Source organism: uncultured Stenotrophomonas sp., assembly GCF_963519125.1.
Lineage (GTDB): Bacteria > Pseudomonadota > Gammaproteobacteria > Xanthomonadales > Xanthomonadaceae > Stenotrophomonas.
Window position 1 is genome coordinate 1 of record NZ_CAUQLJ010000008.1, and the last position, 111696, is coordinate 111696.

109 protein-coding genes, 1 tRNA gene and 1 pseudogene (1 of these 111 only partly in view) are annotated in these 111696 nt (G+C 68.0%); 73 read left to right on the top strand and 38 right to left on the bottom strand.

The genetic code is table 11. The features are described 5' to 3' along the window. The 8 genes and pseudogenes from RYM47_RS08285 to recO all read left to right on the top strand — a co-directional run. Positions 1-358: pseudogene (locus RYM47_RS08285) on the top strand (anti-sigma factor); the annotation flags it as partial. Positions 359-418: 60 nt separating this feature from the next. Further along, the gene (locus tag RYM47_RS08290) at positions 419-1945 is read left to right on the top strand and encodes a DegQ family serine endoprotease (protein WP_315387123.1); all 1527 of its coding nucleotides are present in this window, start codon (positions 419-421) and stop codon (positions 1943-1945) included. Positions 1946-2062: 117 nt separating this feature from the next. Next, the gene (gene lepA, locus RYM47_RS08295; protein ID WP_315387374.1) at positions 2063-3853 is read left to right on the top strand and encodes a translation elongation factor 4; all 1791 of its coding nucleotides are present in this window, start codon (positions 2063-2065) and stop codon (positions 3851-3853) included. 24 nt (positions 3854-3877) lie between these two features. Then, positions 3878-4672 (top strand): signal peptidase I, encoded by a 795-nt coding sequence (gene lepB, locus RYM47_RS08300; protein WP_070207850.1) that lies wholly within the window; start codon positions 3878-3880, stop codon positions 4670-4672. Positions 4673-4711: 39 nt separating this feature from the next. Next, complete coding sequence (locus RYM47_RS08305; protein WP_315387375.1) at positions 4712-5089, top strand: DUF4845 domain-containing protein; 378 nt, start codon at positions 4712-4714, stop codon at positions 5087-5089. Then, positions 5079-5759 carry a ribonuclease III gene (rnc, locus tag RYM47_RS08310; RefSeq protein ID WP_315387126.1) on the top strand — a complete coding sequence of 227 codons (681 nt, stop codon included), beginning with the start codon at positions 5079-5081 and terminating at the stop codon, positions 5757-5759. Before RYM47_RS08305 ends, rnc begins: the two co-directional genes overlap by 11 nt. After that, a complete protein-coding gene (gene era / locus RYM47_RS08315; RefSeq protein ID WP_315387128.1) occupies positions 5756-6652 on the top strand; it encodes a GTPase Era in 897 nt (298 codons plus the stop codon). The genes rnc and era overlap by 4 nt, the downstream gene beginning before the upstream one ends. Positions 6653-6685: 33 nt before the next feature. Next, complete coding sequence (recO, locus tag RYM47_RS08320; protein ID WP_315387130.1) at positions 6686-7402, top strand: DNA repair protein RecO; 717 nt, start codon at positions 6686-6688, stop codon at positions 7400-7402. Positions 7403-7430: 28 nt separating this feature from the next. Here the strand turns inward: recO and RYM47_RS08325 are convergent, their stop codons facing one another. After that, positions 7431-8156, bottom strand: a complete 726-nt coding sequence (locus tag RYM47_RS08325) for a response regulator (protein ID WP_315387132.1) — start codon at positions 8154-8156, stop codon at positions 7431-7433. 135 nt (positions 8157-8291) lie between these two features. Here RYM47_RS08325 and rlmD point away from each other — a divergent pair, with 135 nt between their 5' ends. The 7 genes from rlmD to RYM47_RS08360 all read left to right on the top strand — a co-directional run bounded on the left by rlmD (position 8292) and on the right by RYM47_RS08360 (position 14110). Then, a complete protein-coding gene (gene rlmD / locus RYM47_RS08330) occupies positions 8292-9626 on the top strand; it encodes a 23S rRNA (uracil(1939)-C(5))-methyltransferase RlmD (protein WP_315387134.1) in 1335 nt (444 codons plus the stop codon). A gap of 1 nt (position 9627) precedes the next feature. Further along, entirely contained in the window at positions 9628-10125 is a 498-nt protein-coding gene (locus RYM47_RS08335; protein WP_315387135.1) for a CYTH domain-containing protein, read from the top strand. Between the two features lie 82 nt (positions 10126-10207). Continuing rightward, positions 10208-11215 carry a beta-N-acetylhexosaminidase gene (gene nagZ / locus RYM47_RS08340; RefSeq protein ID WP_049436449.1) on the top strand — a complete coding sequence of 336 codons (1008 nt, stop codon included), beginning with the start codon at positions 10208-10210 and terminating at the stop codon, positions 11213-11215. Then, a complete protein-coding gene (locus RYM47_RS08345) occupies positions 11215-11769 on the top strand; it encodes a hypoxanthine-guanine phosphoribosyltransferase (RefSeq protein ID WP_315387139.1) in 555 nt (184 codons plus the stop codon). The genes nagZ and RYM47_RS08345 overlap by 1 nt, the downstream gene beginning before the upstream one ends. 9 nt (positions 11770-11778) lie before the next feature. After that, positions 11779-12525: an S-methyl-5'-thioinosine phosphorylase gene (locus RYM47_RS08350; protein ID WP_315387140.1), complete on the top strand. Its 747-nt coding sequence runs from the start codon at positions 11779-11781 to the stop codon at positions 12523-12525. Between the two features lie 88 nt (positions 12526-12613). After that, complete coding sequence (locus RYM47_RS08355) at positions 12614-12820, top strand: cold-shock protein (protein WP_315387141.1); 207 nt, start codon at positions 12614-12616, stop codon at positions 12818-12820. 66 nt (positions 12821-12886) lie between these two features. Further along, positions 12887-14110 (top strand): NAD(P)/FAD-dependent oxidoreductase, encoded by a 1224-nt coding sequence (locus tag RYM47_RS08360; protein ID WP_315387142.1) that lies wholly within the window; start codon positions 12887-12889, stop codon positions 14108-14110. Between the two features lie 3 nt (positions 14111-14113). Here RYM47_RS08360 and pdeM read toward each other — a convergent pair whose 3' ends face one another. The 4 genes from pdeM to RYM47_RS08380 are packed head-to-tail and all read right to left on the bottom strand — an operon-like array spanning position 14114 to position 19821. After that, positions 14114-14761, bottom strand: coding sequence for a ligase-associated DNA damage response endonuclease PdeM (pdeM, locus tag RYM47_RS08365; RefSeq protein WP_315387143.1), 648 nt, complete (start codon positions 14759-14761; stop codon positions 14114-14116). Beyond that, a complete protein-coding gene (locus tag RYM47_RS08370) occupies positions 14751-17198 on the bottom strand; it encodes a ligase-associated DNA damage response DEXH box helicase (RefSeq protein WP_315387377.1) in 2448 nt (815 codons plus the stop codon). Before RYM47_RS08370 ends, pdeM begins: the two co-directional genes overlap by 11 nt. A gap of 14 nt (positions 17199-17212) precedes the next feature. Then, positions 17213-18817, bottom strand: coding sequence for an ATP-dependent DNA ligase (locus RYM47_RS08375; protein ID WP_315387145.1), 1605 nt, complete (start codon positions 18815-18817; stop codon positions 17213-17215). Further along, positions 18814-19821, bottom strand: a complete 1008-nt coding sequence (locus RYM47_RS08380) for a ligase-associated DNA damage response exonuclease (RefSeq protein ID WP_315387147.1) — start codon at positions 19819-19821, stop codon at positions 18814-18816. The genes RYM47_RS08375 and RYM47_RS08380 overlap by 4 nt, the downstream gene beginning before the upstream one ends. A 105-nt stretch (positions 19822-19926) precedes the next feature. Here RYM47_RS08380 and RYM47_RS08385 point away from each other — a divergent pair, with 105 nt between their 5' ends. Then, a complete protein-coding gene (locus RYM47_RS08385; RefSeq protein ID WP_315387149.1) occupies positions 19927-21558 on the top strand; it encodes an acyl-CoA dehydrogenase family protein in 1632 nt (543 codons plus the stop codon). A gap of 66 nt (positions 21559-21624) precedes the next feature. Here RYM47_RS08385 and RYM47_RS08390 read toward each other — a convergent pair whose 3' ends face one another. The 3 genes from RYM47_RS08390 to RYM47_RS08400 form a co-directional block, all read right to left on the bottom strand. After that, positions 21625-22029, bottom strand: coding sequence for a hypothetical protein (locus RYM47_RS08390; protein ID WP_315387150.1), 405 nt, complete (start codon positions 22027-22029; stop codon positions 21625-21627). A 134-nt stretch (positions 22030-22163) separates the two neighbouring features. Continuing rightward, entirely contained in the window at positions 22164-22505 is a 342-nt protein-coding gene (locus RYM47_RS08395; protein ID WP_102944410.1) for a hypothetical protein, read from the bottom strand. A gap of 124 nt (positions 22506-22629) precedes the next feature. Next, positions 22630-23805 (bottom strand): acetyl-CoA C-acyltransferase, encoded by a 1176-nt coding sequence (locus tag RYM47_RS08400; protein ID WP_315387152.1) that lies wholly within the window; start codon positions 23803-23805, stop codon positions 22630-22632. A gap of 179 nt (positions 23806-23984) precedes the next feature. Between RYM47_RS08400 and RYM47_RS08405 the strand changes: the two genes are divergently transcribed. Then, on the top strand, positions 23985-26819 hold the full coding sequence (locus tag RYM47_RS08405; RefSeq protein ID WP_315387154.1) for a S8 family serine peptidase: 2835 nt from the start codon (positions 23985-23987) through the stop codon (positions 26817-26819). Between the two features lie 77 nt (positions 26820-26896). Here the strand turns inward: RYM47_RS08405 and RYM47_RS08410 are convergent, their stop codons facing one another. After that, a complete protein-coding gene (locus tag RYM47_RS08410; protein ID WP_315387156.1) occupies positions 26897-27994 on the bottom strand; it encodes a Glu/Leu/Phe/Val dehydrogenase dimerization domain-containing protein in 1098 nt (365 codons plus the stop codon). A gap of 302 nt (positions 27995-28296) precedes the next feature. Here RYM47_RS08410 and RYM47_RS08415 point away from each other — a divergent pair, with 302 nt between their 5' ends. Continuing rightward, positions 28297-29385 carry an HDOD domain-containing protein gene (locus RYM47_RS08415; RefSeq protein WP_315387157.1) on the top strand — a complete coding sequence of 363 codons (1089 nt, stop codon included), beginning with the start codon at positions 28297-28299 and terminating at the stop codon, positions 29383-29385. 114 nt (positions 29386-29499) lie between these two features. Here RYM47_RS08415 and RYM47_RS08420 read toward each other — a convergent pair whose 3' ends face one another. Next, positions 29500-31080 carry a phospholipase D family protein gene (locus tag RYM47_RS08420; protein ID WP_315387159.1) on the bottom strand — a complete coding sequence of 527 codons (1581 nt, stop codon included), beginning with the start codon at positions 31078-31080 and terminating at the stop codon, positions 29500-29502. Between the two features lie 55 nt (positions 31081-31135). Next, complete coding sequence (locus tag RYM47_RS08425; RefSeq protein WP_315387161.1) at positions 31136-31846, bottom strand: rRNA pseudouridine synthase; 711 nt, start codon at positions 31844-31846, stop codon at positions 31136-31138. A gap of 106 nt (positions 31847-31952) precedes the next feature. Here RYM47_RS08425 and RYM47_RS08430 point away from each other — a divergent pair, with 106 nt between their 5' ends. Continuing rightward, entirely contained in the window at positions 31953-32672 is a 720-nt protein-coding gene (locus RYM47_RS08430; protein WP_315387162.1) for an AzlC family ABC transporter permease, read from the top strand. After that, positions 32669-32980 carry an AzlD domain-containing protein gene (locus RYM47_RS08435; protein WP_315387164.1) on the top strand — a complete coding sequence of 104 codons (312 nt, stop codon included), beginning with the start codon at positions 32669-32671 and terminating at the stop codon, positions 32978-32980. Before RYM47_RS08430 ends, RYM47_RS08435 begins: the two co-directional genes overlap by 4 nt. Positions 32981-32983: 3 nt before the next feature. On the opposite strand, the gene RYM47_RS08440 is transcribed toward RYM47_RS08435, so the two are convergent. After that, complete coding sequence (locus RYM47_RS08440) at positions 32984-33481, bottom strand: M48 family metallopeptidase (RefSeq protein WP_315387166.1); 498 nt, start codon at positions 33479-33481, stop codon at positions 32984-32986. Between the two features lie 51 nt (positions 33482-33532). Between RYM47_RS08440 and RYM47_RS08445 the strand changes: the two genes are divergently transcribed. Both RYM47_RS08445 and RYM47_RS08450 read left to right on the top strand, forming a co-directional pair. Continuing rightward, positions 33533-34090 (top strand): DUF2058 domain-containing protein, encoded by a 558-nt coding sequence (locus tag RYM47_RS08445; RefSeq protein ID WP_315387168.1) that lies wholly within the window; start codon positions 33533-33535, stop codon positions 34088-34090. A gap of 110 nt (positions 34091-34200) precedes the next feature. Beyond that, the gene (locus RYM47_RS08450) at positions 34201-34467 is read left to right on the top strand and encodes a DksA/TraR family C4-type zinc finger protein (RefSeq protein WP_315387169.1); all 267 of its coding nucleotides are present in this window, start codon (positions 34201-34203) and stop codon (positions 34465-34467) included. Between the two features lie 3 nt (positions 34468-34470). Here RYM47_RS08450 and RYM47_RS08455 read toward each other — a convergent pair whose 3' ends face one another. Beyond that, on the bottom strand, positions 34471-35052 hold the full coding sequence (locus RYM47_RS08455) for a mechanosensitive ion channel family protein (RefSeq protein WP_315387171.1): 582 nt from the start codon (positions 35050-35052) through the stop codon (positions 34471-34473). Between the two features lie 347 nt (positions 35053-35399). Between RYM47_RS08455 and RYM47_RS08460 the strand changes: the two genes are divergently transcribed. From RYM47_RS08460 to RYM47_RS08470, 3 genes are read left to right on the top strand one after another with little or no spacing between them, the layout of a single operon-like run. Then, entirely contained in the window at positions 35400-35984 is a 585-nt protein-coding gene (locus RYM47_RS08460) for a sigma-70 family RNA polymerase sigma factor (RefSeq protein WP_315387172.1), read from the top strand. Next, entirely contained in the window at positions 35981-36487 is a 507-nt protein-coding gene (locus RYM47_RS08465; protein ID WP_315387173.1) for a hypothetical protein, read from the top strand. The genes RYM47_RS08460 and RYM47_RS08465 overlap by 4 nt, the downstream gene beginning before the upstream one ends. An 11-nt stretch (positions 36488-36498) precedes the next feature. Continuing rightward, positions 36499-37383 (top strand): DUF4097 family beta strand repeat-containing protein, encoded by an 885-nt coding sequence (locus RYM47_RS08470; RefSeq protein ID WP_315387174.1) that lies wholly within the window; start codon positions 36499-36501, stop codon positions 37381-37383. A gap of 45 nt (positions 37384-37428) precedes the next feature. On the opposite strand, the gene RYM47_RS08475 is transcribed toward RYM47_RS08470, so the two are convergent. The 3 genes from RYM47_RS08475 to RYM47_RS08485 form a co-directional block, all read right to left on the bottom strand. Then, a complete protein-coding gene (locus RYM47_RS08475) occupies positions 37429-37608 on the bottom strand; it encodes a hypothetical protein (RefSeq protein ID WP_070206884.1) in 180 nt (59 codons plus the stop codon). Between the two features lie 20 nt (positions 37609-37628). Then, positions 37629-37946, bottom strand: a complete 318-nt coding sequence (locus RYM47_RS08480) for a YkgJ family cysteine cluster protein (RefSeq protein WP_315387175.1) — start codon at positions 37944-37946, stop codon at positions 37629-37631. A gap of 208 nt (positions 37947-38154) precedes the next feature. Beyond that, positions 38155-39513, bottom strand: coding sequence for an Hsp70 family protein (locus RYM47_RS08485; protein ID WP_315387176.1), 1359 nt, complete (start codon positions 39511-39513; stop codon positions 38155-38157). 117 nt (positions 39514-39630) lie between these two features. Here RYM47_RS08485 and RYM47_RS08490 point away from each other — a divergent pair, with 117 nt between their 5' ends. Then, the gene (locus tag RYM47_RS08490) at positions 39631-39966 is read left to right on the top strand and encodes a zinc ribbon domain-containing protein YjdM (RefSeq protein ID WP_315387178.1); all 336 of its coding nucleotides are present in this window, start codon (positions 39631-39633) and stop codon (positions 39964-39966) included. A gap of 3 nt (positions 39967-39969) precedes the next feature. Here the strand turns inward: RYM47_RS08490 and RYM47_RS08495 are convergent, their stop codons facing one another. Next, positions 39970-41115, bottom strand: coding sequence for a tetratricopeptide repeat protein (locus RYM47_RS08495; protein WP_315387180.1), 1146 nt, complete (start codon positions 41113-41115; stop codon positions 39970-39972). Positions 41116-41254: 139 nt separating this feature from the next. Between RYM47_RS08495 and RYM47_RS08500 the strand changes: the two genes are divergently transcribed. The 4 genes from RYM47_RS08500 (at position 41255) to RYM47_RS08515 (ending at position 44191) form a co-directional block, all read left to right on the top strand. Then, positions 41255-41857: a hypothetical protein gene (locus tag RYM47_RS08500; protein ID WP_315387182.1), complete on the top strand. Its 603-nt coding sequence runs from the start codon at positions 41255-41257 to the stop codon at positions 41855-41857. Positions 41858-41880: 23 nt separating this feature from the next. After that, the gene (locus RYM47_RS08505) at positions 41881-42072 is read left to right on the top strand and encodes an oxidoreductase-like domain-containing protein (RefSeq protein ID WP_315387184.1); all 192 of its coding nucleotides are present in this window, start codon (positions 41881-41883) and stop codon (positions 42070-42072) included. After that, positions 42069-42722, top strand: a complete 654-nt coding sequence (locus RYM47_RS08510; protein WP_315387186.1) for a DUF998 domain-containing protein — start codon at positions 42069-42071, stop codon at positions 42720-42722. The genes RYM47_RS08505 and RYM47_RS08510 overlap by 4 nt, the downstream gene beginning before the upstream one ends. A 116-nt stretch (positions 42723-42838) precedes the next feature. Beyond that, the gene (locus RYM47_RS08515; RefSeq protein ID WP_315387378.1) at positions 42839-44191 is read left to right on the top strand and encodes an AcvB/VirJ family lysyl-phosphatidylglycerol hydrolase; all 1353 of its coding nucleotides are present in this window, start codon (positions 42839-42841) and stop codon (positions 44189-44191) included. Here RYM47_RS08515 and mprF read toward each other — a convergent pair. Further along, the gene (mprF, locus tag RYM47_RS08520; protein WP_315387188.1) at positions 44168-46726 is read right to left on the bottom strand and encodes a bifunctional lysylphosphatidylglycerol flippase/synthetase MprF; all 2559 of its coding nucleotides are present in this window, start codon (positions 46724-46726) and stop codon (positions 44168-44170) included. The genes RYM47_RS08515 and mprF overlap by 24 nt on opposite strands. A 140-nt stretch (positions 46727-46866) precedes the next feature. On the opposite strand from mprF, the gene RYM47_RS08525 reads away from it, so the two are divergent. Beyond that, positions 46867-47214, top strand: coding sequence for a RidA family protein (locus tag RYM47_RS08525; protein WP_315387190.1), 348 nt, complete (start codon positions 46867-46869; stop codon positions 47212-47214). On the opposite strand, the gene rnfB is transcribed toward RYM47_RS08525, so the two are convergent. From rnfB to RYM47_RS08550, 5 genes are all read right to left on the bottom strand, one after another. Then, positions 47195-47635: an Rnf electron transport complex subunit RnfB gene (gene rnfB / locus RYM47_RS08530; RefSeq protein WP_315387192.1), complete on the bottom strand. Its 441-nt coding sequence runs from the start codon at positions 47633-47635 to the stop codon at positions 47195-47197. The genes RYM47_RS08525 and rnfB overlap by 20 nt on opposite strands. A 25-nt stretch (positions 47636-47660) precedes the next feature. Next, entirely contained in the window at positions 47661-48251 is a 591-nt protein-coding gene (locus tag RYM47_RS08535; protein WP_315387194.1) for an HAD family hydrolase, read from the bottom strand. 4 nt (positions 48252-48255) lie between these two features. Next, complete coding sequence (gene metG, locus RYM47_RS08540) at positions 48256-50337, bottom strand: methionine--tRNA ligase (RefSeq protein WP_315387196.1); 2082 nt, start codon at positions 50335-50337, stop codon at positions 48256-48258. A gap of 115 nt (positions 50338-50452) precedes the next feature. Then, complete coding sequence (locus tag RYM47_RS08545; protein ID WP_315387198.1) at positions 50453-50896, bottom strand: DUF2147 domain-containing protein; 444 nt, start codon at positions 50894-50896, stop codon at positions 50453-50455. 110 nt (positions 50897-51006) lie between these two features. Next, entirely contained in the window at positions 51007-51399 is a 393-nt protein-coding gene (locus tag RYM47_RS08550) for a VOC family protein (protein WP_315387200.1), read from the bottom strand. A gap of 145 nt (positions 51400-51544) precedes the next feature. Here RYM47_RS08550 and RYM47_RS08555 point away from each other — a divergent pair, with 145 nt between their 5' ends. From RYM47_RS08555 to RYM47_RS08585, 7 genes are read left to right on the top strand one after another with little or no spacing between them, the layout of a single operon-like run. Further along, a complete protein-coding gene (locus RYM47_RS08555) occupies positions 51545-52222 on the top strand; it encodes a helix-turn-helix domain-containing protein (protein WP_315387201.1) in 678 nt (225 codons plus the stop codon). A 3-nt stretch (positions 52223-52225) separates the two neighbouring features. Continuing rightward, positions 52226-53914 (top strand): type III secretion system outer membrane ring subunit SctC, encoded by a 1689-nt coding sequence (gene sctC, locus RYM47_RS08560; protein ID WP_315387203.1) that lies wholly within the window; start codon positions 52226-52228, stop codon positions 53912-53914. Next, positions 53895-55022 (top strand): type III secretion system gatekeeper subunit SctW, encoded by a 1128-nt coding sequence (gene sctW / locus RYM47_RS08565; protein ID WP_315387204.1) that lies wholly within the window; start codon positions 53895-53897, stop codon positions 55020-55022. Before sctC ends, sctW begins: the two co-directional genes overlap by 20 nt. Further along, the gene (locus RYM47_RS08570) at positions 55019-57085 is read left to right on the top strand and encodes an EscV/YscV/HrcV family type III secretion system export apparatus protein (protein WP_315387205.1); all 2067 of its coding nucleotides are present in this window, start codon (positions 55019-55021) and stop codon (positions 57083-57085) included. The genes sctW and RYM47_RS08570 overlap by 4 nt, the downstream gene beginning before the upstream one ends. Next, positions 57082-57477, top strand: coding sequence for a hypothetical protein (locus tag RYM47_RS08575; protein WP_315387207.1), 396 nt, complete (start codon positions 57082-57084; stop codon positions 57475-57477). Before RYM47_RS08570 ends, RYM47_RS08575 begins: the two co-directional genes overlap by 4 nt. 44 nt (positions 57478-57521) lie before the next feature. Further along, on the top strand, positions 57522-58772 hold the full coding sequence (locus RYM47_RS08580; protein WP_315387208.1) for a FliI/YscN family ATPase: 1251 nt from the start codon (positions 57522-57524) through the stop codon (positions 58770-58772). Beyond that, positions 58756-59202, top strand: coding sequence for a hypothetical protein (locus tag RYM47_RS08585; RefSeq protein WP_315387209.1), 447 nt, complete (start codon positions 58756-58758; stop codon positions 59200-59202). Before RYM47_RS08580 ends, RYM47_RS08585 begins: the two co-directional genes overlap by 17 nt. Positions 59203-59206: 4 nt before the next feature. Here RYM47_RS08585 and RYM47_RS08590 read toward each other — a convergent pair whose 3' ends face one another. After that, on the bottom strand, positions 59207-59506 hold the full coding sequence (locus RYM47_RS08590) for a hypothetical protein (protein ID WP_315387210.1): 300 nt from the start codon (positions 59504-59506) through the stop codon (positions 59207-59209). A gap of 504 nt (positions 59507-60010) precedes the next feature. Here RYM47_RS08590 and RYM47_RS08595 point away from each other — a divergent pair. The 20 genes from RYM47_RS08595 to RYM47_RS08690 all read left to right on the top strand — a co-directional run bounded on the left by RYM47_RS08595 (position 60011) and on the right by RYM47_RS08690 (position 76979). Beyond that, positions 60011-60424: a hypothetical protein gene (locus RYM47_RS08595; protein ID WP_315387211.1), complete on the top strand. Its 414-nt coding sequence runs from the start codon at positions 60011-60013 to the stop codon at positions 60422-60424. After that, a complete protein-coding gene (locus RYM47_RS08600) occupies positions 60421-61377 on the top strand; it encodes a FliM/FliN family flagellar motor switch protein (RefSeq protein WP_315387212.1) in 957 nt (318 codons plus the stop codon). The genes RYM47_RS08595 and RYM47_RS08600 overlap by 4 nt, the downstream gene beginning before the upstream one ends. Beyond that, complete coding sequence (locus RYM47_RS08605) at positions 61374-62039, top strand: EscR/YscR/HrcR family type III secretion system export apparatus protein (RefSeq protein ID WP_315387214.1); 666 nt, start codon at positions 61374-61376, stop codon at positions 62037-62039. The genes RYM47_RS08600 and RYM47_RS08605 overlap by 4 nt, the downstream gene beginning before the upstream one ends. A 2-nt stretch (positions 62040-62041) precedes the next feature. Next, a complete protein-coding gene (gene sctS, locus RYM47_RS08610) occupies positions 62042-62299 on the top strand; it encodes a type III secretion system export apparatus subunit SctS (protein WP_315387215.1) in 258 nt (85 codons plus the stop codon). Between the two features lie 4 nt (positions 62300-62303). Further along, positions 62304-63095, top strand: a complete 792-nt coding sequence (gene sctT, locus RYM47_RS08615) for a type III secretion system export apparatus subunit SctT (RefSeq protein WP_315387216.1) — start codon at positions 62304-62306, stop codon at positions 63093-63095. Next, complete coding sequence (locus RYM47_RS08620) at positions 63092-64204, top strand: EscU/YscU/HrcU family type III secretion system export apparatus switch protein (protein ID WP_315387217.1); 1113 nt, start codon at positions 63092-63094, stop codon at positions 64202-64204. Before sctT ends, RYM47_RS08620 begins: the two co-directional genes overlap by 4 nt. A gap of 84 nt (positions 64205-64288) precedes the next feature. Continuing rightward, positions 64289-64822 carry a SycD/LcrH family type III secretion system chaperone gene (locus tag RYM47_RS08625; RefSeq protein ID WP_315387218.1) on the top strand — a complete coding sequence of 178 codons (534 nt, stop codon included), beginning with the start codon at positions 64289-64291 and terminating at the stop codon, positions 64820-64822. Next, positions 64819-66633, top strand: coding sequence for a type III secretion system translocon subunit SctE (sctE, locus tag RYM47_RS08630; protein ID WP_315387219.1), 1815 nt, complete (start codon positions 64819-64821; stop codon positions 66631-66633). The genes RYM47_RS08625 and sctE overlap by 4 nt, the downstream gene beginning before the upstream one ends. A 41-nt stretch (positions 66634-66674) precedes the next feature. Next, positions 66675-67979 carry a hypothetical protein gene (locus RYM47_RS08635; RefSeq protein WP_315387221.1) on the top strand — a complete coding sequence of 435 codons (1305 nt, stop codon included), beginning with the start codon at positions 66675-66677 and terminating at the stop codon, positions 67977-67979. 11 nt (positions 67980-67990) lie between these two features. Continuing rightward, a complete protein-coding gene (locus tag RYM47_RS08640) occupies positions 67991-69061 on the top strand; it encodes an IpaD/SipD/SspD family type III secretion system needle tip protein (protein ID WP_315387223.1) in 1071 nt (356 codons plus the stop codon). A gap of 28 nt (positions 69062-69089) precedes the next feature. Then, positions 69090-71522 carry a hypothetical protein gene (locus RYM47_RS08645; RefSeq protein WP_315387225.1) on the top strand — a complete coding sequence of 811 codons (2433 nt, stop codon included), beginning with the start codon at positions 69090-69092 and terminating at the stop codon, positions 71520-71522. Positions 71523-71761: 239 nt separating this feature from the next. Further along, positions 71762-72010, top strand: a complete 249-nt coding sequence (locus RYM47_RS08650; RefSeq protein WP_315387227.1) for a phosphopantetheine-binding protein — start codon at positions 71762-71764, stop codon at positions 72008-72010. Beyond that, a complete protein-coding gene (locus RYM47_RS08655) occupies positions 72007-72627 on the top strand; it encodes a lytic transglycosylase domain-containing protein (RefSeq protein ID WP_315387229.1) in 621 nt (206 codons plus the stop codon). The genes RYM47_RS08650 and RYM47_RS08655 overlap by 4 nt, the downstream gene beginning before the upstream one ends. Before the next feature lie 150 nt (positions 72628-72777). Further along, positions 72778-73938, top strand: coding sequence for a PrgH/EprH family type III secretion apparatus protein (locus tag RYM47_RS08660; RefSeq protein ID WP_315387231.1), 1161 nt, complete (start codon positions 72778-72780; stop codon positions 73936-73938). Between the two features lie 28 nt (positions 73939-73966). Next, positions 73967-74281, top strand: coding sequence for an EscF/YscF/HrpA family type III secretion system needle major subunit (locus tag RYM47_RS08665; RefSeq protein ID WP_315387233.1), 315 nt, complete (start codon positions 73967-73969; stop codon positions 74279-74281). A gap of 70 nt (positions 74282-74351) precedes the next feature. Further along, entirely contained in the window at positions 74352-74639 is a 288-nt protein-coding gene (gene sctI, locus RYM47_RS08670; protein ID WP_315387235.1) for a type III secretion system inner rod subunit SctI, read from the top strand. Beyond that, positions 74636-75469 (top strand): type III secretion inner membrane ring lipoprotein SctJ, encoded by an 834-nt coding sequence (gene sctJ, locus RYM47_RS08675; RefSeq protein WP_315387237.1) that lies wholly within the window; start codon positions 74636-74638, stop codon positions 75467-75469. The genes sctI and sctJ overlap by 4 nt, the downstream gene beginning before the upstream one ends. Before the next feature lie 4 nt (positions 75470-75473). Beyond that, the gene (locus tag RYM47_RS08680; RefSeq protein WP_315387239.1) at positions 75474-76013 is read left to right on the top strand and encodes a hypothetical protein; all 540 of its coding nucleotides are present in this window, start codon (positions 75474-75476) and stop codon (positions 76011-76013) included. Beyond that, a complete protein-coding gene (locus RYM47_RS08685) occupies positions 75997-76683 on the top strand; it encodes a hypothetical protein (protein ID WP_315387240.1) in 687 nt (228 codons plus the stop codon). The genes RYM47_RS08680 and RYM47_RS08685 overlap by 17 nt, the downstream gene beginning before the upstream one ends. After that, positions 76683-76979, top strand: coding sequence for a hypothetical protein (locus tag RYM47_RS08690; protein ID WP_315387242.1), 297 nt, complete (start codon positions 76683-76685; stop codon positions 76977-76979). The genes RYM47_RS08685 and RYM47_RS08690 overlap by 1 nt, the downstream gene beginning before the upstream one ends. Positions 76980-77067: 88 nt before the next feature. Here the strand turns inward: RYM47_RS08690 and RYM47_RS08695 are convergent, their stop codons facing one another. Together RYM47_RS08695 and RYM47_RS08700 are read right to left on the bottom strand one after the other, a co-directional pair. Then, complete coding sequence (locus tag RYM47_RS08695) at positions 77068-78984, bottom strand: DUF885 family protein (RefSeq protein ID WP_315387244.1); 1917 nt, start codon at positions 78982-78984, stop codon at positions 77068-77070. 177 nt (positions 78985-79161) lie between these two features. Continuing rightward, a complete protein-coding gene (locus RYM47_RS08700; RefSeq protein ID WP_315387246.1) occupies positions 79162-79839 on the bottom strand; it encodes a DUF502 domain-containing protein in 678 nt (225 codons plus the stop codon). Positions 79840-79917: 78 nt separating this feature from the next. Between RYM47_RS08700 and RYM47_RS08705 the strand changes: the two genes are divergently transcribed. Next, positions 79918-81192 carry a hypothetical protein gene (locus tag RYM47_RS08705; protein ID WP_315387248.1) on the top strand — a complete coding sequence of 425 codons (1275 nt, stop codon included), beginning with the start codon at positions 79918-79920 and terminating at the stop codon, positions 81190-81192. Between the two features lie 63 nt (positions 81193-81255). Here RYM47_RS08705 and RYM47_RS08710 read toward each other — a convergent pair whose 3' ends face one another. From RYM47_RS08710 to trxA, 4 genes are all read right to left on the bottom strand, one after another. Next, positions 81256-81708 (bottom strand): DUF4442 domain-containing protein, encoded by a 453-nt coding sequence (locus RYM47_RS08710; protein ID WP_315387250.1) that lies wholly within the window; start codon positions 81706-81708, stop codon positions 81256-81258. Between the two features lie 114 nt (positions 81709-81822). Continuing rightward, positions 81823-83451, bottom strand: a complete 1629-nt coding sequence (locus tag RYM47_RS08715; RefSeq protein ID WP_315387252.1) for a CHASE2 domain-containing protein — start codon at positions 83449-83451, stop codon at positions 81823-81825. Next, positions 83448-85064 carry a FecR domain-containing protein gene (locus RYM47_RS08720; RefSeq protein WP_315387379.1) on the bottom strand — a complete coding sequence of 539 codons (1617 nt, stop codon included), beginning with the start codon at positions 85062-85064 and terminating at the stop codon, positions 83448-83450. Before RYM47_RS08720 ends, RYM47_RS08715 begins: the two co-directional genes overlap by 4 nt. A gap of 189 nt (positions 85065-85253) precedes the next feature. Next, entirely contained in the window at positions 85254-86111 is an 858-nt protein-coding gene (gene trxA, locus RYM47_RS08725) for a thioredoxin (RefSeq protein ID WP_315387253.1), read from the bottom strand. Between the two features lie 58 nt (positions 86112-86169). Here trxA and RYM47_RS08730 point away from each other — a divergent pair, with 58 nt between their 5' ends. From RYM47_RS08730 to RYM47_RS08765, 8 genes are all read left to right on the top strand, one after another. After that, a complete protein-coding gene (locus RYM47_RS08730; protein ID WP_315387254.1) occupies positions 86170-86790 on the top strand; it encodes a DUF998 domain-containing protein in 621 nt (206 codons plus the stop codon). 191 nt (positions 86791-86981) lie between these two features. Then, positions 86982-89621, top strand: a complete 2640-nt coding sequence (gene leuS / locus RYM47_RS08735; protein WP_315387255.1) for a leucine--tRNA ligase — start codon at positions 86982-86984, stop codon at positions 89619-89621. Between the two features lie 113 nt (positions 89622-89734). Further along, positions 89735-90346 (top strand): LPS assembly lipoprotein LptE, encoded by a 612-nt coding sequence (lptE, locus tag RYM47_RS08740; protein ID WP_315387256.1) that lies wholly within the window; start codon positions 89735-89737, stop codon positions 90344-90346. Positions 90347-90371: 25 nt separating this feature from the next. After that, complete coding sequence (gene holA / locus RYM47_RS08745; RefSeq protein WP_315387257.1) at positions 90372-91409, top strand: DNA polymerase III subunit delta; 1038 nt, start codon at positions 90372-90374, stop codon at positions 91407-91409. 5 nt (positions 91410-91414) lie between these two features. Beyond that, positions 91415-92080, top strand: coding sequence for a nicotinate-nucleotide adenylyltransferase (gene nadD / locus RYM47_RS08750; RefSeq protein WP_315387258.1), 666 nt, complete (start codon positions 91415-91417; stop codon positions 92078-92080). Positions 92081-92138: 58 nt separating this feature from the next. Continuing rightward, a complete protein-coding gene (gene rsfS / locus RYM47_RS08755) occupies positions 92139-92573 on the top strand; it encodes a ribosome silencing factor (protein WP_315387260.1) in 435 nt (144 codons plus the stop codon). Positions 92574-92639: 66 nt separating this feature from the next. Continuing rightward, a complete protein-coding gene (gene rlmH, locus RYM47_RS08760; protein WP_102944473.1) occupies positions 92640-93110 on the top strand; it encodes a 23S rRNA (pseudouridine(1915)-N(3))-methyltransferase RlmH in 471 nt (156 codons plus the stop codon). A gap of 57 nt (positions 93111-93167) precedes the next feature. Continuing rightward, positions 93168-93244, top strand: a tRNA-Asn gene (locus tag RYM47_RS08765). A gap of 307 nt (positions 93245-93551) precedes the next feature. On the opposite strand, the gene RYM47_RS08770 is transcribed toward RYM47_RS08765, so the two are convergent. The 3 genes from RYM47_RS08770 to RYM47_RS08780 all read right to left on the bottom strand — a co-directional run bounded on the left by RYM47_RS08770 (position 93552) and on the right by RYM47_RS08780 (position 98173). After that, positions 93552-96374 carry a TonB-dependent receptor gene (locus tag RYM47_RS08770; RefSeq protein ID WP_315387261.1) on the bottom strand — a complete coding sequence of 941 codons (2823 nt, stop codon included), beginning with the start codon at positions 96372-96374 and terminating at the stop codon, positions 93552-93554. A gap of 187 nt (positions 96375-96561) precedes the next feature. Next, a complete protein-coding gene (locus RYM47_RS08775; RefSeq protein WP_315387262.1) occupies positions 96562-97218 on the bottom strand; it encodes an energy transducer TonB in 657 nt (218 codons plus the stop codon). Between the two features lie 220 nt (positions 97219-97438). After that, entirely contained in the window at positions 97439-98173 is a 735-nt protein-coding gene (locus RYM47_RS08780; RefSeq protein WP_315387264.1) for an SIMPL domain-containing protein, read from the bottom strand. Positions 98174-98303: 130 nt separating this feature from the next. Here RYM47_RS08780 and RYM47_RS08785 point away from each other — a divergent pair, with 130 nt between their 5' ends. The 4 genes from RYM47_RS08785 to tldD are packed head-to-tail and all read left to right on the top strand — an operon-like array spanning position 98304 to position 105737. Continuing rightward, a complete protein-coding gene (locus tag RYM47_RS08785; RefSeq protein ID WP_315387266.1) occupies positions 98304-98885 on the top strand; it encodes a Maf-like protein in 582 nt (193 codons plus the stop codon). Beyond that, positions 98878-100365, top strand: a complete 1488-nt coding sequence (gene rng / locus RYM47_RS08790) for a ribonuclease G (protein WP_315387268.1) — start codon at positions 98878-98880, stop codon at positions 100363-100365. Before RYM47_RS08785 ends, rng begins: the two co-directional genes overlap by 8 nt. 6 nt (positions 100366-100371) lie before the next feature. Continuing rightward, the gene (locus tag RYM47_RS08795) at positions 100372-104235 is read left to right on the top strand and encodes a YhdP family protein (RefSeq protein WP_315387270.1); all 3864 of its coding nucleotides are present in this window, start codon (positions 100372-100374) and stop codon (positions 104233-104235) included. Positions 104236-104291: 56 nt separating this feature from the next. Further along, positions 104292-105737, top strand: a complete 1446-nt coding sequence (tldD, locus tag RYM47_RS08800; protein WP_315387272.1) for a metalloprotease TldD — start codon at positions 104292-104294, stop codon at positions 105735-105737. Positions 105738-105778: 41 nt separating this feature from the next. On the opposite strand, the gene yjgA is transcribed toward tldD, so the two are convergent. After that, positions 105779-106366: a ribosome biogenesis factor YjgA gene (yjgA, locus tag RYM47_RS08805; protein WP_315387273.1), complete on the bottom strand. Its 588-nt coding sequence runs from the start codon at positions 106364-106366 to the stop codon at positions 105779-105781. A 68-nt stretch (positions 106367-106434) separates the two neighbouring features. Between yjgA and pmbA the strand changes: the two genes are divergently transcribed. Together pmbA and RYM47_RS08815 are read left to right on the top strand one after the other, a co-directional pair. Further along, positions 106435-107802 (top strand): metalloprotease PmbA, encoded by a 1368-nt coding sequence (gene pmbA, locus RYM47_RS08810; RefSeq protein ID WP_315387274.1) that lies wholly within the window; start codon positions 106435-106437, stop codon positions 107800-107802. A gap of 101 nt (positions 107803-107903) precedes the next feature. After that, complete coding sequence (locus RYM47_RS08815) at positions 107904-108287, top strand: DUF4870 domain-containing protein (protein ID WP_102944482.1); 384 nt, start codon at positions 107904-107906, stop codon at positions 108285-108287. A gap of 138 nt (positions 108288-108425) precedes the next feature. On the opposite strand, the gene RYM47_RS08820 is transcribed toward RYM47_RS08815, so the two are convergent. The 4 genes from RYM47_RS08820 to RYM47_RS08835 all read right to left on the bottom strand — a co-directional run. Next, positions 108426-109304, bottom strand: coding sequence for a farnesyl diphosphate synthase (locus RYM47_RS08820; protein WP_315387275.1), 879 nt, complete (start codon positions 109302-109304; stop codon positions 108426-108428). Beyond that, complete coding sequence (locus RYM47_RS08825) at positions 109294-109554, bottom strand: exodeoxyribonuclease VII small subunit (protein ID WP_102944484.1); 261 nt, start codon at positions 109552-109554, stop codon at positions 109294-109296. Before RYM47_RS08825 ends, RYM47_RS08820 begins: the two co-directional genes overlap by 11 nt. A gap of 36 nt (positions 109555-109590) precedes the next feature. After that, positions 109591-110883: a tRNA lysidine(34) synthetase TilS gene (gene tilS / locus RYM47_RS08830; protein WP_315387381.1), complete on the bottom strand. Its 1293-nt coding sequence runs from the start codon at positions 110881-110883 to the stop codon at positions 109591-109593. Positions 110884-110986: 103 nt separating this feature from the next. Next, positions 110987-111696, bottom strand: partial view of an alkaline phosphatase gene (locus RYM47_RS08835; protein WP_315387277.1) — the final stretch only. 994 nt of this gene lie beyond the right edge of the window; 710 of the gene's 1704 nt are visible here — the last part of the coding sequence; its start codon lies off the right edge, out of view — the gene reads right to left on this strand; the stop codon is at positions 110987-110989.

Below are 111696 nucleotides of genomic sequence, written 5' to 3' on the forward strand. Positions count from 1 at the left end.
GCCTTCAGCACCGGCGGCCGTGGCAGACGCCGCACTGGCCGTGGCCGCCGTGCCTGCCGCTGCCGCCACGGCGCGCCGCAACAGCGCTACCCGTACCCAGCAGGCCGCGCGTGGCGTGGCCAGCCGTGTCGCCGAGCCGGTACGGGCCGTGGCCAGCCAGGCGCCGCTGGCGCCAACCGTTCCGGCGACGTCGGCACGCGCTTTGCCGTTCGGCGATGTCAGCAGCCTGCAGGCCCGCCCGTGGCCGCGTTCGACCCTGGGCGACAGCGGGGCGATCAACGCCAGCTTCCGCACCCAGCAGCCGCCGGCCGCGTTCTATCCGTTCGAACCGCGCCTGCAGGATGACGGCGCCGATTGAGCCGTCCTGCCTGTTTTCCTTCTTCCCCCTGATGATCCCTGACCCGGAGGTTCGAGTCTGATGACCGCCCGTATCCGTACGCATGCCCTGGCCCTGCTGGCCATCACCCTGCCGCTGGTGGCCTGCGCGCAGTCGCCGTCCCCGGCCGCACCTGCCGCCCAGGCCACTGCCGCGCCGCGTGCGCCGGCTGCGCCGCTGGTCAGCGGGCTGCCCGATTTCACGAACCTGGTCGAACAGGTCGGCCCCGGCGTGGTCAACATCGAAACCACCATCGTGCGCAGCAACCGCCAGGCGCGTGGCGCCGCTCCCGGTCCCAGCGACGACGAGATGCCGGAATTTTTCCGCCGCTTCTTCGGCCCGGACTTCCAGATGCCGGGCCAGCCCGGTGGCGGGGATGACCAGGGCCCCAGCATCCGCGGTCGTGGCATGGGCTCGGGCTTCATCATCTCGCCCGACGGCTACGTGCTGACCAACCACCACGTGGTGGCCGACGCTGGTGAGGTGAAGGTCAAGCTGGGCGACCGCCGCGAGTTCACCGCCAAGGTGGTGGGCAGCGACCAGCAGTACGACGTGGCCCTGCTCAAGATTGATGCGAAGAACCTGCCGACCGTGCGCGTGGGCGATTCCAATACGCTCAAGCCGGGCCAGTGGGTTGTCGCGATCGGCTCGCCGTTCGGCCTGGACCACTCGGTCACCGCCGGCGTGGTCAGTGCGGTCGGGCGCAGCACCGGCGGCCAGGACCAGCGCTACGTGCCGTTCATCCAGACCGACGTGGCGATCAACCAGGGCAATTCCGGCGGTCCGCTGCTGAACACCCGGGGTGAAGTGGTCGGCATCAATTCGCAGATCTTCTCCGCCTCTGGCGGCTACATGGGCATCAGCTTCGCGATCCCGATCGACCTGGCCATGGGCGCGGTCGAGCAGATCAAGAAGAACGGCCGGGTCAGCCGCGGCCAGCTGGGCGCGGTGGTCGGTGCCATCACCGGTGACGTGGCGCAGGGCTTCAACCTGCCCGACAGCCGCGGTGCGCTGGTCAACGAGCTGGTTCCGGGCAGCGCTGCGGCCAAGTCCGGGCTGGAAGTCGGTGACGTGATCCGCTCGGTCAACGGTAGTCCCATCAACACCTTCAGCGACCTGCCGCCGCTGATCGGCGCCCAGGCGCCGGGCAGCAAGGTCCGCCTGGGCGTGCTGCGCGACGGCCGCGAGCGCGAAATCACCGCCACCCTGACCGAGCTGGCCGAAGACGCCGAGCGCGGCGCCGCCGCCCCGGCCGCCCCGGATGCGGCGCCGCAGACCGGTGCCAACGCCCTGCTGGGCCTGGACGTGGCCGACCTGACCGCGCCGCAGCGCCAGCAGCTGGGCCTGGACGCCGGCGAAGGCGTGCGCATCACCGGCGTGAAGGGCCAGGCGGCCCGTGACGCCCGCCTGTCCCCGGGCATGGTGGTGCTGCAGGTCGGCCGTACGCCGGTCGGCAACGTGGCCGCGCTGAACAAGGCGCTGGCCGGCTACAAGAAGGGCGATGTGGTGATGCTGCTGGTGCGTGCCAGCGGCAACACCGCCTTCGTGGCGGTCCGCACCGGGGAGTAAGCCCCCGCCACCGCTGCGTTTCCGGGCCCGCTTCGGCGGGCCCGGTCGTTTCCGTGCGATAATCACCCGTTACCCTGACGACGCGCCGCGCCGCCGCCACCTATGTCCTCTGATTCGATGCGGAACATCCGCAACTTCTCCATCATTGCCCATGTCGACCATGGCAAGTCGACGCTGGCCGATCGCATCATCCAGCTTTGCGGCGGCCTGCAGGCCCGCGAAATGGAGGCGCAGGTGCTCGACTCGAACCCGATCGAGCGCGAACGCGGCATCACCATCAAGGCCCAGTCGGTGTCGCTGCCGTACGTGGCCAAAGATGGCCAGACCTACCATCTGAACTTCATCGACACCCCCGGCCACGTCGACTTCTCCTATGAAGTCAGCCGCTCGCTGGCCGCCTGCGAAGGTGCGCTGCTGGTGGTCGATGCGGCCCAGGGCGTGGAAGCGCAGTCGGTGGCCAACTGCTACACCGCCGTGGAGCAGGGCCTGGAAGTGGTGCCGGTGATCAACAAGATCGACCTGCCCACCGCCGACATCGAGCGCGCCAAGGCCGAGATCGAGGCCGTGATCGGCATCGACGCCTCCGACGCCGTGCCGGTCAGCGCCAAGACCGGCCTGAACGTGCAGGACGTGCTGGAAGCGATCGTGCACCGCATTCCGCCACCGGCGCCGCGCGACACCGACAAGCTGCAGGCGCTGATCATCGACTCCTGGTTCGACAACTACCTGGGCGTGGTCTCGCTGGTGCGCGTGATGCAGGGCGAGATCAAGGCCGGTGACAAGCTGCAGGTGATGTCCACCGGCCGCAACCACCAGGTCGACAACGTCGGCGTGTTCACCCCGAAGCGCAAGGTGCTGCCGGCGCTGCGTGCCGGTGAAGTGGGCTGGGTCACCGCCAGCATCAAGGACGTGCACGGTGCGCCGGTCGGCGACACCCTGACCCTTGCCGGCGACCCGGCACCGAAGCCGCTGCCGGGCTTCCAGGAAATGCAGCCGCGCGTGTTCGCCGGCCTGTTCCCGGTCGATGCCGAGGACTATCCGGACCTGCGCGAAGCGCTGGACAAGCTGCGCCTGAACGATGCCGCGCTGCGTTTCGAGCCGGAAAGCTCCGAGGCGATGGGCTTCGGCTTCCGCTGCGGCTTCCTCGGCATGCTGCACATGGAAATCGTGCAGGAGCGCCTGGAGCGCGAATACAACCTGGACCTGATCAGCACCGCGCCGACGGTGGTGTATGAAGTCCTGAAGACCGATGGCTCGATCATCAACATGGACAACCCGGCCAAGCTGCCGCCGGTGAACCAGGTCGAGGAGATCCGCGAGCCGATCATCCGTGCCAACGTGCTCACTCCCGAGGAGTACATCGGCAACATCATCAAGCTGTGCGAAGAAAAGCGCGGCAGCCAGATCGGCATCAACTACCTGGGCAGCCAGGTGCAGATCAGCTACGAGCTGCCGATGGCCGAAGTGGTGCTGGACTTCTTCGACAAGCTGAAGTCGGTCAGCCGTGGCTATGCCTCGCTGGACTACCACTTCGTGCGCTTCGACGCCGGCCCGTTCGTGCGCGTGGATGTGCTGATCAACGGTGACAAGGTCGATGCGCTGTCGCTGATCGTGCACCGCAGCCATGCCGACCGCCGTGGCCGCGAGCTGTGCGAAAAGATGAAGGACCTGATCCCGCGCCAGATGTTCGACGTGGCCATCCAGGCCGCCGTCGGCTCGCAGATCATCGCCCGTACCACGGTCAAGGCCATGCGCAAGAACGTGCTGGCCAAGTGCTATGGTGGCGACGTTTCGCGCAAGAAGAAGCTTCTGGAAAAGCAGAAGGAAGGCAAGAAGCGCATGAAGCAGGTCGGCCGCGTGGAGATTCCGCAGGAAGCCTTCCTCGCCGTGCTGCAGATGGACAAGTAAGGCTCCCGTTCCCAAGGACACTGCATGAAACTGTTTGAGATCCTGCTGGTCGTACTGACCCTGGCGTCGGGCCTGATCCTGCTCGCCGACAAGCTGTACTTCGCAAAGCGCCGCGCGCAGCGGGCTGGCCTGCTCGACAGCGAGCCGGTGCTGGTCGACTACTCCCGGGCGTTCTTCCCGGTGCTGGCGATCGTGCTGATCGTGCGCAGTTTCATTGCAGAGCCGTACAAGATCCCGTCCAGCTCGATGATGCCGAACCTGCTGATCGGCGACTTCATCCTGGTCAACAAGTTCGCCTATGGCCTGCGCCTGCCGCTGAACAATGCCAAGGTGGTGCCGATCGGCGAGCCGGCACGCGGCGACGTGGTGGTGTTCCACTTCCCGGGCCATTCGGACAACGACCCGAACAAGGGCGAGAACTTCATCAAGCGCGTGATCGGCGTGCCGGGTGACGAGATCGCCTTCCAGGGCGACCAGGTGATCCTCAACGGCACCCCCCTGAAGTATGAGAACAAGGGGTTGTATGCTGGGCACCGTGGCCAGGGGGAGGGCGCCTCACTGCTGGTGGAGCACCTGCCGGGCCGCACCCATACCATCCTGGAGACCGATTACCCGCGGGGCGAGGGCCAGTGGACCGTGCCGGCGGGCAAGTACCTGGTGATGGGCGACAACCGCGACAACAGTGACGATGGCCGGTTCTGGGGCCTGCTGCCGGAAGAGAACCTCCGCGGCAAGGCCTTCCTGATCTGGCTGAACTGCTCGGGCTGGTTCTGCAAGGACGGCTTCGAACCGTCCCGGATCGGCACCGGCATCAACTGATCCACTCACACAAGCGCATCTGGGGAGATCGCAATGAAGATGATGAAGACGCAGCGTGGCATGACCCTGACCTCGTTCCTGGTCGTGCTGGCGGTGGTGGGGTTCGCGCTGTACATCGGTATGAAGCTGTTCCCGATGTACTCCGAGTTTTACGCAGTGAAAGCCGCGCTCAAGGGCGTGGCGCAGGAGCCGGGCGTTGCCAACAAGGAGCCGGGCCAGGTGCAGGAGATGTTCTTCCGCCGCCTGTACATCAATTACTCCGACAACGTGAAGCCGTCCAACGTGAAGTTCGAACGGGTCAGCGGTGGTTGGAACATGAAGGTCAACTACGAAGTGCGTCGCCCGATCATCGGCAACCTCGACGTGGTTGGAAAATTCGAAGCACACCAGGAACTGACCCTCAGCGGTGCCGACTAACACTTATCAACGTGGTGACCGCATCGGTCACGTCTTCTCCGATCCGGGCCTGCTGCAGCAGGCCCTGACGCATCGCAGCGCCGGAACTCCCAACAACGAACGGTTGGAGTTCCTTGGCGACAGCATCGTCAACATGATGGTGGCCCATGCTCTGTACCAGCGCTGGCCCAAGGCCGACGAGGGGGCGCTGACCCGGGCCCGCGCCGAGCTGGTGCGTGAGGGTGCGCTGGCGGTCATTGCCCGCACCCTGGAGCTGGGCGATCGCCTGACCCTGGGCCCGGGCGAGATGAAATCCGGTGGCCACCGGCGCGACTCTATCCTGGCCGACGCGCTCGAAGCGGTGGTGGCTGCGATCTACCTGGATGCGGGCTTCCTGGCCTGCCAGGCGGTGGTGCTGCCCTGGTTCGGTCCGTCCATGGAGGCGTTGCCGGCTACCGGCAAGCCTGAAAAAGACCCCAAGACCCGCCTGCAGGAATGGCTGCAGGGCCGACAGAAGGCGCTGCCCCAGTACGAGTTGGTGTCAGAATCGGGCGACGATCATGCCAAGACTTTCCGGGTACGCTGCGGCGTAGCCGACCCCGCTGTCAGCACCGAAGGCGAAGGTGCCTCGCGACGGCTGGCCGAACAACAGGCGGCCGCCGCCGCCCTCGAGCAACTGGATTCCAAGTGAGCGAAGCAACCCCCCATCATTGCGGCAGCGTGGCCGTCATCGGCCGCCCCAACGTCGGCAAGTCGACCCTGACCAACGCCCTGGTTGGCGCCAAGGTCAGCATCGTGTCCAACCGCCCGCAGACCACGCGGCACCGGTTGCTCGGCATTGCCAGTTATCCCGAAGGGCAGCTGGTGCTGGTCGATACCCCCGGCCTGCACCGCGCGCAGAAGCGCGCCATGAACCGGGTGATGAACCGCGCCGCGCGCGGCTCGCTCGAGGGCGTGGACGCCGGCATGCTGGTGATCGAAGCCGGCCGCTGGGACGAAGAAGACACCCTGGCCTTCAACGTGCTGAGCGACGCCGGGATCCCGGTGGTGCTGGTGGTCAACAAGGTCGACCGGCTCAAGGACAAGGGCGCGCTGCTGCCGTTCCTGCAGCAGGTCACCGAAGGTCGCACCTTCGCCGCCGTACACCCGATTTCCGCGCAGAAGCGCAACGGGCTGGAAGCGCTGGTGCGCGACCTGCTCAAGCTGGTGCCTGAAGCGCCGCCGATGTTCGGCGAGGACGAAATCACCGACCGCAGCCAGCGCTTCCTTGCCGGCGAACTGGTCCGCGAGCAGCTGATGCGCCAGTTGGGTGAAGAGCTGCCGTACGCGACCACGGTGGAGATCGAGCGCTTCGTCGAAGACGGCAACCTGCTGCGCATCGGCGCGGTGATCTGGGTCGAGCGCGAAGGCCAGAAGGCGATCGTGATCGGCAAGGCCGGTACCCGCCTGAAGGAGATCGGCGCCAAGTCGCGGCTGCAGATGGAACGCCTGTTCGGCGCCAAGGTCTTCCTCGAGACCTGGGTGCGCGTGCGTGAAGGCTGGTCGGACGACGAAGCCGCGCTGAAGGCGTTCGGCTACGAGTAAACCCGGCAGGGTTGCCTCGCCACGCCCTTGGCCATGCGCATCGATGACGAACCGGCCTTCGTGCTGCATGCCCGCTCCTGGCGGGAGACCAGCCTGCTGGTCGAGGTACTCACCGGGCAGTACGGACGGATCGGGGTGCTGGCACGGGGTGTGAGCAGCCCGCGCAGCCAGGCCCTGCGCGCCGCGCTGCAGCCCCTGCAGTGGATCCGGTTCAGCGCCGTGCAACGGGGCGAACTGGCCCAGCTGCGTGGCGCCGAAGCGCTCGATGCGGCGCCTCGGTTGAGTGGCGACGCCATGCTGGCTGGCTTCTACGTCAATGAACTGGTGATGCGGCTGGCGCCGCGGCAGGACCCGTTGCCCGAGCTGTATGCGTATTACGGCCAGATGCGACAACGGCTCGGTGCCGGGGAGCCCCTGGCGTGGACCCTGCGTCGTTTTGAGCGCGACCTGTTGGAGGCGCTGGGCTTTGGCTTCGACCTGACCCACGGCAGCGACGGCGAGCCGATCGACCCGGCGGCCCGCTATGAGCTGGACCCGCTGGAAGGCCCTCGTCGGCTGCTCAGCGAGCGCGGCACCGATCCCCGGCGCGGCACCGCTACCGGCAGCGCGCTGCTGGCGCTGGGCGAAGATGAAATCCCCGGCGCCGACGACCTGGCCAGCCTGCGCCGCGGAATGCGCGCGGTGTTGCTGCACCACCTCGGCGGGCGCGGCCTCAAGTCCTGGGAAATGCTGGAAGACCTGCGCCGGTAGAGCCACGCCCTGCGTGGCTGCTGTTCGCCTAATGCAACAGCGAATCCACCGCCGCCTTGAACTGGGTGTGCGCGCCATTGGACTCCGGCGCCTGGTGCAGCTGGCGCACCGCGCGGCCCAGGCGGGCGGCGCCGACGAACCCGCAACTTGCCTGCAGCCGGTGCAGTTGGCCCTGCAGGGTGCGTACGTCGTGCTGCTGGACGGCCTGCGCCACCGCATCGCGGACCCCCGGCAGCTCGGCCAGGAACAGTTCGCGCAGGGCGTTCAGGTGGTTGCGTTGCCCGTTCAGGGCGGCCAGCGCAGTGATCTCGTCCCAGTCTTCACGCTCGCCGGCAGCATCGCCGGGAGTCGCCGGGGCGGTGTGCCCCGGGCTGTTCACCAGCGCACGGCGCACCGCCTGCAGCAGCTGCTCGCGACTCAGCGGCTTGACCAGGGTTTCGCTGAACCCGGCATCGCGCAGGCGCGCGTGGATGCTGGTGTCGCCATCGGCCGTGTGGGCCAGCGCCGGGGTCTCGGGATGGGACTGGCGCAGCGCCTGCAGCAGCTCGCTGCCATTGCCGTCGGGCAGGTTCACGTCGATCAGCCAGAGATCGTGCTCGCTGCGGCGCCCGCGCTCCAGCGCGGAAGCCAGCGAATCGGCGGTTTCCACCTGGGCCGGCAGGGTTTCCAGCGCGGCCCGGAAAAAGCCGCGACTGATGGTGTCGTCCTCGACGAGCAGGAATCGGGGCATGGGAACCCTCGGGGTCATCTGCATTGGGGCTGCCTCCATGTCAGCTATGCGCATATTAAACACGATATGCCGCCCTGCAAGCCCTGCAGCCTGAACGCGGCAGGCCACGCCGCGTATCTGCGACAATACGCACCCTTTTTGCCCGCAGCCTGTTGCCACGTGGCCCGATCCCGCTCCCGACTCGACCGTACCCCGTTCCAGACCGACATCCTCGACCTCAGCCATGACGGCCGTGGCGTTGCCCGCCGTGAAGGCGAGGGTGGCAAGGTCACCTTCATTTCCGGCGCCCTGCCGGGCGAGGTGGTACGTGCCGAACCGACCGCCCGCAACCGCCATTTCGATGAAGCGCGCACCGTGGAGGTGCTGCAGGCCTCGCCGCAGCGCGTGACGCCGCGCTGCCCGCATTTCGGCGTCTGCGCCGGCTGCGTGCTGCAGCACCTGGACGAAGGCCAGCAGATCGTGGCCAAGCAGCGCGTGCTGCTGGACAACCTGACCCGGATCGGCCACGTCACTCCCGGCACGGTGTTGCCGGCGCTGGTCGGCGACAGCTGGGGCTACCGCCGCAAGGGCCGCTTCTCGGTGCGCCGGGTGGAAAAGAAGGACAAGACCCTTGTCGGCTTCCGCGAGCAGGACCCGCGCTTCGTGGCCGACCTGACCCAGTGCCTGACCGTCATCCCGGAGATCGGGCTGAAGGTGGCGGCGCTCTCGGCGTTCATCGAGACGTTGGATGGCAAGCGCGACATTCCGCAGGTTGAATTCATCGCCGGTGATGACGCCATCGTCCTGACCATCCGCCACATGCAGCCGCTCAGCGACGCCGACAAGGCGGCCTGGGCCGGTTTCGGCGCCGAGCACGGCTTCGCGATCTTCCTGCAGCCCGGTGGCGTGGAATCGGTGCACCCGCTGCTGCCGGGCGAGGTCCCGCTGTCGTTCCGGCTGGCCCCGTGGAACGTGGAGCTGGCGTTCCGGCCTTTGGATTTCATCCAGGTCAATGCCAAGCTCAACGAAAAGATGATCGCGCTGGCGCTGGAGCTGCTCGACGCAGGTCCGGACGAGCGTGTGCTCGACCTGTTCTGCGGGCTGGGCAACTTCACCCTGCCGCTGGCGCGCACCGTACGCGAAGTGGTCGGCGTGGAAGGCGAGGCCGGCCTGGTCGCGCGGGCGAAGGAAAATGCTGCGCGCAACGGCCTGGACAACGCGCAGTTCTTCGCCGCCGACCTGACCCAGGACCAGCGCCAGACCCCGTGGATGCGCCAGGGCTTCGACAAGCTGCTGCTGGACCCGCCGCGTTCGGGCGCGATCGAAGTGCTGCAGCAGCTGCCGCTCAAGCAGTTCAAGCGCATCGTCTACGTCAGCTGCCACCCGGGTTCGCTGGCCCGCGATGCCGGCTATCTGGTCAACGAACAGGGCTTCACCCTGGTCTCGGCCGGCGCGATGGACATGTTCCCGCACACCGCGCACGTGGAAAGCATCGCCGTGTTCGAGAAGCGCTGAAATGGGCGTCGAGATCGAGCGCAAGTACCTTGTGAGCAGTGACGCCTGGCGGGCCGCCGCGCATGCGGTGATCCCGATGGCGCAGGGCTACCTCAACGACACCGCCTCGATCGACAGCGGTGCCCTGAAGGCCTCGGTGCGCGTACGCATCCAGGGCGACCAGGCGTTCCTGAACATGAAGTCGCGCGAGATCGGCCACACCCGGCAGGAGTTCGACTACCCGATACCGGTCGAGGACGCACGCGCCCTGCTGGCCCTGTGCGTGGGCGGCCTGATCGACAAGCGCCGGCACCTGGTCGACCACGGCGGCCTGCTGTGGGAGGTGGACGAGTTCCTGGGCGACAACGCCGGGCTGGTGGTGGCCGAAGTGGAGCTGGCCTCGGCCGACCAGGCCATCGACCTGCCTGAATGGGTGGGTGAAGAGGTCACCGACCAGGTGCGGTATTACAACCTGGCGCTGGCCTCCCACCCGTACAACCGTTGGTACGAATCCCGGTAGAGCCACGCCCTGCGTGGCTTGCGTACATCATGCGACAATGCCGCAGTGCGCCATCGGCGCCCACGGCCCTGGAGACTGACCCATGCTTTTGATCGGCGTTGCCGGCACTGAACTGACCGCCCAGGAACGCGACTGGCTGCAGCACGATGCCGTGGCCGGGGTGGTGCTGTTCAAGCGCAACTTCGCCTCGCGCCAGCAGGTGACCGATCTGAGCGCGGCGATCCGCGCTGCCGCGCCGCGCCCGCAGCTGATCTGCGTGGATCAGGAAGGCGGCCGCGTGCAGCGTTTCCGCGAGGGCTACAGCGAGCTGCCGCCGCTGCAGGACATCGGCGCGCTGTACGCCACCGATCCGCAGCAGGCGCTGGCGCTGGCCGAGCAGCATGCCTGGCTGATGGCCAGTGAAGTCCGTGCCAGCGGCCTGGATCTCAGCTTCGCGCCAGTGGTCGACCTCGGCCGTGGCAACCGCGCCATTGGCAACCGCGCCTTCAGTGAAGACCCGCAGGTGGTGGCCGCATTCACCGCCGCCTACGTGCGTGGCATGCATGCGGTTGGCATGGCCGCCACGCTCAAGCATTTCCCCGGCCACGGCACCGTGCTGGAAGATACCCACGTCGATACCGCGATCGATCCGCGCGCGCTGGACGAGCTGCGCGCGCAGGACCTGGTCCCGTTCCAGGCCGGCATCGCCGCCGGTGCCGACGCGGTGATGATGGCGCACGTGATCTACCCGCAGATTGCGCCTGAACCGGCCGGCTACTCGCCGCGCTGGATCCAGGACATCCTGCGCGGCGAGCTCGGCTTCCGCGGCGTGGTGTTCTCCGATGACATCGGCATGGCCGCCTCGCACAGCGCCGGCGGTGTGCCCGCGCGCGTGCACGCGCATCTGGATGCCGGCTGCGACGTGGTGCTGGTCTGCCACCCGGAACTGGTCGATGAAGCCCTGCACGCGGTGCAGGGACGCTCCCTCAATACTGCTGCGCTGCTGGGCCTGATCGGCCGCGGCGCGCTTGGCTGGGATGGCCTGCTGGCCGATGCCCGCCATGGCGACACCCAATCCCGTCTGCTTGAAACCCTTGGAAGAACCGTCTGATGCCCAACCTCACCATTTCCCAGGCCCTGGCCCAGGCTGACCTGCTGGTCGACCGCCCCACCATCGACAAGGCCATCGCTGGTATCGCCGACGCCATCGCGCGCGATTACAAGGGCGAGGTGCCGCTGTTCCTGTCCATCATGCACGGTGCGCTGCCGTTCGCCGGCCAGCTGGCGCTGGAACTGGGCGCGCGCGGCCAGGACGTGCAGTTCGATTACCTGCACGCCACCCGTTACCGCGGTGAAACCACCGGCGGCGACCTGGTCTGGAAGCACAAGCCGGCCACCTCGCTGTTCGGCCGCCGCGTGCTGCTGGTCGACGACATCCTGGACGAGGGCTTCACCCTGCAGGGTGTGCGCACCTGGTGCCTGGAGCAGGGCGCCACCGACGTGCGCATCGCCGCGCTGACGGTGAAGAAGCACGACCGCGCGCTGCCCGACGTCAAGGCCGACTACGCCGGCATTGAGCTGCCCGACCGCTACGTGTTCGGTTTCGGCATGGACGTCAACGAAGGCCTGCGCGGCGTGCCGGCCATCTACGCGATGAAGGAATAAGCAGCGCCCATGGAACCTATCGCCCTGGCCGTGATCGGCGGCACCGGTGTGTACAAGCTGGCCCAGCTCGATGATGTGAGCAGCCACGCGGTGGAAACCCGCTACGGCACCCCGTCTGGCCCGATCCGGGTCGGCACGCTGCTCGGCCAGCGCGTGGCGTTTCTGGCCCGCCATGGCGAGGGTCATTCGTTGCCCCCGCACAAGATCAACTATCGCGCCAATCTTGCTGCGTTGCAGCAGATCGGCGCCACGCGCGTGCTCGCCCTCAACACCGTGGGCGGAATCACCGAACACTTCGGTCCGCGCGTGCTGGCCTGCCCGGACCAGCTGATCGATTACACCTGGGGCCGCATCTCCACGCTCAGCGAAGAGCCTGGCAGCGAGGTGCTGCATGTCGATTTTGGCCACCCGTATACGCCGCTCCTGCGCAGCAAGGTGCTCGCGGCCGCCAAGGTCACGGGCGTGCGCCTGCAGGACGGTGGCTGCTATGGCGCCACCCAGGGGCCGCGGCTGGAAACCAATGCGGAAATCGCGCGGATGCGCCGCGATGGATGCGACCTGGTCGGAATGACCGGCATGCCCGAAGCGGGCCTCGCGCGGGAACTGGGGCTGGACTACGCCTGTCTGGCGATCGTGGCCAACTGGGCCGCCGGCTGCGGCGATGGCGACGAGATCACGATGGCCGAAGTTCTGGCCAATGTTGACGCGGCTTCTGCCGGATTGCCGGAACTGATTGGCGAAATGGCACGCGGGTGATTGTCATTGCATGACAAGCTTTGCATACTCCGCCAGTGCGCTGGTTGAGCGTACACCACCCATTCATTGAAGAAGGTCTCGCATTACCATGCCGAACGGTACCGTCAAGTGGTTCAACGACGCCAAGGGATTTGGCTTTATCTCGCCGGAGGACGGCAGCGCCGACGTCTTCGCGCACTTCTCCGCCATTGAATCCAAGGGCTTCCGCAGCCTGCAGGAAGGACAGCGCGTCACGTATGAAGTGACCAACGGCCCGAAGGGCGCGCAGGCTTCCGCCATCAAGCCGGCCGAGTAAGTTACTCGCCGCGCTTCGAAAACCCCGCTTCGGCGGGGTTTTTTTTAACGCCAGACAGGACGTCAGATGAAAAAACGAAGTATCGCCGTGGTCGGCTACGGCACCGCCGGGCAGGCACTTTCGATCCTTCTTTCACGCGATCATCACGATGTGCACGTGTTCGAGCGCGCCACCACGCCCGGCCCGGTGGGCGCGGGTTTCCTGCTGCAGCCCAGTGGACTGGACGTGCTGTGGCAGATGGACCTGCTGCCGCAGGTGCTGCAGCACGGCGCAGCGGTGCGCCGGCTGTATGGCGAGACCCCCTGCGGCCGTGCAGTGATGGACATGCGTTACGCGGCGCTGCATCCGCACCTGCACGGCATCGGTCTGCAGCGTGGCGCGCTGTTTTCGTTGCTGGCGCAGGCCTGGGACCACCCCGGCAACCTGCAGGCCGACACCGCGATCGTCGAGGTCGACACTGCCGGCGGACGCATCCGCGACGCGCGCGGGCACTGGCACGGGCCGTACGACCTGGTGATCGCCGCCGACGGCGCGTCGTCGTCGCTGCGCGCGCAGGTGCAGGGCACGCGGCTGGATCGGGAATACCCATGGGGCGCGCTGTGGTGCCTGTTGCCCAGCGGCGACTGGCCGCACGCCGACGAGCTGCGCCAACGCTATGTCGCCGCCCGCAAGATGATCGGGCTGCTGCCGGTCGGCACCCGTCCCGACGATGCGCAACCGCGGCTCAGTTTCTTCTGGAGCCTGCCGCGCACGCAGTTCGAGCAATGGGAACGCGACGGCATGGCACGCTGGCTGGACGAGATCGCCGCACTGTGGCCGCAGGCGCACCAGCGGCTGCAGGGTGTCAGCGACTGCGCGCAGCTTGCCCGCGCCGGCTATCGCGATGCGGTGATGACGCGTTGGCACCGCGAACGACTGGTGCTTGCTGGCGATTCGGCGCATGCGATGAGCCCGCAGCTGGGGCAGGGCGTCAACATGGCGCTGATGGACGCACTGGCACTGCGCGATGCGTTGCGCGCGCATGCCAGCGCCGATGCCGCGTTGCAGGCCTACCAGGCCCAGCGCAGCGCACACGTGGCGATCTATCAGTTCTGGAGCCGCTGGCTGACGCCGTTGTTCCAGTCCGAGCGCGATCGGCTCGCGCAGGCACGCGATGTGATGTTCAAACCGATGGGCGCGCTTCCGGGTGGTCGCGGCCACATGCTGCGCGTGCTCAGCGGGACCCAGCGCGGCTGGTGGGGAAAGCTCGGACTGTCGCCGGGTTTCGTCGAGGCCATGGCGGCGCGTTGACTGTCACGTCTGCGCGGGCAGGGCGATCGCTGCGTCCTCCACGCATGCCACCAGCTGCTCGCCGGCATGCAGCACCGGAGCGATGCCTGCGGTGAATCGCGAATAGGCAGGCAATACGGTCAGGCGTTCGCGCAACCAGAACGCGGGCCAGCGGCGCTGCATGCCCGGCAGCCTGGCCAGGGGATGCAGGTGGCCGCACAGTACGTGCAGGGTCGGGTGCGGCTGCGGATCATGGCGCAGCAGAAACGGGCCTTCCTGCACGCGTTCGCCGGGCAGGGCGATGCCGAGGTCGGCCTTGGGCAGCACACGGTCGTGGTTGCCCGCCACAGCGCCGATCTCCAGCGACGCATGCTGCTCGCGCCAGCCCTGCCACTGCCGGTACCACGCCGCACGATGCGCCGCGCCGTGCAGTACATCGCCCAGGATCCACAGCGTTCGTACCGGTCGCTGTTCGACCAGGCGCGTCAACCGCGCAAGGTCATCGCCGGTGCCGCCGGTGGGCAGCCCGATCCCGGCGCGCCGGAACAGGTCGGCCTTGCCCAGGTGCAGGTCGGCGATAAGCAGCGCTTCGCGCGCCGGCCAGTACAGCGCACGGTCGCCGAGCAGGTGCATCGTTTCGCCGGCAAGGGTCAGCACGCACTCATTCGGCATGGCGCTTCTCCAGCTGGCCGACCGCGCGCAGCACGCGGGTCTTCCAGTCTTCATTACTGAGCTGGCCGCGCAGGCGCTCGGCCCACAGCGGGAACGACAGTGGCCCCAACGTGGCCGGCTGCTGGACGCACAGCGTACGCCCCTGGCAGCGCTGCAGCGTGGCGGCCAGGCTGGCCAGGTCGAGCTGGCCATGCAGCACTTCGCGTTCGGCCAGGCCCAGCAGGATGTGGTCCGGGTCGTGCTGGCGCAGTACGTCATAGAGCAGGCCGGCTGAAGCCTGCAGCTGGCGCAGGCTGCGCGGCGTGCGCCCCGGCAGTGCCGGGATCAACAGGCCGGACACGCGTGCGATGTCGCGGAACTGGCGGCGCGCCAGTTCGCCCAGGTTGAGGCTGTCGCGCAGGTCCTCGAACAGGCCATCGGGGTCCAGCAGTGCAGCGATGCGTTCGGCATCGACCTCGACCGCGCGCGCCGGGGCCAGAACGAACCCGTAGTCGTTGGCCGCGTAGCCGAAGGTATTGGCCTGCAGCCGGGTCCAGCGCAACGCCATCAGCGCAGCGATGCCTTCGTTGACCTGGCGTCCGGCGAACGGATACACGAACAGGAACTGTCCTTCCCGCCGCCGCACGCTTTCCACCAGCAGCAACGAAGGACCGGGCAACGCCGATACGCGCGCCTGCAGGCGCAGCAGTGGTTCCAGCCAGCGCATTTCCGGGCTGTCGGCGGCGCTGCCCAGCACCGCTTCCATCTCCTGGCCGAGTGCGTCGGACAGCGGCAGGCGGCCGCCCTGCCAACGCGGCACCACGCCGTCACCACCGCGCGCCAGTTTCACGTACGCGGTCAGGTTTTCCAGCCGCACCAGTTCCAGCAGGCGGCCGGCGAACTGGAAGCGATCGCCGGGTCGCAGCCGGCCGACGAACTGTTCTTCCACCGTGCCCAGCCGGCCACCGCGCAGGAACTGCACCACCGCGCTGCCATCGCTGGTGATGGTGCCGATCGACAGCCGGTGGCGCAGCGCCACGCGGCGATCGTGCACGCGGTAGATGCCGTCGTCATCGCGCACGACCTTGTGGAAGTCCGGGTACTGCGCAAGCGCCTGTCCGCCCTGCACGATGAAGTCGAGTACGCCCTGCCAATGGGCGGCATCCAGCGATGCGAAGGCGTGCGTGCGCCGAACCTGTTCGAGCAATGCATCCGGTTCGAAACCGCCACCGAGCGCACAGCTCACGCAATGCTGGGCCAGCACATCCAGCGACAGCTGCAGCGGACGCCGCGCTTCGATCACGCCGTCGGCCAGCGCGTGCCGCGCCGCTGCATACTCGACCAGCTCCAGTGCGTGCGACGGTACGCAGACAATATGACCCGATTCGCCGGGTCGATGCCGGGCGCGTCCGGCGCGCTGCACCAGGCGCGCGATACCCTTCGGGCTGCCGATCTGCAGCACCTGGTCCACGGCCGGGAAATCCACGCCCAAGTCCAGGCTGGAGGTGGTCACCACACAGCGCAATGCACCATCACGCAGGCCCTGTTCGACGATGCGGCGTTGCGCGGGATCCAGCGAGCCATGGTGCAGCGCGAGCGTGGCCGGATCTTCGGGCCACACTGCGGCCAGCGCCTGGTGCCACAGTTCGGCCTGCGCACGCGTGTTGGTGAACACCAGGCTGGTGCGCACCGCGAACAGTTTCTGCTGCACGCGCTGCAGCTGCGACAGGCCCAGGTGCCCGGCCCAGGGGAAGCGTTCGCCCTGTGCCGGCAACAACGTTTCCACCGCCACCGGGCGCGGCCGCACGCCGGATACCAGCGGTGCATCGGGCAGGTCGGGCAACAGCACCTGGCGGGCCTCGTCCAGGTTGCCCAGCGTGGCGGACAGTCCCCACAGCTGCAGCGCCGGCAATGCATCGCGCAGCCGGCGCAGGTTCAACTGCAGCAGCACACCGCGTTTGTTGCCCAGCAGTTCGTGCCATTCGTCCACCACCACGCAGCGCAGCTGGCGCAGGCGGTCCATCGTGTCCGGGTAGCTCAGCAGCAATGCCAGCGACTCAGGCGTGGTCACCAGCACATCCACCCGGCCTTCGCGGGCCAGTCGTTTGTCGCGCGCGCTGGCGTCGCCGGTGCGCAGCCCGACCTGCCAATCCAGCCCCAGGCCTGCAATCGGTTCGCGCAGGGCACGCGCGGTGTCGCTGGCCAGCGCGCGCAGCGGGGTGATCCACAGCACCTGAAGTGCCGGCACGGTCTTGCCGCCACGCCCGGATTTCGCGCGCGGTATCGGGTCGGCCAGGGCCTGCAGCAGCGGACCACCGAACATGGCCAGCGTCTTGCCGCTGCCGGTGGGCGTATGCAGCAGTCCGGACTCACCGGCCAGGTAATGCCGCCACATCGTCTTCTGGAACGGCAGGGGCGCCCAGCCGCGACTGGCAAACCACGCGGTCAGCCGCGCCATCGCCGCGCGTCGGCTCACCGCGCCAGGGCCTGCAGCTGCGCCAGGGTGTCTGCCTCACTGGCGGGCTTGTCGTGTCGCCAGCGCAGGATCCGCGGGAAGCGCACCGCGATGCCCGACTTGTGCCGGCTGCTGCGGTTGACCGCTTCAAAGCCCAGCTCGAAGACCTGCTCGCCGCGCACGCTGCGCACGGGGCCGAAGCGCTCCACGGTGTTGGCGCGGATCCAGCGGTCCAGCGCCAGGATTTCCTTGTCATCCAGGCCCGAGTACGCCTTCGCCACCGGCACCAGCTTTTCGCCTTCCCACACGCCGAAGGTGTAATCGGTGTACAGCGTGCTGCGGCGGCCGTGACCGGCCTGCGCGTAGATCATCACCGCGTCGATGGTGAGCGGTTCGATCTTCCACTTCCACCAGTCGCCGCGCCGGCGCCCGCTCTGGTAGGTCGAACCGCTGCGCTTGAGCATCAGGCCTTCGACGCCGCGTTCGCGCGCCTGGGTGCGCTGGCGTGCCGCGTCCTCCCAGCTGGCCGCCTCGAGCGTAGGCGAAAGCACCACGCGTGGATCGCCAAGCGTGTCCAGCAGCTGCGCCAGTTGCGCGCGACGTTCGGCCAGCGGTTGCTCGCGCAGGTCGACGCCGTCCCGTTCCAGCAGGTCGTAGGCAAGCACCCGCACGGGCGTATCGGCCAGGGTCTTCGGTCCGGGTTTGCGGCGCTGGATGCGGGTCTGCAGCGCAGTGAAGGGCAGCGGCTGCGTTTCACCCTCGCGCCATGCCAGCAGCTCGCCATCGATCACGGTGCCGTCGGGCAGTGCCATGGCAGCGGCTTCGATTTCCGGGAAACGTCCATCCAGACGTTCCTCGCCACGCGACCACAGCGCGACCTCGCCTTTTCGCCGCAACAGCTGCAGGCGTATGCCGTCCCACTTCCACTCCAGCGTCCAGTCGTCGACAGGGCCAAGTGCCGCGACGTCGGCTTCGATCGGCGAGGCCAGGTAGAACGGGTAGGGCTGCTGGCGGTCCTCCGGCCGTTCTTCCGCACTCAGCAGGCTTGCCAGCAAGCCGGGCGAGGGCACCCACTCGCCCAGCATGCGCTGCGCAATGCGCGCGATGTCGATCCCGGACAGTTCCGCCAGCGCCTGCTGCACCAGCCGCTGCGACACGCCCACCCGCAATGCACCGGTGAGCAGCTTGTTGAACACCAGTCGTTCCGCCGCCGGCAGCTGCCGCCAGCCGGCTTCCACCGCCGCGCGACGCACCGGCTCGGGCTGATTGGCGACGGCCAGCAGATGCTGTTCGATCCAGTCGGCGAGCGGGCGGTCCGGCGCGACCTGTGGCGGATCGTCAAGCAGCAGGGTCAGGGTTTCGGCCAGGTCGCCGACCTGGTCGTAGCTGTCGGCCACCAGCCAGGCGGGCAGGTTTGCGGCCTCGGCTATCCATGCGCGCAGTTCTCCGCTCGCGGCGATTCTGCGCCGCGCACCGCCGACCTTGCCGCCGCTGAGCAGGTACAGCGCCCATGCGGCGTCGTGCGCGCGTGCACCGCGGAAATATGCGACCAGCGCCGCGCGCTTGTCCAGCGTCGCGGTGCTGCGGTCCAGGCGCTGGTACAGCGCGGCAAAGGCCTTCATTCCTCGTTCCCGAAATCGGTGCGGAAGGCCTCGGCGGCAATACCGCGTTCGCGCAGGAATGGAATCAGCGCATCGGTATTGCCGTGGGTGGCGATCACCCGCTGCGCGCCGGTCTGTTCGATGGTCTGCAGCAGCGCCGGCCAGTCGGCATGGTCGGACACCACGAAGCCGCGGTCGTAGTTGCGCCGGCGACGATTGCCGCGCAGCCGCATCCAGCCCGACGCGAAGCCCAGCTGGTGCTTGCCGAAACGGCGCAGCCAGGTCGTGCCTGCCGCGGACGGCGGGGCCAGGATCAACTTGCCGGCCGCATCGGGTTCGCGCCCCTGTTCGGCCACGGTATGCGTTTCCAGCATCGGTATACCCGCCTCGCGGTATACCGCAACGCCATTGGCGATGGCCCCGTGCAGCCACGCTGGCTGGTCGTCCAGCGGCAGCAGTTCGGCCAGCACGCGTTGCGCCTTGCCGAGTGCGTAGCACAGCAGGATCGCCGCTTCGCCGCGCTGCTCGCATTCTTTGCGCCAGGCCACGATCTCGGCCGCAACCTCGCGCGTGTCCTGCCATCGGTAGATCGGCAGGGCGAACGTGGCCTCGGTGATGAACACATCGCAGGGCACCACTTCGAACGGCGCACAGGTCGGGTCGGGCTGGCGTTTGTAGTCGCCCGATGCAACCCACACGCGGTCGCCATCGTCGATGCGCACCTGGGCCGACCCCAGCACATGGCCGGCCGAATGCAGCGACACCTGCACGCCGCCCAGGGTGAACGGTTCACCGTAGTCGTACGCCTGCAGCGGCACCTCGCCCAAGCGCCAGCGCAGGATCGGCACGCTGCCGGTGCTGCTGTAGTACTGGCCCATGCCGCCGCGCGCGTGATCGCCGTGGCCGTGGGTGATCACCGCACGTGGCACCGGTCGCCACGGGTCGATGTGGAAATCGCCTGCAGGGCAGTAAAGGCCTTCGGGGCGCAGGACCACCAGATCGTTGGATACAACGCGTTCGCTCATGCCTGCACTGTGCCGCCGCCCTCGTGCAGGAGGTGAGAATCCGGCTGAACGGCGGCCCGCACACGGATGCGGCAGAATCAAGGTTCCTGCCAGGAGGCCCGCGCCATGACGTCCGCACTGCCTGCATTCGAAACCCACGAGGTCAGCAACCAGCCACCGCCGTTCGGCGGGCGCAATCTGTGGGCCGACGATGTAGCGCTGGCTGACGCCGTGCACCGCGAAGGTGGCGCCGCGTTCATCGCCGAACTGCAGGCATACGGCGGCCTCGCGGGCGAAACGCTGTACCGCCTGGGCTTCGACGCCAACCGGGACCGGCCACGGCTGCGCACGCACGACGCGCAGGGCCACCGCATCGACACGGTGGAATTCCACCCGGCGTACCACCAGCTGATGGACCTGGCCAAACGCCACGGCGTGGCCGGGCTGTCGTGGCAGGACGGACGACCCGGCGCGCATGTGGCGCGCGCGGCGCTCAGTTTCCTGCACCACCAGGCCGAGGCCGGTACCAGTTGCCCGCTGACCATGACCCATGCCGCGGTGGCCGTGCTGCGCCAGGATCCGCTGCTGGCCGACTGGGCGGAAAAGGCTGCCGCGCCGGTGTACGACCCGCGCGACGTACCGATGGCCGACAAGGCCGGCATCACCCTTGGCATGGGCATGACCGAAAAGCAGGGCGGTTCGGACGTGCGCAGCAACACGACCCGCGCCGAGTTGCGCGAGGACGGCAGCTACGCGCTGGTGGGGCACAAGTGGTTCTTCTCGGCGCCGATGTCCGACGCGTTCCTGGTGCTGGCGCAGGCACCGGCCGGGTTGACCTGTCTCCTGATGCCGCGCCGGCTGGCCAATGGCAACCGCAATGCGTTCCGCGTGATGCGCTTGAAGGACAAGCTGGGCGACTGGTCCAACGCCTCCAGCGAGGTGGAACTGTGCGGCGCCTGGGCGCGCCGCGTCGGTGAGGAGGGCAGGGGCGTGGCCACCATCATCGGCATGGTGATGATGACGCGGCTGGACTGCATGCTCGGTGCTGCCGCCGAAATGCGCATGGCGCTGGTACAGGCGCTGCACCATACGCGCCATCGCAGCGCATTCGGCCGACGCCTGAGCGAACAGCCGCTGATGGCCAATGTACTGGCCGATCTGGCGATCGAGTCCGAAGCAGCCACTGCCTTTGCCATGCGCGTGGCGCGGGCGGTTGACCGGGCGCCGCGGGATGCCCAGGAAGCGGCCTTTGCGCGGATCGCCACGGCGGTGGGCAAGTACTGGGTGTGCAAGCGCGCGGCAGTGTTCGTCAATGAAGCGCAGGAGTGCCTGGGCGGAGCCGGCTATGTGGAAGAGTCGATGCTGCCGCGCCTGTATCGGCAGGCTCCGCTGAACTCCATATGGGAAGGTAGCGGCAACATCCAGTGCCTGGACGTGCTGCGCGCGCTGGCGCGCGAACCGCAGGTGCTGCCGGTGCTGGTGGCGGAGCTGGAAACGGCGTCAGGCCATGATGCGAACTACGATCAGGCGGTGCAGGCGCTGCGTGACGTGCTGTCGGCCACGCCTTCCGAAGCGCAGGCGCGCGTGGTGACCGAACGCCTGGCGTTGCTGCTGCAGGCGGCGGTGCTGTTGCATGCGGAGAGCCCGGTGGCTGGAGCGTTCGTGCGTTCGCGGCTGGCCGGGGAACACGGCTTGGCGTTTGGCACGTTGCCGGAGGGCATCGACCTTCAGGCCGTGATGGCGCGAGCGTTGCCATGATCCCGCGGGCGTAGAGCCGGGCTCTGCCCGGCTCCACGCGTCAGCCGGGCAGAGCCCAGCGCTACGTCAGTGTTTTGCCTCGTCCGCGTTCTGGCGGGCGTCGTCGGCCACGTCACGGGCCTTGTCGGCGACCTTCTCGGCCGCATTGGCGGTGGCATCGCTGGCATGTGCCGCCGCGTCGCGCGCGGCGACCTTGGCATCGGCTGCAGCCGCAGCGGTGGCGTCGGCTGCACGGTCCAGCGCCGGTTGCACATCGGCTGCAGCGCGTTCCGAAGCAGCGGCCGCTTCGTCAGCGGCATTGCGGGTGGACGCGGCCGCCTGGTCCACGGCGGCGCGTGCAGCCTCGCCGGTGCTGTCAGCGGCCTGCGCCGCATCCGTGCGCGCCTGCTCCGCTTCCGGGCCCTTGCAGGCGACCAGGCCAAGCAGCAGCGAAGCGGCCAGCAGCGGGGTGGTGATCGAACGAATCTTCATGGCGCTCTCCACAGGGTTTCAGGGAGGCCGATCCTATTCACAGGGCCGTGAAGGCGCGGTGCGTGCGCTTCGCCCAAAGAAAAAGCCGCTGGCGAACCAGCGGCTTCTTCAGACTCGCTTGAAGAAAGAAGTTATTACTTCTTGGCTTCTTCAGCAGCGTCCTTGGCCTGCTCGGCGGTGGCTTCACCGGCCTTGGCAGCGTCGGCAGCAGCGTCGGCGGTCGCGTCGGTGGCAGCGCCAGCAGCCTGGGCAGCGGCGTCGGCCGAAGCGTCAGCAGCGGTGGTGGCGGTGTCGGCAGCAGCCTGGGCAGCGTCGGCGGTCTGGGCGCCAGCAGCAGCGGCCTGGTCGGCAGCGACCTGGGCGTCGGCAGCGGCTTCGTTGGCCGAAGCGGCGGCGTCAGCAGCCTGTTCCTGCTTCGAGCAGGCGGTCAGAGCCAGGCCCAGGGCCATTGCGATCAGCAGCTTGTTGATGCTCATTAGTGTGAATCCTCGTCGTTAGATTAGGCAACGCGCTATTGCGCGCCCGGCAACATGATGACAAGCCACGTTGGGCTGTCAAGCGATCCCGCATTCATTTTTGCGAAACGGGTGTTAAATCCAATCAAATCAATTCGATGGCGATGGCCGTTGCCTCACCGCCGCCGATGCACAGTGTAGCAATTCCGCGCTTTGCATCACGCTTGCGCAAGGCGTTGACCAGGGTGACCACCAGTCGCGCGCCCGAAGCGCCGATCGGGTGGCCGAGTGCGCAGGCACCGCCGTGCACGTTGACCTTTTCATGCGGAATGCCCAGTTCGCGGATCGGGGCCATGGCGACAACCGCGAACGCCTCGTTGATCTCGAACAGGTCGACCTGGTCCAGGCTCCAGCCGGCCTTTTCCAGCACCTTGTGGATCGCGCCGATCGGTGCGGTGGTGAACCATTCCGGTTCCTGCGAGTGGGTGGCATGGGCGACGATCCGCGCCAGCGGCTGCAGGCCACGCGCGGCGGCGTCGTCTTCGGCCAGCAGGACCACGGCGGCCGCACCATCGGAAATGCTCGAGGAGCTGGCGGCGGTGACCGTGCCATCCTTCTTGAACGCCGGACGCAGGGTTGGAATCTTCGCGATGTCCGAACGGCCCGGCTGCTCGTCCTGGCTGTACTCGACCTCGCCCTTGCGACCGGCGACCTTCACCGCAACGATTTCGTCGTCGAACGCACCCGCCGCCTGGGCGGCCTGGGCACGGCGGACCGATTCGATCGCATAGGCGTCCTGCTCCTCGCGGGTCACCTGGTACTTGTCCACCGCGCATTCGGCGAACTCGCCCATGGCCTTGCCATCGTAGGCGTTGACCAGGCCGTCGTGGGCCATGTGGTCGACCGCCTGGAAGTTGCCGAAGCGGTTGCCGGTGCGCGAGTTCGGCAGCAGGTGCGGCGCATTGGACATCGATTCCATGCCGCCGGCGACCACGATGCTGGCGGTGCCGGCCTTGATCAGGTCATGGCCCAGCATGATCGCCTTCATGCCCGAGCCGCACACCTTGTTGAGGGTGGTGGCGCCGGTGGAATAGGGGATGCCGGCAGCAACCGCGGCCTGGCGGGCCGGGGCCTGGCCGAGGTTGGCAGGCAGCACGCAGCCCATGATCACTTCGGAAACGTCCGCTGCGGGCACGCCGGACTGGGTCAGGGCGGCGGCGATGGCGGTGGCGCCCAGGGTCGGGGTGGGCACGCCGTTGAACTGGCCGAGGAAGGAGCCGATGGCGGTGCGCTTGGCAGCGGCGATGACAATATTGGACATGGCAATCTCGTTTGTTGCGTTAGCGATTTACGAAATGGGAACGCATGCCATGGATTACGGCGCGATTTCCCGTCAGACTGCGTGGGGGGACCCAGTATAGGGGGTCAGGCATTACCACCGGTGTCGGCCGGCCAGGCAGGACGCTGTACGTGGTTTCTACAACGTATTGGGGAGCAGGGATGAAGCAGGCAGTCTTTAGCAGGAACGTGCTGGCCGGTGCGCTGGCCGTGGCAGTGAGCGCGTGTGGCGGCGGTGGCGGCGGAAATACCCGGGGCGATCTGCCGCCGGCGCCGGTGGTGCCACCCGTCGCGCCGCCAGTGGTTCCGCCGGTTACGCCGCCGGTCGTACCGACCCAGCCGGCGCTCGACAGCCACCTGGTCCTGACCAATGCCCGAGAGCTCGACTGGTCAGGCCAGGGCGTGCGCATCGGCATCGTTGATTCGGGTGTCAATCGCGCCCATCCGACCCTGGCAGGACGGGTCGTGGCCAGCCACAGCTATGTGGACCCCACGACCAACAATCTCGCGGTCGACGACGTGGTCGGGCACGGCACTACGGTGGCCGAGCTGGCGGCCGGCGCCGCATTCGGCGACTGGCCGGGCGGCATCGCAGTCCGCGCGGAGATCGTCTCCGCCCGCATCATCGCCGACAAGGCGCCGGTAGATGACGGTACCGGCAACGGCAACCAGGTCAACGGCGCGCTGGGTCTGGCTGCGGTCCACCAGGACCTGATCGCCGATGGCGTGAAGATCATGAACAACTCGTGGGGTGGCCTGTACTGGACCAACCCGGCGGCGACCGCGCCGATTGCCGCGGAATATCGTCCGTTCATCACCACCAACGGTGGACTGGTGGTGTTCGCCACCGGCAATGAAAGCAAGCCCAACCCGTCCAGCATGGCCGCGCTGCCCAGCCAGGCCGGCCCCAACGACACGCGTCCGGCGGCCGACCTTGAAAAGGGCTGGCTGGCCGTGACTGCCGTCAACTTCGCCAAGCCGGACTCCCTGTCCAGTTACGCCAACGCCTGCGGCGTGGCCGCCAACTACTGCCTGGCCGCGCCCGGCGAGTCGGCGTTCGTCGACCCGGCGAGCACCGGTGGCACGCCGGTCTACATGTGGGGCGGCGGCACGTCCTACGCCGCCCCGCTGGTTTCTGGTGCGGCGGCGCTGGTCTGGCAGAAGTATCCGTACTTCAGCAACGACCTGGTCCGCCAGACCCTGCTGGGCACCGCCACCGACCTGGGCGCTCCGGGCGTGGACGAGGTGTTCGGGCATGGCCTGCTCAACGTCGGCAAGGCGATCAATGGCCCGGCCCGTTTCGACTGGGGCACGGTGGCCGTGAACGTGCCGGGGTCGTCCAACTTCAGCACGTGGAGCAACGACATCAGCGGCGCCGGCGGGCTTGAAAAGTCCGGCGCTGGCACGTTGACCCTGGGCGGCAAGAATTCCTACACCGGCGGCACCAAGGTCCTGTCCGGCGCGCTGTCGTTGAACGACGGTGCGTCGCTGGGCTCGAACGTGCAGGTCGCGGCCGCCGGTGGGCTGCAGTTCCGCGCCGGCACCACCGGCATCACCGGCAACGTGGTCAACAGCGGCACGCTGTACATGTTCGAAGCCGGCGTCACCGCCGTCATCTCAGGCGATTACACCCATGAGGCCGGTGCAGTCTTCTCGACCGCGCTGGGCGCGACGTCGCTGAAGGTCACCGGCAAGGCCCAGTTGAACGGCGGCACGGTGCTGATCGACCGAGCGGTCGAAGGCTACGTTCCGCAGGACGGCTCGCGCCAGGCCCTGATCGTGGCGGCGCAGGGGATCAATGGCCAGTTCAAGGACTACACCAAAGCCGGCACCGTGACCCTGCTGGATGCAACGTTCTCCTACGACCTCTACACCGCGTATCTGGATATCGCGCGCGTCAACGTGACCCAGGCCGCTGCGACGGCCGGGCTGGGCGCCATCTCGGCGGCATCGGCGCTGCGTGTTGAAGAGGCGTTCGGTGTGCTCGACACCGGCGCGGCCCCGGACACGCCCGGTTTCGCCGGCGCGGCGGGCGAGCTGCAGCGGGTGCAGGGCGAGGTCGGCCTGCAGGCCAGCCTGGACAGTCTGTCCGGCAAGGCGCACACCCTGGCTACCGGGATGACCTTCGACAACCTGGACATGAACCGTCGCGCGCTCTCCTCGCGCTTCGACACCGTGTCGGCCTCGCCGCGCCTGCGCGGCGCCTGGCAGAGCACGCTGGGCGAGGCCGGGCAAGGCAGCTTTGCCGGCAGCGCGTTCCAGACCCAGGGCTGGATGATGGGCCAGGACATGGCGCTGGGCAGCAACGGCGTGCTCGGCTTCGCGTTCGGCGAGACCCGCAGCAACAGCAGCCGCGACTGGGGCGGCGACACCGGTCGCGACCGCCAGTCGCAGGCGCAGATGTATGCCGGCTGGAGCAGTGGCAAGGGCTATGCGATGGGCCAGCTCGGTGCTGGCCAGTTCACCCGCGAGATCGACCGCCAGCTGCTGCTGGGCGCCGCCCAGTACGGCGTGAATACCCGCTACAGCGGTGACTTCAGCACGGCCAGCGCGGAATCGGGCTACCGCTTCGGCGACAGGACGATGTCGCTGACCTCGTACGTCGGCGCCGATTATGCGCGCGTCGGCAGCAACGGCTTCAGCGAAGACGGGGGCTTCGGCTTCGGCCTGCGTGCCGACAGCCGCACCTCCAGCCGCAGCCAGGCGCTGGCCGGCCTGCGTGCGGAGACGCTGCTGGGGGGCTGGTCGCTGCGCGGCTATGCCGAGTGGCAGCACACGCTGTCCAGCCAAGGCCTCGGCTTCGACGCCAGCTTCGTCGGTGTGGATGCGTGGGCACCGGTCGCCGGCCTGCAGCCGTCGCGCTCGGGTGGGCTGTTCGGAGTGTCGGTGCAGTCGTGGCTGACCCGCACCTCGCAGCTTTCATTCGGGTACGACCAGCGCTTCGGTCCGCGGGGTGACCTGAGCCAGGTGGCGCTGCGCTACTCGGCAGCGTTCTGATGAAATGAAGACGCCGGGGCAAGCCCCGGCGTCTTTGTTTTGGGATTGCGTGGAGCCGGCCGGCGGCCGGCACTACGTCAGCCGCCGCGCAGTTTCCCAAGGCGCGGCGTCGCCCGGCCCAGCGGCATCTTCAATTTACCGATCGACTGGATGCGCTGCTCGGCAATGCGGTCGGCCGCACGCTGCGGGGCGATGCCCTCCTGCTGGGACAGCGCGAAGATCCGGCCGAGGTTGTGGTAAATGCTGCGGATCAGGCGCATCGCGCGTTCGCGGTTGTAGCCGTCGATTTCCAGCGATACGTTCATCACGCCACCGGCGTTGACCGCGTAATCGGGCGCGTAGAGGATGCCGCGCGCATGCAGCTCGTCGCCGACTTCAAGGCTGGACAGCTGGTTGTTGGCGGTGCCGCAGACAATTTTGCACTTCAGTCGTGGCAGGGTCTGCGGATTGATCGCACCTTCCAGTGCGCACGGCGCGAACACGTCGGCATTCACGTCGTAGATGTCGTCCGGCTTCACCGCTTCGGCACCGTATTCGGTAACCGCACGCTCGACCAGGCGGCTGTCCAGATCGGTGACGAACAGCTTGGCGCCACGGTCGCGCAGCAGCTTCACCAGTTCCATGCCGATGTGGCCCAGGCCCTGCACCGCGATGCTGACCTTGCCCACTTCTTCATGGCCCAGCTTGTGCTGCATGGCCGCCATCAGCGCCTGCAACGCGCCATAGGCGGTGAACGGCGCCGGGTCGCCCGAGCCGCCATGCACCTGGTGCACGCCGGTGACGAACTCGCTTTCCAGGTAGATGTTTTCCATGTCGTTGACGTCGGTGCCAACGTCCTCGGCGGTGATGTAGCGCCCGCCGAGCGAATCCACGTAGCGCCCGAACGCGCGGAACAGCACTTCGGTCTTGTCCCTGCGCGGGTCGCCGATGATCACCGCCTTGCCGCCGCCCACGTTCAAGCCGGCCAGGGCGTTCTTGTAGGTCATGGTGCGGCTGAGTCGCAGCGCATCGGCCAGCGCGTCGTCGGTGCTGGCGTAGGGACGCATGCGCACCCCGCCCAGGGCCGGGCCCAGGGTGGTGTTGTGGATGGCGATGATCGCCCTCAGGCCGGCATCGCCGCTGTGGCAGAACACCACCTGTTCGTGGCCGGACGTTTCGAGGGTTTCAAATAACATGGCAACTCCGATGGTGCGAACGTCGGCGTACAGCGGCGAACGTACCAGCAAAAGGTAGGGTGTAAAACAAAAAAAGCGACGTCGTCGTTTCGGCAGGACGGGTCGCGCGGCGCCATTCTAGTGCATTCCGCCCGACTACGTTGTCTGCAAACCATGACCGTTGCAGGGGCGGGGCTAAAGTTGGCCGGGTCCGGGCCGATGCCGTGGCAACGGTGCGCGGTACCGGCCAGCCAGGACAGGACAGACGTGGGTGCAGTGGCAACAATCCGGAACAAGTGCCGCGCCCTGACGGGGCCGGGTCGATGACCGCGCTTCTGGCTGGGGCGGCGGGACTGCTGGTGGCGGTGGGCGTCGGCTGGGGACTGTACCGTCGCCCGGCAGCGCCGCCCGTGGCGCGGCGCGCTGCGGCCCCCGACGTGGAGGTGCCGGTGGCTGCGGCGCCCGCAGCAGGCGACGCCGCAGGGGTGTTGCAGGCCGGGCTGCATGCGCTCGCACTGGGCCCGGGCAGCGGCGGGGTGGACCGCGCAGCGGGGGCCCAGGACGCGGCGCTGCAGGCTGCGGTGGCGGCAGCGCTGGAGGCGCAGGACTGGTCGGCGCGGCACCTGCCGCGTCGACCGCAACTGCTGCCGCAGTTGATCCAGACCGTGAACGACAGCGACGCCTCGGCCCGCAGCATGGCATCGATCATCGGCCAGGACGCGGTGTTGACCGGCAACCTGCTGCGCATCGCCAACAGCCCGGTCTACCGGCTGCAGGCCAAGCCGGTGGACAGCCTGCAGCGTGCGGTGACCCTGGTGGGCACCGACGGCATCCGCCAGATCATCAGCGCAGTGCTGGTGCAGCCGGTCATGCAACTGCACAGCGACGCCTTCCCGCAGTTCGGCACCGTGGTCTGGGAGCACGCGCTGCTGGCCTCGCGCGCGGCGGCCGACCATGCACGCCTGGTGACCCAGGAAGACGCTTTCGCCGCGCAGTGGATGGGCCTGACCCAGGGCCTGGGCGCGGCGCTGGTGATGCGGCAGCTGCTGGATGCGGCCTGGCAGCAGGGCGCGGTACCCTCGCAGGCGCTGGCCAGCGCGTTGCTGGACACCTGGAGCCTGCCGGTTGCCAGCCGCATTGCTGCGGCCTGGGAGCTGCCGCCAACGGTGCACGAGGCGTTGTTGCGTGATGCTGACGCCAGCGGCGGCGGCCTCGCCGGCAGCCTGCGCTTCGCGCGGGCGGCCGCCTCGGCCAGCCTGCTGTGCCGCCACGGCCGGATCAGCCAGGCCCAGGCGATGGCGTTGCTGGAGCAGCTGGAGGGCACCCCGGCGCACGCGTTGCAATGGATCTGGCGGCGCCTGCATGGGCGCGGGGTGGAGACGTTGGATGGGGATGAGGCGGCGGACGCGTAGCGACACGCCGCGCCTCTGGACCGGCGGGCGCCTCTGCATTCAACGCATCGCCATGCGCCCAGACGTCACCGCGTCTCCACGTAACATGCTTGGTTGCGTGTCCCACGGAAACCCTCACAACTGGGATTCCAAAGGCAACCAGCTGATCATCCGCGCCACGGCCCGCTGTTTGAACGAGGTATCCGGTTCCTGCTCCAACAACGTCGGCGGCTGTTCAGACCATTCCAACCACCGCACCTCGTTGTCCGGCGTGCGCGTCACCCAGTAACTCATTTTCGGGCTGGCCAGCCGCAGGTATTCCTGGCGCAGCTCCGCCGCCAATGCGCGGTCTTCGAACATCACGCCCATCTCGGTGTTGAGGTACGCCGAACGCGGGTCCAGGTTGAACGAGCCGACGAACCCGCGCGCGTCGTCAATCAGGAAGGCCTTGGTATGCAGGCTCGCGCCGCTGCTGCCGAACGGGCCACTGCCTCCGCCACCAGGCCCGCGCGACTTGAGTTCGTAGAGGTGCACGCCATCCTGCAGCAGCGGCAGGCGATAGTGCATGTATCCGCTATGTACAGCGGCAACGTCGTTGGCCGCCAGCGAGTTGGTAACCACGCCCACGTAGGCCCCGCGTTCCACCAGCGCCGCCAGCCCGCGCTCGCCTTCATCGCCAGGCACGAAGTAGGGCGAGATCAGTAGCGCCTTGTCGCGCGTCGCGCCGAGTTCGCGCACCAGTCGGGTAACCAGCCAGTTGGCCTGGTCATCGCGGCGGTGCTTCATTGGCGGGTCGGAGAGGATTTCCACGTTCGGCGACCAGTGCAGCTTTACCTCGTTGAGACCGAACGCCCGCGCGGAGGCAGAGCGCTCCACCCGCCGCAGGTAAGGCTGCGCCGCTTCCAGTTTCGCCTCGTGCGCCGATTCCAGCATCAACAGGCGGAGCTGGGCCGGGGTATGGAAGGCGAGGGCGGCCACCGGCACCGCCGCTTCGCTGTTCCAGTATCCGTCGAAGATCGCGTTGGCCTGCTGCACGGCGGGGCCTGCCACCAGCAGGTCCAGGTCGCGGAAGTTCACATCGCTGCGCGCGCTGAAGTACTCCTCGCCGATGTTGCGCCCGCCCACGATCGCCACGCGCCCGTCGGCGATCCACTGCTTGTTGTGCATGCGGTGGTTGACGCTGAAGAAGCGCTGCACCATCTCCACCAGCCGCCACAGTCCATCGCGGTTGCGGAACGGGTTGTACAGGCGGATCTCGATGTTGGGGTGCTCATCCAGCGCCATCATCAGCGCGTCCTTGTCCTGCGCGTTCATGTCATCCAGCAGCAGGCGCACGCGCACGCCGCGTTCGGCGGCCTGGTACAGCTCCTGCGCCATCAGGTGGCCGATCAGATCGTCCTTCCACATGTAGTACTGCAGGTCCAGGCTGCGCGCGGCGTGGCGGGTGACCACCGCGCGTGCGGCGTAGGCATCCAAGCCCTCAGACAGGAAGGCCACGCCGGACTGGCCCGGGTGTTGCGCCTGCAGCCGCACCACTTCACGGTCGATCGGGCCCTGCGCAGGCTGCAGCGGCAGTACCTTGCTTTGCGGCCCCTGCGCTTTGGGCGTGAGGTGGTCGCCCAGCAGCAGGCCGCTGAGCACCAGCAGGATCAAAATGGCCAGCACCACGCACACGCCGCGCAGCAACCGGCGCCACAACGGCATCTTTTCGGTCATACCCCGATCCTAAGCGGCTCGCGCGTGCACTGCGAGTGCACGGGGGGCGCAGGGGTCAGAAACGCTCGTCGGGCGCCAGGTAACGCCACTGGCCCGGTGCCAGCTTGCCCAGTGCGACCCGGCCCACGCGCAGGCGGCGCACGCTGAGCGCTTCCAGTCCGACCTGGCGGCACATGTCGCGCAGCTGCCCGGGCTGTACCGGCTTGATCGCAAAGCGCAGGCGGGTTTCGTTTTGCCAGCTGACCTTGCAGGGCGGGAGCGGCCAATTGCGGAAGCTCAGGCCATGCGCCAGCTTGCGCATGCCGTAGGGCACCAGCTCGCCGCTGACTTCCACCAGGTATTCCTGCTCCAGCGTGGCGCCGCGGTCCTTCAGATGCGACACCACGCGGCCGTCCTGGCTTACAACGACCAGTCCACTGTCTTCGGCGGCCAGCGGCATCACCAGCTGCAGGGCGTGGAAGTGCCGCTGCAACAGCGCTACGCCGGTAGCGTCCAGTTCGCTGCGGCTGTCGGGGGTGACCAGCGCCGCCAGTTCTTCGGCCGGCATGCCGGCCGGCTTGTGCAGCAGCATGCTTACGGTTTCAGCGCGGGTTGCTTCGGCATTGTCGCGCAGCACCACCACTTCGTCCGTGACCATCGCCTGCGGCTGTTCGACCACCGTGCCGTTGACCGTGACCCAGCCGCCCTCGATGTAGCGCTGGGCGTCGCCCCGGGAGCAGCCAATCAGGCTGGTCAGGCGTTTGTCGAGTCGGATCGGGTCGGTCATCGGGGAGGCAACATAAAGCGGGGTGCGGGCGGGGAGTGTACTGGCTCGGCGCCGGGCCTGCGCGCGGCAGGCTGCGGGCCAACGCCGGTACTGGCATGATCGGATGATGAACTGGCGTGCCTCTCCTGCCGTGAAAGTCGGCCTTTCCATTGCCGTGGCCACTGGCCTGTATGGCATTTCCTTCGGTGCGCTGGCGGTGGCTGCGGGACTCAGCCCGTGGCAGGCCCAGGCACTGAGCCTGTTGATGTTCACCGGCGGCTCGCAGTTTGCGTTCATCGGCGTGATTGCCGGTGGCGGAGCGGGCTCGGCCGCGTTCACCGCCGCGACCCTGCTCGGCGTGCGCAATGCGGTGTACGGCATGCAGATGAACCGCATGCTCGGCCTGCGCGGTTGGCGACGCGCGCTGGGCGCGCAGGTCACCATCGACGAGTCGGCGGCTACCGCGTCCAGCCAGACCGTGCCGCTGGAGCAACGTCGCGGCTTCTGGACGGCGGGCCTGGGCGTGTTCCTGCTCTGGAACCTGTTCACGGCCGTGGGCGCGGTGGCCGGCGATGCGCTGGGCGATCCGCGGCAGTGGGGGCTGGATGGCGCTGCCGTGGCCGCGTTCCTGGCGTTGCTGTGGCCGCGCCTGCGCCAGCGCGATGCAGTAGCCATTGCGATCGTGGCCGCACTCGTGACGGTGCTGGCGTTGCCGTGGGTGCCGCCGGGGGTGCCGATCCTGCTGGCGGCAGCGGTGGCCGCGTTGTGGGGCGCGCTGGTGCCGGGTCCGCGCGACGAAGGTCTGGAGCCTGACGTCGAACCGCGTTCTGCGGAGGAGCGCACATGAGCCTGTGGGGATGGCTGTTGCTCGGCTGCGTGGCTGCCTATGCGATCAAGCTGGCCGGTTGGCGGGTGCCCGCGCGCTGGCTGGAATCGCCGCGCATGACCCGCGTGGCCGGTACGCTCACGATCGGGTTGCTGGCCTCGCTGACGGCGATGAACGCGGCGGCGTCCGGCGCGTCGGTGGCGCTGGACGCGCGGCTGGGTGCGTTGGGGGTGGCGGCCGTGGCGCTGTTGTTGCGGCTGCCGTTCCTGCTGGTGGTGGTACTGGGCGCTGCTGCGGCGGCGCTGCTGCGGCTGGCCGGGATCGGCTGACCCTCAGGCGCCGGACCGCTCCAGATGGGTCAGGTACAGGCGCAGGTCGAACTCCAGTTGGTGGTAGTCGGCCTCCATGTGCGTGCACAGCTGGTAGAAGGCCTTGTTGTGGTCCGCTTCCTTCAGGTGCGCCAGTTCATGTACCACGATCATCTTCAGGAACGGGGCCGGGGCCTCGCGGAACACGCTGGCGATGCGGATCTCGCGGCTGGCCTTGAGCCGGCTGCCCTGCACCCGTGAAATGGTGGTGTGGGTTCCGAGCGCGTGCTTGAGCACCTGCAGGCGGCTGTCGTAGATCACCTTGGACAGCGGCACCGACTGGCGCAGGTAGCGCTCTTTCAGGGCCTGGGTGTAGTCGTACAGCTGGCGGTCGTTGCGCACCGTGTGCAGCTCGGCATAGCGGCGCTCCAGCCATGGCCCCAGCCGATCAGCGGCAATCAGCTCGCGCACCTGCTGCTGCAGGGCGTCGGGGTAGCCGGCGAGGTATTTCAGGGCGGTCATGCACGGCAGTATGATGGCTTCCGGAATCCCGCAACAACAGACGTACAGGCAATGGCAAAGGCAAATCCGCTGCAGGAACAGCTGCTCAAGGCCGGGCTGGTCAAGAAGTCCCAGGTCTCCCAGGCCGCGCGCGACCAGGTGAAGGCCCGCCACGGCAAGGCCCCGGTGGCCCCCACCGACAGCCAGCGCGAAGCCGACCGCCTGCGCGCTGAAAAGGCCGAGCGCGATCGCGCGATCGAAGCCGAGCGCAAGGAAAAGAGCCGCCAGCAGGAGCTGCAGGCGCAGGTCCGGCAGATCATCGAAAGCAACCGGGTCAAGCGTGAAGGCGAAAGCGAATACCGCTTCAACGACGGCACGCTGATCCGCACGATGCTGGTCAACGCGCTGCTGCGTCGGCAGCTGGCAGCGGGCAGCCTGGTGATCGTGCGTCTCGGCGAGGGGTTTGAGCTGGTACCGCGCGCGGCAGCCGACAAGATCCGCGAACGCGACCCGGCGGCCATCGTGCTGGACAACGGCAAGGACCGCGGTGCTGCCGAGCCCGGCACGGGCAATGCGGAGGACGACGCGTACTACGCGCAGTTCCAGGTCCCGGACGACCTTATCTGGTAATCGATGCTGCCTGACCCGTTCAGGGCCGCGCTCGACGTTCAGCCGGCCGTGACCTGCCAGCGCGCGTCGGGGCCTATGCTGGCGTTCCGGAACAGCATCGGAGACACATCATGGCCACAGGTTGGGCAGGTGACGGCGCCGTCCAGGACCAGATCGACGCGACCGTCGACGACGCCATCCAGCGCGCCCGTGCGCAGCTGCGCCACGGCCCCGGGCTGACCCATTGTGAAGAATGCGAGGCATCCATCCCGGAAGCGCGGCGACGTGCCGTGCCCGGCGTGCGCCTGTGCGTGCGTTGCCAGGAAGTGGAAGATGCCGCCCAACATGAAACCGGCGGCTTCAATCGTCGGGGCAGCAAGGACAGTCAACTTCGCTGAGCGTCAACCGTCACCCTGGATGCCACCGGGGGCCTGCGACGGATCACGCCAGCGACGCACGGTGCGCTGGAAGAACATGTTGTTCGGAATCTGCAGCACGGTGCCTTCGTGGCCGCTGCCGTTTTCCTGCAGGGTGGTGTAGATCAGGTTGACGTCGATCACCCGGCCCTTGAGACCCGGCTTCTCCCCGTTCTCCAGCACTTCGATGTAGTCGTGCAGGCGGAATGGGCGGGTGGTGAAGATCAGCAGCGTGCAGAAGATGTTGGAGAGCACGCTCCATGCGGCGAAGAAGGCCACCGCGCCGACTGCGGCAAATCCGGTAAACGCCGTCCAGAGTACGCTGGCCTGCACGCCGATGATCTGCAGCACCACCATCAGTACCGCGAAATACACCACGAAGGTGAACACGCGACGCGCGCCCATCACCATTTCCGGAGGCAGGGTGTAGTGCTCGCCGACCCGGCGCAGCAGGCGGCGCGCGACGAGGCGCAGCAGCCACGCCACCAGCAGGGTCAGCAGGATCTGCAGGGCCGGGACCCCATATTGCAGCCACTCATGGGTCCAGGCGGGCAGGTGTTCTTTCATGGAGAGCCGGGCTTTCGACGTGGGGAGCGCAGTTTACCCCGCGCGGTAGAGCCGGGCTCTGCCCGGCTGCGCCAACGCGCCAACCAGCCTTGAAACGCACAACGGTGCACGCTGCTCGTACTGGAGGCATAGATCCGCGCGTGGCGGCAGGTTCACGCGCAGCGTCACCGGACTGCCTGGCAACGTGCAGGCGCTGGCCAATGACATGAGCAGGGCAAGGCAACTGGGCGACATGCGGACCTCCTGGGGCGATCCTTCGCGGGGACAGTCGATTGGATGCAGCCGTCGGCGAAAAGGTTTAATCGGCCGGGCTTAAACCTTTTCGATCACCGCCGCATCCAAGGGATATGCTCGATACGACCATGCCCGCCCTCTGCGCCGCCAACGACGCCGACCCCACCGACGAGTCCGCGCTGGTGCGGGCCGCCGTCGCCGGCGACACGGCCGCCTACGAGCGTATTTACCACCGGCATGCACCGCGGCTGTATGCCGTGCTGTGGCGGCTCTGTGGCGGGCAGGCCGCACGCGCCGAGGACGCGCTGCAGGAAGCCTTTCTGCAGGCCTGGCGTGCGTTGCCCGGATTCCGCTTCGAAAGCAGCCTGGGCACCTGGCTGCACCGCCTGGGCGTCAATGCAGCGCTGATGGAACTGCGCGCCAACGCAGCACGCGATGCGGCCGACAGCGGCGAAGAAGGCTGGGACATGCTGGCAGCGGTTCCGTCGGTGGAGCGCTGCGCAGGCACGGCGCTGGACCTGGAGCGCGCACTGGAAACGCTACCGCCACGCGCCCGTGCGGTGCTGGTGCTGCACGACATCGAAGGCTGGAAGCACCAGGAGATCGCCGAGCAGCTGCAGATGGCGGTCGGCAGTTCGAAAGCACAGTTGCACCGCGCGCGCGGGTTGTTGCGCGCACGTTTGGGAGAACCCGCATGAACGACCACCACGACAATGCATTCACTGACGACCTGCAGGCGCGCCTGCGCGCACTGCCGGCCGAACGGCTGCCGCCGGCCCAGGCCTGGCAGCGGATCGCCGCTCAGTTGCCGCAGCGTGACCCTGCACGGGCCGCACCTGCTACGGCGCGAACGGCGCGGCGCTGGCCGCTGCGCATCGGCCTGGGTTTGGCCGCCGCGCTGGCCGTGCTGATGGTGGTGCCTGCCGCGACGCCGCCCACGCCGCGCCCCACGGCGCTGCAGCGCCAGGCCGAAGTCATGGCCGCCGAGTACCAGCAGGCCATGGCTGCCCTGCCGGCGGACCAGATCGGCGCGGATTGGCAGCCGGCACTGCACGAACTCGATTCCAGCGCGGGCTACATCCGCGCCGCCATTGCCGAGAACCCGCGCGCCGGGTTCCTGCTGACCCAGCTGCAGCGTACGTACGCGCTGCGCCTTGAACTGACCCAGCAGGCCGTCAACGCCGCTGGCCTGCCATCCTGAAGGAGACACCCATGCCCAAGTCCAAGCGTTACCTTGTTGCCCTCGCATTGCTGCTGCCGCTGGCAGCGCAGGCCGCCACGCGCGTCGATGAACGCCACCCGCTGGCGGCCGGCGGGCGGGTGGAAATCAGCAACATTGCCGGCAAGGTCACCGTGCGTGGCTGGGACCGCAATGAAGTGGCCCTGAGCGGCAGCCTGGCCGACGGTCTGCGCCTGCAGCAGGACAAGAGCACCAACCGCGTGCGTTGGGAAGTGATCTACCCGCGCAACGGCAACAGCGGCGGCGCCACCCTCGAACTGCGGGTGCCGCGTGCGGTGGAAGTGCAGCTGGGCACGGTCAGCGCGGATATCGACGTGGCCGAGGTGGACCTGCGCAGGCTGCAGGCCAACGCCGTCAGCGGCGATGTTGCCGCGAGCGGGCGCAGCGGCGAAACCAACCTGGCGTCGGTCAGCGGCAGCATTCGATCGCAGGTACAGACCCCGCGCCTCGAACTGCGCGCGGTGAGCGGGTCCATCCAGGCCGGGGGAGGCGCCGCAGGCGACGTGTCGGTGCAGACCGTGTCGGGCAACATCACCCTGGACGCGGCGAAGGTGCAGCGTCTGGCCGCCGAAGCGGTATCGGGCAGCCTCAAGGTCGCCGCAGCCGGGCTGGCGCCGGGCGGCAAGGTCACCATGGAGACCGTGAGCGGTTCGATTGCGTTGAGCCTGCCGGCCCAGGTATCGGCACGCCTGGCGGTGAAAACCTTCAGCGGCGATATCAGCTCGCCGGTTGGCCAGGTGGAAAGGCCGCGTTACGGCCCGGGGCGCAGCCTGGAGACCCGCCTGGGTGGCGGTGACGGGGATATCTCGATCAATGCCCACTCGGGCAGCGTGAGGGTCACGCTCGGCGGCCGTTGAGTGCGGCCCCCGCACCGGCCAGGGCCGGTGCGGACGGCTGCGGCGTCAGCCGGCCTTTTTCAGCGCCAGGGTGTTGCCCAGTACTTCGATCTTGCCACCGCCCTTGCGGAAGGCGGCCAGGTCGGCCGCGATGCTGGCGCTGCTCAGTGCGGTGTTGGAACCCTGCTTGCGGTCAACGCGAACGGTGTTGCCTGCCTTGGGGGAGGTCTTTGGCGAACGGGCCATGGATGCTCCTTTCATGGGTGTTACGTGGGAAAAATCGCCGACGCATCATGCTGCTGTCGACGGTAGTCCTGCCGCACGGTGCGGCAGTCATCGCCGCCCATCGAAAACTGGCGGCAGATCGCGGGGCGCTGCGAATAGATCGTGCAGCGCAGGTGATAGGGGTCGATTGCAGCGCACCAACCTTCGTCGTTGCGCGCCATCACGGTACGACCTGCCTCATCGGTATCCAGCAGGTAGGCCGGCACCGCGTCGTCTGGCATCACGGTCACCGACAGCCGACAACACACCGCGTCGCAGCGGCGGCAATCGATGGTGTCAGCGTCGGCGCGTTCGCCCAATCGAGTCTCTCTTTGCGGATCACAGCGAAAGGCGATCCCGACGCTGCGGACGTGTCCGCAGCATCAACATCGGCGGGGATGGTGGCCTCTACGAGGCTGGTGACGACATGCGCATTGCGCATCGAAGCCGAAAGATGATAGCGCTTTCGGCGTAACGTTTTGTTAATACAGAGGTTCCACGGCCCCAAACCCTTGCCGTGCAAGGGTTTCAGTTCGCCGCGGCGGCCCAGGCCAGCCCGTGTACAACGCCGAAGGAGGGGTTGCCGCGGACCAGGGTAGAACCCGGGAATGCCGCCGCGACGGCCTGCTGAAGGTAGCCGGCGCGCGACATGCCGCCGGTGAGGAAGATCGCGGCCGGGTCGTGGCCGATGTCGGTGCGGACCTGTTCCAGCAGGCCCGTCAGTTCGCCCAGATAGTTGCCGGCGGCCGCTTCCAGACGGGAGCGGTCGACGGCCACGGCCAGGTCGCGTTCGATGAAGTCCAGTGCGCTGGCATGCTGGGCCTCGCTGCTGAGCGCGATCTTGCAGCGCTCTACTTCGCGGTACAGGCGCGCCGTGTTGCCGGTGTCCTGCAGCGCCTGGAGGCGTTTGCCCCACGGCGCGTCCACGTCGCGGTAGGCGTGCTGGCGGAAATCGCGCTGGCGGGTCATGTCCTGCACCATCGCCGCTTCCACATAATGGTGCGCCGGCACCCGGCTGCTGCCACGGCCGAACAGCGGCATGTAAGCGCTCAGGCTGAGCGCCAGGTCGATATCGGTACCGCCGCGGGCGATGCCCCACGCGCGGTGGATCCTGGGCGCCTGCGTACCACCGACCCGGGCGTGCGCGATGTCGGTGGTACCACCGCCGATATCCACCACCACCGTGTCATGTTCCTGCGCGCTCTCGGCGTGGTAATGCATTGCCGCTGCGGCCGGCTCCTCAAGGAAATCCACGCTGTCGAAACCGGCCGCGATCGCGGCGGTATGCAGGATCTCCAGCGCCTGGTCGTTGCCGGCCGCGCCGATCGAACTGCGGAACTGCACCGGGCGACCCAGGGTGGCGGTGCGCACAGGCGTCTCCAGCTGCCGCGACGCGGTCAGCCGGATATGTTCCAGGATGTGGGTGGCGATGCCGGTGATGGTCTGGCGCGCGCGCGGATGCAGGTTGTAGCCCAGCATCGACTTCGGGCTCTGCACCAGGTTGCCTTCGTTTTCCTCGAAGTAGGCTTCCAGTGCCTCATCGCCGTACACCGCGTTCTGCAACAGCTTGGTCGAGCTCAGCGGTGCCCGCATCTGCTCTTCCATCCACTGCCGGCGCACTACGCGCAGCGCTTCGCGGCGCAGCGCGTCCGGCGTGCGCTCCTGCCCGGCGGCGCGCGCGTCGCGTGCGGCCGCGTCGATCAGGCGGGCCAGTTCATGCTCCAGCGCCGGGGTCAGTTCGAAGTCATTCGGGTCGCGCATTACCTCGGGGAAGTACACCGTGGTGCGGAACTGTTCGGCCTCGCCGAAGCGGATCGGCACGACCCGGCCGTCGACCACGGCGGCGGCGGCGGAATTGCTGGTACCAAAGTCGATGCCGATTTTCATGCGGGCCGGGCCGAAGGGTCAGGGGGCGCGCACTGTGCGGCAAGCGGACCGCCGGTGCAAGGCCCGTCCCGGTCGGGCGGTTACAATGGCGGCCGTTCCGTTCCTGAAGGCTTCACCATGTCCACCGTACCCGCCTGCCCGCAATGCACCCTGGAAAACACCTACGCCGACGGCGCGCTGTGGATCTGCGCCGACTGCGGCTTTGAGTGGGCGGCGGGCGATGCAGGCGCCCAGACGCTGGTGGTTCGCGACAGCAATGGCAACGTGCTGGAGGCAGGCGATACGGTGACGGTGATCAAGGACCTCAAGGTCAAGGGGTCGTCGATCCCGCTGAAGCAGGGCACCGTGATCCGCAACATCCGCCTGGTCGAGGATGACGCCGAGCACATCGAAGGCAACTCCGAGAAGATCAAGGGACTCGTCCTCAAGACCTGTTTCCTCAAGAAAGCCTGACGTTCAGTTGGCGGCGGTGCGCTGCCGCCACCGCTGCAGGCTGTCCAGCTTGGCCTGGTAGGTTGCGCGCAGCGTGTCGGCATTCTCACCGGACAGATCGCGGGCGCGGGTCATTTCAAGTGATGCGCGGCGGGTGTCGCCGGCAAGGAAATAGGCGCGTGCCAGTCCGAAATGGAACTGGTGCGCGGAGCTGTAGAGGCGTATCGCACGCTGGTAGTAATCGATGGCGTGCACATAGTCGTGGCGCTGCTCGGCTTCGTTGCCCAGCCGGAACTGCGCGAACGGATCTGCCTTCTGCACCTGCTGCAGGCGGGCTGCCAGGCGGTCGGCGCGACGCCCGTCGCCCAGCCTCCGGTACAGCGCGCTGGCATTGGTGAGCGCCGCCACATGCCGGGGCTGGAGCTGCAGGGCCTTCTCGTAATCCTGGCGTGCCTGGTCCAGCCGACCGAGCCGTGTATCGAGCACCCCCAGGTTGTTCCAGCCGGCCGGAAACTCCGGTGAAATGGCCAAGGCGGCATCCAGGTAGGCGCGCGCCTGCGCGGTGTTGCCGTCGGCCATCTGCGCCGCCCCGCGGTTGTTGTAGAAGTGCGCCAGTGCGCGCTGTTGGGTGATCGGGCGCGGCCCGTAGCGGTCGTACAGCACGTTGCGGTCCAGGTCGACCACGGCGGTACGCCCATTGAGGTTGAGCCCGACATTGACGTGGCCGACGTTGTAGATCACGCCTTCGTCCTGGTGCCAGGTGACCACCTGCGCCACCTCCTGCACGCGTGCGTCGATCCCAGCAGCCCGCGCCAGGGTCACGAACATCAGGGTGAACGACAGGCAGTTGGCGCGATGGGTCTGCCACGTTTCGGCCAGGGTGTGGGTGGCGTAGGGGTCGTACTCCAGATGCATGCCGTCTTCGTCGAAGATCAGGTGCACCAAGCGCTCCAGCCGCTGTTCGCGTGAATTGGCGGCCGCAATGACCCGCTGCTGCAGCAACGCGCGCAGCTCGGGCGGGATGGCCAGGATCTGCTCGGGGGAGGGCACCGGCTGCACGGCCGCGTCCAGCGCGGCGGCGGGGGCGGTGGGTGGCGGCACAACCGCCAGCGCAGGACACGCAGCAGACGCCAGCAGGGCCAGCAGGGCAAGGGATTTCCAGCCGTTCATCGCGTTCACCTCGCAGGGATGACCGAGCATTCGTGAGTCCAGTCTAGGCCCGGTCGCGGCTGTCCGCGCGCCGCTTGTCGGGCTGCTGCGCCCATGGTCGTGCTTGCCTTCGGCCCCGGGACCGGCCAATGATGCGGCCATGACCTTCGCACCGCTCTCCCTGCCGGCGGCCATGCAGGCTGACCTGGAAGCTGCCTACGCGGCACCGCCACGGGCCTATCACGGATACGCGCACGTGCGCGCGGTACTGCAGCACTGCCAGGCGGTGGCCAACGGGCCCGGCTGGCAGCACCCGCGCGAGGTGCAGTTGGCCGCGCTTTACCACGACGCGATCTACGACGCCGGGCGCAAGGACAACGAGGCGCGTTCGGCGGCGCTGGCGCTGGCGCAGATCGAACGCTGGTTGCCCGGCGCGGGCGTGGACGGGCAGCGGGTGGAGCAGCTGATCCTGCTGACCGCGCGGCATGGCACGCTCGGCGCCAGCGACGTGGACCCGGAAGCGGCGCTGTTCCTGGACTGCGACATGGCAATCCTGGGCGCCTCCCCCGACGTGTTCGACGCGTACGACCGGGGCATTGCCGAGGAGTATGCCGGGCACGTCCCGGGCTTCCTGTTCCGGCTCAACCGACGGCGCTTCCTGAGCCATCTGCTGCGCAGCCCGCGGATCTTCCTCAGCGAGTTCTTCCACCAGCGGCTGGATGCCGCCGCGCGCGCCAACCTGCGCCGCCGGCTTGTGCGTTGAGGCGGGTCGCTTACACTGGGCGCATGCCTGTTCCCCTGCCTACCCCCGCCGCAGACCCGGATCCGCGCCCGATCGCGCCGGAAGAGCCCGGCCCCAACGAATGCTGCGGCAGCGGCTGTCCGCTGTGCGTGCTGGACCTCTACAGCGATGAACTGCAGCGCTACCGCGCCGCACTGGCCGCCTGGCGGTTGCGCCATCCCGAGGCCGAACCGTGAGTGCCGCCCCGCGCGTTCGCCTGCCCCTGCATGCCCATGTTGCGCAACTCGCGCTGCTGGCGCTGGCCGGGTTCGTGCTCATCGCCCTGTGGACGCAATGGGCGCGACAGGACCTGGACTGGGTGCAGGCCACCCTGAGCCTCTATCTGCACGGGCCGTGGGGCCTGGCGCTGCGCACTGCCTACTGCGTGCTCGCGTTGGCGATCATGCTGCTGGCCTGGTCGCTGTACGCGGCCAGCCGCTCGCCCCGCCGCAGTGCGGCCGCGCCGTTGCTGTTCTGCATTGCCGGACTGGGCCTGATGGGCGTGGCGATTGGTGACAGCTGGCTGCCGGAGCAGGCACCGCTGCTGGCGCCGCTGGTGCACGGGCTTGCCGCCAATACCGCCTTCCTGTGCGTGAGCGTGGCCATGCTGCTGCAGAGCTGGTATCTGCGTGCGGATCCGCAGTGGACACGCTGGGCCAGCATGGCCTGGTGGTGGGCATGGCTGTGTTTTGCGCTGCTCTGGCTGCATGTGCTGTGGCGGGGCCCGCCGCGCGGCGCTGGGCAGAAGCTGGTGATCGCCGCAGTGGTGCTGTGGCTGGGCGTGGCGGCACTGCAGTCGTGGCGCCAGGCGCGGCGTGCGGCGGCTGCCGAGGCCTGCAGGCACTGACGCTGCTGCCAGCCTGTGTACATGCCGTTGGCAGGGGACAGGCGTATCGTGGGGCCACTATTCCAGGATGCGTGACGATGCGGCGAGCCAGTGTGGGCAGGGCAGTGGGCGTGGTGATGGGCGTGGCATCGTTGTGGGGTGCGCTGCCGGCCTCGGCGGCTCCACAGCAGGTCAGTCACGGACGCTTCCAGGACATCCCGATCCATGCCCCGGACGGCCACCCGCAGCGCGTGGTGATCTGGTTCGATGGCGGCCGTGAGGCCGCAGTGACGCAGCAACGCCTGGAAGCGCTGCGTGCGCAGGGCGCGCTGGTCGCGCAGGTGGACGTGGCCCGTCTGCGCAAGGCGCTGGCAGCGGAGGGCGGAGGCACCTGTTCGTTTGGCGCGGGCGACGTGGAAAACTTCTCGCGCTGGGTGCAGGCCTATCTGCACGTGCCGGGTTATCACCTGCCGCTGATCGGCGGTGACGGCGTCGGGGCCGAGCTGGCCTATGCGGTCGCTGCCCAGGCTGATACCCGAATCTTCGCCGGTCTGGTCACCACCGGATTCTGCCCGGACCAGGCGCGCGAGCGCGCGGTCTGTGGCGCCGGTGTCAGCCATGGCCGCCTGCAGCCTGCCGAGTTGAGTTTTCCTTGGTTGAACGCCGCTGGGGACCACCACTGCGCCGCCGGCGACGCCGCCGCGTTCGTGCGCCGCGTGGATATGGGGCGTCAGTTCCAGCGCACCGACAGCGGTTCCGACCTGCCGGGCCTGCAGGCCGCAGTGCAGGTGATCGGTGCGCAGAAGGGCATCAGCCTGGCGCCGCCGCCGGACGACCTGAAGGGGCTGCCGGTGGTGGAAGTTCCGTCACGCACGCCGGGCGACACCCTGGCCATTTTCGTTTCAGGCGATGGTGGCTGGGCCGGCCTGGACAAGGACGTGGCCGCGGCGCTGAGCGAAGGCGGCGTGTCGGTGGTGGGCGTGGACTCGCTGCGCTACTTCTGGACCGCGCGCACCCCCGAAGGCTTTGCCCGCGACCTGGAGCGCATCGCGCAGCACTACGGGCGGCAGTGGCAGCGCAAGCGCCTGCTGCTGGTCGGCTTCTCGCAGGGCGCGGATGTACTGCCGGCGGCGATCAACCAGCTGGATCCGGCCACGCGCGATTCGGTGGCGTTGATCGGGTTGATGTCGGTGGGTCGCAAGGCCGATTACGAATTCCATGTCAGCAACTGGCTGGGCGGTGGCGACGGTGGACTGCCGATCGCGCCTGAAATCGCCAGGCTGCCGGCCGACCGTACGCTGTGCCTGTACGGGGAGGACGACAAAGATGCGCTGTGCCCGGAGCTGCCCAAGGGGCACGCCGAGGTGATCGCGCTGCCCGGCGACCATCATTTCAAGGGTGACTATGACCGCCTGGCGAAGACGCTGCTGGAGCGTCTTGGCCGGGCAGCCGGGCAGGGCCCGGCTCTACCCTTTGCGGGGGGAAAGTGAGATCAGCCGCGTGGCATCCAGCAATGCAGCCGGCAGATGCATGCCGCCGGGGGCCGCCAGATAGCGCGAGCGCCACTGCGGGGCGAACTTGGACTTGAAGCGGCGCAGGCCGCTGAAGCCGTAAAAGCGCTCGCCATGGCGGGCCACGACATTGGCGAAGCGGTTCCAGCGACCCGCCAGTCGGTGCTGGGCAAGGCCCGAAAGCGGCGCCATGCCCAGCGAGAAACGGTGGAAGCCGTTTTCGCGGCCCCACAGGAACAGCTCGATGAACAGGAAATCCATCGTGCCCTTCGGGGCATCGTCCACATGTCGCATCAGGTCCACCGACAGCTCATGGCCGGCCGGCGCCTGCCACAGGTTGGCGAAGGCCACGATGCGACCTTCCGCCTCGACCACCGCCACCGGGAAACGGGCCAGGTAGGCCGGATCGAAACTGCCCAGCGAGAAGCCCTTCTCGTCGCCGGCCTTGTCCTCCAGCCATTGCTGCGAGACCACTGCCAGCGCGGGGATCAAGGCCGGGACGTCGGCTGGCGCGACCACGCGGAAGCTGAGCCCACCGCGCTTGCCCCGGTTCCAGGCCTGGCGCAGGTCGGCACGTTCGCGTCCTTCCAATCCGAAGTCCTGCAGCGGGACCATCGCTTCCTCGCCCAGCTTCACCAGGGTCAGGCCCAGGTCCAGATAGGTCTGCCAATAGGCTTCGCCGACTTGGTAGAACACCGGGCGCAGGCCGAGTCGGTCGGCCTCCTCGCGGAAGCGCCAGATCAATGCGCGGGCCACCTCCGGCGGCCCCACCGGGTCACCCATCGCGATCAACGAACCCCCATAGCGCTGCATCATCACGAAGCCGAGCCCGGCCGCATCGCGCAGCACCGCCTTGTCGGCGGTGAGCACCAGGCAGGCCTGGGTGTCCTGCGCCTCCTGCAGGATCGGCGCGAGTGCGTCCAGGGTGGTGGCATCGGCGGCCGGCAACGGCGTGCGCGTACTGTGCAGCAGCCGCGCCAGCCCGAAGATCGCCAAGGCGATCGCCACCACCAGCAGCGCACGCAGCGCACGTGGCGCGTTGCCCTGCGCGGCGAACTGCCACCACAACTCATTCTGGTATTCCACGTGGCTGTAGACGAAGAACAGCAGCCAGATCACCGCCACCAGCACCAGCCCGAGGTTGCGGATCCAGGGCCACGACCAGGCTTCGTCCAGCAGCGCACCCTGGCGGTAGAACTCGCGACGCGAGGCCCACAGCGCCATCGCCACCAGCACCGAAGCCAGGGCGATCAGCACCTGCCCGCCGCGCAGCCAGATCGGCAGCGGCGCGATCACGCAGATCGCCAGCGCCAGCACCCACGCGGCATGGCTGCGGCGCTGCAGGCCCTGGCCGATCAGCAGCAGCACCACCCCGGCCAGGCTGCCGAGCAGGTGCGAGGTTTCCAGGATCGGCAGCGAAGCGTGTAGCAGGTGTCGGCGTGGCGTCGGCAGGGTCCCGTCGATCACCAGCGCCGCGCCGACGCTGAACACCGCCAGCGCGATGATCTGGGGCAGCCACGGCCGCAGCGCGGTCCAGCCGGCGCGCGTGGCGCCGGCTCCGACCGTCAGCGGCCGGCGCAGCGCCGGCGCGACCGCCAGCAACGGGGCCAGCAGCAACGGCAGCACGTAATAGGTGACGCGGTAGATCAGCGCCGCCGCCAGCACGGCAGCCGGCGCCACCTGCGGCAACAGCTTGAGCAGGCTCCATTCGAACACGCCCAATCCGGCCGGCACGCTGGAGATCAGCCCGGCCAGCACCGCCACCAGGTACAGGCCGACGAAGCCGGGCAGGCCGGTTGGGGTATCCATCGGCAACAGCACGTAGAACGCCGCGCTGGCCAGCACCAGCTCGACCACGCTGAGCGCGGTGACCCCCAACATGGTGCGCCGGTCCGGCAGCCATAGCGCGTGCCCGCGGATGTGGAAGCTGCGGCCGTCGCGGCCGACCAGCAGCACGGTGCCCACATAGGCCAGCAGCGCGACGCCACCGAGCACGCGCACGGCCTGTGCCGACACCGGCAGCGCCAGCGCCGCCGCGCCGGGCTCGAGCAGGAACGCCAGCGCCAGCAGCAGCCAGGCGCCGAACACGAAGCCCAGCGTGCTCATCAGCACCACCTGGCCGATCTCGGCCAGGCTCAAGCCCGCGCCGCCGTAACCACGCAGGCGCACTGCGCCGCCGGTCAGCGCGGCAAAGCCGAGCGTCTGGCCCAGCGTATGCGCCAGGAACGCGGTGATGCCCACGCGCGCGGGGTGCAGGCGTTTACCGCTGCGGCGCAGGCCGATCGCATCGAACCCGATCAGGCAGGCGTAGCTGGCCAGCCCCAGCACCACGGTCAGCGCGATCTGGCCGGCACCGAGCTGGTGGAATGCGTCGCGAATGGCACGGTAACCGTGATCGTCGAACTCATTGGCCAGGCCACGCAGAGCCAGTGCCAGGATCCCCAGGCTGAAGAGGATGGTCGCCGCGCGGCGCCAGCCGAGGCGGGACGAAGGGGCAGTGACGGAATCGGTCATCGAGGCAGCGGGTTCCGGCACGACACCGTGCCTTGCCGGGGAATCGTGCGCTTCCGGCCCGCCGTTGCCAAGCGGGGTGCGTGTGCGCGGTGTGGCGGCATCGGCGACAATGGCTGCACCATCACAGAGGAGTCCACGCCATGATCGAACGCTACGATGTCGGTCCGCGCATGTCCGAGATGACCGTGCACAACAAGGTCGCCTACCTCTCCGGACAGATCCCCGAAGACACCAGCCAGGACATCACCGGGCAGACCCGCCAGGTGCTGGAGGAAATCGACAAGCTGCTGGCGCTGGTGGCCAGCGACAAGCAGCACGTGCTGCGCGCGGAGGTCTTCCTGGCCGACATGGCCGATTTCGCCGGCATGAATGCCGCGTGGGACGAGTGGGTGGTGCCCGGCATGACGCCGGCCCGCGCCACCGTGGAAGCGAAGCTGGCCGACGCGGACTGGAAGGTCGAAATCGTGGTTACGGCCGCGCTGCCCTGACGTAATCCGTGGGTGCCAACTCGATGCAATCCACCGGACACGGTGGAATGCACAGCTCGCACCCGGTGCACAGGTCGGCAATCACCGTGTGCATGTACTTGGCACCGCCCACGATCGCATCCACCGGACACGCCTGGATGCACTTGGTGCAGCCGATGCAGTCGGCCTCCACCACCCGCGCCACCTGCGGGGGCAGGTGCTGGCCGCGGCTGCGGTCGTAGGGCAGGGCCGGCACGCCCAGCACCTTCGCCAATGCGCGGGCGCCGGCATCGCCACCGGGCGGGCAATGGTCCACGCCCGCGTCGCCGCGCGCCATCGCCTCGGCATACGGGCGGCAGCCGTCGAAGCCGCATTGCCCGCACTGGGTCTGCGGCAGCAGCCGGTCGAGGCGTTCGGTGAGGGAGGGCGGGGGCATTGTCATGCGTGGCGATGGCTGCGCGGTGGGTTCACTTCATCAATCTGCCGCGATACCAGCGCTCGTGGGCCAGGGCCAGCATCGGGCGGTCTTCGCGGCTGTCCCCGTACGCATGGATGCGCAGATAGCGCGACAGGTCATAGCGGCTGCGAATCCGTTCGGCCTTGCGCGGGCCCAGGTCGCCGTCGGCGTAGCGGCCGGTCAGCCGCCCGTCCCTGCCCTCCAGCCGGTTGCACAGCATCTCCACGCCCATGCTTTCGCACCACGGGCGCAGGTACAGGTCCAGCGAGCCGGATACCACCACCACGGTGTGGCGCTGCTGCTGATGCCAGCGGATCTGCTCGAGCATCTTCGGGTGCACCACGCCGGGCAGCACGTCGCGCGCGAAGCCGGCGGCCTGCGCCGCGATGTCGTCGCCATGCCGGCCGCGCATCACCAGCCAGGTGACGCGCGCGCGGATGCGCTCGGCCGAGATCAGTTTCAGCCGATACGCCAGCAGCCACGGTCCGACCTTCCACCAGGCATGCGCCAGCTGTTCCGGCGTGGCCACCCGGCGCAGGAAACGCGCATAGGTATCGCAGTCGGTGATGGTGTTGTCGAAGTCGAACAGCGCCAGTTCCACGGTGTTACCGGACCGGCATGCCCGGCAATGCGCTGCTGTCGGCATCCAGCAGTGCCAGCGCGCCACCGTCGAAACCGGCCGACAGGATCATGCCTTCGCTCAGGCCGAAGCGCATCTTGCGCGGGGCCAGGTTGGCGATGAACACCACGCTGCGGCCGACCAGCGTTTCCGGCTCGCCGTAGCTGCCACGGATGCCGGAGAAGATCTGGCGCTTGCCCAGCTCGCCGGCGTCCAGTTCGAAGCGCAGCAGCTTGTCCGAACCTTCCACAAACTCACAGACCAGCACCTTGCCGATGCGCAGGTCGAGCTTGGCGAAATCGTCGATGCCGATGTAGGCCGGGGCGTCGGCGCTCTTTGCGTCGTCCTTGGCCGGGGCCGAGGCGGCCGGCTTGACCGCTTCGGTCTTGGCGGCGGGGGCGGCGGCAGCGGCCGGCTGCAGGGTGTCCTTGGAGGCGTCGATCATGGCGTCAATCTTCTTCGGGTCGATACGGGTGAACAGCGGGGTGTAGTCGGTGATGCGGTGGCCCAGCAGCGGCTGCGCCAGCTCGGTCCAGTCGTTGACCGGCGCGGCCAGGAAGGCCTCGGCCTGCGCGGCGGTGGCCGGCAGCACCGGCTTCAACGCGGTGACCAGCACGCGGAACAGGTTCAGGCCCTGGCTGCACACGGCCTGCAGCTGCGCGTCGGCGCCTTCCTGCTTGGCGATGACCCACGGCTTGACGTCGTCGATGTAGCGGTTGGCTTCGTCGGCCAGGGTCATGGTCAGGCGGATCGCCGCGGCCGGGTCGTTGCGCTCGTAGGCTTCACGGATCGGCGCCAGGCCGTCGACGAAGCGCTGGTACTGCGCGGCATCAGGCAGCTGCGCGGCCAGCTGGCCGTCGAAGCGCTTGCTGATGAAGCCGGCGCAGCGGCTGGCCAGGTTGACGAACTTGCCGACCAGGTCGGCGTTGACGCGGGCGATGAAGTCACCCAGGTTCAGGTCGAGATCGTCGACGCCACCGCCGGACTTGGCGGCGTAGTAGTAGCGCAGCGCTTCCGGCTCGAGGCCGGCGTCGAGGAAGGTGCGGGCCATCACGAAGGTGCCGCGCGACTTGCTCATCTTGGCGCCGTCCACGGTCAGGTAGCCGTTGACGTGCAGGCGGGTCGGCGCGCGGTGGCCGGTGCCGTGCAGCACCGCCGGCCAGAACAGGCCGTGGAAGTTCACGATGTCCTTGCCGATGAAGTGGTGCAGCTCGGTGCTGGTGCCGGCACGCAGGTGCGCGTCGAAATCCTCACCGGTCTTCGCGCACAGGGCCTGGAAGCTGGACAGGTAGCCGATCGGCGCATCCAGCCACACGTAGAAGTACTTGCCCGGGTGGCCGGGAATCTGGAAGCCGAAGTAGGGGGCATCGCGCGAAATATCCCAGGCGCGCAGGCCGCCCTCGGCATTGAGCCATTCGCCGAGCTTGGCCTTCACACCCGGCAACGCTACGTCGCCGGCCAGCCACTCGCGCAGGAAGCTCTCGAAGCGGCCGACTTCAAAGAAGAAGTGCTCCGAGTCGCGGATTTCCGGAGTCGCACCGGAAATCACCGAGCGCGGGTCCTTCAGGTCGGTCGGCGCATAGGTGGCGCCACACACTTCGCAGTTGTCGCCGTACTGGTCGGCTGTGCCGCAGTTTGGGCAGATGCCCTTGATGTAACGGTCCGGCAGGAACATGCCCTTGGCCGGGTCGTAGAACTGGGCCACCGAACGGCGCGTGATGTGCCCTTCCGCTTCGAGCTTGAGGTAGAACGCTTCGGTCAGGGCCTTGTTGCCGGCCGAGTTGGTCGAATCGTAGTGGTCGAAAGCGACGCCGAACGCGGCGAAATCGCGCTCGTGGCTGGCCTGGATGGAGGCGATGAACGCCTCCGGGGTCACCCCGGCCTTTTCCGCGGCCAGCATGATCGGGGTGCCATGGGTGTCGTCGGCGCACACGAACCAGGTCTTGCCGCCGCTCATTCGCCGCGCGCGCACCCAGATATCAGCCTGGATGTAGCCGACCAGATGGCCCAGATGCAGCGGGCCGTTGGCGTAGGGCAGGGCGGTGGTGACGAGAGCGGTGCGGGTCATGGTCTGCGTGGGTGCCGGGGGAACGCGGGATTATCGCATGCTCCCCGCAAAGACGAAGGGCCGCAGCGGTCACCCCGCTGCGGCCCCATGTGCTTAATCCTGCGGGGGTTTGCGTTTACTCGCGAACCCAGGTCTGGGCGCGGCAGATGAAGGCCACGCAGCCGGACATGTCCAGCTTCTTGCCGCCCTGGTGCAGTTCCACCTTGGACTTGTAGGTCTTGCCGTTGGCCGGGTCCAGCACGGTGCCGCCGGCCCACTTGTGGTCGCCGTCCGGCTTCAGGTTCCACAGGATGGTCATGCCCTTCACCGGCTTGCCCTTGTTGGCGCCGCTGCAGTCGTCACAGACCGGGTTCGGGCCCTTGTCCGACTTCAGCACTTCCACCACCTTGCCGCTGAGGGTGCCGTTGGCGGCCTGGGTGATTTCCACGATCGACTTCACCTGGCCGGTCTTGTCGTCGATGGTCTTCCAGCGGCCCACCGCGCTGTCGGCGGCCGAAGCGGACAGTGCGGCCATCACCAACGGCAGCGCCAGCAGCAGGGTCTTGAACGTCTTGCGCATGTTTCCCCTCCCAGGGATGTACGTGGATGCCGGCGTTCGGCCGGGACAGCTGGACTGTATACCCATTCGCTCTGGTACGGAACGGATCCCATGCGCCGACTGCAACCTGTTCAGTCGACTTCGTAGAGTTCCAGTGGCAGCCCGTCGGGGTCGGCGAAGAAGGTGAAACGCTGGCCGGTGTATTCATCGGTGCGGATCGGTTCGCAGGCTACGCCCTCGGCGGCCAGGCGCTCGATCATCGGCTCCAGCGCGGCGACCCGGAACGCCAGGTGGCGCAGGCCCTGCGCCTCGGGGCGGCTGGGCCGGGGCGGTGGCGCCGGGAACGAGAACAGCTCCAGCTGCCCACCGTCGGGCAGGGCCAGGTCCAGCTTCCAGGAGTCGCGCGCGGCGCGATGGTGCTCGGCCTTCACCGTCAGGCCCAGGATGCGCACGTAGAAATCGCGCGATCGGTCGTAATCGGCACAGATCAGGGCGACGTGGTGGATGCCGAGCAGCGGTGTCATGGATCGATTCCTGGTGGCGCGAACGCGCAACTGTCTGAGCGGGACCGATACAAATACCCCAACTCGCGTCGGCTTTCTAACTTCTTGTAGAGCCTTGCCCCCACCCCGTCTTCACCATGCAGCCCTTGTCGAAGGGAGGGGTCGGATGTACGCCATTGTCAATGCAGGTCAAGAGCTGGCCCAGCTCAGCGTCGGCGGCCAGCCCGTCCGCCTCGCGCCCGGTGAGCGCCTGCTGCTGGCCGGCCTGCCGTTGCCGCGTGGCACCGGGCTGCAGTCGGTGGCGCTGGCGGGCAGCGGCATGGCCCGCGCGCTGGCCCACTACGACCATGCCAGCGGCGTGCAGCGCCCGGTCGGCGAGCCGCAGCCCCTGTGCTGGTCGGTGCCGGCAGCGCTGGAGGTGCCGGACGTGGCGGCCGCGTGGCTGATCGACCAGCTGGCGCGCGGCGCCGGGCAGGACGAAGACACCCCGGCGGCCTGCCTGCTGCGCCATCTGGCGCGCAGCGAAAACTATGGGTTGATGCGCTTCCTGCTCGAGGAAGGCGGCGACAACTCCGTCGCCGCACTGGCCGAGCGCTACGGCCTGTCCTCGGCCCAGTTCCACCGGCGCTGCCGGCAGGTGCTGGGCCGTCCGCTCAAGCGCGAGCTGCGCATCCAGCGCGCGGCGCGGGCGCTGCTCGCCTATCCCGGGCGTGCGCGCTCGTTCACCTACCTCGCAGCCGACCACGGCTACGCGTCTCTGTCGCATTTCTGCACGGACGTGAAATCGCTGATCGGCTGTTCTCCCCTTTCCGTCTACCGGGCCGTTTCGACGCCCAACGAGTAACCCATGCGTTCCCTGTCGTTGTTCCTGTTGTTGCTGTTCGTTGGTTCGCCCGCACTGGCGCAGACCCCATTGGAAGGCACCGCGATCTCCGACCGCGCCGACCTGCCGCATGCCACCGGCTTCGTCTCGCGCGCCGACAGCGCCGACCACCTGCTCAATGCGATCGGGACGCGCGCGCGCCAGGCCGTGGTGATCAGCCCGAAGGCCCACAAGAAAAAGGTGTCCGGCAGCTTCGACCTGGCCCGCCCGTTCGATGTGCTGGCCAAGGTCACCGCCGAGCTGGGCCTGGTCTGGTACAGCGACAGCACCTCGATCTACGTGTACGACGCCAGCGAGCAGAAGAACGCGGTCGGCCGCCTGCGCTCGACCTCGGTGGCCACGCTGGCCGACTTCCTGCGCAAGGCGCGGCTGTCGGACGCGCGCTATCCGGTGCGCGGCGGTGGCGCGGACGGCACCTTCTACGTGGCCGGTCCGCCGGTGTACGTGGACATCGTCCTCAATGCCGCGCGCTACCTCGACGACCTGTACGAAGGCGCCGACGCCAGCCCGCACCATGTGGAAGTGCTCACGCTGGAGCACAGCTTCGTCAATGGTCGTCGCTTCGGCCTGCGCACCGCCGAAACCTCACTGCCGGGCATGGCCGACGTACTGGCCAGCGTGCTGCAGCTCGGCGACTTCGGCGCCGTGGTCAAGCAGCCACCGCTGCCGGTCGATCCGGCCGCCATCACCGGGGAGCTGCTGCCCGCCACCCCGGCGCCGGCTGCGGACACGCAGCGGGTCGGCAGCGTGCCGGTGGGGCCGTCGCCGGCGGTGATCATGGCCTACGCCGAAACCAACAGCCTGATCGTGCGCGGCACCCTGGCACAGATCGAACAGGTCAAACGCCTGGTCGGTGAACTGGACGTGCCGCGCAAGCAGATCGAACTGTCGTTGTGGATCATCGACATCCGCAAGACCCAGCTCGACCGCCTTGGCGTCACCTGGAGCGGCGGCATCAACGTCGGCAACCGGCTGAAGATCGGCATCAACCAGGCCGGTTCGGTCAGCACCCTGGACGGCACCCGTTTCCTGGCCTCGGTACAGGCCATGGCCAGCAAGGGCGACGCGCACATCGTCTCGCGTCCGGTGCTGCTGACCCAGGAAAACATCCCGGCGTACTTCGACAGCAACCAGACCTTCTACGCGCAGCTGGTGGGCGAGCGCGCCACCTCGCTGGAGCCGGTGACCTACGGCACGCTGATCAGCGTCCGGCCCCGCATTTCCAGCAGCAACGAAGTGGAAATGCAGCTGAAGATCGAAGACGGCGCCGCCGACACCAGCCGCCTGGTGGACACCCTGCCACTGGTCAACCGCACCGTGATCGATACCGTGGCGCGCGTACCGCACCCGCTCAGCCTGCTGGTGGGCGGCTACACCCGCAGCCAGACCGATGTCGGCTACAGCGGCATTCCGGGCCTGCGACGCATTCCCGGCGTGGGCAAGCTGTTCGGCCAGGACAGCCAGTCGGCCGAGAACCTGGTGCGCGTGTTCCTGATCCAGCCGCGCCTGCTCACCGGCAGTGACCCGGTCGACCCGTACCGCATGCCGGAGGTCTATGGCCCCGGCGTGGGCGACGCCGTGCACGACACGTTCCGCGCACTGCACCCGGCCTTCAACGCTGTGGAGGGCGCGCATGGCACTGCCGGCCATTAACCGACCGCAGACCGCGCCGCTGCCGATCACGCCGCGCCAGGTCGCGGCGCCGGGCGACCGTGACGATGCATCGCGCGACATCACGTCCGCGTCGGGTAAACCGTCGCGGCCGGGCATGCTCAGCACCGCGTTGTCCATGCAGGACGACCTGGGCGCGCTGGTGGCCTCGCTGCAGCGCCGGCGCGACGGCCAGCAGACCAGCGGCAGCAGCGAATCGCAGGCCTGGATCGACCATGTGCTGGACGACGAGGTCCACGGCAAGGTCGGCAACCTGCGCGCGCTGCTCGACGGCATGCGCAGCCCGGTGCAGCTGCTTGCCCTGCTCAAACAGTTGTTCCCGGATCCCAGCGACATGCTGGCGGTGCTGCGTTCGCTGCTGGCCGATGACGAAATCGATGAAGCCCGCGAGCTGCTGCAGCAGGCCATGGAGCAGCTGCTGGCCGAGCAGGCGGCGTTGGGGCAGGGCGCCGCCCTGCGCGGCGGCGTGAATGTCGCGGTCAAGGCGCGCCTGGCCGCACGTGCGAGCCAGTTCTCCGCGCGTGCCCTGCGCCAGAGCTATCGCGATTTCATCGGCAACCACCAGGACTGCGTGGGCGAATACGCCGGCTGGATCGCGCTGTATGGCTTCGAGCGGCGCGCTCAGGTGGTCGACTTCATGGAGCAGGCGCTGGGCGCGGACATGTATTCGCTCGACCCCAGTGCCTCGCACCTGGAGTTCGGCCGCCTGCTGCGCCAGGTGCGCAACCTGGCGGTGCTGCGCTCCACCGACCAGCTGCTGGTCCAGGAGGCTACCCGCGACCGCCTGCTGGCCCGGTTGTCCACCACCGCCGAAGCGGTGATCGGCGGCCTGCTCGACGTGGTGCGTGGCCTGCAGGACTGGGCCGGGTTGTTTGCCGGCCCACTGGCCGATGCGCGCGTGGCGTTGTCGGCGCCGGAGCGCGCGCGGCTTATGCAAGCGTTGCGGCGCGCGCTGGGCGGCCTGCCCGACGCCGTGTGGAGCGATGACGTGGCGCGCGAACGCGCGGTGCAGTCCCTGGAGGTCATGGTGGTGGAAAGCATGAAACGCGAACGCTGGCAGGCCAGCCATGCCGCAGGGGTGAGCGTATGAGCAGCGTGACCAACCCGTCCGCCACCGGCTTTGCCGCCCGCGCGCGCGGCGTGCTGCGCCCGGAGCTGGCGCTGGTGGTGCTGATGGCAGTGATCGTGGCGATGCTGATCATCCCGCTGCCGACCTTCCTCGTCGACCTGCTGATCGGCCTGAACATGGCCGTGGCGATCGTGATCTTCCTGAGCTCGTTCTATGTCGAACGCATCCTCAGTTTCTCCACGTTCCCTTCGGTGCTGCTGTTCACCACGCTGATGCGTCTGGCGCTGTCGGTCAGCACCAGCCGCCTGATCCTGCTCGACGCGGACGCCGGCCAGGTGATCAGCGCGTTCGGCGATTTCGTGGTCGGCGACAACCTCGTGGTCGGTGCGGTGATCTTCGCGATCATCACCCTGGTCCAGTTCATCGTCATCACCAAGGGCTCCGAGCGTATCGGTGAAGTGGTCGCGCGCTTCTCGCTGGACGGCATGCCCGGCAAGCAGATGAGCATCGACGCCGACCTGCGCGCCGAAGCCATCACCTCTGAAGAAGCGCAACGCCGCCGTCGCGACGTGGAGCGCGAAAGCCAGCTGTACGGTTCCTACGATGGCGCCATGAAGTTCGTGAAGGGCGACGCCATCGCCGGCATCGTCATCGTGTTCGTCAACCTGTTCGGCGGCATCGCCGTCGGCATGCTGCAGCATGGCATGGCGTTCTCGCAGGCGCTCAACACCTTCACCCTGCTGACCATCGGCGACGGCCTGGTCGCGCAGATCCCCGCGCTGCTGATCTGCATCAGCGCTGGCTTCATCGTCACCCGGGTCAGCGGCGAGAGCAACAACCTGGGGGCGAACATCCTGGGCGAGCTGTTCAACAGCAACCTGGTGCTGGGCACCGGTGCGGTGCTGGTGTTGCTGCTGGGCCTGCTGCCGGGCTTCCCGCTGCCGGTGTTCGCCGGCCTGGCGGTCGGCCTGGCCGCGATGCTGGCGTGGCGCCTGCGCCGTGGCGCCACCGCTGACGGCGATGCCGGTGCAGGTGCAGGGTCCGGCGCCGCCGGCGCGCCGGCCGGGCAGGGCGACAGCGCCGCTGCGCGCCTGACCAGCGAAACCCTGCCGCTGATCCTGCTGATGCCGCCGCCGCTGCATGAAGCGGGGGTGGCGGGGCAGTGGGAAGAACAGCTGCGCCACGACGCCTTCATCAACACGGGCATGCAGCTGGCGCCGCTGGTGCTGCGCAGCCATGAACCGGCGAAAGAGCACGAGGTGAAGGTGCTGATCAATGAGATACCGGCCGCCAGTGCGCACGTGGTGGGCGGGCATGTCCGGGTATGGGGAAGGCAGGACGAGCTGGAGGCGCTGGACATGGGTCTGGTGGTGCCGCACGAAGGCGGCAATGCGCGCTGGGTGCTGGCCGAGGCCCACCAGGATGTGCGCGCGCTGGGCTGCGAGGTCTCCAGCGACTACGAGGAGCTGCGCCGGCTGGTACACGGCGCGGTGCTGCGCAACGTCGGGGAACTGTTCGGCATCCAGGAGGCCAAGCATGTACTGGACGCGCTGGAGAAGCGCTTCCCGGAGCTGGTCAAGGAAACCTACCGGCACATGCCGATCCAGCGCGTGGCCGAAGTGCTGCAGCGCCTGCTCCGCGAAGACGTGTCCATCCGCAACATGAAGGTTGTACTGGAAACGCTGGCGCAGTGGGGCCAGCGCGAGAAGGACGTGATCCTGCTGGTAGAGCACGTGCGCGGCGCGCTGTCGCGCTACATCTCTGCGCGCTTCGCCCGCGACGGGCGCATCCCCGCCATCCTGGTCTCCAGCCCGGTCGAAGACCAGATCCGCGCCGGCATCCGCCAGAGCCAGGGCGCGGCCTACCTCAACCTCGAACCGGCCGAAGCGGGCGAACTGATGGACCGCTTCGCCCTGCATGTCGGCGACATCACCGCGCGCCGCCCCGACGTGGTGCTGATGGTGGCGCCGGACATCCGCCGCTTCGTCAAACGCTTCATAGAAAACCGCCTACCCGCGACCCCGGTGCTCTCGTTTGCCGAGATCTCCGACACGGTCACCCTTGATGTGATGAGGAGCATATGACCTCCCTGCTGGATACCCTCAACGCCGCCCTCCAGGAGCTGGGCTGCGACCCGTCGCGCTTCCAGTTCGACACACATTCCTCCGTGGTGATGGGCTTTGCCGACGTGGGCGAGCTGTTGCTCGACCCGGTTGACGACATGGTCTACCTGTGGGGCCGGCTGGACACATCGCCCGCCGAGCGCTTCAGCAATCGCGCCGATGAACTGCTGGCCGCGCTGTCGTCGCCGGCGGCGCATTTCGCCAACGGATGCCTGGCCCTGCGCCAGCTCGACGAAGGCTGCCTGGTCGGCGGTGCGCTGCAGCCTGACTGCCGCCACGAGTCCAGCCTGCTGGCGTCGGCGATCGAAGGCTTCCACGCCCGCGTACTCGAACTGCAGGCGCTGCTGCGGTGACAGCTGCCGTGCCCTGCTGGCGGCCCTGTGCCACTCCGTTGGCGATGCGCGCAGGCGAACTGCGCGTGCCGCTGGCCGACGTGGCCGTGGGCGAACACTGCCACGTGCGCCGTTCGGCCTGCGACGACCGCGTGCTGACCCACGGCGTGGTCACCCGGGTCGACCACGGCGTGGCCACCCTGGCGCTGATCGGTGCGCCGGTGCGCCTGGCCGCCGACGTGGTGGTGGCGGCGACGGGGCAGCCGTTGCAGGTCTCACTGGGTACGCATCTGCTGGGCTGCGTACTGGACGGGTTCGGCGATGTAGTGGAACGGCTGCGCGAGGGCGACCCGGTGGACACGCCGGGCGTACCCGCGGCGGTGCATGCCGCGCCGCTGGACTACCGCCAGCGGCGCGCGATCCAGGTGCCGTTCGCCACCGGCATCCGAGCGCTGGACGCATTGCTGACCGTGGGCGAGGGCCAGCGCATGGGCGTTTTCGCCGCCGCCGGCTGCGGCAAGACGACGCTCGTGGAAATGCTGCTCGGCCATGCGGACTGCGACGTGCGCGTAGTGGCGCTGGTAGGCGAACGCGGGCGTGAAGTGGCCTCGTTCGTCGACGCCATCCGCCAGGGGCCAGCCGCCGCGCGCACCATCATCGTGCAGGCGACCTCCGATTCGTCGCCAGCCACGCGGGTCAACGCCGCCATGGTCGCCACCCGCGTTGCCGAGTATTTCCGCGACCAGGGCAGCCGTGTGCTGCTGGTCATGGACTCGGCCACCCGCTATGCACGCGCGTTGCGCGACGTGGCGCTGTCGGCCGGTGAACCGCCCGCGCGGCGTGGCTTCCCGGCCTCGGTGTTCGAAGCGCTGCCGCGCCTGGTCGAACGCCCGGGCAATGCGCGCAGTGGCAGCATCACCGCCTTCTACACGGTGCTGCTCGAAGACGACGCCGATCCCGATCCGGTCGGCGAAGAGGTCAAGTCGCTGCTGGACGGGCATGTGTACCTCAGCCCACGCCTGGCGCAGCGCGGTCATTTCCCGGCCATCGACGTGCTGCGAAGCGCCAGCCGGCTGTATCCGCAGCTGGCCAGCGAACGCCAGGCGGCCGCGGCCACCCGCGTGCGTGCGGTCATGGGTCGGCTCGACGACCTGCAGCTGCTGCGCGACATCGGCGAGTACCGGCCCGGTGTGCAGCCCGAACAGGACGACGCCATCGCGCGCGAACCCCGGCTGTTGGCGTTCCTGCGCCAGCCGCTGCACGAACCGGTGGCGCTGGACGCCGCGCTGGAGGCCCTCGATGCGCTCGCCCGCTGACCCCGCCCGCCTGGCCACGCTGCTGGAACACCGCGCGCAGCGCCTGCGTTGCGACGCGCAGGACCAGGCCACGCAGGCCGAGCGACACGACCGCGAGGCGCACAGCCTGCGCAGCGCGGCCGACGAACGCCTGCAGCAGGCGCAGCTTGGCGAAGAGCCCGGCCTGGACCGGCAGCGCCTGTTCGAGCGCCTGCGCGGCGTCGCCATTGCGCGCGCGCACGTCCTGGAGTGCGAACTGCGTGCGGGGCACCTCCGGGAACAGGCGGCCGATGCCCGCGAACAGGAACAGCAGCTGCACCAGGCCGCCGCTGGCAACCAATCACGCGCCCGCCGGCTTCAGGCGGTCGGCGCGCACCTCGACCAGCACCACCGCAAGGCACGCCTGCGTCGCCAGGACCGCCAGATCCAAGAGGAATACACATGTCGCTGACCATTCAAGACGCGCAGGCCGCGATGACCGCAGTGGGCCCGGTGCAGCCGGTGCCGCTGAGCGAGCGCGTGCAGGCACGCCAGCCGCAGGCTCGCCCGTCGGAGGCGTTCGAGACCACGCTGGCGGATGTCAGCCCGCTGGAGCTGGAACTTCCGCCGACCCCTGACGACGCCGCCGCCGCCGTTGCGCGTGCGGTCATGACCCGGCGCGACGACAGCGACCGCACCACCGCAGGTGCGCATGCAGGCGCGCCGCTGGCGGCTGGCGCCCTGCCCACGGTGACGTTGCCCGAGCCGGTGTCCATGCTGGACACGCCGGCGCCGGCGCCGGCGCCGCGTTCGCGGACGCGCGTCGATGTGCAGACAGCCCATCAGCCGGTGGTGCCGGGCGCCGTGCCGGGTACCGAAAGCGCTACGGCACCATTGGCGCGTGGTTCCGCTACGCCCGGGTCGCAGCCGACGCGTGGAGCGTCTCCCGATTCTGCCGCGCCTGCCGCGCCTGCCGCGCCCGCCGCGCCAACGGCCGGTTCTGCGATTGCGTCCGTTACTGTTGCGCCGCCCTCCACGCCGGCCGGTAGTGTCGTGCAGGTTGAAGCAGGCAGCGACGCAGCAGCGGCTGCGGTGCAGGCGTCGCGCCAGGCGCTGCAGCCAGCGCGCATGCACGGCGCGGCGCCGCCAGGGCATCGGTCGCTGCGTCCGCGCCCGCAGCCTGCAATCATCCGGTGCCCGCTCCGGCGCAGGTTGCAGGGGCAAAGCCGGGCCAGGCAGGCGCGCCGGCAGGGGCGCAATCGCCGTCCGACGACCCGGCAATGCGTGGCGACACCGTCGCGGCGTCGGTGGCGATCCCCGCACCCGTGTCGACCGCGCCGCAGTCGGAGACCGGGCCGGACGCCCAGTCGCTGGCCGAAGCGCGCCGCGCCGACGCCAATGTCGGTACCCGCCAGCAGGTGCGGGCAGTGCGCCAAGCCGAGGCCCTCCAGTCCGCCATGGTCCAGCGTGCAGAAGCGGCCAGCCAGATCCAGGTGTCCTTCAGCAGCTGGGGCGCCGGGCACTCCGTCACCGCGCGGCTGGACGGTGGTCGCCTGCACATGCAGCCTTCGTCGTCGCGCGTGGGGCAGGCGCTGTCTTCGGCGACGGCCCCGGCCGGGGTTGAACTGCAGATCGCCGTGGACAACACCGATACCGCCACCGACGAGCGTCGCGGCGACCAGGGCCAGGCATGAACACACTGCGCTGGCCCTTCCCGGCCCTGACCCCTGCCGCTGTTGCGCAGGCCTCCACCATCGCTGCCTGCGCACGCGCGGGCATCACCCCGACGTGGCAGCCGCTGCCGGCGCGCGGCGCCGTGCTGCGTTTCGACGTCAGCGGCCACGCCGGCGACCTGCGCCTGGTGGTGCCGGCAGAACAGTGGTGTCCGGCGATGTTGCCGGCGATGGCCGGATTCGCCTGGTCCGAACTGGTCGACCGCAACGCGGTGGCCTGCTGGTTGCCGGACCAGCCCCTGCTCGACATTTCCGCCGCAGCGTTCCATGGCGCGGCCATCACCCTGCGCGACGTGGTCCCGGTGACCGCGCTGGCATTGGCCAGCGGCCCGCAGCCCTGCCTGGACACTGCGCAGGGGCCGGCCTGGATCGAACGCGCCGACTGCGCCGCCGGCACCGGTCTGACGCCGGCCATGCAGGCGCTGCGCCTGCCGGTGGAGCTGGGTATCGCGCGCCTGCGCGTGTCGCTGCATCGCCTGCGCACCCTGCCGCCGGGTGCCGTGCTGCTGCTCGATCAGCTGCACCCGGTCGCGCGCTACGCGCAACGCCGCCTGTACTCCTTCGATTTCACCCTTGAGACCATTTCCGTGAATACACCCTTCGATTTCCTCGACGACGACGACGGCGGTACCGACATCGCTGCCGCCTCCGCCACCGCTGCGGCCACCGCCGACGCGGCACACGGCATCGACATCCGACGCCTGCCGGTTGCCGTCGACGTGGTGCTGTGCCAGCTGCAGCATGCCGTTGGCGAGCTTGACCGGTTGCAGCCCGGCACCGTGTTCAATCTTCCCGACGATGCCTGGAAGCACCTGCAGCTGCGCGTCAATGGCCAGCTGATCGCCCGCGGCGAGCTGGTCCAGGTGGGCGACCAGCTGGGCGTGCAACTGGCGCAGGCGCCCGTGCTGACATGAACTTCGTCAATAACGACATCTCGCTGATCGCGGTCATGTCGATGGCCGCGATGCTTCCGTTCCTGATCGCGGCCGGTACCTGCTACCTCAAGTTCTCGGTGGTGTTCGTGCTGCTGCGCAATGGTCTGGGCCTGCAGCAGGTGCCCTCGAACATGGTGCTCAACGCGCTGGCGCTGATGCTGGCCTTCTATGTGATGCAGCCGATCGTGCAGAACATGTACGACGCCTACCTCGCGCTGGACGCGCCGCTCGACTCGGTCGCCGCCGTGGTCACCTTCCTGGATAGCAGCCTCGACGGCTACAAGGTCTACCTGGCCACGTATTCCGATCCGGAGCTGCTGAAGTTCTTCGAACGCGCGCGGCATGTCGAACCCGGCATGCCGGTGCCCGAGCTGGAGCCGCACGAGCGTTCGCTGTTCGCGCTGATGCCCACCTATGCGCTGAGCGAGCTGAAGGACGCCTTCCGCATCGGCTTCTACCTGTACCTGCCGTTCGTGGTGATCGACCTGGTGGTCTCCAGCGTGCTGCTGTCGCTGGGCATGATGATGATGAGCCCGGTGACCATCTCCGCGCCGATCAAGCTGATCCTGTTCGTGGCAATGGACGGCTGGAGCCTGCTCTCGCAGGGTCTGGTCCGCCAGTATCTCGACGTGCCGATGTAGCCATGGACGCGATCATGTTCATGGGCAACAAGAGCCTGATGCTGATCCTGCTGCTGTCGGCCGCACCGGTCGCGGTAGCGACCATCGTCGGCCTGGCCATCGGCCTGTTCCAGACCGTCACCCAGTTGCAGGAGCAGACCCTTCCTTACGGAGCCAAGCTGCTGGCGGTCATCGCCTGCCTGCTGGTGCTGATGACCTGGATGAGCGCGCGCATGCTGGATTTCGCCCGGCTGGCGCTGCACACCGCGTTGAACGGGTAGGGCCATGCAGCTATCCGCGCTGGATACCGAACTGGTCGCACTGGCCCGTGACCACGGCCTGCCGGCGCTGCTGGGCATGGCCCGGATCGGCGCCTGCCTGGTCTGGATCCCGTACCTGTCGCCGGGCGTGATGCCGGCCAAGATGACCCGTTCGGTGATCGCGGTGATGGTGGTGATCGGCCTGTGGCCGTCCACCGCCGGCGCTATCATCCCGCCGGACATCCTGTCCATGGCCGGCGGGGTCCTGCGCGAAGTGCTGATCGGTACAGCGATCGGCCTGGTGGTGGCGCTGCCGTTCCACATCTTCCACGGCATGGGCGCGATCGTCGACAACCAGCGCGGCGCCGGCATCGGCGCCATGCTCGACCCCGTCAGCGGCATGGAAGCCACCGAACTGTCCAACCTGCTGCAGTTGATGAGCGTGGTGGTGTTCCTGGCCACCGACGGCATGATCGTCCTGCTCGAAGTCCTGCAGGACAGCTACCAGCTGATACCCATGGGCAGCGGCTTCAGCCTGGACCTGGCGCGCCTGCAGTCGTTCGCCGCCACCCTGCTGGCCGGCGCGGTGCGCATGGCGCTGCCGGTGCTGCTGCTGCTGTTCCTGGTCGAAGTCCTGCTCGGCACGCTCTCGCGGTTCTCCCAGCAGATGAACCCGTTCTCGCTGTCGCTGGCGATCAAGTCCTTCATCGCCTTCATCGCGCTGCTGTTCTACCTGATGCCCACCATCACCACCCAGGTGCCGCTGATCCGCGACAGCACCGACGCGCTGCAGCTGCTGCTGGAGCTGCCGAAGTGAAGACCGAGAAGCCGACACCGCACCGCCTGCTCAAGGAATCGAAGAAGGGCAAGAGCTACGTCAGCCGCGACCTGGCCGGACTGGCGGTGCTGGTGGCTGGACTCGTCGCCCTGGCCACCCTGACCTCCACCCAGGCCCTGCACGGCTTCTATCGCGGCATGGCGGTGCGCGGTTTCAGCCTGAGCCCGGCCGAGGCGGCGTGGCAGGCCACCCAGGCCTTCCTGTGGATCGCCGTGCCGGTGGGCGCTGCAGCGATCATCGCGGCGGTGCTGATCTCGCTGGTGCAGAGCCGGGGCGTGATCGCGGCAGAAGCGGTGCGCATCGACCTGGCTAGGGTCAATCCGATCTCCGGCTTCAAGAACCTGTTCTCGCTCAAGACCGTCAAGGGCGTGATCAGCGCCACCCTGTACCTGCTGGCCGGACTGGTGTTCGTGGTGCTGGCCTGGAACCTGTTCGCGCCCAGTCTGTTCGCCCAGGTGCAGATGCCCGACAAGGCCGCCGGTGCGCTGTGGCACAGCGTGGGCTGGCGCAGTACCGCGCTGTTGCTGGCCGTGCTTTCGCCGATCGTGTTTGCCGCCGCCTTCATCGAGTATCGGCTGTACATCCGCGAGATGCGCATGGAGAAGCACGAGGTCAAGCAGGAGCATAAGGACCACAACGGCAATCCCGAAATCAAGCAGCGCCGCCGCCAGATCGGCGAAGAGCTGTCTGCCCAGACCCAGGCCGACATTGCGGGCTCCTCGCTGATCCTGGCCAATCCAACGCATATCGCGGTGGGAATCTTCATCCACCCGGACTACCCGGGCCTGCAGTTCGTCTCCCTGCGCGAGCGTGGCAACCGCGCACGCAAGGTCATCGCGCTGGCTGAAAAGTGGGGCGTCCCCGTCGTTCGCGACATTCCGGTCGCCCGTGCCGTGTTCTTCAAGACGCGCCGCTACCAGTTCGTCCCAGCCGACCTCACGGCTCCGATCACCCGGATCCTGCTGTGGTTGAAGGACATCGAACGCAACAACGCACCGCCGCCACCAGATTCCGATCACGACGGCGAAACCGCGCCGGAATCGACGCCCTCGCTTGACGGTACCCCTCCGCGCCCACCCGCGGAATGAGGGAAACCCGAAAGTCCCCCCTCCGCATCCCCGCCAGACTGTGCATGTCCTGCAGCGCCGTCGGCCCACACCCGGTAACCCACCATGACCCAAGCCCACGACGCCCCCACCGATTCCCAGACCCAACAGGCCCAGCTCGATGAGCTGGCCCAGTTGTTGTTCGAAGGCGCCCAGAGCGGTGCCGCGATCAAGGATCTGAAAGGGGTCAGCGATGACCTGCTGGAAAGCGTCTACGCCTACGCGCACCGTTTCTATACCGACGGTCGCCTGGACGAAGCCGAAACGTTCTTCCGCTTCCTGTACCTGTACGACTTCTACAACGGCGACTACGCGCTCGGCCTGGCCGCGGTGCTGCAGATGAAGAAGGACTACGCCAAGGCCATCGACATGTATGCGCTGGCCTACGCACTGCTCAAGGGCGACGAACGGCCGATGCTGCATGTCGGCCAGTGCCACCTGGCCATGGGCAAGTTGACCCTGGCCAGGGGCTGCTTCGAAACCGTGCAGCTGCGTTCCACCGATCCGGACCTGCTGGCGCGGGCCAAGGTCTACCTGCAGGCGCTGGCCGGTACCGGCACCGCCCCTCCCGATTCCACAGAGGACACCGATTCCGCATGATCATCACCGCTTCCGCCAGCCATACGCCGCTGGCCTTCACCGGCAAGACCGCCGCCCGCGACGACGCGCCCTCCATCGCCGCCGGATTTGGCGCTGCCCCGCTGCAGCAGGTTGAAGCCATCGACCGCAAGGTGCTGGAGCTGTTGGCCAAGGCCGCAGGTGACAGCACCAGTATCGCCGCCGAGGCGGAAGCACCCAACCCGAATGCGCCGGCACTGCGCAGGGCCGACATGCAGCGCCTGGTGCGCGCCGCCATGCAGGCTCAACTCCAGGCCACCGGCGCCACCCCGCCGCGGATGACCCCGGAAGCGGCCATGACCCTGCTGGCCATGCAGCTCAGCGAGCTGGTCACCACCGAAAATACCCGCAGCCTGTCCTCGCAGCTGGAGCTGGTGAAGCAGCGCCTGGCCCAGCGCGCCGCGAGCGCGCAGGAGCTGGCCGAGGCCATCCGCCTGGCCCAGGAGGTGGTGGATTCCGCGATGGTCGACATGGGCGCCGCCGAAGGTGAGCTGCTGGCCGCTGCCGAAGCGCTGAAAGAAGCCGAAGCGGAAGTGAAGCGCCTGGAAAAGGCGCTGGCCGAAGCCCTGCCGGAAGACATGGACGCCATCCGCGCCCAGTTGGAGGCGGCCAAGGGCAAGGCCGCGGATGCGCAGGGGAGGGTGGACGCTGGCATCGTCACGCTGGTGCAGGCTTCCAAGGCGCTCGAAAAGGCCTTGGGCGATCTTGAAGACTTCAAAAGCCAGGCAGACAAGCTGGATCCGAATGGCAGCGTCAGTGCGCGGGGTGACGACAAGGCCTTCACAAACGCGGCCAAACTGGGCGAGCTGCTGGCCATCCTGCAGGAAATCATTGGCAAAGCAAATGATGCGAAGCTCGCTGCCGACACCAAGCTGGTCCAGGAAATCCTGAAACTGCGCGAAGCTGAAAACCTCCGCCGCTCCCAGGAGTACCAGGACGAACTGGCCAAGGCCGAAGCCGCACAGAAGAAGATGGGCTGCATCGGCAAGATCATCGGCTGGGTGGTCACCGTAGTGGCCGTGGTGGCAGCGCCGTTCACTGGCGGCGCCAGCATGGTTCTGGCCGGGGTCGGCCTGGCGTTGGCCATTGGCGAAGAACTTGGCCTGGACATCATGGGCAAGATCATGGAACCCATCATGAAACTGGTGATGGAACTGGTGAAGGCAGTGGGCAACGTGATGGGTGACGTGCTGACCGCGTTGGGCGTCTCGTCCGCGTTCGTCGACAAGATCAAGGACGTGCTTGGCGTGATTGTCGTGGCTGCCCTGATCATTGCGGCAGTGGTGCTCACCAAGCGCGTGGCCGGCAACGTGGCCGTGCAGCAGCTGGCCAAGGCGGTTACCCGCGCGGTGTCCGAGGCCATCAGCAAGGCGCTGCCGCAGATGCTCAAGGCCATCGCCCGCTCGGTCGGGCAGGCCGGCGACGACATCGCCAAGGCCATCACCAAGACCGTCAGCAAGGTCACCGGAAGCAGCACGGAAACGCTGGCGGTACGTTCGGGCCAGGCCATGAAGGCGTCGCACGCGATGCAGTTCGCCAACCAGACCAGCCAGGGCATCGGCGCGATCGTGATCGCGGACATGTACATCGATGCCGCCAAGCTGCAGAAGGAAATGGAAGTCGGCCTGGTCGACACCGCCATCTTCCGCGAGCTGCTGCAGAAGATCCTCGAGTACTTCATGCAGACCAACAACCTGGTGGCCGACCTGTTCCGGCAGATGACCGACGTGCAGGCCTCGGAGGACGAGACCAGTCACTTCATCACCGCCCGCGTCGGCCGCGCCGCCGCCTGACACCCCTGATTCAACGAGCCAAGTACCACTGGAGCATTCGCATGACCACTCTCAGCATTCAGCACGCTGCACAGCGCATCGCACCGCCGGAAGCCGGCCTGAAGCTCACGCGCGACAGCGATACTGTCAATACGCCCATCACCGCTCCGATCTCGGCGCCGATGGATGCGGCCACCGAGCGCCTGTTGTCCGATGCCGTCGCAAGGGGCGAAACCGACGGCGACCGCCGCAACCCGGGCGAGCCGATGCCGCAGGGCGAACCGATCCTGGAGCTGCCCACCCCCAAGCGCACCCTGCAGGAGGCCGGAACGCAGCTGGCCAGCGTTGCCAACCGGTTGCCGGTGGTACTGGCCGCCCTGCTGGGCACCCATGACCCGATCACCGCCGAAGAGGGCGCCGCCCTGCGCGCCGTGGAAGCCGCCGCTGCGATGCTGGCCGTGCGTGCGGTGAGCGACACCCAGGAACCGGGCAAGGCCAACAGCGACACCGTGGGCCAGGCACCGGACGCTGGCAAACGCCAAGCCAATGCCGGGGCGTGGTTGGCCTCCAGCAAGTTCGCCATCCTGCTGGAGCTGCTGCGCCAGGTGCTGCTGCAGTTGGCAGCCAACGAGCGCGAGAACAGCGCCGACTCGCTGATCATGAAGCGTGACCAGACCGAGCGTGCCGGCGACCTGGGCATCGAAGAAGCCAAGACGCGGCTGGGCGGCACCATCGGTGCCAGCGTCGTCACCGCCTCGGTGGGCGGCGCAGCGATGCACCAGGCATTCAAGTCCACCTCGATGCAGACGGCTTCAACGACCAACAACAACCTTGCCGCCAACAAGACCAATGTTGCAGTGGAAAGTGGGCGCGGAGGCCTGAAGGGCAACACCACGCCCAACCAGGAGCTGCGCCCCGCGCGTGATATCGATGGCAGCCCCAACGCAGCCTTGACCGGCAGCGATCGGCGCACCGCAGATCTGCAGGCAGATGCGGACGTCAACGCGCGCCCGATGAACGCCAACACCAAGGACACTGCCGACAAGGCGATGGTGCCCGATCATCACTCGAGTAATGCGGAAGTGATGGCCAGGGCACAGAACCCGGCCGCCCGCGCCGCTGCATTGAACATGCTGGCGCAGTCGCTGGGCAACATCGTGCCGAGCGGTACCGAAATCGAGGCGGCCGGTGAGAGCAAGCAGCGCCAGATGGCCACCAATGCCAGCGAGAACTACGGCAGCGTCAGCGAGCACCAGCAGCAGCAGGTCGCCAGCAACCGGGATCTGCTCGCTTCCGTCTCGCAGCTGCTCGATGAAGCGCTTCAGCTGCAGGCCAATACCAGCGGCCACCAGATCTCGCGCTTCTAAGGGACACCACGATGACAGATGCCATTACCCTGAACCCGACGTCCACATCGTCCCGGGCGCTGCAGATGCCCCAGCCTGAAATCAAGGCGGGCGCATTCGAAGCGCCGGCGCTCGACCCGGAAACCCGCTCCCGCCTGCTGCAGCTCGGCCACCTGGCGCGCGGTGCACGCACCGCCGCCGCCAACCAGATCCTGTTGAGCCGCGAGCTGGCGACCACCGGGCTTGGAACCGTCAACCCGCCGCCGCTGGACGTGCTCACCGACGCAGTGGCGATGGAGGAGTTCAATCGCAAGAAGCAGAAGGAAGCCAACCTCTCCACCGCGCTGCAGGGCGCGCTGGTGCAGTCCGAGCGCACCCAGGGCGAGTTGCACCGCGCGGCGCTGTTCCTGCTGCCGCAGATCGACCTGGAAGACGAGGAGGGTGTCACGACGCCCGGCTTCACGTCGCCCATGAAAAGCCCGGAGGTGGATGCAGGCGGACTGATCTGGGACTCGCATGCCGACTTCTATGCGCAGATCAGCGCGCTGCTGGGTGTGCTGCAGACGGAGTGGTTGAGCAAGTACCAGCATGCACTAAGCAACTACCTTGAATTCTACAAGGAGTTTGCGGACATCATGGAGAAGATCACAGTTGCGCCAGAGGGGGACAAGGGGAATGTCAAGATCGAATTCGGCTACGTAGTCGGCGAGCTCAGAAAGCTGATGGAGAAATACAAGCTGCAAGAGGGCGCGCTTGCGCAATTCCCATCTGAGGAGGCGGCTGAGGCTTTCAAAGAGTCGCTCGGCCTTCCGGGAATGAAGGTCATGGTGTTCGCCGACGGGAGCTGGGGTGTGTTGATGGATACAGATCCGCTGAGTGATCTGATTCTGAGCATGCCGCTCACTGCGTACTGGGATGCCGCCCAATACAACGCTTGGCTCTCCTCCAAAGACAGCAACATGGAGCAGATCAAGCACGTGAGCAAAGTGCTGGGGGAGAAGCTCAGCGAGATGACGCAGAAGTACGACAACATCGTGAAGATCCTTAGCTCCACGATCGACAAGATAACCGAAGCCGACATGAGTTTCGTTCACGGCATCTGACCTACGTTTTTGTTCTGGAGTTGATTGCATGACCAACCAAACCGCAGCCGTAGGCAGTGTTGCGCGCCCGCCGATCATCGGTCGAAAAGCCTTGGACGAGATTCTCAGGCGGGTCGACCTGAGAGCCGTCTCGAATCGGGAATCACCGGTTTCCGCCCGATGCCAGATGCCATATGTGGGCGGCACCCACGAACGCAGTGCCTGTGAGCGTGCAATCAGCAGCGCGTATGACGTCATCGCAAACGCACACGGGAAGATGGCCGGTGATAAGGCCGATGCGATGAAGAAGTCGCTTGAGATCCTCCACCCCAGCAGCGCCGAACGGTTTGGCAATACGTTGCAGGTGCACTGGACCATCCTGGGCACCTTGCACGAAGCCCTGCAGAAGCGGGCGAGTGTGGCTCCCGATGACCCGGTGCCGAAGGCAATGCTTCCCAAGGTGGAAGCCTCGATCATCGAGCTGGCAGTCAAGGCCGGCCAGTGCAAGGGCATTGCAGACGGTACGTATCATGGCGACAGCAAGTCTCTTAAGCTGTCCAATGCCATCATCGCTGCGAAGAAGCTGGTCACCGAATGCGCCACGAAGATGGGGGGCGAGTCGCTGTTGTGCAATATCGCCGAGGCGATCCTTCCGGCGCCGATGAAAGACAGCATCGCCGAGCGCTTGCCGCATCTGGTGGATGTGTTCGACAAGCCCGGAAGTGTGTCCGATAACGGGCAGATTCTGCACAAGAACATGATGGACGGGCTCGCCAGGACCCTGCGCATCCACATCGAAAACGGTGGCTCCGAGTCGTACATCAACGCCATTCTGCACCTGCTGAAACTGCCGGAGTATGTGGTTCAGGGCGCGCAGGGAAAGGCAGGTGAGCCGACCGATGCGCCTGCGCAGGATGACGCACCCGTTGACCCGCTGCGCTTGGCGCGCGACCTGAACGGCAACGGAGCACCCATTGCCATCAACCACGCTCCGGTGACGGTCAAGACCGGGCAGTCGCAGCAGCCTCCCGCATTCACCTTGACCGAGATCCGGAACCTGGTGGACAGTGCGTTCGACCGTGGCTACGCACTCGCCGAGAGCAAGGGGCTTTTGCGCGCGACGCAGGAGCAGCTGGCGCGGAGCGAGGCCCGGGCGGACCGACTGCAGAGGCAGCTGGATCGACTTCAGGCGTGGGTTGCTGAGAGCGATGCGCGTCGCGTGGTGTCAGGCTCGAACACCGATAGCGTGGAGCATGAGCGGACAATCTCGTCGAGCGTGCGTTCGATGACCCTTGAGTCCGAGCCTCGAGTTCTCAACATCGACGCGGAATCCCGCGCTGGCGTGGGAAGCGACCTGACGCACTCACAACACATGCTGAGCGACGGCGAGCCGCGCCAGCTTGATCTGGTGCAGCGTGGCGGACAGCTTGATGCCGACGGCAGGGACAAGGACATCCGCCAGGATGAGCGCTCTGATCAACTGTTGGAGCGCGGTGGCAGAAATGGCGATGGCGGCGTGCGTCGTGCCCCGCCGGGATCGGAGGATCAGACGGACGGCAGGACACTGGATGTGAAGACGGGGACGCAGTCGGCGCTGCCGAAGAACGATGCGTCTGGAACGTTGGAGGCGCTTCCGCGTAATCGCCAGGCCAGGCTCGGCGACGCAGACCCGCGTGGCGAGCGCAGGACCGACTCGTTGATGACTTCCCGGCATGACGGCTCGGCGGCCTCCGGCGCGCCTGCGCAGGAGGACGCACTGGTGGGTGAGTTCGAGCGCTATCTGCAGACGTTCGGGATCGAACAGCGCCCCTTGCCGCGCGACGTGCACCAGCCGGTCGGGCCCCGCAATCTGAAACAGGTTGACGCCGATGGCGGAACGTCTGGACCCGGCGCCAACCGCACGTTGCTGCCCAGTGACCTGGTCGGTTATCGGGATGCACGCGCTCTCCTTTCCGGCGTGCCGTTCATCCCGGTGAGCACCGGGAAGGTCGCGAAACCGTTGCCGGCGTCCCCGAAGGGTGAGTTTGCCCGGTTTGTCGATCAGCTCGGGATCGGCAAGGTCAACCCCACGCACGTGATGGAGAAGAATGGGCGTGGATCCGTTCCGCCGGCAACCCTGGTGATCCGGGGGCCGGTGTCCGAACTCGAGCGCGCTTTCGAAGGCCACAGGAGTCGAAAGATGAATCCTCTGCTGCAGCCGGTACCTCCGGCAGCACCTCGCCACTCTCCGGCGTCCGTGCCGGTCCGGGAGAGCGTTCGGACCGAAGCATCCGACTTCGTCCGGAAGCCCGCAGCAGCGCTCTCGCCGTTGACGGTGCTGGCGCGCTCGGTCCCTTGGCCGCCAGCCTCCGCTCCGACGACCGTTGCCCGTAACCGGTCCGATTCCCTGGCGAGCATCAGCTCGTCGGGCAGTCGCGCGGATTCACTTCGCGAAAAAATCCTTTCGGATTCGAGGTCTCCGAGCGGCGCGGCAACGCCGTAGGTCCGTTTCAACGACAAGATCGAGTACTTCTCGGACGCCGACAGCGCTGCGTGGGATAGTAGCGATTCCGGTAATGAATCACCGCGCGTTCCGATCGAAGCGGACTGGGCGCCTCAGCCGATCGACCGCGTGGCTGACCGGACACCGGCGAACGAACAGCCGCGCACCGCGAAGATGCAGATGGGTGACGTGATTGCAGAGCTCAAGCAGCTGGGTTCTCGTCAACTGCGGCCCGCGCTGTGAACACCGCCCTGAGCCTGCAGGACCTTCGTCGTCTGACGGCCGCCCATCTGGGGCGGCCGCTGGAGGAGATCGGTTCGCAGCAGCGGCTGGTGGAAGACCTGGAGATCGACTCGCTTGAAATGCACGCGTTGCTGATCCAGATCGAGGAGGCAGGCAGCGCCCTTCCGGATGCAGGGGCCTTGCATGACGTCGTCACCCTGGCGGATCTGCATCAGGCCATTTACGGCCCGGGCGCGCTGGCATGATCCGCTGGAAGGCGGGGCTGGTGGCGGCACTGGCCGCCAGCACCGCACCCGTTGCCGCCAGCCCGGTGTTCGCAAGCCTCGACCGCCATGGCCAGCTCCAGGTATCCGATGCCCCCCTCGCGGGGGCGATCGCATTTGACCCCCACCGTCCCTACGTTCCGGCAGCACCCACGCCAGCGAAACGGGCCGCGATGCCCGGGCCGGTGGTGCCCGGCGCCATGCCCACTGCAGCGAAGCGCTGGAATCCGCTGATCGAACAGGTCGCCGCCGAACACGGCGTCGATGCGCGCCTGCTGCATGCCATCGTCCGGGTCGAATCCGCCTACAACCATCAGGCACGTTCCCACGCGGGCGCGCTCGGCCTGATGCAGGTCATCCCAAGCACCGGCAAGCGCTTTGGCGCCATGGATCTGTTCGACCCGCTGCAGAACCTGCGCGCCGGCACCGCTTACCTGGTCTGGCTGCACGGCCGCTTCAACGGCGACCTGACCCTGATGCTGGCTGCCTACAACGCCGGCGAAGGCGCCGTGCAGCGCCACGGCAACCGTGTGCCGCCGTTCAGTGAAACCCGACGCTACGTCGAGAAAGTCACAGCGCTGTATCGCGGCGTGCACTGACTACAAGAAAACGTAGTAGTCGGACATTGAAAGATATTTCATGGAGGGGCTCCGGGGGAGCTGTCAGTCTGCGCGTCGTCGCCGCAATGCCTTGCGCAGCGGCCTTCTCGCTCACGCTTTTTCCGGATTCCCATGCTTCCCGCGCACAAGTTGAAACTGCTTTCCGGCCAGCTCGATGGCGTGGAATTCACGCTCTCTCCGGGCGACACCATCTTCCATGTCGGCCCGGCCCGCACCCTGCACCAGGGACAGCTGGGCACCACCCTGGCCAACGCCGACAACGTGTTCTACATCCCCGGCGACCTGGCGCCGGCTTCGTTCCGGATCCACCTCACGGAGGATGAAGTGAGGCTCGAAGTCCGGGCGGAAGGCGCCGAGTTCTGGTCGCCGCAGGAACTGCCGCTCAACGCCGTCGTGCATGTGGCCGGGCTGGCGATGGCGGTGCGCGCCGAAGATCAGGCCTGGTCGGCCACGGTCCTGGACCACCGGCTGCCAGTGGTGGTGGACGAAGGCTTGACGCTTCCGCCGGTGAACCGACCGACGCGCGCGAATGGTGTGCGTCGCTGGGCCGCAGCCGCACTGGTGGCGGTGGTGCTCGGTGCCGGTGGCTGGTGGATGTACGACACCCAGCGCCCCGCCACGCAGGTGCGGACGCTGGAGGCGGTACTGGCCAAGTCGCCGTACAACTACACCGTGGTGCACGATGCCACCGGACGCCTGTATGCCTTCGCTGACAACGCCGAAGCCGTGGCCTGGGGCCAGCGCGCAAGCCAGCGCGCCGGCCGCCTTCAGGACCAGTACCGCGACCGTCATGTGGAAGCAGCGCGCGTCGGCAGCGTGCTCGACAGCGCCCGCGTGGACTACGCGGTGGTGCGCCTGCGCAGCCCGCACCGCCCGGAAGTGGTGATCACCGCGCTCGGCATGAACGACGACGAACGCCGCCGCCAGGTGCAGGCGCTGCTCGCGCCGCAGATGCCATACGCGGCCGAGATCGACGTGCGTTCGGTAGGCGATGGCGAACTGGTGTCGATGGCCCGCGCCGAGCTGCGTGCGCGCGGCATCAGCACCCGTGCCGGCGGCCAAGCCGGCCGCGCCAGCATCTCCAACGATGTGTTTCTTGATGACGCGTCACTTCACGCCATGTCGCGCTACCGCGACGACTTCGTGCAGCAGTGGGGCGAGCGCCGCGTGCGCATCAGCATCCGTTTGTGGGACGACCTGTTGAAGGGGCGTTCCTACCAGTATTCCCAGGATCAACTGCTCTCGGTGGGCGAGGGTCGCTGGGAGTTTTCCACGGCAGGTAGCCGTTGACCCGTAATCACATGTTGGAGTTAGCGTAATGACTGAAGCAGTAAAGAATCCAGGCGCAAAGTTCGATGGCGATGTCGTCGACCCCGCCGAGTCTTGGGGCTGGCTGGGCGACCACAGCGACCGTTTCGACAAAGGCGTCGAGAAGTTGAAGGAAGAGTTGGACAAGGCTTTCAAGGCGCTGGCAGGTGACGAGAACGGTGTCGGTGGCGATCCCACCAACCCGGCCCACTTGGCCAACTACCAGACCGCACTGTCCGGGTACACCACCTACCGCACCCTGCAGTCGAACTCGGCCAAGAGCCTGTCGGACATGCAGAAGCAGAACGCCCGCAACCTGGGTTGACGAACGACGGTACTGGCAGCGCTGCTGCCGGTACCCAACCGCAGGCGGAACCCCCGCAGGAGAACCCCCCATGCAAGTAACCCCGATCGCGACCGAACTCAACGTGGGTGGCGACGCCGCAGGCGGCACCATGACACTGTCGGACCGCATGAGCCATGCCCTGGCCAACAGCTATGTCAATGCCGGGCAGGACCTGGGCAGGATCCAGGCAGCCAGCAACAACGCCGACACCGCCACCAGCCCCGCCGCACTGATCGAGCTGCAGCTGAACCTGGCCGACTACACCAAGCGCATGATCGTGGCGGCCGGCCTGGCCAACCACGCCAACAAGACCGTGGAGACGCTGCTCAAGTCATGAACATCCCGTCTTTCATGGCTGCCGTGCGCCGCCTGTGCCGGTGGCGCGTGGTGCTGCCCCTGCTTGCGGTGCTGCTGCTCGTGGGTTGCGCGCGCAAGCCGTTGCTGGAAAACCTGGACGAACGCCAGGCCAATGAAGTCATCGCCGTGCTGCTGCGGCATAACATCAATGCCGAGAAACTCAATGTCGGCAAGGGCGGTTACCAGGTACAGGTGGCACCGCGCGACCTGCCCGAGTCGATCGAGCTGATGCAGCGCAATGACCTGCCGTCGGCCCCGCGCAGCCAGGTGGCTGCCGCGTTCCCGGCCGATTCGCTGGTCAGTACGCCGCTGGGCGAACGGGCGCGGCTGATTTCCGCGGTGGAACAACGCCTGGAAGAGTCGCTCGCGCTGCTCGACGGCGTGCAGTCCAGCCGCGTGCACCTGAACTACGACGCCAACCTGGGCACCGAGGGCCGCCGGGTCGAGCGCCGCCGCATGCATGTGGCAGCGGTCATCGCGCACGATCCCGGCATCGATGCCGAAGTGCTGCTGCAGTCGGTGAAGCGCTTCCTGCGCAACACCTTCGACGGCATCGAGTACGACAACGTGTCGGTGATCCTGACCGAAGTGGAAGGCCCACGCACGCTGGCGGTGACCACCGGAAGCGAACGCAGCCTGCCGCTGGCGTTCATGCTGGTCTGCGCAGTCGGCGCGGTGCTGCTGGTGTTGGGCGGGTGGGTGGTGGTGCGGCTGGTGCCGGCGGTGGGTGCCCGCGTGCGCGGCCTCTGGGCGCGCGCCACGGCGCGTCGCGAAGGCCCCACCGGCTGGAGGCGCTGGCGTGGTGCATGACGCCATGCGCATCGCCTACGCGCCGGCCGCGTACTACCGGCCGTGGCAGGCGCTGTACGCAATTGCCAACCCTGAGCAGCAGCGCTGGTTGAACACCGCGTTGATCCGCCAGCGACGCCTGCCGATGCCGGCGTCGCTGGCGCCGCCGCCGGAGCAGCTGCCGCGGCGGCTGATCGGCCTGTGGTCGCGCGTGCCGCAGGTGGCCAGCCTGATGGCCGCCGCGCGGCTGCGTGACTGGCTGCCATCGCAACGCGGCTGCGCGGCGCTGTCGCCCACGCTGCAGGCGTTCATGCGCGCCGGCCACGCCTCGCAACCCGCCAGCGTGGTGCCGGAGTACACCGATGGCGACCTCGCCGACACGCTTCTGCTGTGGGGCGGTGCCGAAGTGCAGGCGCTGGCGCCGCAGCTGCCGGCGTGGCTCTCGGCCCGGCTGAGCCTGCCGTTTGCGTCGGTCCCGGCAGACCCGGCGCGCCCGCCGACAGGCGAGCGCGCCGACCTTGACCTTTTCTGGACGGCGGTGACCTATGTTGAAAAGCTTTCCTGAGTACGTCCTGGCGCACGCCCAGGGTGGCGTGATCGCACCCAGCGCACTCGGCCAGGCTGCGCGCGCCGACCAGCTGGAAACGGCGGCGCGTCGTCGTGCGTCCGAGGTGTTGGGCGCGTTGCCGGGGCAGGTCGAGGCGGCGACCAGCGAGGCGCGACTGGCCGGCTTCGGCCAGGGCTATGCCGACGCCATCGGCGAGGCGGTGCCGCTGCTGGCGGCGGCGCTGGGAAATGTGCAGGCGGTGCGCGACGCGGTGCTTGGCCAGGTCCGCGAGGTGATCGCGGCGAGCCTGGCGGCTGAAGGCGTGGACGCCAGCCTGGTGGTGCGGCGCTGCGAACAGCTGCTGGGCAACGCCGACACGGGGCTGGTGCTGTACGTGCCCGAGCAGATGCCGACGCTGGGCGACGCTGTGCGCGAGCAGCTTGCGCGGAAGCCGGACGCACCGGCACTGCAGCTGCTCTCCGCGCGCTCGGCATTGCCGATGCTGAAGGCAGGCCCGTTGTTGTTCGAACTGGACCCGGCAGGTGCGATCACCACCGCCGTGGAAGCCAGCGTGGATGCCGACGCACTGGACGCGGCTGCGCGTCAGCGCGCCAATGACTATGTCGCCGGCATCGATGCCCGGCTCAAGCGATTGCCGTTTCCCCAACCCGTGCATGGAGTGGAGTGATGTTTATTGAACCGCTGGGCGTCGCGATGCCCTTCAACCCGGACCGCCCGCAGGCCCAGCAGGAGAGCCTGATGCGGCACCTGCAGGCTGCGCTCGCCGCGTCGTCGACCAAGCCGGAGGAGTCCGGGCAGGAAATCGAGCCGACGCCGGAGGAGCCCACGCCTGAAACCAAGCCGATTCCGCCGGACATCGCGGAGTTGACCCGGCAGATGGCCGTGCAGTGGTGGGTGACCGAGTTCACCCAGAAGATGATTTTTGGCGACGATGAAATGATGCCGAAGCCTGACGAGTTCTGACGGTCGGTTACGGGCTGAGGAGTTGCCGGCCAACGGCCGGCACTACGTCAGATACAAAGCGGGCCGCGTGATGCGGCCCGCAATCGTTTCAGGGTGTGGGCGCTGTGGCGCCCGCGTTCGGCGCGGCGATCCAGCGCTCGATCTTGGCCTGCAGGATGTCCAGCGGCATCGAACCATCGCGCAGCACTTCGGCGTGGAACCGGCGTGGGTCGAAGGCTGCGCCCTGTGCGGCCTTGGCCTTGTCGCGCAGCTCCATCATCTTCAGTTCGCCCAGGCCGTTGGCCAGGGTCTGGCCGGGCAGGGCCATGAAGCGCTCGACCTCGGCGGTGGCGTCGTCCACCGGCAGGTCGGCGGTCTTGACCAGGTAGTCCACCGCCTGCTTCTTGCTCCAGCCCTGCGCATGCACGCCGGTGTCGGCGACCATGCGCGCACTGCGGGTCAGCGCGCCCTGCAGGTAACCGATCCGTGCGTACGGATCCTGGTACACGCCCAGTTCGTCGCCCAGTGACTCGGCATACAGACCCCAGCCTTCCACGAACGCGACGTCGCCACCGAGGCGGCGGAAGCGCGGCAGCTTGTCCAGTTCCTGCTGCAGGCCAAGCTGCACGTGATGGCCGGGAATGCCTTCATGCAGGTACTGCGCCGGCGCCGACCAGGTGCGGCGGCTGGGCAGGGCGTTGGTGTTGACGAACAGAACGGCCGGACGCATGCCGTCGGGCAATGACGGCTGATAGCTCACTGCAGCGGCGCTGGCCGCACGGTCTGCTTCCACTGGCTGAATCTGCAGCGGCGCCTTGGGCAGGGTGTTCAGCAAGGTCGGCAGGCGAGCGCCCACCTGTTGCTGCAGCTGCCTGTAGCGCATGACAAGTGCATCGGGCGTGGCGTACTGGAAGTTCTTGTCGGTGCGCATGCTGCGCATCAGCTTGGCCTGCGAGCCGCGGATGCGGTTCTCTTTCATCACCGCCGCGATCTGCTCCTGCAGGCCGGATACGCGCTGCTCGGCCAGTGCATGGATCTGCTGCGGAGTAAGCGTGCTCGCGGTGCTCTGCACGATGTTCTGGGCGTACCAAGCCTGCCCATTGGGCAGGGCCGACAGGCCGTCGGTGCTGCGGGTGGCCGGCAGGTACTCGGTGGCAATGAAACCGCGCAGGGCCCGGTAGGCCGGCATCAGGCGGAACTCGATCATCCGCTTGTACTCGGCGGTGATGCGGGCCTTGTCGGCCTCGGAGAAGTCGTCCGGCATGTTGCGGATCGGCGCCCAGAAGATGCTCTCTTCGGCAGTCGGCTTCAGCACGGCATCCAGCTGCGGCAGCACCTTCTCCATCAGGTCGCGCGGCTGCACCACGCCGGCGCGCATGCCTTCGCGCATGTTGGCAATCGCCTGGTCAAACAGCGGCGGAATACCCACCGCGCGCTTGGACCAGGTGTCGTAGTCCTGCACCGTGTTGAACGGCTGCGCGCCGGAGCCGGAGCCCAGGATCGCCATGATGCTGCCCAGGTTGTAGTACTGGCTCACCGGCAGCATCCACGCCGGGTACTTTTCGGCCGCCAGTGACATGCGCGCGTCGCGCACGAAGATCTGGTAGCTCAGCAGGTCCTGGCCGGTCAGGCCGTCCGGGCCGATCTTCTCGACCTTGCCCAGCCATTCCTGGGTGAAATCATGCGACTGCTGGCGGTAGGCCGCCGAAAGAATGTTGGGCAGCTGGTCGTTGTGGCGGCTGTCGCCCTGGAAGGTAGCCTGCAGCGGGTTCAGCCGCATCGAGGCGTCCCAGTACTCATCGTAGATGCGTTCGAGCTGGGCGGCCTTGCTCTGCTGGCGCACCAGCGGCTGGCGCGTCGGGGCGGCGGCGGGTCGGGCGCGCGGTTTGGCCTTGGGCTTGGCCTGCCGGGTCTGCGCGGCAGCCGGGCGACTGGCCTTCTTCTTGGCGGCCTCGGCAGGCGCGGCGGCGCTGAAGACCAGCAGCGAGGCGATGGCAAGCGCCAAGGCACGGGCGGGGTAAGGCATGGAACGCTTCCGTAAATCCTATACAGACCCAGGAGCTTGCCTGATCAGCCCGCCCCAGACCAGCGCTGCCGGACGGCCCGTACACCCTGCGTACGGCCGGAACAAACGGACGAAGATGGCCCGCGTAGCGACACGCCATGCGTGTCCCACGGAAAACCAACCGAAACCATTACCTATTCAGCGTTCCCCAGCCCGCGTAAACGGCACGCTCTCCGGCGCAACGGCGCCACCGGAAATGATGAAGCTCATCGCCTGGTCCACAGTCCAGTCGGTCGGGGTCAGCAGCTCCACCGGCACGATTTCCAGATACCCCGAGGTCGGATTCGGTGTGGTCGGCACGTACACCGCCGCCAACTCACGCCCGGTGCCCTGTTCACGGATCACCCGGGTCACCAGCCCCACGGCCTTCATGTCGCGGTGCGGGAAATCGATCAGCACCACGCGCTGGGTAGTGCCCGGCTCGGTCTGCAGCATGTCCAGCAGCTTCTTGGCGCTTTCATAGATGATGCTGGCCAGCGGAATGCGCTTGATCACCGCGCCGAACCAGCGCAGCAGGCGCTGCCCGATCACGCGCCGGCTCAGTACGCCCACGCTCAGGATGACCAGCAGGGTGGCGAGCAGGCCGATCACGTTCTGCATCCACTCGACCTTGACCCAGCCCAGGTAATGCGGGAACGAGGCGGCGATCTGCGCCGACAGCGGCACCACCAGCGGGCTGCTGATGCCCGACAGCAGCACGAACACGAACTTGATGACCACCCAGGTCAGCCAGATCGGCAGCAGGGTGAGCAGGCCGGTCAGGAACAGGCGCTGCAGGGAAGGGCGCGGAACGAGGTGGGGGGCTTCGGTCGACATCGTCGCATTGTAACGGGGCGACGGCCCGGTTTACCCTGCCGGGCGCCGCAGGATGCGGCTTGATGGGGGAATGCTGTGTTGACCGTGCTGAAATGGATCGGGGCGCTGCTGCTGGGGTTGGGGGTCGTGCTGCTGCTGGTGCTGGGCATTTCGTGGGCATTGCCGATTCCGGCGGCCGAGCGCGAGGCGCTGCAAGCCATGGAAACGCCGGCGACCCCTCGACCGGCGAACGGCAACGCATTCGCGGCCGTATGGCTGCTGCCTTACGACGGCATCGATGCGTCAGCGCGTGATGCGTTGCTGGCCGGCGATGTGCAGCGTTTCCATGCAGATCCGGAAGGGCCGGCGTCGCTGACCTCCCACGCCGATGGCCGGTTTGCACGCGTGGAACGGGCGCCTTGGTGTCGAAACGCTGATCCGTGCCTGGCGCAGGTGCGCGCAGCACCGGATGCGGTGGCGGCTTCGCATCGGGGACACGAAGGATTGCACGCGCGGATTGCAGAGATATCCCGCTACCGCTATTACCGAAGTGCGTTCGAGCCGGATCCGCGCATGCCGTTCCCGGAGATGGCGCAGTTGTTCGACCGTATCTCGGCGCAGGCGCTGCTCCATGTGCAGGGTGAGAGCGGGGCGGCCTTGGAAGGACTGTGCCAGGACGTGTCGAGCGCGCGCATGCTGATGGCCGAAGGCGATACCTTGCTGGTCGCCATGGTCGGTGGTGCCTGGGCCTCGCGCGGTGCGGAGTTGTTCACCGACATCCTGGCTGAACTGCCGGCCGAGGTAGAAGTGCCCACCGGGTGCACGCAGGCGTTTGCACCGCCGCAGCTGGCGGAGTTGAATCTGTGCCATGCGATGCGCGGTGAATTTGCATTCCAGCAGGCTGCGATGACAACGGTGCCGCCCGGGCAGCAGCTTTTCCTGAATCAGCGCAAGACGCTGGCGCGCAGCGCGTGGTTGCTTTCGCGCAGTTGCGCCGACGACGTGCAGGCGCAGATCCGCGACGATCGCCGGGTGACCTTGCCACCGCCGCCTCCGGTGTGGACATGGCACTGCGCGGCCAATGCGGTTGGATGCGTATTGGGCGATATTGCCGGACCGGCATACGACGAGTACCCGCAGCGCATGCAGGATGTTGGCGCGCAGCTGCGCATGGCGGGTGCGATGTTGTGGCTGCGTGGGCAGCCGCAAGGCGATGCGTCCGAGGTGCTGAAGGCCGTGCCCGAAGGTTTCGCCAGCGCGCAACGCCCGCTTCGCATCAGCGAAGACGGCACACGAGTGCGCATACCCCGGCTGGGCAAACCCCGCGACGGCAGCGGACCGGAGATCAGCGCTCCGTTACCCAGAGGCTGGTAACGGCATGCCAGGCGTGTCCCCACGTGGTGCCTGGACGCTACGTGGGACACGCATGGCGTGTCCCTACCGGGCCTTCGGCTTCAGCCGCAGGTACACCTGCTTGCGCACCCGGGCCACTACCTCTCCCTTTTCATCCACGACATCAGTGCTGAACCAGTGCAGGTACTTTTCTCCACTGGCCGTCGCGGCGCGCAGCTCGTCCAGGATCGCATCGTCCAGCCGGAACTCGGCAGTCACTGTGCCGCGACCCGGCTTCAGGAACTCAATCTCACCGGCCCGATCCCACACGTAGTAATCGCTGCCCAGGTTCTGCATCACCGTCAGCATCCAGAACGGATCGGTCATCGCAAACAGGCTGCCGCCGAAATGGGTGCCCACGTAGTTCCGGTTCCAGGGCCGCATCCGCAGCTCTACCCGCACATACCGGTAATCGGCACTGACCTCGGTCACGTGGATGCCGGCAAACAGGAACGGCGGCCATAGGTTGATGCCATGGCGGAACAGGCTGGCTTTCATGGGGTTGGTTGGACAGGAAGAGGTGCGGGCAGTTTACCATTCGTCGGCGTATGGTGGCTCTTCAGCCACGCAGGGGGTGGCTCTACCGGTTGCGGATATTCGAGGGTCAGGCCCTTACAACCCGGGTTCTTCTGCCGCGTAGCCGTCGCGGCCGGCGGCCTTGGCGCGGTAGAGGGCGGCGTCGGCGCCTTCGAAATAGTGGCGCGGCTCGGTGGTGGCGCTGGGCACGCGGGTGAACAGGCCGACGCTCAGGGTGATCTGTGCGTCGTGGCCGTCGCCGAGCGACAGCGACATGGCGCGTACGGCGGCAATCAGGTCCTGGATGACCTGCACCGCGCCTTCGGAGGCGGTGTCCGGCAGGATCAGGGCGAATTCGTCGCCGCCGAAACGTGCGGCCATGTCGCGTGGGCGGCGCGCGTGCGCGCGGATTTCGCTGGCGATCCGGCGCAGCACCGCGTCGCCGGCGTGATGGCCGTGGCGGTCGTTGTGCTGCTTGAAATGGTCGACGTCGATCAACACCAGGGTCAGCGGGCGGCCGCTGCGGCGGCCGGCGTCGTGTTCCTGCTGCAGGGTCTGTTCGAAGCGCAGGCGGTTGCCCAGGCCGGTCAGTGCATCGCTGTTGGCCTGGCGGCGCCAGACGCTGATCCGCCACAACACCCAGGCGCAGATCACCGCCAGCATGCAGGCCAGCGCGGCCGCCGGTGCGAACCACAGGTTGCCAATCCGCAGCAGCGCGAAGCTGCCCAACAGGGTGAGCGGCAACGCCAGCACCGCGCACAGCAGCGCGCGCGGCAGGGTCAGGCCCAGCGCACACAGCGTCACCAGCAGCGCGCTCAGCACGGCCTGCCACGGCGGGGCCAGCACGTTGATGACCTTGCCGCTGAGCAGCATCGAGGCCACATTGGCCTGGTACTCGGTGCCGCTCATCCAGTGTTCGCGCGTGGTCGGGGTGAGCAGGCGCGGGGCGATGCCGCTGGCGGTCATGCCGACCAGCACCAGGCGGTCGCGCAGCAGCGCCGGGTCGATTTCGCCGTTGAGCACGTCGGCGTAGGACACCTGGGGGAAACGCTCGGGCGGACCAGCGAAGCGCACCCGCACATAGTGGTTGCGGTGCCATTGATACGGCGATGCCGTGTTGACGTCCGGGACGCGCAGGCCCGGCAGCGGCCCGCGCAGGTTGGCCAGCGCCAGGCCGAACGCTGGCCAGTGTGGTGAACCGATCCCTGCCGTGAGGTACAGGCCGCGCGCAACGCCATCGGCCTCTACTTCGATATCGCTGTGGCCGAGCGTGCTCGCGTTGGCGGCGATCAGCGGAATCGGCAGCAGTTCCTCGGCCATGCCCGGACCGCTCGAGGGCGCCGCCAGCACCGGCAGCACCACGTTTCCGTTGCGGCGGATCGCGGCCGCCAGTTCGGCGTCCTGCGCGCTGTCCTGGCGGTCCGGTTCGGACAGCACCAGGTCCAGCGCCACGCGCTGGCTGCCGGCGGCGGTCAGGCGGTCGAGCAGGCGCGCATGGGTGGAGCGCGGCCACGGCCACCGCCCCAGCTGCTGCAGGCTGGCGTCGTCGATCGCCACCACCAGCAGGCGCGGATCGGGCGGGTACTCCCACGACCCTGCGTACGTATCGAAGATCGCCTCGTCCTGTTTCCAGAACCACTGCGCGTAGCTGGCCAGCGCGGCCAACGCTCCCACCAGCACCGCAAGCACGATGCGCCGGGGCCAGGGGAGCGTGAGCGGCCTCACAGCAGCAGGAGCAGCAACAGGGCGCCGCCACCCGCGGCGCCGTAGCAGGTGCGGCAGGGCAGCGTGACCTGCTGGGCCGGCGAGAACGGACCGGCATAGCCGTCGTCGTCGATGTACTGCACGCGCACGTGCAGGGTGCCGTGCCACGGGCGCTTCAGGCTGACCTCCGGTTGATCGAGCTGGGCATCCAGCAGCGGCGCAGCGAAATCGCCGCGGCGATCCAGCTGCACGCGGTAGCGCTGGCCGGGCGCGCCGGCCTGCCAGCGCAGGGTGAGCTGGCCTTTGGCGGCTTGAGGCGGCTGCAGGGCGGGGTCGACCGGGGCGTCACTGACCTGCAGCGCCACCGGTTGGCTGAAGCGGCCGCGCTGGCCGTTGCCATCGCGCGAGGCGACCCGCCAGAAGTAGGCGCCAGGCGCGAGGTCGGCGTTTGCGCGCAGCTGCGTGCCACGCCCTTCCTGTTCCAACAGTGGCTGCAGGAACTGCGGTTCGGTCGCGACCTGCAGCACGCTGCTGGTCGCGCCCTCCACCCGGCTCCACTGGAAACGCGGGCGCGGGCTGGTAACCGTCTCGGTATTGACCGGACGCACGGTCAGGGGCGCGGACGGCTGGTCGTGCACCCGGAAGTCGGCCTGCGCGTCCAGGCCCTCCACGCCGTCAGCGCTCACCGCGCGCACCAGCAGCCGCAACAGGCCGGGCGGCAGGTCGGGCACGGTGAGATGGGCGTCGGCGGTGTCCCTGGCGAACAACAGAATCTCCGGTTGGTCGGCGCGCACCACTTCTAACCGGTACTGGGTGGCCTGCGCTACTGGTTTCCACGCAACCTGGGCGGGCAGGGTGTCCAGATGCAGCATTTCCAGGGCCAGGGCAGGGGCGGGCAGCAGCGCTTCGGGTGCGTCCGGGCGGGTTTCCAGCGCCCGGTTGCGCGTGACCTGGCCGCGTCCAACCTGGCGCTGGCCGCGCGCGTTGCCGACCTGCACGCGGCCTTCCAGCACTTCCGTGGCCGCCACGCGGCCGTCGCCACCGGCGCTGACCCGGAAGCGGGTGCCGCGCACGCTGCTGGTCGCCGTTGGCGCGTCGATGATGTAGCGGGAAGCCGGGCCCTTGGCAGGGGTGACCTGATGGCTGCTGCGACCCTGTTCCAGCCGCAGGCGGGTGTCGACCATGCCGGTGTGCCCGTAGCGGCTGAGCTGGTCCAGGCGGAGCTGGGAGCGCTCGCGCAGCTGCAGGCGCGAATCGTCGGCGAATCCGAGGGTGACACTGGCGTCGGCGCTGGTCAGCAGCTGCGTCCCGATGCCGAGCAGCTCCCCTTCCACCACGGCGCGCAGCGCCCCGTTCGGACCCTGGCGCGCCTGTACCTGTCCGCGCACCGCCAGCACCCGCGCCGGGGCCGGTTGCACCTGCAGCCAGGCGATCGGGAAATGCAGGGAGGTGCCGGGCGGCAGCCGGTACGGGTCGGCAATCCGGTTGTGCGCCTGAAGCCGCTGCCACGGCACGTCGGGCTTGAGATAGCGCCCCCCGAGGTCCCACAGGGTGTCGCCGGGGCGGACCCGGTAGCTCCAGTCCTGGGCCACCAGCGGGAAGGCGGAGAGCAGCAGTGCCAGCAGGATCGGCAGGCGGGTGAAGCAGGTGCGCAGGCGCACGAAACGGGTCGAACTCACGGTGATCTGGGCCCTTGCAGCGGGGCTCAGCCGTGCGGCCCCCATGGCCCAGACCGCATCCCCCCGAATGGATCGCGGTTAAAACTTGACCGCGATCACATTATTGCGCGGGCTCGGTGCAGGGATTCTGAACGCCCACCGCGCTCAGAACAGCAGCGCCGACATCGAACGACGGTAACGACCGACCAGCGCGGCATCCTCGATCACCCGGAAGGCGTCGATCAGCAGCTTGCGCGGCAGCCCGTCGCTGAAGCCTGCGTCCTTCTGCAGCATTACCAGGAACTGCTCCAGCGCGGCCTCGTCCTGGCCGCCCAGCAGCAGCTGCACGCCACGCAGGTGACGGGCCTGCAGGTCATTGCCATCGGCAGCGATGCGCGCGTCCAGCTGTTCCGCTGCGGGCGCGTCCTGCAGCGCCTTGGCGAAGTCCAGGCGGGCGCGGGCACGCACGGCGCGATCATCGGTGGACAGGTTGGCCGGCAGCGCGTCGATCAGCGCGCGTGCTTCGTCGGTGCCACCGGTCTGCAGCAGGGCCAGCGCCAGTTCGAGCTTCAGCTCCTCCTTGTCCGGCTCTGCGGCAATGCTGGCGCGGAGCACGTCCACCTGCGCCTGCGGGTCCAGCGCGGCCGGCTCGGCAGCTGCTTCGGTCGGGGCTTCGGCCGGCAGCACGCCGTGCTGGGTCAGGAACTCGCGCAGCTGGCCTTCCGGCAGCGCGCCGGGGAAGCCGTCGACGATCTGGCCGCCCTTGACCAGGAATACGGTCGGCACCGAGCGGATCTGGAAGGCCGCTGCGATCTGCTGTTCCTTGTCCACGTCGACCTTGGCCAGCTCGAAGGCGCCGTTGTACTCGCCGGCCAGCTTTTCCAGCATCGGGCCCAGGGTCTTGCAGGGCTCGCACCAGGTGGCCCAGAAATCGACCAGCACGGGGGTCTGCAGGGACTTCTGCAGGACCTGTGCTTCGAAGGTCTCAGTGGTGGCTTCAAAGACGTAGGACAGCTCGCTCATGATCGGATTCAACGGTAAAGATGTACCCAGTGTATGGTGCCGACCATATTCATAAGCAATGCCCATGATGAAAACACTGCGACGCTTCGATCCCCTTCTGGGTGCCACGGCGGCGGTGCTGTTCCTGGCCTCGGTGCTGGGTTTTGGCGCGGCCCTGCCGGGCTACCTGCCGCTGGGCCACCCGGTGGCGCTGCTGGGCGCGATCGGGGTGCCGCACGCCGGTGCCTTCGACCTGCTGGGCTTCGTGCTGCCGGGGCTGCTGGCTGCCGCAGTGGCGCTGCGGCTGCTGGCGCGGGTGCCGGTGACCGCGCCGTGGACCCTGCGCGTAGGCGGGCAGATGCTGGTGCTGTCCGGCCTGGCCTTCGCCGCGATGGGTGTGCTGCCGTTGGACGCCAACGATATCGAGAGCCCGGCGAGCCAGTACCACGCCAGTGCGTGGATGGTCTGGGTGCTGGCGTTCGTGCCCGGCGCGCTGATGTCCGGTTTCGGTGCACGGCGCCTGTCGGGTTGGGGGCGGCTGGTGGCACTGCACCTGGCGGCCGGCCTGGCCGTGCTGGTCGGGGCGTTCGTACTGCAGGCGCTGATGCCGGCGCCGGTGGCGCAGCGGGTGGCCTTCGTGGCCTGGGCGCTGTGGCTGGCCGCTGCGCTGCCGGTGGCCAGCCGGGTCCATCACCGCTGAATTGACGGTTCTGACCGGAATCGACGCGGGAATGCGCGCAGGCATGCCGCCCGTGATCCGGATGGAAAGGGTAATTCCCTGATTTATCAACGGGATGTCGATATGGTCCGGTATTGGCCGGGGCGGCGATTGGAGCCGTTTGTCGCACTGCGGTACGCTGTGCCGCTTTGCCGCCGCATCCTTAGTTTTCCATGACCAGCGTCGAACCCAACGTTTACGATCCGCAGCAGGTTGAATCGGCCGCCCAGAGCTTCTGGGACGCCACCCGCGCCTTCGAAGTGACCGAGTCTTCGGACAAGCCGAAGTACTACTGCCTTTCGATGCTGCCGTACCCGTCGGGCGCGCTGCACATGGGCCACGTGCGCAACTACACCATTGGCGACGTGATCAGCCGCTACAAGCGCATGACCGGCCACAACGTGCTGCAGCCGATGGGCTGGGACGCGTTCGGCCTGCCGGCGGAAAACGCGGCGATCAAGAACAAGACCGCGCCGGCGGCGTGGACCTACAAGAACATCGACCACATGCGCAGCCAGCTGCAGTCGCTGGGCTATGCCATTGACTGGTCGCGCGAGTTCGCCACCTGCCGCCCGGACTATTACGTCCATGAGCAGCGCATGTTCACCCGCCTGATGCGCAAGGGTCTGGCTTACCGCCGCAACGCGGTGGTGAACTGGGATCCGGTCGACCAGACCGTGCTGGCCAACGAGCAGGTCATCGACGGCCGCGGCTGGCGCTCCGGCGCGCTGGTCGAGAAGCGCGAGATCCCGCAGTGGTTCCTGCGCATCACCGACTACGCCCAGGAGCTGCTGGACGGCCTGGATGAGCTGGACGGCTGGCCGGAATCGGTCAAGACCATGCAGCGCAACTGGATCGGCCGTTCCGAGGGTCTGGAAATCCAGTTCGACGTGCGCGATGTCGACGGCAGCGCGCTGGACCCGCTGCGCGTGTTCACCACCCGCCCGGACACGGTGATGGGCGTGACCTTCGTGTCGATCGCCGGCGAACATCCGCTGGCCCTGCACGCCGCGAAGTCGAACCCGACGCTGGCGGCACTGCTGGCGGAAATGAAGCAGGGCGGTGTGTCCGAAGCGGAACTTGAAACCCAGGAAAAGCGCGGCATGGACACCGGCCTGCGTGCGGTACACCCGGTCACCGGCGCCCAGGTGCCGGTGTGGGTGGCCAACTTCGTGCTGATGGGCTACGGCACCGGCGCGGTCATGGCCGTGCCCGGCCACGACCAGCGCGACAATGAATTTGCCAACAAGTACGGCCTGCCGATCCGCCAGGTGATCGCGCTGAAGTCGCCGCGCAAGGACGAAGGCGCATATGACGCCACGCGCTGGCAGGACTGGTACGGCGACAAGACCCGCGACACCGAGCTGGTCAACTCCGACGAATTCGACGGTCTGGACTTCCAGGGCGCCTTCGAGGCGCTGGCCGAGCGCTTCGAGCGCAAGGCCCAGGGCCAGCGTCGCGTGAACTACCGCCTGCGCGACTGGGGCGTGAGCCGCCAGCGCTACTGGGGCTGCCCGATTCCGGTGATCTACTGCCCCAAGTGCGGTGCCCTGCCGGTGCCGGAAGAGCAGCTGCCGGTAGTGCTGCCGGAAGACGTGAATTTCGTCGGTACCGGTTCGCCGATCAAGGCCGACCCGGAATGGCGCAAGACCACCTGCCCGGACTGCGGCGGCGCGGCCGAGCGTGAAACCGACACCTTCGACACCTTCATGGAGTCCAGCTGGTACTACGCGCGCTACACCTCGCCCGGTGCCCGCGACGCAGTGGACAAGCGCGGCAACTACTGGCTGCCGGTCGACCAGTACATCGGTGGCATCGAACACGCGATCCTGCACCTGATGTACTTCCGTTTCTTCCACAAGCTGCTGCGCGATGCGCGCATGGTGGACAGTAACGAGCCAGCGCAGAACCTGCTGTGCCAGGGCATGGTGATCGCCGATACCTATTTCCGCCAGAACCCGGACGGTTCCAAGGACTGGATCAACCCGGCCGACGTGGACGTGCAGCGCGACGAGCGCGGCCGCATCACCGGTGCCGTGCTGATCGCCGACGGCCAGCCGGTGGAGATCGGCGGCACCGAGAAGATGTCCAAGTCCAAGAACAACGGCGTGGACCCGCAGGCCATGGTCAGCCGGTACGGCGCCGACACCGTGCGCCTGTTCTCGATGTTTGCCGCACCGCCGGAACAGTCGCTGGAGTGGAACGAAGCCGGCGTGGACGGCATGGCGCGCTTCCTGCGCCGCCTGTGGGCGCAGGTGCAGAAGCACGCCGCCGACGGGGTCGCTCCGGCGCTGGACGCCGCTGCGCTGACCGCCGAACAGAAGGCGCTGCGCCGCAAGACCCATGAAACCATCGGCAAGGTCGGCGACGACTACGGCCGCCGCCACAGCTTCAACACCGCCATCGCGGCGGTGATGGAACTGATGAACGCGCTGGCCAAGTTCGATGACAGCTCCGAGCAGGGCCGTGCGGTCCGCCAGGAAGCGCTGCAGGCCACCGTGCTGCTGCTCAACCCGATCACCCCGCATGCCAGCCATGCGTTGTGGCAGGTGCTGGGCCATGGCGAAACGCTGCTGGAAGACCAGCCCTTCCCGCAGGCCGACGCCGGCGCACTGGTGCGCGATGCGGTGACCCTGGCGGTGCAGGTCAACGGCAAGCTGCGCGGCACCATCGAGGTTGGTGCCGACGTTCCGCGCGAGCAGATCGAAGCGCTGGGCCTGGCCGAGCCGAATGCGGCGAAGTTCCTGGAAGGCCTGACCGTGCGCAAGATCATCATCGTGCCCGGCAAGATCGTGAACATCGTCGCCGCGTAACGCCATGGGGGGCGGGGCAAGGCCCCGCCCTACGTGCTTTGTTCACGCGCAATCGGGCATGGTGTCGTCCGCCCCCTGTTGCCGGCTTCGCCCGCCTCCGCCAGACTGTGAACATGACTCGATTCCTGCTTGCCCTCGTTCTCACCGCGACCCTTGCCGGGTGTGGCTTCCATCTGCGCAACAAGCTGATGCTGCCGGCCGACACCGCCGCGGTGAAGGTGGTCTCCACCGCCCCCTACAGCGAACTGGCCAAGCTGCTGCGCCGCGGCCTGATGGCGTCCGGCGCGACCATTGCCGATGCCGACAGCAAGGCGCCCGCTGCGCAGCTGCAGGTGTTGTCCGAGCGCTGGGGCGACCTGCCCATCGCGATCGACGCACAGGGCCGCGCGCAGGAATACAGCCTGCGCTACGCGGTGATCTTCGTGTTCCGCCGCGAAGACGGCAGCGACCTGGTGCCGCAGCAGGTGATCGAGTTGTCGCGCGACTACGTGTCGCCGCCCAGCGACGCCACCGGTACCACCACCGAGCGCGAGATCCTGGCCGATGAACTGCGCCGCGAAATGTCCGCCTCGATCCTGCGCCGCATCGACAGCGTGGTGCGCGCCGAGCTGCAGCGTGGCACGTTGACGCCGCCTGCTGCCAAGCCTGCCGAGGTGCCGGCCGCTGCGCCGACCACCGCGCCGGCCACGGTCCCGGCGGCGACCAAACCGCCGCAGGGCGGCTGACCGGTCCGCACGGACCGGCCGCACGATGGAACTGCGCCCCGAACAGTTCGCCAGCCAACCGGCCAGCCAACCGCTGGCGCCGGTATACCTGATTGCCGGGCCGGAAACGCTGCGCGTGCTGGAGGCCGCCGATGCGGTGCGTGCCAAGGCACGTGCCGAGGGCATCACCGAGCGCGAAGTATTCGACGCCGACGGCCGCGATTTCGACTGGAACCAGCTCGACGCCACCTTCAACGCGCCCAGCCTGTTCAGTGCACGCCGGCTGGTCGAACTGCGCCTGCCGACCGGCAAGCCGGGCAAGGAGGGCGGGGAGGTGATCAGCCAGTTCTGCGCCAGCCCCGCGCCGGACGTGATCCTGCTGATCACCTGCAACGAATGGAGCAAGGCCCACCAGGGCAAGTGGGCCGAGGCGGTCAGCCGCGTCGGCGTGCTTTCGGTAGCGTGGGCGATCAAGCCGCACGAACTGCCTGAGTGGATCGAGCGCCGCCTGCGCCAGAAGGGCCTGCGCGCCGACCCGGCCGCCGTGCAGCGGCTCGCTGAACGGGTTGAAGGCAACCTGTTGGCCGCCGCGCAGGAGATCGACAAACTGGCGCTGCTGGCCAGCGGCCAGAACCTGGACGTGGACACCATGGAGTCGCTGGTCGCCGATGCGGCCCGCTACGACGTATTCCGGCTGCTGGAAGCCACGTTCTCCGGCCAGCCGGCAGCAGTGCTGCGCATGCTGGCCGGCCTGCGCGCCGAAGGCGAGGCCGTGGCCGCGCTGATGCCGATGGTGATCCGCGAAATGCTGGCCACCGCGGCGCTGGCGCGGGTGCAGGCGCGTGGCGGCAACCTGGCCGCTGAAATGAAAAGTCGCGGCATCTGGGAGTCGCGCCAGGCGCCCTTCAAACGCGCGCTGCAGCGCCACCCCGAAGCCAAGCGCTGGGAGCGCTTCGTGGCCGAGGCCGGGCTGGTCGACCGCATGGCCAAGGGGCGCGCCGACGGCGATGCCTGGCTGGGCCTGGAGCGGCTGCTGGTGGCGGTGGCTGAAGCGCGCGCGGTACGCCTGCTGGCCCGTGCCTGAGCCCGATGGGCCTGCGCATCCATTACGGCGGTACCTTCGACCCGGTCCACCAGGGCCACATGGCCATCGCCCGCGCCGCGCGCGACCAGTTGCAGGTCGCGGTGCGCCTGCTGCCGGCGGCCGATCCGCCGCACCGCCCCGCGCCGGGTGCCGATGCCGCCCAGCGTGCGGCAATGCTGGCCTTGGCCATCGACGACGAACCGGGCCTGCTGCTGGACCTGCGCGAGCTCGACCGCGCGCAGCGCCAACCGGAAGTGCCGTCGTACACCGTCGATACCCTGCGCGAGCTGCGCGGCGAGCTGGGCCCCCGCCAGCCGATTGGCTGGCTGGTGGGCGCCGACAGCGTGCTGGGCCTGACCGGCTGGCATGAATGGGAAGCGCTGTTCGGGCTGGCCCACTTCATCGTCGCCGACCGTCCGGGCAGCCCGCTGCAGCAGCAGCTGCCCCCACGCCTGCAGGAAGCCCTGCAGGGGCGCTGGACGGCGAAGGAGGGCGACCTGTTCAGCGCGCCGGCCGGCCGCCTGCTGCACCTCCAGACGCCGCTGCGCAGCGAATCGGCGACGGAGGTCCGGCAGCGGATCGCCAGCGGCGGCGACTGGCGCGCGCTGCTGCCGGGGAGGGTCGCCGACTACGTTGCCGACCACCGGCTGTACGGGCTGGGCAGCCCGTGAACCCGTTCAGCTCGCTGGACCCGTATAATCGCCCCCAAATCTATAGAGTCCCCCTGCTTTGAGCGACCAAGTCCAGCCCCAGACCATCAAGGTCGAATTTTCGAATCCGGCGCCGTCCACCGAAGAACTGCTCGCGTGTGTGCGTAACGCCACCGCAGAACTGAAGGCCAAGGACGTCGTAGAGATCGACGTGATCGGCAAGTCCAGCGTCACCGATTACATGGTGATCGCGTCGGGCACCTCCAGCCGCCACGTGAAGTCCATTGCCGACGAAGTGGTGAAGTTCGCCAAGCAGCTGGGCACCATGCCGCTGGGCGTGGAAGGCGAGCGCGAAGCCGAGTGGGTGCTGGTCGACCTGGGCGATGTGGTGGTGCATGTGATGCTGCCGCGCGTACGCGAGTTCTATGCGCTGGAGCGCCTGTGGACCGTGGGTGACCAGTCGCCGAGCCTGCTGGACGACGAAGCTGACGAAGACGACTACGCCGCGCGCTGAACCCCGCGCATGCAGTAGCGACAACGGCGCCCCGGTGGCGCCGTTGTCATTTCAAGGAGCACGACCATGAAAGCCAGGTTGATCGCCACCGGCGAACGCGCGCCCAGCTGGGTGGCGCAGGGCTTTGCCGAGTACCAGAAGCGGCTGTCGCACTGGTTGCCGTTCGAGCTGGTGGAGATCGAACCCGGCCTGCGCGGCAAGGGCCGCGACGCACGTCGCGCCACCGATGACGAAGGCAAGCGGGTGATCGCCGCGCTGCCCAAGAACGCGTACGTGGTGGCGCTGGACGTACCGGGCAAACAGCTCAGTTCAGAGCAGCTCGCGCAACGCCTGGAGCACTGGCGCGGGCAGGGCCGCGACCTGGCCTTCCTGATTGGCGGCCCGGAAGGGCATTCAGCCGAAGTCTCCGCGCTGGCAGATGAGAAATGGTCGATCGGCCCGCTGACCCTGCCGCACATGCTGGTGCGCCTCGTGGTGGCCGAGCAGCTGTACCGCGCTGCGGCGATGCTGGCCAACCATCCGTATCACCGCGCGTGAAGAAATTCCGCGCAGAAGGGTTACAAGCAGCAAAAACCCGGTTACAATGCGCACCCCGCCCGAATAGCTCAGCCGGTTAGAGCACTTGACTGTTAATCAGGGGGTCGTTGGTTCGAGTCCAACTTCGGGCGCCAAGTTTTGAGAGCCTCGCAGCGATGCGAGGCTTTTTTTTGTCCGCGTGGAGCGTGCCCGGATCTTGCGGCGCGCCGGTAGGGTCGGTTCTCAAACGACCGCCGACCCCGCATGTGACCGCTTTGACGCATGGACCTGTGCAATCAGACGCCTGACGGGGACGCGACTCCGATCACTGCAATGCCATCACCGGGTGCGGCGTTGCCATCGGCAGTCGACCAAGGCGCGACGCTACCGCCTTACGCCTGATACCTGCACTAAAAAAAGCCCGGGCAGAGCCCGGGCTTTTTCGTTTCACACCTGCACCGATCAGTTGAAGGTGTACTTCGCGCCGATGGTGAAGTAGCGGCCGATGGCGCCGCTGAAGTGCAGCGGGTTGTAGTTCACGCCACCGTAGGTGGTCGGATCCAGCGGGGCGGTGCGGTCGAACACGTTCTGCACCGAGGCGTTGAGTTCGAACGCGTCGGTGATGTTGTAGCGACCGGACAGGTCGAAGGTGGTGAACGAGGCGATCTTCTCCACCGGCGTGCCGTCGGCGTAGAAGGCGAGGTAGTCGCCACCACGCTTGTCCTTGTTCTCCAGGCTGCTGATGTAGTTGACAATGCCGCTCACGCTCCACGCGTCCTGCTTCCAGGTCGTGCCGAAGTTGATGCGGTCTTCCGGCGTGCCGATGCAGTTGGTCACATCGCAGTTGCCGTGCGTGCCGACGTAGTCGACCGTGCTGTCGCCTTCAGTGCGCTCGAACTTGAGCACGTGGCTCCACTGCAGGTCCATCTGCAGCTGGCCCGGGCCGATGTCGAAGGTCTGGCGGATATCGGTGTCGATACCGCGGACGCGCGACGAATTGGCATTCACGTAGGCGGTGTTGACCGCCAGGATCGTGCCAGTGCCGGGAATGCCGTTGATCAGGTCGGTGTCGCGCAGCACGTCGCCGGCGGCGATCGCATCTGCAGTGCTGCCCTGCGCGATTTCATTGGTGCGCTTGATTTCCCAGGCGTCCACGGTAAGCGAGGTGGTGCTGGTCGGCTGCAGCACGATACCGAACGAGTAGCTCTTGGACTCTTCCGGCACCAGGTCCGGGTTCGGGCTGGTGATGATGGCCACCGGGCGCGCACCGCAGTTGGTGGTCGCATCGGCCGGGGGGCTGACCGCGCAGCGGACCGGGTCGCGGGCGGTGGAGAACGCGGCCAGGCCGCCGTCACCATTTTCGGCCGGGTTCGGGGCGCGGAAGCCCTCGGCGTAGGTGGCGCGCAGCGCGACCCAGTCCACCGGCGTCCACTTCACACCCAGCTTCGGGGTGGCCTTGCCGTCGCCGCTTTCGTACTTGTCGTAGCGGACCGCGCCGGACAGTTCCAGCTGTTCCAGCACCGGTGCGGACAATTCGACATAGCCGGCGTACACATTCTGGGTGCCGTCATACGCCGAGTAGCCCAGGCCGATGATGTCGCCCACGTCGGTGTAGGTCTGCGGGGTCAGGCTGTTGCTGGTCTTGCGCCATTCAGTACCGATCGCCAGGCCGAGCGGGCCACCCTTGAGGTCCATCAGGCTGCGCGACACGGTGAAGTCGAACATGTCGAGGCTGGACTTGGCGTTGGCTTGGATTTCCGGCGAGATGTAGTCGTACAGGGCCTGCGAGTTCTGCCCGGCATTGTCGCCGATACGCCAGACGCCGCCCGCACAGTTCGGATCGCCCAGTGCGCACTGCACGGCGCTGTAGCGCAGGAAGCCGGTGCGCTTGTTGACCAGGTTGGTGCTCGAGTGCAGGTAGGCCGTGTCGTAACCCCAGTCGCCCCAGTTGCCCTTGGTGCCGACCAGGAAGCGGGTGAACTCATTGGTGTTGGTGGTCACGCGCGGACCGACATCCCAGGCCGAATAGCGCAGGCGGGAAGCCTGGCCGGGGATCACGTTGTCCGGGTGGGCGGGGTTGAGCACCACGGCGCCGGGACCGCTGCTGGCGTTGACCGGACCGCCCGGGTAGCCCCAGCTGCCGGACACGCCCGACGGGGTGTTGCTGAACACCGTTTCCTTCTTGGAGTAGCCGATTTCGGTGTAGATCTCGCCGCCTTCGCCGTAAGCGAAGCTGGCGCGGCCGAACACGTTGACGTACTCCTCCTTCGGGCTCAGGTCGCGGTACAGCTGCGCCGGGTTCCAGAGGCAGCCATCCTCGGCGATGGACGCATCGGTCTGCCCCGGGATGGTGGTCAGGCCCTGGCAGCCGGGCAGCGGCACCAGGAACGCCGGGTTGTCGTCATCGACCAGTCGATCATCGAACACCGAACCATTCGGGCCGGCGCCGCCGCTGGTGCCACCATTGAGGAAGGCGCCGCCAAGGAACTGCGAATCCTGCGCGCTGATGCCCCACGGGCGAAGGTCACCGGTGCCGATCCAGTCGCGGTTCTTGCGGTCGCTGATCTTGATCGCGTCGGTCTTGCCCACGTCCAGGCTGAAGAACGCATTCCAGCCGTCTTCGGCGATGTCGCCGGTACCGGCGGTCAGGGTGGCCTTCTTGGCGTCGCCGTCGCTGTCGCCGGACAGGCCATACGAGCCACGCAGGATCACGCCATCGAAGTCGCTGCGCAGGATGATGTTGACCACGCCGGCGATGGCGTCGGAACCGTAGATCGCCGAGGCGCCATCCTTGAGCACTTCCACGCGTTCAACCGCATCCAGCGGGATGGTGCTCAGGTCGGTGAAGACCTTCTGGCCGTCATCGGCCAGGCCATAGGTGGCCATGCGGCGACCATTCAACAACACCAGGGTGGAGCCGGCGCCCAGGCCGCGCAGCGAGATGCCCGCGCCGCCGCCGGCAAAGCCGTTGCCGAAGGTCTTGGGAATGGAGCCGGCACCGTCGGAGGTCAGCGTCTGCAGATACTCGGCCACGGTGGTCTTGCCACTGCGGTCGATGTCCTGGCGCGTTACCACCTGCACGGGGGACGGAGTTTCGGTATTGGTGCGGGGAATATTGGACCCGGTAACCGTGATGCGGTCCAGGTTGGTGGCCTGCTCCTGGGCAAACGCGGAGGAGGAGGCGAAGGCGCCGGCCAGCAGCAGCACACTGCCGGTGAGTACGGCGGACACGGATTGGGACAGGTTGTTGCGGCGGCTGCGGAGCCGTTGGATCGGGTATTTCACAGTTTCTCTCCTGACTGGAAAAAACCTACGTACTAAGTCGTTGGGCGCAGCCGTCTATGCGGAGCGTCGGCGACAATCTAGGTTTCCGACAGGTGACGAAACAGTGAAAAATTGCTTAATTCGCGTTAATCGTGACGTCTGTCTAGAAGTGGGGAAAACCCGCTTGAGTTTCCCCCACAAATTCCGATCAATCCGGCAGGGAGAAACTCACCGGGACCAGCCCGACCGCCGGTATGGCCTGGCCGTCCTGCTGGGCCGGGACGAAACGCCAGTGGCGGAGCACCTGCTGGCGGGCAGCGCTGTCCAGGGCCCGCGAGCCGCTGCTGCGTTCAATCACCACGCTGCTGGGCTTGCCGGTGGCGTCAACCTGCACCCGCAACACCACGGTGCCCTGTTCGCCGGCCCGGATCGCGGCGATCGGGTAGCTGGGCGGCGGGGCGGTGCGGTACTGCAACTGCACGCCTTCGCCTGACGCGGCGGGGGCGGGTTCCACCGGGGCCAGGGTCGGGGCCTGGATGTCGCTGGCCGGCAGCGGGGGCACGGCCAGCACGTCGTCGGCGGTGGAGGTCGGCTGCGGCAGCGGGGCCACGCGTGGGGTGGTGGTGGGCGCGCGGACCGGCACCGGTTCGGTCGGCGGCAACGGCGTCGGCGGTTCGGGCTGGGCCACCGGCGGCAGGACCATGTGGATCACGGTCCGGTCGCGCGGCAGTGGCGCGGCCACGTAGGCGGCCGGAATGAGCAGCAGCATCAGTGCGAGCAGATGCAGGGCCAGCGCGGTGCTCCAGCCGAGCACGCGCGAGACGTCGATGTGAAGCGGAACCACCGGGGGATGCGTACGGACCATGCGCCACTCTCCTTGCCAGATGTGCGTGCGGGAACATCAACGTACGGGCGCGGCCGACGGGGTTGCAGACTGCGGAAGACGGGGCCGCGCAATGACAGGATTACCGGAGCCGGGCACGGGCTGGAAGTCAGGGGCGCTGTGGGTGTTTGGCTGCCGGTCATAAACGGACGACGGCGCCCGAGGGCGCCGTCCTGTTGTCCAGCGGTGGACCGCTCCCGGTTTACCTGCCCAGGTCGAACACCACGTCCAGGTTCACCGACACCGTGGACTCGCCCGGCGACACCGGGGTGTAGATGTCCGCGGCCATCGGCGCGGCCGCGGCCCGCATCATCACCGGGCGGAAGTTGCCGCCGCCGCTTTCGGAAATGCTGACGATCCGGCGCACGCGCAGGCCCAGCGACTTCGCGTAGGTTTCGGCGCGGGCCTGGGCCTTCTTCAGCGCGGCCAGGCGGGCTTCGTCATAGACCGGCTCGGGCTGGTCGATCTCGAACTGCGGGCCGTTGATCTGGTTGGCGCCCTGCGCGGCCAGCGCGTCAAGCACCTTGCCCAGTTTTGCGATGTCGCGCACCTTCAGGCTGACCGTATTGCTGGCCTGGTAGCCGGTGATCTTCGGCGCCTCGTTCTCGGCATAGCGGTACTGAGGGCTGAGATTGACCCCGCTGGTCTGCACGTCGCGCTCGGCAATCCCGGCGGCCTTGATCGCGGCCAGCACCTTCACCATCTGCTCGGCGTTCTGGCGCATGGCGGTGTTGCCGTCGGTGGCCTGGGTGACCACCCCGGCCGACAGCGTGGCCACGTCGGGCACGCGGCGCGCCTCGGCGTTGGCCGAGATGTTGAGCAGGGTGCCGTCGGCCGGCACGGCGATCGCGGGTTGGGACTGGGCGTGGGCGGTCATCGAGTTTCCCAGGGCAAGCGACAGGGCGAGCAGCAGCGGGGACAGGGCATTGCGACGCATGTGGATCTCCTTGTGAAGGCGTTGAGGTTGGTGTCGGAGCGATGAACGTCTGGTGAGAAACGGCGGGGTTGGACGCAATTGGGTGTTGTTGCTCGCGATTCAGACAGGGCGCGCAGGTTATGCTTCCGCGATGCTTTATCTTGCCTCCCGTTCCCCCCGACGAACCGATCTGCTGGCGCGCCTGGACCGACCGTTCCGCGCGCTGGACCTGGACGTGCCCGAAGTACGGGCCGCCGGTGAAACCGCCCAGGACTACGTGCGGCGCGTGGCCGTGGACAAGGCCCGCGCGGGCCTGGCCCTGGTCGCCGATGATCCCGATGCATGCGTGCTGGGCGCCGACACCGAAGTGGTGCTGGACGGGGAGGTGTTCGGCAAGCCGGTCGACGCCGCCGACGCCCGCGCGATGCTGCGCCGGCTGTCCGGCCGCACCCACCAGGTGATGACCGTGGTGGCGCTGGTCGCCGCCGGGGTCGAGCAGGTGGTGGTGGTGGTTTCGGAGGTCAGCTTCATCGCACTGGACGACGCGGCCATTGCCGCCTATGTCGCCAGCGGTGAGCCGATGGGCAAAGCGGGTGCCTACGCCATCCAGGGCGGGGCGGAGCGTTACATCCGCCATCTGGCGGGAAGCTATTCGGGCGTGATGGGCTTGCCCCTGCAGCAGACCGAACACCTGCTGCAGGCATTCGAATCGAACGGAGTCGCCCATGTCTGAAGAAATCCTGGTCAACGTCACCCCACGCGAGACCCGGGTGGCGGTCATTGAAAACGGCATGCTGCAGGAGCTGCACATCGAACGTGGCTGGCGCCGCGGGGTGGTCGGCAACATCTACAAGGGCAAGGTGCAACGGGTGATGCCGGGCATGCAGGCGGCCTTCGTCGAGGTCGGGCTGGAGCGCGCGGCGTTCCTGCACGCCAACGACGTGATCCGCCCGGCCCCGGTGGCCAGCCCCGATACCGAAGGCACCACGCTGCCACCGCCTTCCTCGGTACCGATCGTGGAGCTGCTGCGCGACGGCCAGGACATCGTGGTGCAGGTGGTCAAGGACCCGATCGGCACCAAGGGCGCCCGGCTCACCACCCAGATCAGCATTCCCTCGCGCTACATGGTGCTGCTGCCGCAGTCGAAGGTGGTCGGGGTGTCGGCGCGGATCGAGGATGAAGCCGAGCGTGCACGGCTCAAGACGCTGGTCACGGAACTGTCTGCCCAGCACGGCGGCTACGGCTACATCGTGCGTACCAATGCCGAGGGCCAGCCGGCCGAGGCCATTGCCGAGGACGTCGCTTACCTGTCACGGGTCTGGAACGTGGTCGAGCGCCGTGGTCGCGAGGCCGCGCCGCTGAGCGTGATCTATGAAGACCTGAGCCTGCCGTTGCGCTCGGTGCGCGACCTGATCCGCAAGGACGTGGACAAGGTCAAGGTGGACTCCAAGGAAACCTTTACCCAGCTGCAGGCGTTCGTGGCCAAGTACATGCCGGTGCTGGCCGAGAAGCTGGAGCTGTACAGCGGCGACCGGCCGATCTTCGACATGTTCGGGGTCGAGGATGAGATCGGCCGCGCGCTGGACAAGCAGGTGCCGCTCAAGTCCGGCGGCTACCTGGTGATCGACCAGACCGAGGCGATGACCACTATCGACGTCAACACCGGTTCGTTCCTGGGCCAGCGCAACCTGGAAGAAACGGTGTTCCGCACCAACCTGGAAGCGGCGCAGTCGGTGGCACGCCAGCTGCGGCTGCGCAATCTGGGCGGGATCATCATCATCGATTTCATCGACATGGACGATGCCGAACACCGCCGCCAGGTGCTGCGCACGCTGGAGAAGGCGCTGGCGCGCGACCATGCCAAGACCACGGTGTACGAGTTCTCGCCGCTGGGCCTGGTCGAAATGACCCGCAAGCGCACCGTGGAAAGCCTGGAGCGGCAGCTGTCCGAACCGTGCCCGGAGTGCAGCGGGCGCGGTTCGATCAAGACTGCCGAGACGGTTACCTACGAGATCTTCCGTGAGATCACCCGCGCGGTGCGGCAGTTCGACGCCGCGCGGCTGCTGGTGATCGCGTCGTCCAAGGTCGTGGCCCGGATCACCGACGAGGAATCGGCGGCGGTCGCGGAGCTGGAGGAATTCCTGGGCAAGTCGATCCGCTTCCAGGCCGACGAGCAGTACCTGCAGGAGCAGTTCGATGTCGTTCTGCTCTGAGTACCGATGAGCGCGCCGCTGCGCCTGCGACTGCGAAGGATTCGCCGCCATGCTGCCTATGCCATGGCGATCGTATTGGTCTGTGTGGCCCTGCTGGTGGGCAGCATCAGCCAGCTGCTGCCGCTGGCCGAGCGCCACCCTGACAAGGTGGCCGGCTGGCTGAGCGCGCGCGCCGGACAGCCGGTGGCGTTCGACCAGCTGCAGACCCGCTGGACCCGGCGCGGCCCGTTGCTGGCACTCAAGGGCCTGCGCATCGGTGCGGGCGAGGGCCTGCGCATCGGCGAGGCCGAGGTGCTGGTGTCGCTGTATTCCGGGCTGCTGCCCGGTCATTCGCTGACCGAACTGCGCCTGCGCGGGCTGGCCCTGGTCCTGCAGCGGGCCGAGGACGGCCGCTGGTCGGTGCAGGGGCTGCCGCAGCCGAAGGCCGGCGGCGATCCGCTGGAAACGCTGCGACGCCTGGGCGAGCTGCAGGTCATCGGCGGCCGCCTGCGGGTCGACGCGCCGTCGCTGAAGGTGCAGGCCGAGCTGCCGCGCATCGACCTGCGCCTGCGCGTGAACGGCGAGCGCGTCTCGGTCGGTGCGCGTGCCTGGGCCGACGTGAAGGCCGCGCCGCTCACAGCGGTGCTCGATTTTGATCGCGCCAAGGGCGACGGCCAGGCCTGGCTGGCCGCCGATCCAGCCGACTTCCGCGCCTGGTCGGCGCTGTTGACCTTCGGCGGGGTGTCGCTGCAGCAGGGCACCGGCACCTTCAACAGCTGGGTGGACCTGCGCGACCACCGCGTGGTGATGATCACCACCGACGCCGACCTGCAGGGCGTACAGCTGCGCGGCGCGACCCTGGCCGATGGCCAGCGCCCGGCGTTGCAGCTGGATACCTTGGAGCTGCGCGCGCGCTGGCGCTGGGTGCAGGGCGGCTGGCGCGCCGACGCGCCGCGACTGCGGATCGGCATGGACGGGCGGATGGAACAGCTGGATGGGTTGTTGATCGCCGGCGGTCAGCACCTGGCGCTGGCCGGCGACAACATCGACGCCACTGCTCTCCTGCGTGGGCTGGCCCTCACCGACCGCGTCGATCCGGGCCTGCGTGCCTGGCTGCACGACGCCGCGCCGCAGGTGCGGATGCGCCGCGTGCGGGTGGCCGGCGAGCGCGACGGTGCGCTGCGGTTCGAAGGCGACCTGGAGGACATCCAGTTTGCCGCAGCTGGCCATGCGCCGGGCCTGAGCGGGGTGGGCGGCCACTTCGACGGCGACGCCAATGGGTTCCGCCTTGACCTGCAGCCGTCCCGGGTGATGCATTTCGACTGGCCCACCGGCTTTGGCGTACGCCACGACGTGCGCCTGGCCGGCAGCATGGTCGGCTGGCGCGATAAAGGCGGTGGCTGGCGCGTCGGCACGCCCGCGTTGCGCGTGCAGGGCACCGACTACGCCGCCGACGTGCGCGGTGCAGTGTGGTTCCAGGGCAATGGCACGCGCCCCTGGCTGCAGCTGGCGGCCAAGCTGGACGACGTGCCGATGACCGCGGCCAAGCGGTTCTGGATCCATTCCAAGATGAGCAAAGGCGCCACCGACTGGCTCGATGCAGCGCTGGTAGGCGGCTACGTGCGAGGCGGCGTGGGCCTGGTGACCGGCGATCTGGAAGACTGGCCGTTCGACAGGAACAACGGCCGTTTCGAAGCCAGCGGACGTATCGACGACGGCACCATCCGCTTCCAGCACGACTGGCCGACCATGAACAAGGTCGATGGCGATATCGCCTTCATCGGCCCGGGGTTCGAGATGCATGGGCGCGGCGACCTGGCCGGGGTGGCGGTGGACCATTTCGATGCCGGCATTGCCGATTTCGGACCGTCCGCGTTGACGGTGAAGGCGACCACCCGCAGCGATGTCGGTGCGTTGCTGGCCATGCTCAAACAGAGCCCACTGCACGCGACGTATGCCGATTCGCTCGACAACCTGACCGCCAAGGGTCCGGCCGCCGTTACTTTCGACCTGCTGCAGCCGCTGCACCACGACCAGGGCCCCGGCCACCTGCAGGGCACTGTCGAGCTGGATGGCGCCACGCTGTCGGACAAGCGTTTCGACCTGACGTTCGATGCCATGCGCGGGCTGGCGAAATACAGCCGCGAGGGCTTTGGCGCTGAAGCCCTCGCGGTGCGCCACCTGGGCCAGGACGGCCAGTTGAGCCTGCGTGCCGGTGGCTATGTGCGCGACCCGCAGCAGGCGTTCGAAGCTGAGCTGGGCGCAGCGCTGGACGCCGGCCTGCTGCTGGACCGCGCGCCGGAACTGGGCTGGCTCAAGCCTTACATCCAGGGCACTTCGCGCTGGACCATCGGGGTCACCCTGCCGAAGGTGGCGCCGGGTGCCAAAGTGGAAGCGCCGACGATGCTGCGCCTGCATTCGGATCTGGTCGGTACGCGGCTGGACCTGCCAGCGCCGCTGGACAAGCCGGCCGACACCCCGCTGGCCACGTCGGTCACCGCGCAGCTGCCGATGGGCGCCGGGCGGGTGGACGTAGCGTTCGGCCAGCGCCTGGCGCTGGCGGCGCGTACGCACAACAACCAGACCGGCGTGCAGGTCACGCTGGGCAGCGGCACGGTCGACCGCGAACCGCCGGCCAGCGGACTGGTCGTCAACGGTCAGAGCGGCTCGCTGGATGCGCTGGATTGGATCGCGCTGGCGCGTTCTCCCGGCGGCACGCCCGATGCCGATCCGATGCCGCTGCGCCAGGTCGACGTGCAGGTCGGGCAGCTGCTGCTGGCCGGGGGCGTGTTCCCGCAGACCCGGCTGCAGTTGAAGCCCGCCAGTGGGGGTGTCGACGTGCGCCTGGACGGCCCGTCGCTGTCCGGCAACCTGAGCGTGCCCAGTGCCGACGGCGCGCCGATCGTCGGCAGGCTGGACCGCGTGCACTGGCAGTCGCCGCCGTCGCCGGTGAAGGCGCCGGGCGACGGCGCGCCGATCCTGCTGCCGGCCGATGCCACGCTGCCGGCACGGGTGCAGGCCAGTGCCAACGACACCAACCCGGCAAAGATTCCGCCGCTGTCACTGGACGTGGCCGACCTGCAGTTCGGCAAGGCACGGCTGGGCCAGGCCGTGCTGCGCACGCGCCCGTTCGGCAATGGCCTCAGCGTGGACAAGCTGCAGTTCCGCGCGCCGAAGCAGGCCATCGACATCCAGGGGCGTTGGCTGGGCATGGGCGCGGCGGCCAGCACCCATGTCGAGGTCAAGGTGGACAGCGAAGACCTGGGCGGACTGATGCAGAACCTGGATTACGGCGGCCAGTTGCGCGGTGGGCAGGGCCAGATCACCCTTGACGCGGGTTGGCAGGGCGGTCCGTCGGACTTCCAGCTGGGCGCGCTGCAGGGCCGGATGGAGGTCCACGCGCGCAATGGCCAGCTGCTGGAACTGGAGCCCGGCGCCGGCCGCGTGTTGGGCCTGCTCAGCGTGACCCAGCTGCCGCGCCGGCTGATGTTCGACTTCCGCGACTTCTTCTCCAAGGGCTTTGCCTTCAACCAGGTCGGCGGCACGCTGGCGTTCGCCGACGGCATGGCCACCACCGACAAGGTGCTGATCGAGGGCCCGGCCGCCAACATCAGCATCCGCGGCCGCACCGACCTGCGTCGCCAGCAGTTCGACCAGACCATCGACGTCAATCCGCGTGCCGGCAACCTGCTCACGGTGGTCGGTGCGGTGGCCGGCGGGCCGGTCGGCGCTGCGGTTGGCGCGGCGGCCAATGCGGTGCTGTCCAAGCCGTTGGGCGAGATCGGCGCCAAGACCTACCGCGTGACCGGCCCGTGGGCCGAGCCCAAGGTCGACGTGATCGACCGCGACGATGTGCCGAAACCGGCCGCACCGGCGCCGGTGGCGCGTTGACCTCCTTTTTCCCGCGCCCGGGTTGCACTCCCGCCCGGCGCCCATAGATCAAGACCATGACTGAAAACGCACTCACCCTTGCCCAAGACCGCCTGCTGCTGCCTGCGGGCCTCGACGCCGGTGGCCTGGAACGCACGTTCGGCACCCTGCTGGGGCCGGGCATCGATTTTGGCGACCTGTACTTCCAGCACGCCCGCCGCGAGAGCTGGAGCGTGGAAGACGGCATCGTCAAGGACGGCGCGCATTCCATCGAGCAGGGCGTAGGCGTGCGGGCGATTTCCGGCGAGAAGACCGGTTTCGCCTACTCCGACGACATCCATGCCGATGCGCTGCGGGTGGCGGCGCAATCGGCACGTGCGATCTCGCGCGAAGGTGGTGCCCAGACCGGGCGCTCGCTGCTGCGTGGCAACGCGCGCGCGCTTTACCCGGCGCTGGACCCGATCGACGGCATCGGCAACGAGGCCAAGGTCGAGGTGCTCAAGCGCCTGGACGGCTACCTGCGTGCCGCCGACCCGCGCGTGAAGCAGGTGATGGTCAGCCTGTCCGGCGGCGTCGATACGGTGCTGATCGCCCGCAGCGACGGTGTGCTGGGCGCTGACGTGCGCCCGCTGGTGCGCCTGAACGTGCAGGTGATCGTCGAGCACAACGGCCGTCGCGAGTCCGGCTATGCCGGTGGCGGTGGCCGTTACGGATATGAGGAACTGTTCGCGGACGGCCGCCCGGAAGCCTTTGCCCGTGAGGCGCTGCGCCAGGCGCTGGTGAATCTTGAGGCGGTACCGGCACCGGCCGGCGTGATGCCGGTGGTACTGGGCCCGGGCTGGCCCGGCGTGCTGCTGCATGAAGCGGTCGGCCATGGCCTGGAGGGCGACTTCAACCGCAAGGGCACCAGCGTCTACGCGGGGCGCATCGGCGAGCGCGTTGCCGCCCCGGGCGTGACGATCGTCGATGACGGCACGCTGGATGGACGTCGTGGTTCGTTGAACATCGACGATGAGGGCCACCCTAGCCAGTGCACCACGCTGATCGAGGACGGCATCCTGGTCGGCTACATGCAGGACAGCCTCAACGCACGGCTGATGGGCATGGCGCCGACCGGCAACGGCCGCCGCGAATCGTTCGCGCACCTGACCATGCCGCGCATGACCAATACTTACATGCGTGCCGGCCAGCATGACCCGCAGGAAATGATCCGTTCGGTGAAGAAGGGCCTGTACGCGGTCAACTTCGGCGGCGGCCAGGTCGACATCACCAGTGGCAAGTACGTGTTCTCGGCCACCGAGGCCTACCTGATCGAGGATGGCCGCATCACCACACCGGTGAAGGGCGCGACCCTGATCGGCAACGGTCCGGAAACCATGCAGAAGGTGCGCATGGTCGGCAACGACCTGGCCCTGGACGAGGGCGTGGGCATCTGCGGCAAGGATGGGCAGAGCGTGCCCGTGGGTGTCGGCCAGCCCTCGCTGTTGATCGAGGGCATCACCGTCGGCGGTACCCAGGCCTGAGCCGGGCGATGGCCAGCGCCACCGCCCCGACCGGCGCGGACTCAGCCCTCGTCGGCCTCGTCGGTCTCGACGTGGCCAGCGTCTTCGCCGCTGGCCTTCAGGCCCAGCGCCGCCGGCAGCATCAGCGCGCGCAGCACCTGGTAGATCTCGCGGTAGGCGCGCGGCGGCTTGTTCTTCGCCTTCTCGGCCTGCGCGTTGCGCACCAGCGTGCGCAGCTGCTGGCGGTCGGCCTGCGGGTATTCTTCCAGCAGGGTCGACAGCGCCGTGTCGCCGTCCTTGAGCAGGCGCTCGCGCCAGTCTTCGGCGCGGTGCAGGGCGGCCACTTCGCGGCGCGAGGTTTCGCTGTTCACATCCAGCGCGTCGCGGATCGCGTCAAGCGTGGCCTCGTCTTCGCGGCGCATGTGCTTGGCCAGGAACGCCAGCTGGCGCTTGTGGGCGATATGCGCGGTGATCCGCTTGGCCTCGGCGATATGCGGCAGCAGGTCTTCCGGCACCGGAACGCGGGCCAGCTGGGCCGGGGTCAGCGAGACCAGCTTCTCACCCAGGGCCAGCACGTCCAGCGCGTCGCGCCGGTTCTGGCTGCGGCTGATATCAAGGAATTCACCGGTTTCTTCGTCGCGTCCGCGCATCGTCTTCTTTCCACATCCAGAACTGTGCCCGGCGTTGCGCCCGGCACTCACCCGTACAGGATAAAGCATTGAACGTGATCTCCCCTGAAGCCGCCGCCGCCGACGACAGCCTGCAACGGCTGGAACAGCTGGCCGACATCTCCCAGCAGCTGCTGGACCGGGCCCGGGCGCTGGGCGCCAGCCAGGCCGAGGTGAGCTGCAGCGAAGAGCGCGGGCTGGACGTGAATGTGCGCCTGGGCGAGGTCGAGACGGTGGAATCCACCCGCGACCGCGGCATTGCCGTGACCGTGTATTTCGGCCAGCGCAAGGGCAGTGCCAGCACCGCCGACCTGCAGCCGGCCAGCCTGGAGGCCACCGTGGCCCAGGCATGTGCGATCGCCCGCCACACCGAGGACGACGCGGCCGCCGGCCTGGCCGACCCGGCGCTGATGGCCCGCGAGTTCCCGGACCTGGACAGCTGGCACCCCTGGGCCCTGCAGGCCGACCAGGCGGTGGACCTGGCGCTGGCCTGTGAAACGGCCGGGCGCGGCGCGGACCCGCGCATCAGCAATTCCGATGGCGCTTCAGCGGCCACCGCGACCAGTCTGTCGGTGTACGCGAACTCGCATGGGTTCATCGGCCGCGACCGCAGCAGCCACCATTCGGTCGGCTGCGCGCTGATCGCCGGGCAGGGCGACGGCATGCAGCGCGACGGCTGGTACAGCAGCGCGCTGGCCCGCGAGGACCTTGAGGATGCTGCCTCGATCGGCCGCCGCGCGGCCGAGCGCACCGTGGCGCGCCTGCAGCCGCGCTCGATGGCCACCGCACAGATGCCGGTGCTGTACTCCCCGGAAGTGGCGCGCTCGTTGATCGGCCACCTGCTCGGCGCGGTCTCGGGCGGGGCGCTCTACCGCCGCGCCAGCTTCCTGCTCGACAGCGTGGGTACGCAGCTGTTCCCGGACTGGTTCGCGGTGGACGAGCGTCCGCTGCTGAAGCGCGGGCTGCGCTCGACCGCTTTCGACGGCGACGGCGTGGCCACCCGCGATTCTGCGCTCATCGAAGGCGGCATCCTGCAGCGCTACGTACTGGGCAGCTATTCAGCGCGCAAGCTCGGCCTGGTCACCACCGGCAACGCCGGCGGCGTGCACAACCTGCTGGTACGGGCCAATGCCGGCGACCTTGCCTCGATGGCGCGCCAGATGGGCAACGGCCTGCTGGTCACCGAGCTGATGGGGCAGGGCGTGAACGGCGTGACCGGCGACTACTCGCGCGGCGCCGGCGGTTTCCGGGTCGAGAACGGCGAAATCCAGTACCCGGTGGACGGCATCACCATCGCCGGCAACCTCAAGGACATGTTCGCCGCCATCGAAGCGGTGGGCAGTGACGTCGACCGCCGTTCGCACGTGCAGGTCGGCTCGATCCTGGTCGGGCGGATGACGGTAGCCGGTAACGATTGACGGTAGCTATTAACGGTAACTATTGCCGTATCCTGTTCCAGCTGCCTTGGCAGGCGGGGAGCCTGCCACGCACCACCCACACACTGGATAAGGAGTTTCACGTGAGCGAATTCGACAACGTCACCGCCCCGCCGCCGCCGCCGACCAGCGTCGGCCCTGTTCCCAGCGACCAGCGCACCATGGCACTGGCCGCGCACCTGCTCGGCATCTTCACCTGGTTCATCGGCCCGTTGATCATCTGGCTGATCAGCAAGGACGACAGCAGCAAGGGCTTCGTCACCGACCAGGCCAAGGAAGCGCTGAACTTCCAGATCACCATCACCCTGGCGATGATCATCTGCTTCATCCTGATGATCATCATCATCGGCGGCCTGCTGGCCCCGCTGGTCGGCATCCTCAACATCGTGTTCTGCATCATCGCCGCAGTGAAGGCCAACAACGGCGAAGCGTACCGCTACCCGTTCACCCTGCGCCTGGTGAAGTAAGCCACACGTAGTGGTGGAAACAAAAAACGCCCGGCAATGCCGGGCGTTTTTTTTTGGTTTCAACGAATCACCGACCCGCAAGCCCACCCCCGCCGGCCCAAGCCAGGCGAGAACGGAAGACCAAGGCTGTTGGCGCGATCAAAAATTTCGCTCGACCGCCAATCTACCGAGCGCACGCAACGCATCCGCGCGCTCGTCATACCCGGCCAGGCTGTCACGCATGCGCTCACTCAGCGCCGCCAGCTCCGCCTTCGCTCCATCCATCCCGAGCAACGCCGGGAACGTCGACTTGGCCTGCGCCTGGTCCTTGCCGGCGGTCTTGCCCAGCTGTTCCGAACTGGCCTCCACATCCAGGATGTCATCGCGCACCTGGAACGCCAGGCCCAACGCATCGGCGAACGCGTCCAGCTGCCGCAGATCGGCCTCTGGGGCTTCACCACACAACGCACCCATGCGCACCGCTGCGCGGATCAGTGCACCGGTCTTCAACGCATGCATGCGCTGCAGGTCGCCCAGCGGCTGCGCGTGGCCGGTGGCGTCGATGTCCAGCGCCTGGCCACCGCACATGCCGGCCGCGCCCGACGCATGGCTCAACGCCTGCAGGCAGTGCACCCGCAGCAACGCCGGCAGCGGCGCGTCGGCCAGCAGGCCGAACGCGCGCGTCTGCAGCGCATCGCCGGCCAGGATCGCGGCGGCTTCATCGAAGGCGATATGCGTGGTCGGGCGGCCGCGACGCATCGCGTCGTCGTCCATCGCCGGCAGGTCGTCATGCACCAGCGAATAGGCGTGGATCAGTTCCACCGCCATCGCCGGCGCATCCAGCGCGGCCTCGTCGGCACCGAAGATCTGCCCGCTCGCGTACACCAGCAGCGGCCGCATGCGCTTGCCGCCACCCAGCACCGAATACCGCATCGCCTGGTGCAGGCGCTGCGGGGCCAGGTCGGGGGAGGGCAGGCTGGCGTCGAGCTGGCTTTCGATGCGGTCGCGCCAACGCGCGAACGTGGACTCAACCGTCATGGCTGGGCGGGTCGAACGGCTCGGCAGTTTCCGGGCGGGCGGGATCGCTGAGCAGGCGCACGCGCAGCTCGGCCTGTTCCAGCGCCTGCTGGCACTGGCGGTACAGCCCGACCCCGCGCTCGTAGGCGCTGAGCGACTGTTCCAGGCTCATTTCGCCGGTTTCCATCTTCTCGACCAGCTGCTCCAGTTCTTCCAGCGAATGCTCGAAGTGGGCGACCGGGGAGGCGTCAGTGGGGGATTTCTTGGCCATGCGGCAAGTGTGATGCGCCAGCCCCGGGGGGTCAATTCACGCCGCGCCCGGTGTCCAGCGCAACTGCGCGTTGTGTTCATCCAGCCATTGCTGCAACGGAGCGCCGATCACCCGGTCGCCGGCCGCGACCAAGGTGTCCCCGGCATACAGCAGGGGCAGCTGGCGGCGTTGCCACGGCGGCAGCCCGCTTCGCTGCAGCAGGTCCTTCAGTGCATGCGAATGGCTGCGACCGGGCAGCTGGATGCGCTCGCCACCCCGGCGCGCACTGACCTGTACCGGCTCAGCCAATCGCGCGCTGCCCAGTAGTTCCAGTTCGCCCCCGTCGGGCAGTGCCAGCGGGCTGCTGCCTTCCCAGTGCACGCTCCAGTCCAGCGGCAGCGCCAACGACATTGGCAGCAGGTACAGGTGGCCGCGCCAACGGCGGATGCGCACACCCTGCCAGGCAAACTGCGCGTCGGCGTCATGCGCGGCAGGCAGCAGCTCGCGTTCGATCACCTGCACCCCCGCCGCCGGCAGTGGTGGTTGACCGGCGCTGCGCACCCAGTGGCGCAGCAGTCGCGCACGCCGTTCGCGCGGTTGCCGTTGCAGGCGCGCGCAGTCGAGCACGCCGGATGAGACCATGCAGCGACGCAGCGTGTCGTGGTCTGACGCGTCCAGCAGGCGTTGCGCCTGCGCGCTGAGTTCGGCACTGCGCGCGAACGCCGCATCGGCCTGCGGCCAGCGCTGCTGCAGCAAGGGCAGTACGTGCAGGCGCAGGAAGTTGCGGTCGGCCGCATCACTGGCGTTGCTGGGGTCTTCGATCCAGTGCAGCCCGTGCGCCTGCGCATGCGCGCGCAGGTCGCTGCGCGGGTGCTGCAGCAGCGGACGCCAGATTGAGCCGGCCGCGAAGGGCGCATGCGCGCGGATCGCGGCCAGCCCGTCCACGCCGGATCCCCGCAGCGCACGCAGCAGGAAGGTTTCCGCCTGGTCGTCGCGATGGTGGGCCAAGGCCAGGTGTTCGCCATCGCGCAGCACCCGCGCGAACGCCTCGCGGCGGACATGGCGTGCGGCTGCTTCGAGGCCTTCACCGCTGTCGCGCGGCACGTCTACGCGGACCACCCGCAGGGGGATGCCCCAGTCCGCGCAGACCGCCTCGCAGTGCGCCGCCCAGCGGTCGGCGTCGGCCTGCAGGCCGTGGTGGACGTGGACGGCGTGCAGCCCGGCCGCACACTGGGCAGGCGACTGCGCCAGCCAGTGCAGCAGCACGGTCGAATCCAGCCCCCCGCTGAAGCCGACCAGCACCGGCGCGGGAAGGTCGGGGGCGGGGGGCAGGGGGCTGATCGGGGCGATTGGGTCAGGCACGTTTGGAGTATCGGCTTTGACGCATTTCACCGCCATCGGAATTGTTGCGGACGTGGCTGGCCGGGCAGAGCCCGGCGCTACCTCGCTGCGATCATTCCGCCTTGCGTTCGAACGCCTTCGGCGTGGGCAATTCCACCGGCACGCCCTTGGCGTCGCAGGTGCCGGCCTGGCACAGGCGCTCGCGTAGGCGCGGGGTAGCCTGCACGATCATGTGGTAGATCGTGTTCTGCTCCATGGTCCCGCGCACCGCCTTGCTGCCCGGGCCACGGGCCCAGATGCCGACGTCCTCGCCCCCGTGGCTTTCGCTCTTCATCGGTACCAGCGCTTCCTGCATGTAGTCCGGGTGCTCGGTGTCGACGTGGGTCAGGTCCGGGCGACCCTTGACCGGGTCGAAGCTGCTCGGGCCGTGCGGAAAGGTCTTGGGGCCGGCCGGCTGCTGGTTGGTGGCGCCGGTGAAGCCCGGGCCATTGGCATAGCTGAGGGTGGTGTAGGGCAGGCCGGTGCCGTCGCGGGCTAGGTCCAGTGCCCCGGCGCCGTCTTCGCCGCCCTTGTCCTTGACCTTGCCCAGGATCGGATTGCCACGCGCCGGGTAGCCGACGAAGTTCAACGTGTGCGAATGGTCGGCGGTGACGATGATCAGGGTGTCCTGGTCGGAGGTCGCCTCCACCGCCGCGCGCACCGCGTCAGACAGCGCCACGGTGTCGCTGAGCGCACGATAGGCGTTGCCGCTGTGGTTGGCGTGGTCGATGCGCGCGCCTTCCACCATCAGCACGTAGCCTTCCTGGTGGCGCGAGAGGTTGG

Bases quoted from the DNA above. Each gene is read 5' to 3' on its own strand.
- RYM47_RS08290 (WP_315387123.1), top strand. From the start codon at position 419: ATGACCGCCCGTATCCGTACGCATGCCCTGGCCCTGCTGGCCATCACC.
- lepA (WP_315387374.1), top strand. From the start codon at position 2,063: ATGCGGAACATCCGCAACTTCTCCATCATTGCCCATGTCGACCATGGC.
- lepB (WP_070207850.1), top strand. From the start codon at position 3,878: ATGAAACTGTTTGAGATCCTGCTGGTCGTACTGACCCTGGCGTCGGGC.
- RYM47_RS08305 (WP_315387375.1), top strand. From the start codon at position 4,712: ATGATGAAGACGCAGCGTGGCATGACCCTGACCTCGTTCCTGGTCGTG.
- recO (WP_315387130.1), top strand. From the start codon at position 6,686: ATGCGCATCGATGACGAACCGGCCTTCGTGCTGCATGCCCGCTCCTGG.
- RYM47_RS08325 (WP_315387132.1), bottom strand. From the start codon at position 8,156: ATGCAGATGACCCCGAGGGTTCCCATGCCCCGATTCCTGCTCGTCGAG.
- RYM47_RS08335 (WP_315387135.1), top strand. From the start codon at position 9,628: ATGGGCGTCGAGATCGAGCGCAAGTACCTTGTGAGCAGTGACGCCTGG.
- nagZ (WP_049436449.1), top strand. From the start codon at position 10,208: ATGCTTTTGATCGGCGTTGCCGGCACTGAACTGACCGCCCAGGAACGC.
- RYM47_RS08345 (WP_315387139.1), top strand. From the start codon at position 11,215: ATGCCCAACCTCACCATTTCCCAGGCCCTGGCCCAGGCTGACCTGCTG.
- RYM47_RS08350 (WP_315387140.1), top strand. From the start codon at position 11,779: ATGGAACCTATCGCCCTGGCCGTGATCGGCGGCACCGGTGTGTACAAG.
- RYM47_RS08355 (WP_315387141.1), top strand. From the start codon at position 12,614: ATGCCGAACGGTACCGTCAAGTGGTTCAACGACGCCAAGGGATTTGGC.
- RYM47_RS08360 (WP_315387142.1), top strand. From the start codon at position 12,887: ATGAAAAAACGAAGTATCGCCGTGGTCGGCTACGGCACCGCCGGGCAG.
- pdeM (WP_315387143.1), bottom strand. From the start codon at position 14,761: ATGCCGAATGAGTGCGTGCTGACCCTTGCCGGCGAAACGATGCACCTG.
- RYM47_RS08370 (WP_315387377.1), bottom strand. From the start codon at position 17,198: ATGGCGCGGCTGACCGCGTGGTTTGCCAGTCGCGGCTGGGCGCCCCTG.
- RYM47_RS08375 (WP_315387145.1), bottom strand. From the start codon at position 18,817: ATGAAGGCCTTTGCCGCGCTGTACCAGCGCCTGGACCGCAGCACCGCG.
- RYM47_RS08380 (WP_315387147.1), bottom strand. From the start codon at position 19,821: ATGAGCGAACGCGTTGTATCCAACGATCTGGTGGTCCTGCGCCCCGAA.
- RYM47_RS08385 (WP_315387149.1), top strand. From the start codon at position 19,927: ATGACGTCCGCACTGCCTGCATTCGAAACCCACGAGGTCAGCAACCAG.
- RYM47_RS08390 (WP_315387150.1), bottom strand. From the start codon at position 22,029: ATGAAGATTCGTTCGATCACCACCCCGCTGCTGGCCGCTTCGCTGCTG.
- RYM47_RS08395 (WP_102944410.1), bottom strand. From the start codon at position 22,505: ATGAGCATCAACAAGCTGCTGATCGCAATGGCCCTGGGCCTGGCTCTG.
- RYM47_RS08400 (WP_315387152.1), bottom strand. From the start codon at position 23,805: ATGTCCAATATTGTCATCGCCGCTGCCAAGCGCACCGCCATCGGCTCC.
- RYM47_RS08405 (WP_315387154.1), top strand. From the start codon at position 23,985: ATGAAGCAGGCAGTCTTTAGCAGGAACGTGCTGGCCGGTGCGCTGGCC.
- RYM47_RS08410 (WP_315387156.1), bottom strand. From the start codon at position 27,994: ATGTTATTTGAAACCCTCGAAACGTCCGGCCACGAACAGGTGGTGTTC.
- RYM47_RS08415 (WP_315387157.1), top strand. From the start codon at position 28,297: ATGACCGCGCTTCTGGCTGGGGCGGCGGGACTGCTGGTGGCGGTGGGC.
- RYM47_RS08420 (WP_315387159.1), bottom strand. From the start codon at position 31,080: ATGACCGAAAAGATGCCGTTGTGGCGCCGGTTGCTGCGCGGCGTGTGC.
- RYM47_RS08425 (WP_315387161.1), bottom strand. From the start codon at position 31,846: ATGACCGACCCGATCCGACTCGACAAACGCCTGACCAGCCTGATTGGC.
- RYM47_RS08430 (WP_315387162.1), top strand. From the start codon at position 31,953: ATGAACTGGCGTGCCTCTCCTGCCGTGAAAGTCGGCCTTTCCATTGCC.
- RYM47_RS08435 (WP_315387164.1), top strand. From the start codon at position 32,669: ATGAGCCTGTGGGGATGGCTGTTGCTCGGCTGCGTGGCTGCCTATGCG.
- RYM47_RS08440 (WP_315387166.1), bottom strand. From the start codon at position 33,481: ATGACCGCCCTGAAATACCTCGCCGGCTACCCCGACGCCCTGCAGCAG.
- RYM47_RS08445 (WP_315387168.1), top strand. From the start codon at position 33,533: ATGGCAAAGGCAAATCCGCTGCAGGAACAGCTGCTCAAGGCCGGGCTG.
- RYM47_RS08450 (WP_315387169.1), top strand. From the start codon at position 34,201: ATGGCCACAGGTTGGGCAGGTGACGGCGCCGTCCAGGACCAGATCGAC.
- RYM47_RS08455 (WP_315387171.1), bottom strand. From the start codon at position 35,052: ATGAAAGAACACCTGCCCGCCTGGACCCATGAGTGGCTGCAATATGGG.
- RYM47_RS08460 (WP_315387172.1), top strand. From the start codon at position 35,400: ATGCTCGATACGACCATGCCCGCCCTCTGCGCCGCCAACGACGCCGAC.
- RYM47_RS08465 (WP_315387173.1), top strand. From the start codon at position 35,981: ATGAACGACCACCACGACAATGCATTCACTGACGACCTGCAGGCGCGC.
- RYM47_RS08470 (WP_315387174.1), top strand. From the start codon at position 36,499: ATGCCCAAGTCCAAGCGTTACCTTGTTGCCCTCGCATTGCTGCTGCCG.
- RYM47_RS08475 (WP_070206884.1), bottom strand. From the start codon at position 37,608: ATGGCCCGTTCGCCAAAGACCTCCCCCAAGGCAGGCAACACCGTTCGC.
- RYM47_RS08485 (WP_315387176.1), bottom strand. From the start codon at position 39,513: ATGAAAATCGGCATCGACTTTGGTACCAGCAATTCCGCCGCCGCCGCC.
- RYM47_RS08490 (WP_315387178.1), top strand. From the start codon at position 39,631: ATGTCCACCGTACCCGCCTGCCCGCAATGCACCCTGGAAAACACCTAC.
- RYM47_RS08495 (WP_315387180.1), bottom strand. From the start codon at position 41,115: ATGAACGGCTGGAAATCCCTTGCCCTGCTGGCCCTGCTGGCGTCTGCT.
- RYM47_RS08500 (WP_315387182.1), top strand. From the start codon at position 41,255: ATGACCTTCGCACCGCTCTCCCTGCCGGCGGCCATGCAGGCTGACCTG.
- RYM47_RS08505 (WP_315387184.1), top strand. From the start codon at position 41,881: ATGCCTGTTCCCCTGCCTACCCCCGCCGCAGACCCGGATCCGCGCCCG.
- RYM47_RS08515 (WP_315387378.1), top strand. From the start codon at position 42,839: ATGGGCGTGGCATCGTTGTGGGGTGCGCTGCCGGCCTCGGCGGCTCCA.
- mprF (WP_315387188.1), bottom strand. From the start codon at position 46,726: ATGACCGATTCCGTCACTGCCCCTTCGTCCCGCCTCGGCTGGCGCCGC.
- RYM47_RS08525 (WP_315387190.1), top strand. From the start codon at position 46,867: ATGATCGAACGCTACGATGTCGGTCCGCGCATGTCCGAGATGACCGTG.
- rnfB (WP_315387192.1), bottom strand. From the start codon at position 47,635: ATGACAATGCCCCCGCCCTCCCTCACCGAACGCCTCGACCGGCTGCTG.
- metG (WP_315387196.1), bottom strand. From the start codon at position 50,337: ATGACCCGCACCGCTCTCGTCACCACCGCCCTGCCCTACGCCAACGGC.
- RYM47_RS08545 (WP_315387198.1), bottom strand. From the start codon at position 50,896: ATGCGCAAGACGTTCAAGACCCTGCTGCTGGCGCTGCCGTTGGTGATG.
- RYM47_RS08550 (WP_315387200.1), bottom strand. From the start codon at position 51,399: ATGACACCGCTGCTCGGCATCCACCACGTCGCCCTGATCTGTGCCGAT.
- RYM47_RS08555 (WP_315387201.1), top strand. From the start codon at position 51,545: ATGTACGCCATTGTCAATGCAGGTCAAGAGCTGGCCCAGCTCAGCGTC.
- sctC (WP_315387203.1), top strand. From the start codon at position 52,226: ATGCGTTCCCTGTCGTTGTTCCTGTTGTTGCTGTTCGTTGGTTCGCCC.
- sctW (WP_315387204.1), top strand. From the start codon at position 53,895: ATGGCACTGCCGGCCATTAACCGACCGCAGACCGCGCCGCTGCCGATC.
- RYM47_RS08570 (WP_315387205.1), top strand. From the start codon at position 55,019: ATGAGCAGCGTGACCAACCCGTCCGCCACCGGCTTTGCCGCCCGCGCG.
- RYM47_RS08575 (WP_315387207.1), top strand. From the start codon at position 57,082: ATGACCTCCCTGCTGGATACCCTCAACGCCGCCCTCCAGGAGCTGGGC.
- RYM47_RS08580 (WP_315387208.1), top strand. From the start codon at position 57,522: ATGCGCGCAGGCGAACTGCGCGTGCCGCTGGCCGACGTGGCCGTGGGC.
- RYM47_RS08585 (WP_315387209.1), top strand. From the start codon at position 58,756: ATGCGCTCGCCCGCTGACCCCGCCCGCCTGGCCACGCTGCTGGAACAC.
- RYM47_RS08590 (WP_315387210.1), bottom strand. From the start codon at position 59,506: ATGGACACCGGCTCGGGCAACGTCACCGTGGGCAGGGCGCCAGCCGCC.
- RYM47_RS08595 (WP_315387211.1), top strand. From the start codon at position 60,011: ATGCGTGGCGACACCGTCGCGGCGTCGGTGGCGATCCCCGCACCCGTG.
- RYM47_RS08600 (WP_315387212.1), top strand. From the start codon at position 60,421: ATGAACACACTGCGCTGGCCCTTCCCGGCCCTGACCCCTGCCGCTGTT.
- RYM47_RS08605 (WP_315387214.1), top strand. From the start codon at position 61,374: ATGAACTTCGTCAATAACGACATCTCGCTGATCGCGGTCATGTCGATG.
- sctS (WP_315387215.1), top strand. From the start codon at position 62,042: ATGGACGCGATCATGTTCATGGGCAACAAGAGCCTGATGCTGATCCTG.
- sctT (WP_315387216.1), top strand. From the start codon at position 62,304: ATGCAGCTATCCGCGCTGGATACCGAACTGGTCGCACTGGCCCGTGAC.
- RYM47_RS08625 (WP_315387218.1), top strand. From the start codon at position 64,289: ATGACCCAAGCCCACGACGCCCCCACCGATTCCCAGACCCAACAGGCC.
- sctE (WP_315387219.1), top strand. From the start codon at position 64,819: ATGATCATCACCGCTTCCGCCAGCCATACGCCGCTGGCCTTCACCGGC.
- RYM47_RS08635 (WP_315387221.1), top strand. From the start codon at position 66,675: ATGACCACTCTCAGCATTCAGCACGCTGCACAGCGCATCGCACCGCCG.
- RYM47_RS08640 (WP_315387223.1), top strand. From the start codon at position 67,991: ATGACAGATGCCATTACCCTGAACCCGACGTCCACATCGTCCCGGGCG.
- RYM47_RS08645 (WP_315387225.1), top strand. From the start codon at position 69,090: ATGACCAACCAAACCGCAGCCGTAGGCAGTGTTGCGCGCCCGCCGATC.
- RYM47_RS08655 (WP_315387229.1), top strand. From the start codon at position 72,007: ATGATCCGCTGGAAGGCGGGGCTGGTGGCGGCACTGGCCGCCAGCACC.
- RYM47_RS08665 (WP_315387233.1), top strand. From the start codon at position 73,967: ATGACTGAAGCAGTAAAGAATCCAGGCGCAAAGTTCGATGGCGATGTC.
- sctI (WP_315387235.1), top strand. From the start codon at position 74,352: ATGCAAGTAACCCCGATCGCGACCGAACTCAACGTGGGTGGCGACGCC.
- sctJ (WP_315387237.1), top strand. From the start codon at position 74,636: ATGAACATCCCGTCTTTCATGGCTGCCGTGCGCCGCCTGTGCCGGTGG.
- RYM47_RS08680 (WP_315387239.1), top strand. From the start codon at position 75,474: ATGCGCATCGCCTACGCGCCGGCCGCGTACTACCGGCCGTGGCAGGCG.
- RYM47_RS08690 (WP_315387242.1), top strand. From the start codon at position 76,683: ATGTTTATTGAACCGCTGGGCGTCGCGATGCCCTTCAACCCGGACCGC.
- RYM47_RS08695 (WP_315387244.1), bottom strand. From the start codon at position 78,984: ATGCCTTACCCCGCCCGTGCCTTGGCGCTTGCCATCGCCTCGCTGCTG.
- RYM47_RS08700 (WP_315387246.1), bottom strand. From the start codon at position 79,839: ATGTCGACCGAAGCCCCCCACCTCGTTCCGCGCCCTTCCCTGCAGCGC.
- RYM47_RS08710 (WP_315387250.1), bottom strand. From the start codon at position 81,708: ATGAAAGCCAGCCTGTTCCGCCATGGCATCAACCTATGGCCGCCGTTC.
- trxA (WP_315387253.1), bottom strand. From the start codon at position 86,111: ATGAGCGAGCTGTCCTACGTCTTTGAAGCCACCACTGAGACCTTCGAA.
- RYM47_RS08730 (WP_315387254.1), top strand. From the start codon at position 86,170: ATGCCCATGATGAAAACACTGCGACGCTTCGATCCCCTTCTGGGTGCC.
- leuS (WP_315387255.1), top strand. From the start codon at position 86,982: ATGACCAGCGTCGAACCCAACGTTTACGATCCGCAGCAGGTTGAATCG.
- lptE (WP_315387256.1), top strand. From the start codon at position 89,735: ATGACTCGATTCCTGCTTGCCCTCGTTCTCACCGCGACCCTTGCCGGG.
- holA (WP_315387257.1), top strand. From the start codon at position 90,372: ATGGAACTGCGCCCCGAACAGTTCGCCAGCCAACCGGCCAGCCAACCG.
- nadD (WP_315387258.1), top strand. From the start codon at position 91,415: ATGGGCCTGCGCATCCATTACGGCGGTACCTTCGACCCGGTCCACCAG.
- rlmH (WP_102944473.1), top strand. From the start codon at position 92,640: ATGAAAGCCAGGTTGATCGCCACCGGCGAACGCGCGCCCAGCTGGGTG.
- RYM47_RS08775 (WP_315387262.1), bottom strand. From the start codon at position 97,218: ATGGTCCGTACGCATCCCCCGGTGGTTCCGCTTCACATCGACGTCTCG.
- RYM47_RS08780 (WP_315387264.1), bottom strand. From the start codon at position 98,173: ATGCGTCGCAATGCCCTGTCCCCGCTGCTGCTCGCCCTGTCGCTTGCC.
- RYM47_RS08785 (WP_315387266.1), top strand. From the start codon at position 98,304: ATGCTTTATCTTGCCTCCCGTTCCCCCCGACGAACCGATCTGCTGGCG.
- rng (WP_315387268.1), top strand. From the start codon at position 98,878: ATGTCTGAAGAAATCCTGGTCAACGTCACCCCACGCGAGACCCGGGTG.
- RYM47_RS08795 (WP_315387270.1), top strand. From the start codon at position 100,372: ATGAGCGCGCCGCTGCGCCTGCGACTGCGAAGGATTCGCCGCCATGCT.
- tldD (WP_315387272.1), top strand. From the start codon at position 104,292: ATGACTGAAAACGCACTCACCCTTGCCCAAGACCGCCTGCTGCTGCCT.
- yjgA (WP_315387273.1), bottom strand. From the start codon at position 106,366: ATGCGCGGACGCGACGAAGAAACCGGTGAATTCCTTGATATCAGCCGC.
- RYM47_RS08820 (WP_315387275.1), bottom strand. From the start codon at position 109,304: ATGACGGTTGAGTCCACGTTCGCGCGTTGGCGCGACCGCATCGAAAGC.
- RYM47_RS08825 (WP_102944484.1), bottom strand. From the start codon at position 109,554: ATGGCCAAGAAATCCCCCACTGACGCCTCCCCGGTCGCCCACTTCGAG.